This is a genomic window from Rhizobium sp. R635 (genome assembly GCF_002211285.1).
Lineage (GTDB): Bacteria > Pseudomonadota > Alphaproteobacteria > Rhizobiales > Rhizobiaceae > Rhizobium.
On the sequence record NZ_LOKX01000001.1, the window covers coordinates 342,490 to 455,724 of the forward strand.

General features: G+C 62.3%; 104 protein-coding genes (2 of these 104 cut by a window edge). 62 read left to right on the plus strand and 42 right to left on the minus strand.

Features of this window, described 5'->3' with window-relative positions:
* Positions 1 to 67: the 3' portion of an ATP phosphoribosyltransferase regulatory subunit gene (locus ATY78_RS01595; RefSeq protein ID WP_088680584.1), read on the plus strand. The gene continues 1,055 nt to the left of window position 1, outside the view; the window shows 67 of its 1,122 coding nt (coding positions 1,056-1,122); its start codon lies off the left edge, out of view; it ends in the stop codon at positions 65 to 67.
* On the plus strand, positions 64 to 759 hold the full coding sequence (hisG, locus tag ATY78_RS01600) for an ATP phosphoribosyltransferase (RefSeq protein ID WP_088680585.1): 696 nt from the start codon (positions 64 to 66) through the stop codon (positions 757 to 759). Before ATY78_RS01595 ends, hisG begins: the two co-directional genes overlap by 4 nt.
* Positions 760 to 887: 128 nt before the next feature.
* Here the strand turns inward: hisG and ATY78_RS01605 are convergent, their stop codons facing one another.
* Positions 888 to 1,301: a DoxX family protein gene (locus ATY78_RS01605; RefSeq protein WP_088680586.1), complete on the minus strand. Its 414-nt coding sequence runs from the start codon at positions 1,299 to 1,301 to the stop codon at positions 888 to 890.
* A gap of 212 nt (positions 1,302 to 1,513) precedes the next feature.
* Between ATY78_RS01605 and ATY78_RS01610 the strand changes: the two genes are divergently transcribed.
* Entirely contained in the window at positions 1,514 to 2,224 is a 711-nt protein-coding gene (locus ATY78_RS01610) for a glutathione binding-like protein (RefSeq protein WP_088680587.1), read from the plus strand.
* A 65-nt stretch (positions 2,225 to 2,289) separates the two neighbouring features.
* Here the strand turns inward: ATY78_RS01610 and ATY78_RS01615 are convergent, their stop codons facing one another.
* The 3 genes from ATY78_RS01615 to groES all read right to left on the minus strand — a co-directional run bounded on the left by ATY78_RS01615 (position 2,290) and on the right by groES (position 5,428).
* Positions 2,290 to 2,736, minus strand: coding sequence for a hypothetical protein (locus tag ATY78_RS01615; protein WP_088680588.1), 447 nt, complete (start codon positions 2,734 to 2,736; stop codon positions 2,290 to 2,292).
* A gap of 686 nt (positions 2,737 to 3,422) precedes the next feature.
* Positions 3,423 to 5,060, minus strand: coding sequence for a chaperonin GroEL (gene groL, locus ATY78_RS01620; RefSeq protein WP_016734675.1), 1,638 nt, complete (start codon positions 5,058 to 5,060; stop codon positions 3,423 to 3,425).
* Between the two features lie 71 nt (positions 5,061 to 5,131).
* Positions 5,132 to 5,428, minus strand: a complete 297-nt coding sequence (groES, locus tag ATY78_RS01625; RefSeq protein ID WP_004675403.1) for a co-chaperone GroES — start codon at positions 5,426 to 5,428, stop codon at positions 5,132 to 5,134.
* A gap of 320 nt (positions 5,429 to 5,748) precedes the next feature.
* Between groES and ATY78_RS01630 the strand changes: the two genes are divergently transcribed.
* The 4 genes from ATY78_RS01630 (at position 5,749) to ATY78_RS01650 (ending at position 11,551) form a co-directional block, all read left to right on the plus strand.
* A complete protein-coding gene (locus ATY78_RS01630) occupies positions 5,749 to 6,597 on the plus strand; it encodes a TIGR01459 family HAD-type hydrolase (protein ID WP_088680589.1) in 849 nt (282 codons plus the stop codon).
* 14 nt (positions 6,598 to 6,611) lie between these two features.
* Entirely contained in the window at positions 6,612 to 7,595 is a 984-nt protein-coding gene (locus ATY78_RS01635; protein ID WP_088680831.1) for a bifunctional riboflavin kinase/FAD synthetase, read from the plus strand.
* A 288-nt stretch (positions 7,596 to 7,883) separates the two neighbouring features.
* Positions 7,884 to 10,790, plus strand: a complete 2,907-nt coding sequence (gene ileS, locus ATY78_RS01645; protein ID WP_088680590.1) for an isoleucine--tRNA ligase — start codon at positions 7,884 to 7,886, stop codon at positions 10,788 to 10,790.
* A 131-nt stretch (positions 10,791 to 10,921) separates the two neighbouring features.
* Positions 10,922 to 11,551, plus strand: a complete 630-nt coding sequence (locus ATY78_RS01650) for a hypothetical protein (RefSeq protein ID WP_088680591.1) — start codon at positions 10,922 to 10,924, stop codon at positions 11,549 to 11,551.
* A 268-nt stretch (positions 11,552 to 11,819) separates the two neighbouring features.
* Here the strand turns inward: ATY78_RS01650 and ATY78_RS01655 are convergent, their stop codons facing one another.
* Positions 11,820 to 12,257, minus strand: coding sequence for a nucleoside deaminase (locus tag ATY78_RS01655; RefSeq protein WP_088680592.1), 438 nt, complete (start codon positions 12,255 to 12,257; stop codon positions 11,820 to 11,822).
* 90 nt (positions 12,258 to 12,347) lie between these two features.
* Here ATY78_RS01655 and ATY78_RS01660 point away from each other — a divergent pair, with 90 nt between their 5' ends.
* The 3 genes from ATY78_RS01660 to ATY78_RS01670 are packed head-to-tail and all read left to right on the plus strand — an operon-like array spanning position 12,348 to position 15,736.
* The gene (locus ATY78_RS01660) at positions 12,348 to 14,297 is read left to right on the plus strand and encodes a pseudouridine synthase (RefSeq protein ID WP_088680593.1); all 1,950 of its coding nucleotides are present in this window, start codon (positions 12,348 to 12,350) and stop codon (positions 14,295 to 14,297) included.
* A complete protein-coding gene (gene rsmD / locus ATY78_RS01665) occupies positions 14,278 to 14,838 on the plus strand; it encodes a 16S rRNA (guanine(966)-N(2))-methyltransferase RsmD (protein WP_088680594.1) in 561 nt (186 codons plus the stop codon). Before ATY78_RS01660 ends, rsmD begins: the two co-directional genes overlap by 20 nt.
* Positions 14,839 to 14,851: 13 nt before the next feature.
* Positions 14,852 to 15,736, plus strand: a complete 885-nt coding sequence (locus ATY78_RS01670) for a patatin-like phospholipase family protein (RefSeq protein WP_088680595.1) — start codon at positions 14,852 to 14,854, stop codon at positions 15,734 to 15,736.
* Here the strand turns inward: ATY78_RS01670 and ATY78_RS01675 are convergent.
* The 3 genes from ATY78_RS01675 to ATY78_RS01685 all read right to left on the minus strand — a co-directional run bounded on the left by ATY78_RS01675 (position 15,725) and on the right by ATY78_RS01685 (position 18,510).
* Entirely contained in the window at positions 15,725 to 16,204 is a 480-nt protein-coding gene (locus ATY78_RS01675) for an EVE domain-containing protein (protein ID WP_088680596.1), read from the minus strand. The two genes, ATY78_RS01670 and ATY78_RS01675, sit on opposite strands and share 12 nt — an antisense overlap.
* A 3-nt stretch (positions 16,205 to 16,207) precedes the next feature.
* Positions 16,208 to 16,579 carry a VOC family protein gene (locus tag ATY78_RS01680; protein WP_088680597.1) on the minus strand — a complete coding sequence of 124 codons (372 nt, stop codon included), beginning with the start codon at positions 16,577 to 16,579 and terminating at the stop codon, positions 16,208 to 16,210.
* A 116-nt stretch (positions 16,580 to 16,695) separates the two neighbouring features.
* Positions 16,696 to 18,510 (minus strand): monovalent cation:proton antiporter-2 (CPA2) family protein, encoded by a 1,815-nt coding sequence (locus ATY78_RS01685; protein WP_088680598.1) that lies wholly within the window; start codon positions 18,508 to 18,510, stop codon positions 16,696 to 16,698.
* Between the two features lie 119 nt (positions 18,511 to 18,629).
* On the opposite strand from ATY78_RS01685, the gene ATY78_RS01690 reads away from it, so the two are divergent.
* The 6 genes from ATY78_RS01690 to lpxK all read left to right on the plus strand — a co-directional run bounded on the left by ATY78_RS01690 (position 18,630) and on the right by lpxK (position 24,485).
* On the plus strand, positions 18,630 to 19,976 hold the full coding sequence (locus tag ATY78_RS01690; RefSeq protein WP_088680599.1) for a TldD/PmbA family protein: 1,347 nt from the start codon (positions 18,630 to 18,632) through the stop codon (positions 19,974 to 19,976).
* 15 nt (positions 19,977 to 19,991) lie between these two features.
* On the plus strand, positions 19,992 to 20,801 hold the full coding sequence (locus ATY78_RS01695) for a 3'(2'),5'-bisphosphate nucleotidase CysQ (protein ID WP_088680600.1): 810 nt from the start codon (positions 19,992 to 19,994) through the stop codon (positions 20,799 to 20,801).
* Positions 20,802 to 20,864: 63 nt separating this feature from the next.
* On the plus strand, positions 20,865 to 21,113 hold the full coding sequence (locus ATY78_RS01700; RefSeq protein ID WP_088680601.1) for a DUF4170 domain-containing protein: 249 nt from the start codon (positions 20,865 to 20,867) through the stop codon (positions 21,111 to 21,113).
* Between the two features lie 170 nt (positions 21,114 to 21,283).
* Positions 21,284 to 22,603: a lipid IV(A) 3-deoxy-D-manno-octulosonic acid transferase gene (gene waaA / locus ATY78_RS01705; protein ID WP_088680602.1), complete on the plus strand. Its 1,320-nt coding sequence runs from the start codon at positions 21,284 to 21,286 to the stop codon at positions 22,601 to 22,603.
* A 9-nt stretch (positions 22,604 to 22,612) separates the two neighbouring features.
* Entirely contained in the window at positions 22,613 to 23,335 is a 723-nt protein-coding gene (locus tag ATY78_RS01710; RefSeq protein ID WP_088680603.1) for an HAD family hydrolase, read from the plus strand.
* A gap of 88 nt (positions 23,336 to 23,423) precedes the next feature.
* Positions 23,424 to 24,485, plus strand: a complete 1,062-nt coding sequence (gene lpxK, locus ATY78_RS01715) for a tetraacyldisaccharide 4'-kinase (protein ID WP_088680604.1) — start codon at positions 23,424 to 23,426, stop codon at positions 24,483 to 24,485.
* A 20-nt stretch (positions 24,486 to 24,505) separates the two neighbouring features.
* On the opposite strand, the gene ATY78_RS01720 is transcribed toward lpxK, so the two are convergent.
* On the minus strand, positions 24,506 to 24,736 hold the full coding sequence (locus ATY78_RS01720) for a DUF2093 domain-containing protein (RefSeq protein ID WP_088680832.1): 231 nt from the start codon (positions 24,734 to 24,736) through the stop codon (positions 24,506 to 24,508).
* 67 nt (positions 24,737 to 24,803) lie between these two features.
* Positions 24,804 to 26,606 (minus strand): DNA mismatch repair endonuclease MutL, encoded by a 1,803-nt coding sequence (mutL, locus tag ATY78_RS01725; RefSeq protein WP_088680605.1) that lies wholly within the window; start codon positions 26,604 to 26,606, stop codon positions 24,804 to 24,806.
* A 184-nt stretch (positions 26,607 to 26,790) separates the two neighbouring features.
* On the opposite strand from mutL, the gene ATY78_RS01730 reads away from it, so the two are divergent.
* Both ATY78_RS01730 and ATY78_RS01735 read left to right on the plus strand, forming a co-directional pair.
* Positions 26,791 to 28,512, plus strand: a complete 1,722-nt coding sequence (locus ATY78_RS01730) for a response regulator (RefSeq protein ID WP_088680606.1) — start codon at positions 26,791 to 26,793, stop codon at positions 28,510 to 28,512.
* A gap of 125 nt (positions 28,513 to 28,637) precedes the next feature.
* Positions 28,638 to 30,005, plus strand: a complete 1,368-nt coding sequence (locus ATY78_RS01735) for an EAL domain-containing protein (RefSeq protein WP_088680833.1) — start codon at positions 28,638 to 28,640, stop codon at positions 30,003 to 30,005.
* A 74-nt stretch (positions 30,006 to 30,079) separates the two neighbouring features.
* Here ATY78_RS01735 and ATY78_RS01740 read toward each other — a convergent pair whose 3' ends face one another.
* The 5 genes from ATY78_RS01740 to ATY78_RS01760 all read right to left on the minus strand — a co-directional run bounded on the left by ATY78_RS01740 (position 30,080) and on the right by ATY78_RS01760 (position 34,133).
* Entirely contained in the window at positions 30,080 to 30,688 is a 609-nt protein-coding gene (locus ATY78_RS01740; protein WP_088680607.1) for a PRC-barrel domain-containing protein, read from the minus strand.
* 228 nt (positions 30,689 to 30,916) lie between these two features.
* Complete coding sequence (locus ATY78_RS01745) at positions 30,917 to 31,804, minus strand: SMP-30/gluconolactonase/LRE family protein (protein WP_088680608.1); 888 nt, start codon at positions 31,802 to 31,804, stop codon at positions 30,917 to 30,919.
* Between the two features lie 4 nt (positions 31,805 to 31,808).
* Positions 31,809 to 32,441 carry a 2-dehydro-3-deoxy-6-phosphogalactonate aldolase gene (locus ATY78_RS01750; RefSeq protein ID WP_088680609.1) on the minus strand — a complete coding sequence of 211 codons (633 nt, stop codon included), beginning with the start codon at positions 32,439 to 32,441 and terminating at the stop codon, positions 31,809 to 31,811.
* Positions 32,442 to 32,454: 13 nt separating this feature from the next.
* Entirely contained in the window at positions 32,455 to 33,372 is a 918-nt protein-coding gene (locus tag ATY78_RS01755; protein WP_088680610.1) for a 2-dehydro-3-deoxygalactonokinase, read from the minus strand.
* Positions 33,372 to 34,133 carry an SDR family oxidoreductase gene (locus tag ATY78_RS01760; RefSeq protein WP_088680611.1) on the minus strand — a complete coding sequence of 254 codons (762 nt, stop codon included), beginning with the start codon at positions 34,131 to 34,133 and terminating at the stop codon, positions 33,372 to 33,374. Before ATY78_RS01760 ends, ATY78_RS01755 begins: the two co-directional genes overlap by 1 nt.
* A gap of 108 nt (positions 34,134 to 34,241) precedes the next feature.
* Here ATY78_RS01760 and ATY78_RS01765 point away from each other — a divergent pair, with 108 nt between their 5' ends.
* The 3 genes from ATY78_RS01765 (at position 34,242) to ATY78_RS01775 (ending at position 37,815) form a co-directional block, all read left to right on the plus strand.
* Positions 34,242 to 35,039 (plus strand): IclR family transcriptional regulator, encoded by a 798-nt coding sequence (locus ATY78_RS01765; protein WP_088680834.1) that lies wholly within the window; start codon positions 34,242 to 34,244, stop codon positions 35,037 to 35,039.
* A gap of 261 nt (positions 35,040 to 35,300) precedes the next feature.
* Positions 35,301 to 36,035: an autoinducer binding domain-containing protein gene (locus tag ATY78_RS01770; RefSeq protein ID WP_088680612.1), complete on the plus strand. Its 735-nt coding sequence runs from the start codon at positions 35,301 to 35,303 to the stop codon at positions 36,033 to 36,035.
* 598 nt (positions 36,036 to 36,633) lie between these two features.
* Positions 36,634 to 37,815 (plus strand): Mrp/NBP35 family ATP-binding protein, encoded by a 1,182-nt coding sequence (locus tag ATY78_RS01775; protein WP_088680613.1) that lies wholly within the window; start codon positions 36,634 to 36,636, stop codon positions 37,813 to 37,815.
* A gap of 183 nt (positions 37,816 to 37,998) precedes the next feature.
* Here the strand turns inward: ATY78_RS01775 and ATY78_RS28760 are convergent, their stop codons facing one another.
* A complete protein-coding gene (locus ATY78_RS28760; RefSeq protein WP_245313470.1) occupies positions 37,999 to 38,175 on the minus strand; it encodes a hypothetical protein in 177 nt (58 codons plus the stop codon).
* Positions 38,176 to 38,276: 101 nt separating this feature from the next.
* Here ATY78_RS28760 and ATY78_RS01785 point away from each other — a divergent pair, with 101 nt between their 5' ends.
* The 9 genes from ATY78_RS01785 (at position 38,277) to ATY78_RS01825 (ending at position 46,802) form a co-directional block, all read left to right on the plus strand.
* Positions 38,277 to 39,254: a magnesium transporter CorA family protein gene (locus ATY78_RS01785; RefSeq protein ID WP_088680614.1), complete on the plus strand. Its 978-nt coding sequence runs from the start codon at positions 38,277 to 38,279 to the stop codon at positions 39,252 to 39,254.
* Positions 39,255 to 39,272: 18 nt separating this feature from the next.
* Entirely contained in the window at positions 39,273 to 41,171 is a 1,899-nt protein-coding gene (locus ATY78_RS01790; protein WP_088680615.1) for a potassium transporter Kup, read from the plus strand.
* Between the two features lie 329 nt (positions 41,172 to 41,500).
* Positions 41,501 to 42,430 (plus strand): IS110 family transposase, encoded by a 930-nt coding sequence (locus tag ATY78_RS01795; RefSeq protein WP_088680616.1) that lies wholly within the window; start codon positions 41,501 to 41,503, stop codon positions 42,428 to 42,430.
* A gap of 276 nt (positions 42,431 to 42,706) precedes the next feature.
* The gene (locus ATY78_RS01800; RefSeq protein WP_088680617.1) at positions 42,707 to 43,882 is read left to right on the plus strand and encodes a cell wall hydrolase; all 1,176 of its coding nucleotides are present in this window, start codon (positions 42,707 to 42,709) and stop codon (positions 43,880 to 43,882) included.
* A 272-nt stretch (positions 43,883 to 44,154) separates the two neighbouring features.
* On the plus strand, positions 44,155 to 44,493 hold the full coding sequence (locus ATY78_RS01805) for an AtpZ/AtpI family protein (RefSeq protein WP_088680618.1): 339 nt from the start codon (positions 44,155 to 44,157) through the stop codon (positions 44,491 to 44,493).
* Positions 44,494 to 44,556: 63 nt separating this feature from the next.
* A complete protein-coding gene (locus ATY78_RS01810; protein ID WP_088680619.1) occupies positions 44,557 to 45,309 on the plus strand; it encodes a F0F1 ATP synthase subunit A in 753 nt (250 codons plus the stop codon).
* Between the two features lie 68 nt (positions 45,310 to 45,377).
* Positions 45,378 to 45,605, plus strand: coding sequence for a F0F1 ATP synthase subunit C (locus ATY78_RS01815; RefSeq protein ID WP_088680620.1), 228 nt, complete (start codon positions 45,378 to 45,380; stop codon positions 45,603 to 45,605).
* Between the two features lie 78 nt (positions 45,606 to 45,683).
* Positions 45,684 to 46,307, plus strand: coding sequence for a F0F1 ATP synthase subunit B (locus tag ATY78_RS01820; protein ID WP_088680621.1), 624 nt, complete (start codon positions 45,684 to 45,686; stop codon positions 46,305 to 46,307).
* 3 nt (positions 46,308 to 46,310) lie between these two features.
* A complete protein-coding gene (locus ATY78_RS01825; protein ID WP_088680622.1) occupies positions 46,311 to 46,802 on the plus strand; it encodes a F0F1 ATP synthase subunit B in 492 nt (163 codons plus the stop codon).
* Positions 46,803 to 47,026: 224 nt separating this feature from the next.
* On the opposite strand, the gene ATY78_RS01830 is transcribed toward ATY78_RS01825, so the two are convergent.
* Positions 47,027 to 47,716: a ribonuclease HII gene (locus ATY78_RS01830; protein WP_088680623.1), complete on the minus strand. Its 690-nt coding sequence runs from the start codon at positions 47,714 to 47,716 to the stop codon at positions 47,027 to 47,029.
* 166 nt (positions 47,717 to 47,882) lie between these two features.
* Positions 47,883 to 49,040, minus strand: coding sequence for a PA0069 family radical SAM protein (locus tag ATY78_RS01835; protein ID WP_088680624.1), 1,158 nt, complete (start codon positions 49,038 to 49,040; stop codon positions 47,883 to 47,885).
* Between the two features lie 140 nt (positions 49,041 to 49,180).
* Here ATY78_RS01835 and ATY78_RS01840 point away from each other — a divergent pair, with 140 nt between their 5' ends.
* Positions 49,181 to 49,699, plus strand: a complete 519-nt coding sequence (locus ATY78_RS01840) for a glycosyltransferase family A protein (RefSeq protein WP_088680625.1) — start codon at positions 49,181 to 49,183, stop codon at positions 49,697 to 49,699.
* A 166-nt stretch (positions 49,700 to 49,865) separates the two neighbouring features.
* Entirely contained in the window at positions 49,866 to 50,180 is a 315-nt protein-coding gene (locus ATY78_RS01845; protein WP_088680626.1) for a hypothetical protein, read from the plus strand.
* Between the two features lie 6 nt (positions 50,181 to 50,186).
* Here ATY78_RS01845 and moaB read toward each other — a convergent pair whose 3' ends face one another.
* The 4 genes from moaB to ATY78_RS01865 form a co-directional block, all read right to left on the minus strand.
* The gene (gene moaB / locus ATY78_RS01850; RefSeq protein ID WP_088680627.1) at positions 50,187 to 50,738 is read right to left on the minus strand and encodes a molybdenum cofactor biosynthesis protein B; all 552 of its coding nucleotides are present in this window, start codon (positions 50,736 to 50,738) and stop codon (positions 50,187 to 50,189) included.
* Complete coding sequence (locus ATY78_RS01855; protein WP_088680628.1) at positions 50,738 to 51,622, minus strand: 4-(cytidine 5'-diphospho)-2-C-methyl-D-erythritol kinase; 885 nt, start codon at positions 51,620 to 51,622, stop codon at positions 50,738 to 50,740. Before ATY78_RS01855 ends, moaB begins: the two co-directional genes overlap by 1 nt.
* Positions 51,623 to 51,634: 12 nt before the next feature.
* A complete protein-coding gene (locus tag ATY78_RS01860; protein ID WP_088680629.1) occupies positions 51,635 to 53,467 on the minus strand; it encodes a tetratricopeptide repeat protein in 1,833 nt (610 codons plus the stop codon).
* A gap of 133 nt (positions 53,468 to 53,600) precedes the next feature.
* Positions 53,601 to 54,617 carry a polyprenyl synthetase family protein gene (locus tag ATY78_RS01865; protein ID WP_088680630.1) on the minus strand — a complete coding sequence of 339 codons (1,017 nt, stop codon included), beginning with the start codon at positions 54,615 to 54,617 and terminating at the stop codon, positions 53,601 to 53,603.
* A gap of 108 nt (positions 54,618 to 54,725) precedes the next feature.
* Between ATY78_RS01865 and ATY78_RS01870 the strand changes: the two genes are divergently transcribed.
* Positions 54,726 to 54,953, plus strand: coding sequence for a DUF2007 domain-containing protein (locus tag ATY78_RS01870; RefSeq protein WP_088680631.1), 228 nt, complete (start codon positions 54,726 to 54,728; stop codon positions 54,951 to 54,953).
* Between the two features lie 5 nt (positions 54,954 to 54,958).
* On the plus strand, positions 54,959 to 55,735 hold the full coding sequence (locus ATY78_RS01875) for a methyltransferase (RefSeq protein ID WP_088680632.1): 777 nt from the start codon (positions 54,959 to 54,961) through the stop codon (positions 55,733 to 55,735).
* On the opposite strand, the gene ATY78_RS01880 is transcribed toward ATY78_RS01875, so the two are convergent.
* Positions 55,732 to 57,072, minus strand: a complete 1,341-nt coding sequence (locus ATY78_RS01880) for an Nramp family divalent metal transporter (protein WP_088680633.1) — start codon at positions 57,070 to 57,072, stop codon at positions 55,732 to 55,734. The two genes, ATY78_RS01875 and ATY78_RS01880, sit on opposite strands and share 4 nt — an antisense overlap.
* 182 nt (positions 57,073 to 57,254) lie before the next feature.
* On the opposite strand from ATY78_RS01880, the gene ATY78_RS01885 reads away from it, so the two are divergent.
* From ATY78_RS01885 to ATY78_RS01935, 11 genes are all read left to right on the plus strand, one after another.
* Positions 57,255 to 58,115 carry a S49 family peptidase gene (locus tag ATY78_RS01885; protein WP_088680634.1) on the plus strand — a complete coding sequence of 287 codons (861 nt, stop codon included), beginning with the start codon at positions 57,255 to 57,257 and terminating at the stop codon, positions 58,113 to 58,115.
* Positions 58,116 to 58,133: 18 nt separating this feature from the next.
* Positions 58,134 to 58,325, plus strand: a complete 192-nt coding sequence (locus tag ATY78_RS01890) for a hypothetical protein (RefSeq protein WP_088680635.1) — start codon at positions 58,134 to 58,136, stop codon at positions 58,323 to 58,325.
* Between the two features lie 263 nt (positions 58,326 to 58,588).
* Positions 58,589 to 59,545, plus strand: coding sequence for a glycine--tRNA ligase subunit alpha (locus ATY78_RS01895; protein ID WP_088680636.1), 957 nt, complete (start codon positions 58,589 to 58,591; stop codon positions 59,543 to 59,545).
* Complete coding sequence (locus tag ATY78_RS01900; protein WP_088680637.1) at positions 59,542 to 60,093, plus strand: AAA family ATPase; 552 nt, start codon at positions 59,542 to 59,544, stop codon at positions 60,091 to 60,093. The genes ATY78_RS01895 and ATY78_RS01900 overlap by 4 nt, the downstream gene beginning before the upstream one ends.
* A 330-nt stretch (positions 60,094 to 60,423) precedes the next feature.
* Complete coding sequence (locus tag ATY78_RS01905) at positions 60,424 to 62,175, plus strand: DUF2207 domain-containing protein (protein ID WP_245313473.1); 1,752 nt, start codon at positions 60,424 to 60,426, stop codon at positions 62,173 to 62,175.
* A gap of 114 nt (positions 62,176 to 62,289) precedes the next feature.
* The gene (locus tag ATY78_RS01910) at positions 62,290 to 62,841 is read left to right on the plus strand and encodes a LemA family protein (protein WP_088680639.1); all 552 of its coding nucleotides are present in this window, start codon (positions 62,290 to 62,292) and stop codon (positions 62,839 to 62,841) included.
* A gap of 91 nt (positions 62,842 to 62,932) precedes the next feature.
* Positions 62,933 to 64,195, plus strand: a complete 1,263-nt coding sequence (gene aroA / locus ATY78_RS01915) for a 3-phosphoshikimate 1-carboxyvinyltransferase (protein WP_088680640.1) — start codon at positions 62,933 to 62,935, stop codon at positions 64,193 to 64,195.
* 37 nt (positions 64,196 to 64,232) lie between these two features.
* On the plus strand, positions 64,233 to 66,167 hold the full coding sequence (locus ATY78_RS01920; protein ID WP_088680641.1) for a DUF2207 domain-containing protein: 1,935 nt from the start codon (positions 64,233 to 64,235) through the stop codon (positions 66,165 to 66,167).
* Positions 66,168 to 66,232: 65 nt separating this feature from the next.
* On the plus strand, positions 66,233 to 67,516 hold the full coding sequence (gene purD, locus ATY78_RS01925) for a phosphoribosylamine--glycine ligase (protein WP_088680642.1): 1,284 nt from the start codon (positions 66,233 to 66,235) through the stop codon (positions 67,514 to 67,516).
* A 93-nt stretch (positions 67,517 to 67,609) separates the two neighbouring features.
* On the plus strand, positions 67,610 to 68,071 hold the full coding sequence (locus tag ATY78_RS01930) for a plant virulence effector HPE1-like domain-containing protein (protein WP_088680643.1): 462 nt from the start codon (positions 67,610 to 67,612) through the stop codon (positions 68,069 to 68,071).
* A 394-nt stretch (positions 68,072 to 68,465) separates the two neighbouring features.
* Entirely contained in the window at positions 68,466 to 70,289 is a 1,824-nt protein-coding gene (locus ATY78_RS01935) for a methyl-accepting chemotaxis protein (RefSeq protein ID WP_088680644.1), read from the plus strand.
* Positions 70,290 to 70,368: 79 nt separating this feature from the next.
* On the opposite strand, the gene ATY78_RS01940 is transcribed toward ATY78_RS01935, so the two are convergent.
* Positions 70,369 to 70,857 carry a DUF523 domain-containing protein gene (locus ATY78_RS01940; RefSeq protein ID WP_088680645.1) on the minus strand — a complete coding sequence of 163 codons (489 nt, stop codon included), beginning with the start codon at positions 70,855 to 70,857 and terminating at the stop codon, positions 70,369 to 70,371.
* A gap of 56 nt (positions 70,858 to 70,913) precedes the next feature.
* The gene (gene glyS, locus ATY78_RS01945; RefSeq protein ID WP_088680646.1) at positions 70,914 to 73,028 is read right to left on the minus strand and encodes a glycine--tRNA ligase subunit beta; all 2,115 of its coding nucleotides are present in this window, start codon (positions 73,026 to 73,028) and stop codon (positions 70,914 to 70,916) included.
* 214 nt (positions 73,029 to 73,242) lie between these two features.
* Here glyS and ATY78_RS01950 point away from each other — a divergent pair, with 214 nt between their 5' ends.
* The 5 genes from ATY78_RS01950 to ubiA all read left to right on the plus strand — a co-directional run bounded on the left by ATY78_RS01950 (position 73,243) and on the right by ubiA (position 79,609).
* The gene (locus tag ATY78_RS01950; RefSeq protein WP_088680647.1) at positions 73,243 to 75,552 is read left to right on the plus strand and encodes a Tex family protein; all 2,310 of its coding nucleotides are present in this window, start codon (positions 73,243 to 73,245) and stop codon (positions 75,550 to 75,552) included.
* A gap of 133 nt (positions 75,553 to 75,685) precedes the next feature.
* Positions 75,686 to 76,945, plus strand: a complete 1,260-nt coding sequence (locus ATY78_RS01955; protein ID WP_088680648.1) for a cyclopropane-fatty-acyl-phospholipid synthase family protein — start codon at positions 75,686 to 75,688, stop codon at positions 76,943 to 76,945.
* Between the two features lie 39 nt (positions 76,946 to 76,984).
* Positions 76,985 to 77,566 (plus strand): histidine phosphatase family protein, encoded by a 582-nt coding sequence (locus tag ATY78_RS01960; RefSeq protein ID WP_088680649.1) that lies wholly within the window; start codon positions 76,985 to 76,987, stop codon positions 77,564 to 77,566.
* 214 nt (positions 77,567 to 77,780) lie between these two features.
* Positions 77,781 to 78,593 (plus strand): MipA/OmpV family protein, encoded by an 813-nt coding sequence (locus tag ATY78_RS01965; RefSeq protein ID WP_088680650.1) that lies wholly within the window; start codon positions 77,781 to 77,783, stop codon positions 78,591 to 78,593.
* A 56-nt stretch (positions 78,594 to 78,649) separates the two neighbouring features.
* On the plus strand, positions 78,650 to 79,609 hold the full coding sequence (gene ubiA, locus ATY78_RS01970; RefSeq protein ID WP_088680651.1) for a 4-hydroxybenzoate octaprenyltransferase: 960 nt from the start codon (positions 78,650 to 78,652) through the stop codon (positions 79,607 to 79,609).
* 83 nt (positions 79,610 to 79,692) lie between these two features.
* Here ubiA and ATY78_RS01975 read toward each other — a convergent pair whose 3' ends face one another.
* Entirely contained in the window at positions 79,693 to 80,259 is a 567-nt protein-coding gene (locus ATY78_RS01975; RefSeq protein WP_088680652.1) for a DUF6101 family protein, read from the minus strand.
* Positions 80,260 to 80,558: 299 nt separating this feature from the next.
* Between ATY78_RS01975 and ATY78_RS01980 the strand changes: the two genes are divergently transcribed.
* The gene (locus ATY78_RS01980) at positions 80,559 to 83,894 is read left to right on the plus strand and encodes a DUF1217 domain-containing protein (RefSeq protein WP_088680653.1); all 3,336 of its coding nucleotides are present in this window, start codon (positions 80,559 to 80,561) and stop codon (positions 83,892 to 83,894) included.
* Between the two features lie 12 nt (positions 83,895 to 83,906).
* Here the strand turns inward: ATY78_RS01980 and ATY78_RS01985 are convergent, their stop codons facing one another.
* The 3 genes from ATY78_RS01985 to ATY78_RS01995 all read right to left on the minus strand — a co-directional run bounded on the left by ATY78_RS01985 (position 83,907) and on the right by ATY78_RS01995 (position 87,030).
* Positions 83,907 to 85,349, minus strand: a complete 1,443-nt coding sequence (locus tag ATY78_RS01985) for an FAD-binding oxidoreductase (protein ID WP_088680835.1) — start codon at positions 85,347 to 85,349, stop codon at positions 83,907 to 83,909.
* Between the two features lie 29 nt (positions 85,350 to 85,378).
* A complete protein-coding gene (locus tag ATY78_RS01990) occupies positions 85,379 to 86,353 on the minus strand; it encodes an L-threonylcarbamoyladenylate synthase (protein WP_088680654.1) in 975 nt (324 codons plus the stop codon).
* Positions 86,354 to 86,421: 68 nt separating this feature from the next.
* Positions 86,422 to 87,030 carry a DUF6656 family protein gene (locus tag ATY78_RS01995; RefSeq protein WP_088680655.1) on the minus strand — a complete coding sequence of 203 codons (609 nt, stop codon included), beginning with the start codon at positions 87,028 to 87,030 and terminating at the stop codon, positions 86,422 to 86,424.
* 416 nt (positions 87,031 to 87,446) lie between these two features.
* Here ATY78_RS01995 and ATY78_RS02005 point away from each other — a divergent pair, with 416 nt between their 5' ends.
* Positions 87,447 to 88,691, plus strand: a complete 1,245-nt coding sequence (locus ATY78_RS02005; RefSeq protein WP_088680836.1) for an aromatic ring-hydroxylating dioxygenase subunit alpha — start codon at positions 87,447 to 87,449, stop codon at positions 88,689 to 88,691.
* A 138-nt stretch (positions 88,692 to 88,829) separates the two neighbouring features.
* Positions 88,830 to 89,300: a BA14K family protein gene (locus tag ATY78_RS02010; RefSeq protein ID WP_088680656.1), complete on the plus strand. Its 471-nt coding sequence runs from the start codon at positions 88,830 to 88,832 to the stop codon at positions 89,298 to 89,300.
* Between the two features lie 94 nt (positions 89,301 to 89,394).
* On the opposite strand, the gene ATY78_RS02015 is transcribed toward ATY78_RS02010, so the two are convergent.
* Both ATY78_RS02015 and ATY78_RS02020 read right to left on the minus strand, forming a co-directional pair.
* The gene (locus ATY78_RS02015) at positions 89,395 to 89,658 is read right to left on the minus strand and encodes a DUF982 domain-containing protein (RefSeq protein WP_088680657.1); all 264 of its coding nucleotides are present in this window, start codon (positions 89,656 to 89,658) and stop codon (positions 89,395 to 89,397) included.
* 239 nt (positions 89,659 to 89,897) lie between these two features.
* Positions 89,898 to 90,893, minus strand: coding sequence for a transporter (locus ATY78_RS02020; RefSeq protein WP_088680658.1), 996 nt, complete (start codon positions 90,891 to 90,893; stop codon positions 89,898 to 89,900).
* 307 nt (positions 90,894 to 91,200) lie between these two features.
* Between ATY78_RS02020 and ATY78_RS02025 the strand changes: the two genes are divergently transcribed.
* On the plus strand, positions 91,201 to 92,979 hold the full coding sequence (locus ATY78_RS02025) for an acyl-CoA dehydrogenase (RefSeq protein WP_088680659.1): 1,779 nt from the start codon (positions 91,201 to 91,203) through the stop codon (positions 92,977 to 92,979).
* 9 nt (positions 92,980 to 92,988) lie between these two features.
* Positions 92,989 to 93,741 carry a crotonase/enoyl-CoA hydratase family protein gene (locus tag ATY78_RS02030; RefSeq protein WP_088680660.1) on the plus strand — a complete coding sequence of 251 codons (753 nt, stop codon included), beginning with the start codon at positions 92,989 to 92,991 and terminating at the stop codon, positions 93,739 to 93,741.
* 18 nt (positions 93,742 to 93,759) lie between these two features.
* On the opposite strand, the gene ATY78_RS02035 is transcribed toward ATY78_RS02030, so the two are convergent.
* Positions 93,760 to 95,010 (minus strand): class I SAM-dependent RNA methyltransferase, encoded by a 1,251-nt coding sequence (locus tag ATY78_RS02035; RefSeq protein WP_088680661.1) that lies wholly within the window; start codon positions 95,008 to 95,010, stop codon positions 93,760 to 93,762.
* Positions 95,007 to 95,753 (minus strand): TlyA family RNA methyltransferase, encoded by a 747-nt coding sequence (locus tag ATY78_RS02040; RefSeq protein WP_088680837.1) that lies wholly within the window; start codon positions 95,751 to 95,753, stop codon positions 95,007 to 95,009. The genes ATY78_RS02035 and ATY78_RS02040 overlap by 4 nt, the downstream gene beginning before the upstream one ends.
* Positions 95,754 to 95,884: 131 nt before the next feature.
* On the opposite strand from ATY78_RS02040, the gene ATY78_RS02045 reads away from it, so the two are divergent.
* Positions 95,885 to 96,880, plus strand: a complete 996-nt coding sequence (locus ATY78_RS02045; protein ID WP_088680662.1) for a DUF4424 domain-containing protein — start codon at positions 95,885 to 95,887, stop codon at positions 96,878 to 96,880.
* Between the two features lie 234 nt (positions 96,881 to 97,114).
* Positions 97,115 to 99,055: a methyl-accepting chemotaxis protein gene (locus ATY78_RS02050; RefSeq protein WP_088680663.1), complete on the plus strand. Its 1,941-nt coding sequence runs from the start codon at positions 97,115 to 97,117 to the stop codon at positions 99,053 to 99,055.
* Positions 99,056 to 99,201: 146 nt separating this feature from the next.
* Here ATY78_RS02050 and dxs read toward each other — a convergent pair whose 3' ends face one another.
* The 5 genes from dxs to ATY78_RS02075 form a co-directional block, all read right to left on the minus strand.
* Positions 99,202 to 101,118 (minus strand): 1-deoxy-D-xylulose-5-phosphate synthase, encoded by a 1,917-nt coding sequence (gene dxs, locus ATY78_RS02055; RefSeq protein ID WP_088680664.1) that lies wholly within the window; start codon positions 101,116 to 101,118, stop codon positions 99,202 to 99,204.
* A gap of 159 nt (positions 101,119 to 101,277) precedes the next feature.
* On the minus strand, positions 101,278 to 102,201 hold the full coding sequence (locus tag ATY78_RS02060) for a pirin family protein (RefSeq protein ID WP_088680665.1): 924 nt from the start codon (positions 102,199 to 102,201) through the stop codon (positions 101,278 to 101,280).
* A 70-nt stretch (positions 102,202 to 102,271) separates the two neighbouring features.
* A complete protein-coding gene (locus tag ATY78_RS02065; protein ID WP_088680666.1) occupies positions 102,272 to 103,039 on the minus strand; it encodes an SDR family oxidoreductase in 768 nt (255 codons plus the stop codon).
* Between the two features lie 85 nt (positions 103,040 to 103,124).
* Positions 103,125 to 103,376, minus strand: coding sequence for an exodeoxyribonuclease VII small subunit (locus ATY78_RS02070; RefSeq protein ID WP_088680667.1), 252 nt, complete (start codon positions 103,374 to 103,376; stop codon positions 103,125 to 103,127).
* A 2-nt stretch (positions 103,377 to 103,378) separates the two neighbouring features.
* Entirely contained in the window at positions 103,379 to 104,314 is a 936-nt protein-coding gene (locus tag ATY78_RS02075; RefSeq protein ID WP_088680668.1) for a histone deacetylase family protein, read from the minus strand.
* A 199-nt stretch (positions 104,315 to 104,513) separates the two neighbouring features.
* On the opposite strand from ATY78_RS02075, the gene ATY78_RS02080 reads away from it, so the two are divergent.
* On the plus strand, positions 104,514 to 104,915 hold the full coding sequence (locus ATY78_RS02080; RefSeq protein WP_088680669.1) for a thioesterase family protein: 402 nt from the start codon (positions 104,514 to 104,516) through the stop codon (positions 104,913 to 104,915).
* A 16-nt stretch (positions 104,916 to 104,931) separates the two neighbouring features.
* On the opposite strand, the gene ATY78_RS02085 is transcribed toward ATY78_RS02080, so the two are convergent.
* The gene (locus ATY78_RS02085; RefSeq protein ID WP_088680670.1) at positions 104,932 to 105,582 is read right to left on the minus strand and encodes a GntR family transcriptional regulator; all 651 of its coding nucleotides are present in this window, start codon (positions 105,580 to 105,582) and stop codon (positions 104,932 to 104,934) included.
* 164 nt (positions 105,583 to 105,746) lie between these two features.
* Here ATY78_RS02085 and ATY78_RS02090 point away from each other — a divergent pair, with 164 nt between their 5' ends.
* The 4 genes from ATY78_RS02090 (at position 105,747) to ATY78_RS02110 (ending at position 111,857) form a co-directional block, all read left to right on the plus strand.
* The gene (locus tag ATY78_RS02090) at positions 105,747 to 107,171 is read left to right on the plus strand and encodes a malonyl-CoA decarboxylase (protein ID WP_088680671.1); all 1,425 of its coding nucleotides are present in this window, start codon (positions 105,747 to 105,749) and stop codon (positions 107,169 to 107,171) included.
* Positions 107,168 to 108,682, plus strand: coding sequence for a malonyl-CoA synthase (locus tag ATY78_RS02095; protein ID WP_088680672.1), 1,515 nt, complete (start codon positions 107,168 to 107,170; stop codon positions 108,680 to 108,682). The genes ATY78_RS02090 and ATY78_RS02095 overlap by 4 nt, the downstream gene beginning before the upstream one ends.
* Before the next feature lie 93 nt (positions 108,683 to 108,775).
* Complete coding sequence (locus ATY78_RS02100; RefSeq protein ID WP_088680673.1) at positions 108,776 to 110,125, plus strand: SLC13 family permease; 1,350 nt, start codon at positions 108,776 to 108,778, stop codon at positions 110,123 to 110,125.
* 592 nt (positions 110,126 to 110,717) lie between these two features.
* Positions 110,718 to 111,857, plus strand: a complete 1,140-nt coding sequence (locus ATY78_RS02110; protein ID WP_088680675.1) for an acyltransferase — start codon at positions 110,718 to 110,720, stop codon at positions 111,855 to 111,857.
* A 113-nt stretch (positions 111,858 to 111,970) separates the two neighbouring features.
* On the opposite strand, the gene ATY78_RS02115 is transcribed toward ATY78_RS02110, so the two are convergent.
* The 3 genes in view from ATY78_RS02115 to ATY78_RS02125 are tightly spaced (at most 24 nt apart) and all read right to left on the minus strand, a layout consistent with a single transcriptional unit that may run on beyond the window.
* Positions 111,971 to 112,534, minus strand: coding sequence for a biotin transporter BioY (locus tag ATY78_RS02115; protein WP_088680676.1), 564 nt, complete (start codon positions 112,532 to 112,534; stop codon positions 111,971 to 111,973).
* Positions 112,535 to 112,558: 24 nt separating this feature from the next.
* Positions 112,559 to 113,167, minus strand: coding sequence for an energy-coupling factor transporter transmembrane protein EcfT (locus tag ATY78_RS02120; RefSeq protein ID WP_088680677.1), 609 nt, complete (start codon positions 113,165 to 113,167; stop codon positions 112,559 to 112,561).
* Positions 113,167 to 113,235 carry the end of an ABC transporter ATP-binding protein gene (locus ATY78_RS02125; RefSeq protein WP_088680838.1) on the minus strand. It continues 606 nt past the right edge of the window, so the window shows 69 of its 675 coding nt (coding positions 607-675); its start codon lies off the right edge, out of view — the gene reads right to left on this strand; the stop codon is at positions 113,167 to 113,169. Before ATY78_RS02125 ends, ATY78_RS02120 begins: the two co-directional genes overlap by 1 nt.

Here is a 113,235-nt window from a genome sequence, read left to right on the forward strand (position 1 = left end):
CCGCATTCCGGCCGTCGGCTTCTCCTTCTGGCTCGACCGCATCGAAACCGAAAGGGCAGCCGCATGACCATCACCATCGCGCTTCCCTCCAAGGGCCGGATGAAAGACGACGCTTCGGCGATCTTCGAACGTGCCGGCTTGCGGATCATGGCCGTCGGCAACGACCGCTCCTATCGCGGCCGCGTCGAAGGCCGGGACGATGTCGAGGTCGCCTTCCTCTCGGCCTCCGAAATTTCCCGTGAGCTCGGCAACGGCACCGTCGATTTCGGCGTCACCGGTGAGGATCTGATGCGGGAAGGTTTTGCAGAGGTCGACAAGCGCGTCGAATTCTGCGCCCGCCTTGGCTTCGGCCATGCCGATGTCGTTGTTGCCGTGCCTGAGATCTGGCTTGACGTCGAGACCATGGCCGATCTCGGCGATGTTGCTGCCGATTTCCGCGCCCGCCACTCCAGGCGCCTTGCCATCGCCACCAAATACTGGCGGCTGACCCAGCAGTTCTTTTCGAGCCAGCACGGCATCCAGCTTTACCGCATCGTCGAAAGCCTCGGCGCGACCGAAGGGGCGCCCGCGTCCGGTTCGGCGGATATCATCGTCGATATCACCTCCACCGGCTCGACCCTGCGCGCCAACCACCTGAAGGTGCTCCAGGACGGCGTCATCCTGCATTCGCAGGCCTGCCTCGTGCGCGCCCGCCGGGAAAGTCATGCGGATGAGCCGGCGGTGCAGGCGATCATCGACGCGGTGCGCGCCGCCCTCTGATCTCAATCATCGAGGCATAGAAAAACCCGCCGTCGGATGACGGCGGGTTTCGTATTTGCGGGAGGATGTCTGCTAGAGCAATTCCAGCAAAAGTGTGCAGCGGTTTTGCGTTCGGAATTGCTCTAGTATCAGGCTGCTGCGTGGACGCCGCGGCGTGCGTCGATCGAATAGGCACCGGCGCCGACGGTGGCGAGCAGGATGTACGCGCCGGCCAGCGTGATGTTCTTCATGACCATGATCTGGTTGAGAATGTTCACGAGTTCCGTGCCATTTGCGTAGGGCAGGTGGAAGGCAAGGCCCGTGAAGACACAGAAGGCGGCGAGCAGCCAGCCGGCAATGCGGACCTGGAAGCCTGTGAGAACTGCAAGGCCGGCCAGCAGTTCGAAAAGGCCTGCGACGTAGGCCAACAGGGTTGCTGCCGGTAGGCCGGCACCGGCGATCATGCCCGCGGTACCGGCAGGATCGGTGAGCTTCATGAAGCCTGAAAGGATGAACATGAAGGAAAGAAGAATGCGGGCAATCAGGATGATGGCGTTCGACATGGATGTTGTCTCCGTTTGAAGGACTGTGGAGATCTTGGTGCCCCGGCACCGGATGGACCTCGGATACCTCCTATGTCGCCTTTTTTTGCCGTCATGGAAAGATAAACGGGAGTAGATGCTTCGTTCAATAATATGAAACGATGAGATGGTCGCCGCTGCTTGCGTTTGCCGCGCACGGTCTTTTATGGTCGGCTGATAACATGGAGAATCCGATGGCAGATCTTTCCGCATTTCCGATCACGACGCGTTGGCCGGCGAAGAATTCCGACATCATCCAGCTCTATTCCCTGCAGACGCCGAACGGGGTCAAGGTATCCGTTGCCCTCGAAGAGCTCGGGCTCGCCTATGAGCCGCACTATATTTCCTTTGCTGCCAACGAGCAGAAGTCGCCGGAATTCGAATCTCTCAACCCGAACGGCCGCATTCCCGCGATCATCGACCCGAATGGGCCGGGCGGCAAGCCGATCGGCCTTTTCGAATCCGGCGCGATCCTGCTTTATCTCGCGGAAAAGACCGGCAGGCTGATCCCCGAAGATGCCGCCGGCCGCTATGAATGCATCCAGTGGGTGTTCTTCCAGATGGCAGGCATCGGCCCGATGTTCGGACAATTCGGGCATTTCCACAAATTCGCCGCCGACAAGGTCGCCAACAATTCCTATCCGGTGGAACGCTATCGCGACGAGTCCAAGCGCCTGCTCGGCGTGCTCGAAGGCCGCTTGAAGGGCCGGCAGTGGATCATGGGCGATCAATACACGATCGCCGACATCACCACCTTCACCTGGGTTCGCGGCGCCGATATCTTCTATGGCGGCCGCGAGATTCTCGAATATGCGAAATTCCCCGCCGTCTCGGATTGGCTGGAGCGCTGCATCGCCCGTCCGGCCAGCGAAAGGGGTCTTAACATTCCGGTCAAGCCGGAATAACAGGCGGTCAGCCGGAAATACGAAAGGCCGCCCTCGCGAGCGGCCTTTTCTTTTCACTGCCGGCTTTATCGCCGGCTTGTGATCCGGTTTGCGCCTTCCAGCTTGAAGCGCGGGAAGACGAAGACACCTGACATGCTGCCGCTGTATTTTTCCTCGAGCCCGTTCGACTCGCCCATGCAGAAAAGCGGCTGGCGGAAGCCGTTCGGCATGATGATCGTCGTCGAAAAGCAGAAGGAAGAGCAGAGCGTGGCCGCCTGTTCGAACAGTTCCAGCACGTGGCTGCGATCTCTAGTGTCGTAGCAACGGACCAGGCTCAGCAGCCCGCATTCCGGTGTGGAGAGGCCGTGCAGCATCGCGCTCCAGTCGCCGAGGCGAAGCAGGCCGCTCGAAAGATCTCCCGTCCACGGCTCGGAAACGGAAAACTGCGCCAGCATGTCCTGATTTCGATTGTTGTCGTTCAGCGAAGCGGGCATCAAAGGCAAGGCGGCATTGGCTTTGGCGATCTTAAACAAGGCGTTCCCCAGTTCGGATGCGGCTCCGCCGCACGCTCGGCAAACACAAAGAAACAGGATCATGTAGCCGCGGACATTATGCCCGCGCATCCGGCGATCGTCGCCTCGGCTATCAGGCTTGGGAACCCGATGTCGAAGCCGAATATATACGTATCGCCTTTTCGCACACCGGCTTTGTCTGAAGGGGTTGTCGCTGGCGTGCGTCAATTGCAGCGCGGATTTATAGGAGCTTTTTGACAAACGGCAACGGCTTTTTGAGGGGCGATTGGGCCTTTGTCTTCTCTAATGCTCCCACATTCTCCCGGCCGTTTCGTCAGAAAATCAGCAAAAATCACCTCTTTTGGCGGTTTAAAAACGTTTTTAATCCCCGGCATGCGGCAGATGACGCCATTTGCCGCCCATTTCCTCGGACGGGAAAACAGCGGTGACGCAAGCCTGACGAAAGCTTCGAGACCGGCTGACGCACTGCACGGCATAAAATAGTGCGCAACGGATCGAATCGTTTTTGGCCAAAAGAAAAGGGCGACCCGAGGGCCGCCCTTCCTATTCCCGCCGGAATGGGTAGTCAGTGAAGGCTTTCGCCTATCACATCATGTCCATACCGCCAGTTCAGCGCGCTTGACGCGCTGAACCATCTTGGATGATGGGCGGTTTCATGGACGATGCTGTGAGAGGCCGTTGGCCTATCACATCATGTCCATACCGCCCATGCCGCCCATGCCGCCCGGCATAGCCGGAGCGTCCTTCTTCGGCAGCTCGGCGATCATGGCTTCGGTGGTGATCAGCAGCGATGCAACGGAAGCGGCATCCTGCAGAGCGGTGCGAACGACCTTGACCGGGTCGATGATGCCCATGCCGATCATGTCGCCATATTCGCCGGTCTGGGCGTTGTAGCCGTAGTTGTCCTGATCCTTGTCGAGGATCTTGCCGACGACGATCGAAGCTTCGTCACCAGCGTTTTCAGCGATCTGGCGGGCCGGAGCCTGCAGAGCGCGACGAACGATGTTGATGCCGGCTTCCTGGTCGTCGTTGACACCCTTGGAGGTGATCTTGACGGAGGAACGGAGCAGGGCAACGCCGCCGCCCGGTACGATGCCTTCCTGAACGGCAGCGCGCGTCGCGTTGAGAGCGTCGTCGATGCGGTCCTTCTTTTCCTTCACTTCGACTTCAGTCGAGCCGCCGACGCGGATGACGGCAACGCCGCCTGCGAGCTTGGCAAGGCGTTCCTGCAGCTTCTCGCGGTCGTAGTCGGAGGTGGTTTCTTCGATCTGGGCCTTGATCTGGGCAACACGGCCTTCGATGTCGGACTTGGCGCCCGAACCGTCGACGATCGTGGTGTTTTCCTTGGAGATCGAAACCTTCTTGGCGCGGCCGAGCATGTCGAGCGTGACGCTTTCGAGCTTGATGCCGAGGTCTTCGGAGATGACGGTGCCGCCGGTCAGGATGGCGATGTCTTCGAGCATGGCCTTGCGGCGGTCGCCGAAGCCAGGTGCCTTGACGGCGGCGATCTTCAGGCCGCCGCGGAGCTTGTTGACGACGAGCGTAGCAAGCGCTTCGCCTTCGACGTCTTCAGCGATGATGAGGAGCGGCTTGCCGGTCTGGACGACGGCTTCGAGAACCGGGAGCATGGACTGCAGGTTCGAGAGCTTCTTCTCGTGGAGCAGGATGAAGACGTCTTCGAGGTCGGCGACCATCTTTTCCGGGTTGGTCACGAAGTAGGGGCTGAGGTAACCACGGTCGAACTGCATGCCTTCGACGACTTCGAGTTCGGTTTCGGCGGTCTTGGCTTCTTCAACGGTGATGACGCCTTCGTTGCCGACCTTCTGCATGGCTTCGGCAATGTCGAGACCGACCTGGCGTTCGCCGTTTGCGGAGATCGTGCCGACCTGGGCGACTTCTTCCGAGGTGTTGATCTTCTTGGCCTTGGCCTGGAGATCCTTGACGACTTCGGCGACGGCGAGATCGATGCCGCGCTTCAGGTCCATCGGGTTCATGCCGGCTGCAACGGCCTTGGCGCCTTCGCGAACGATCGCCTGGGCAAGAACGGTTGCGGTCGTCGTGCCGTCGCCGGCGATGTCGTTGGTCTTCGAAGCGACTTCGCGGACCATCTGGGCGCCCATGTTTTCGAACTTGTCCTCGAGTTCGATTTCCTTGGCGACCGAGACGCCGTCCTTGGTGATGCGCGGAGCGCCGAAGGACTTGTCGATGATGACGTTACGGCCCTTCGGGCCGAGCGTGACCTTCACCGCATCGGCGAGAATGTCGACGCCGCGCAGCATCTTTTCGCGCGCGGTGCGGCCAAACTTGATTTCTTTAGCTGCCATGTTTGTGACTCCTGAATTCGATTTGTTCGGGCAAAGGCCCGTTAGTCATTTCGGGAAAGCGGATCGGCCGATCAGCCGATGATGCCCATGATGTCGGCTTCCTTCATGATCAGAAGGTCTTCGCCGTTGATCTTGACTTCGGTGCCGGACCACTTGCCGAACAGGACGCGGTCGCCAGCCTTGACGTCGAGAGCGACGACCTTGCCGGACTCGTCACGAGCGCCGGAACCGACGGCGACGATTTCGCCTTCCTGCGGCTTTTCCTTGGCGGTATCGGGAATGATGATGCCGCCTTTGGTCTTCTCTTCGGACTCGACGCGACGAACGACGACGCGGTCGTGAAGCGGACGGAAATTGGTGCTTGCCATTGTCTAATCCCTCGATCGAATGACATTCGCGAGCCGGAGCGGCCCACATGGATAAATGTTAGCACTCCTCTGTGATGAGTGCTAGCGCCGAGCATTTAGGGATGGCTCCGAAAGGAGTCAATGAGAGCAATCACGAATTTTTGTGCCGGAATTGTGAAGAGGCCGGAGAATTGTCGGAGATTCCAGCCGAAACCTTCATGAGGTCGACCCTCGCCGCGGCCGTTCGCCATCCGTGATTGCCTGCGGCGAAGAAAATGCCTTGCCATCCCCCTGCGCCTTTGCAATGTCACCGGGGACTGAAAGCAAATCGGGAATTGGGAATGGCCAGGCGGATAGAAAACTTCTCTGAGATCGCCGATCACTATGATGTGGTGCTCTGCGATGTCTGGGGCGTCGTGCATAACGGCGTCGATCCGTTCCCGAAGGCCGCCGCGGCCCTTGAAGCCGCCCGCAAAAGCGGTCTTGCCGTCGTGCTCATCACCAATTCGCCGCGCCTTTCCTGGCAGGTGGTCGAACAGCTGCGCCATATCGGCGTTCCCGACAGCGCCTATGACAGGATCGTCACCTCGGGCGACGTCACGCGCAAATTGATCGCCGAAGGGCCGAAGACCGCCTTTCTGCTCGGTCCCGAGCGCGACAAGGCGCTTCTCGAAGGCATCGGCGTCGAGCGTCGACCGGCGGGCGAAGCGCAATCGCTGGTCTGCACCGGCTTCTTCGACGACGAGACCGAGAAGCCGGAAGATTACACCGACATGCTGCTGGATTTCCAGGCGCGCGACGTGCCGATGATCTGCGCCAATCCCGACCTCGTCGTCGAGCGCGGCCATCGCATCATCCCCTGCGCCGGCGCCATGGCGGCCTATTACGAGCAGCTCGGCGGCAAGACCCGCATCGCCGGCAAGCCGCACCGGCCGATCTATGAGGCGACGCTTTCGGCCGCCCGCGAGCTTCGCGGCGATTTCCCCGTCGACCGCGTGCTGGCGATCGGCGACGGCATGCCGACCGATGTGCGCGGCGCCTTGAATTACGGGCTCGACCTCCTCTACATCAGCGGCGGCATCCACGCCAAGGAATACACCCTCAACGGCGAGACCGACGAGGCGATCCTCAACGCCTATCTCGAACGGGAAAAGGCGGCGCCGAAGTGGTGGATGCCGCGCCTTGCATGAAGAGAAGCCAGCCGATGACCGTCTTCCACCGCAATGAAACCCGGGAACCTCTACCCGCCCATCTCAGAGGCGGAGTGATTGCCATCGGCAATTTCGATGGTGTCCACCGCGGCCACCAGTCGGTGCTGAATCGCGCATTGGAAATCTCCAAGGCGCGGGGCATTCCCGCTCTGGTGCTGACCTTCGAGCCGCATCCGCGCACGGTCTTCAGGCCGCAGGCGCCGGTCTTCCGGCTGACGCCCGCGCCGCTGAAAGCCCGCATTCTGGAGACGCTCGGTTTCAACGCCGTCATCGAATATCCCTTCGACTATGAATTCTCGCAGCGCTCGCCAGACGATTTCATTCATTCGATCCTGAAGGACTGGCTCGGCGCCTCCGAAGTCGTCACCGGCTTCGATTTCCATTTCGGCCGCGGCCGCGAGGGCGGTCCGGCTTTCCTGATGAATGCCGGCCAGACCTATGGCTTCGGCGTCACGCTGATCGATGCCTTCCGCGACGAAAACGCCGATGTCGTCTCGTCGAGCCATATCCGCGCACTTCTGACGGACGGCAATGTCAGCGAAGTCGCCGGCATGCTCGGCTATCGCTATACTGTCGAAGCCGAGGTGATCGACGGAGAAAAACTCGGCCGCCAGCTCGGTTTCCCCACGGCCAACATGCGCCTGCCGCCCGAGGTCGAACTCGCCCCCGGCATCTACGCCGTCCGCTTCCGCCGCCAGGACGGAACACTCCACGATGCCGTCGCCAGCTACGGCCGCCGCCCGACGGTAACGGAAAACGGCGCCCCGCTGCTCGAAACCTATCTCTTCGACTTCAGCGGCGATCTCTATGGCCAGCTCTGCTCGGTCTCCTTCTTCGGTTATCTGAGACCCGAATTGAAATTCGACGGCCTCGATCCGCTCGTCGCCCAGATCAAGCGCGATGAGGAAGAGGCGAGGGCGCTGCTGGCGGGCGTCGTGCCGCTCGGTGAACTCGATCGGAAACTCTGCTTTTCCTGAGACGACATCAGGCAGAGGATTATCTCAGGCATCAGTAAGAACTCGGCCCGCCTTGGGATCGAATGCGGCGATTTCTTCTCTTCCTTTTCCCGGCAAAAACGCCTATGAACCGGCGCTATGACGAAACTTCGGCTGGCGATCACGATGCGAATTATCGGCCCGGCCTTCCCAGCGCGCTAAGCGGCCGGGAGGTCCGGGTTTTCGGCGCTTGCGAGCAGGCGCTTCCGCCGCCACCTATTTTCACGTCCGTTGCGCCCCTTCCTGGGCCGCCAGAAACGATTGTCACACATGACCGAAACAGCCGAAAAGATCGATTACTCGAAGACCCTCTATCTGCCTGAAACCGATTTCCCGATGCGCGCCGGCCTGCCGCAGAAGGAGCCGGAACTCGTTGCCCGCTGGCAGCAGATGGATCTTTACAAGAAGCTGCGCGCTTCCGCTGCCGGCCGCGAAAAATTCGTCCTGCACGACGGCCCGCCCTATGCCAACGGCAACATCCATATCGGCCACGCGCTGAACAAGATCCTCAAGGACGTCATCACCCGCTCCTTCCAGATGCGCGGTTACGACTCCAATTACGTTCCGGGCTGGGACTGCCACGGCCTGCCGATCGAATGGAAGATCGAAGAAGAAAACTATCGCGCCAAGGGGAAGGCCAAGCCTGACCTGACCGAGCCATCGGCGATGATCGAGTTCCGCCGCGAGTGCCGCGCCTATGCTGAAAAGTGGATCGCCATCCAGGGCGGAGAATTCCAGCGCCTCGGCATCATCGGCGATTTCGAAAACCCGTATCTGACGATGAACTTCCATGCGGAAAGCCGCATCGCCGGCGAACTCTTGAAGATCGCCAAATCGGGCCAGCTCTATCGCGGCTCCAAGCCGATCATGTGGTCGGTCGTAGAGCGCACCGCGCTGGCGGAAGCCGAAGTCGAATACCATGATTATGAGAGCGACACGATCTGGGTGAAGTTCCCGGTCGCGAAGGGCTCTGATGGCCTCACAGATGCCTCTGTCGTCATCTGGACGACCACGCCCTGGACGATCCCCGGCAACCGGGCGGTCGCCTATTCCTCGCGCGTCGCCTATGGCCTTTACGAAGTCACGGCTGCCGAGAACGATTTTGGCCCGCGTCCGGGTGAAAAGTTGATCTTCGCCGACAAACTCGCCGAAGAATCTTTTGCCAAGGCAAAGCTGCAGTACAAGCGCCTTGCTGACGTGACCGCTACCGATCTTGCCGGCATCACCTGCGCCCATCCGTTGAAGGGTGTCGGCGGCGGCTATGAATTTGCCGTGCCGCTGCTCGATGGCGACCACGTCACCGACGATGCCGGTACGGGCTTCGTGCACACCGCACCCAGCCACGGCCGCGAAGACTTTGACGTCTGGATGGCGCATGCCCGCCAGATCGAGGCACGCGGTATCGAGACCAAGATCCCGTTCCCGGTCGACGACGGCGGCTTCTACACGTCAGACGCTCCCGGCCTCGAAGGCGCGCGCGTCATCGACGACAACGGCAAGAAGGGCGATGCCAATGATCGCGTCATCAAGGCGCTGATCGAACTCAACGCGCTCTTTGCCCGCGGCCGCCTGAAGCACCAGTATCCGCATTCCTGGCGCTCCAAGAAGCCGGTGATCTTCCGCAACACGCCGCAGTGGTTCGTCTATATGGACAAGACGCTTGCGGACGGAACGACACTGCGCACCCGTGCGCTGAAAGCGATCGACGATACCCGCTTCGTGCCCGCCGCCGGCCAGAACCGTCTGCGCGCCATGATCGAGCAGCGCCCGGATTGGGTGCTTTCTCGCCAGCGTGCTTGGGGCGTGCCGATCTGCGTCTTCGTCGATGAGCACGGCGCAGTGCTGCAGGATGATGCCGTCAACCAGCGCATCCTCGACGCTTTCGACGCCGAAGGCGCCGACGCCTGGTTTGCTGAAGGCGCCAAGGAACGGTTCCTCGGCAACGAACACGATCCGGCCAAGTGGTCGCAGGTCATGGATATCCTCGACGTCTGGTTCGACTCGGGCTCGACCCATACCTTCACGCTGGAAGATCGCCCCGACCTGAAGTGGCCGGCCGATCTTTATCTCGAAGGGTCCGACCAGCATCGCGGCTGGTTCCATTCCTCGCTGCTGGAATCGGCTGCCACCCGCGGCCGCGCGCCTTACGACACCGTCCTCACCCATGGCTTCACCATGGACGAGAAGGGCGAGAAGATGTCGAAGTCGAAGGGCAACGTCACCGCGCCGCAGGAAGTGATGAAGGATGCCGGCGCCGACATCCTGCGCCTCTGGGTCATGACCTCGGATTATGCGGACGACCTGCGCGTCGGTAAGACGATCATCCAGACCAATGTCGATGCCTATCGCAAGCTGCGCAACACCATCCGCTGGATGCTCGGCACGCTGGCGCATGACAAGGGCGAGGTCATCGCGCTGGCCGATCTGCCGGAGCTGGAACAGCTGATGCTGCACCGCCTCTCCGAGCTCGATCAGCTCGTGCGCGAAAACTACGACGCCTTCGATTTCAAGAAGATCGCCCGCGCGCTGATCGACTTCGCCAATGTCGAGCTTTCGGCCTTCTACTTCGATATCCGCAAGGATGCGCTCTACTGCGATGCGCCGTCGAGCCTTCGCCGCCGCTCGGCGCTCTATGTCATCCGCATGATCTTCGATTGCATGGTGACCTGGCTTGCGCCGATGCTGCCCTTCACGACCGAAGAGGCATGGCTTTCGCGCAATCCTTCGGCCGTCTCGGTGCACCTGGAGCAATTTGCCCCGGTGGCCAAGGAATGGCGCAACGATGCGCTGGCCGACAAGTGGAAGAAGATCCGCGCGATCCGCAGCGTCGTGACCGGCGCGCTCGAAATCGAGCGCAAGGACAAGCGCATCGGCTCCTCGCTGGAAGCCGCTCCCGTCGTGCATATCGCCGATGCGGGCCTGCGCAGGGCGCTCGAGGGTCAGGATTTCAGCGAAGTTTGCATCACCTCGGGTATCACGATCGAGGTGGATGCCGGCCCGGCCGAAGCCTTCCGCCTGTCCGAAGTGCCTGACGTCGCCGTCGTTCCCAAGCTTGCCGAAGGTGTGAAATGCGCGCGGTCCTGGCGCATCACCACGGATGTCGGTTCCGATCCGGAATATCCCGACGTCTCGGCGCGTGACGCTGCGGCATTGCGCGAACTCGGCATCCGCGCCTGAAGATATTTGCCGGGTGAATTGCCTTTATGGCGTTCATCCGGTAAAAGCTGCCTGAAAATGGCCGGATTTTTGCGTCAGGGGGACGGTTGTCCGGTTGGGCAACGATTGCACCGGTGGCTGGAAGGGTTTTCATGTTCGCAACGCATTGGTTCCGTATGGGCGCCTGCCTGTCTGTTGTCGTGGCGGGATGCTCCTTGGTGTCCAGTTGCGCCAGCAGCCCGACCTACGGCACCGACAAGACCGCCATGGAGCAGTTGACCGACGATCTCGGTCAGTCGGTATCGCTGACAGGACCGGACCCGAAGAACAAGGGCGTCAAATATACGCCGCGTCCGACGCTGGTGCTGCCGGCCCAGGGGCAACGCGAGACCCTCATCGCGCCGCAGCCGACCGTGGCGAATAAGGACAATCCGCAATGGCTTGAATCGCCGGAAGAGACCCGCGCACGTCTCGTTTCCGAGGCTGACGCCAATTCGGATAATCCGAGTTACCGCTCGCCGCTGGCGAGCTCTGCGATCGAAGGCGGCCGGCGCACGACGGAAGCCCAGACCCAGGCCTATCGCGAAGCCCGCGCCCTGCAGAAGGGCTCCTATATCGACCAGCGCCGTTCCATCTCCGATCCGCCGCCCGGCTACCGCACCGTCGACGACCCGACAAAGCTCGACGACCTCGGCGAGCCCGAGCTCAAGAAGCAGAAGAAGCGCAAGAAGGATGCGGCGATCGCCAATTCCGGCAAGCAGTGGTGGAACCTGCTGCAGTAGCAGCTTTTCCCGGCGTGTAGCCCATTGCTTGGTTGCTCAAGTTCATCGACATCACCGGACCAGCCCCTCATCCGCCTGCCGGCACCTTCTCCCCGTAAACGGGGCGAAGGGGAATCGCCACAGCCTCTCCGTTCCCACCGATCTCTCGCAGGGCACGTCCCCTCGCCCCGTTTACGGGGAGAGGGTTAGGGTGAGGGGCAGCCGTCGGCGCAAGCCGGACGGTAGTGGCTCAAGCAGGGATGACGGTATTGTGCGCAGGCCCTGAGGATTACGGCGTTTCCCTCTTTTGCGAAAAGAACCGTCGTAGCATCACGGCCGATTGGACCTCGTTGATGCCCGAATAGACCTCGGGAACGTGATGGCAGGTGGGCTGCGCATAGAATCGCACGCCGTTGTCGACGGCGCCGCCTTTTGGATCTTCGGCGCCGTAATAAAGCCGCCGGATACGCGCAAATGAGATGGCTGCCGCGCACATGGTGCAAGGCTCCAGCGTCACGTAGAGATCCGCGCCGGCAAGGCGTTCCTGCCCGAGCGCTTCGCAAGCGAGCCGGATCGCGACGATTTCGGCGTGCGCGGTGATGTCTTTCAGCTCTCTCGTACGGTTTCCGGCCCGGGAAACGGCGATATCGTCGACCACGACGACAGCGCCGATCGGCACCTCGCCGCGCTCTTCGGCGGCGCGTGCTTCCTCAAGCGCCATCTCCATGAAACGATTTGTCTTCACGATCGCAAGAATTTCCACTTAACCGCAGATGCGTGACCTGATAGACAGGCCCAAAAGGCAGGCAAACAACAAATGACACCCAAAGACAAGCCAAAACGCCCGGGCGTAAAGCCCTTTTCACGGGATGACAGGCCGAAGGCCGGTTCCAGGACGGGCAGTGCGAAGCCGGCAAAGGCTGCCGCCGCAAACTCGATCGCGGCCGAGGCCGATGGCGAGGCCAAGGCCGAACGCATCTCCAAGGTGATGGCGCGCGCAGGCGTCGCCTCCCGGCGCGACATCGAACGCATGATCATGGAAGGTCGTGTGACGCTGAACGGCACGGTTCTCGAAACCCCCGTCGTCAACGTCACGCTCGCCGACCGGATCGAAGTCGACGGCGTGCCGATCCGCGGCATCGAGCGCACCAGACTGTGGCTCTATCACAAGCCCGCGGGCCTCGTGACCACCAATGCCGACCCGGAAGGCCGGCCGACCGTTTTCGACAACCTGCCGGAAGAACTGCCGCGCGTCATGTCGATCGGCCGCCTCGACATCAACACCGAAGGCCTGCTGCTGTTGACCAATGACGGCGGCCTTGCCCGCGCGCTCGAACTGCCGGCGACCGGCTGGCTGCGACGCTACCGCGTCCGCGCCCATGGCGAGATCAATCAGGAAGCGCTCGACAAGCTGAAGGACGGCATCGCCGTAGACGGCGTGCTCTACGGTTCGATCGAGGCGACGCTCGACCGCACCCAAGGCTCGAACGTCTGGATCACCATGGGTCTGCGCGAAGGCAAGAACCGCGAAATCAAGAACGTGCTTGGCGCGCTCGGCCTCGACGTCAACCGCCTCATCCGCATTTCCTATGGCCCGTTCCAGCTCGGCGACTTGCCGGAAGGCCAGGTCATCGAAGTGCGCGGCCGCACGCTACGCGATCAGCTCGGCCCGCGCCTCATCGAGGAAGCCAAGGCGAATTTCGACGCGCCGATCTACAATGCGCCGGCTGTCGCCGCCGAGGAAGAGGCTGAGCCCGCAGTCCCGGAAAAACGCGAGCGTCCGCGCCGCGAGGTGGACAAGCGCGAACGGGCGCTGAGCCGCCTCGACACCAAGCGCGATGACCGCCGTGGTGGGGCGCGCAAGGATGACGACCGCCGCGACGGCGGCAGGGATGACGACAAGCCGAAGCGCGCCCAGCCGCTCGGCCAGCGCCGCAGCGCCAATGTCTGGATGGCGCCAGGCGCCCGGCCGCTCGGCGAAAAGGCGGCAGCCAAAGCCGCCAAGAATGCGCAGACCGCACGCCGGCGCGGCGAGCAGCCGCAGGCAAAGAGCAATGCTTTCGATCGCATCGAAGATCGTCCGCGCACGCAGATCAACCGCGTACGCGAAGAAGACGGCGAATGGATTCGTTCGAGCGAAGAGCCTCGCCGTAAGGATGAGGGCGAGGGCTTCGGCCGCAAGCGCTCCTTCGGGGATCGCCCCGCCCGCGAAGACCGCGGTTTTGGCGATCGCCCGGCGCGCGGTGAACGCCGCCCCCGGGAACAGGGTGACGAGCGCCCGCGCGGTGATCGTCCTTCGCGCGGGGATCGGCCTTTCGGCGATAAGCCGCGTGGCGACCGCAGGCCGCGTACGGATGGTGACGAGCGTCCTCGTGCTGCCAGAGCCTCAGCCGGAGAAGGCCGTTCGGAGCGTCCGCGCGGCGACCGTCCTTCACGCGGAGATCGGCCCTTCGGCGATAAGCCGCGCGGTGATCGCAGGCCGCGCGAGGATGGCGATGAACGTCCGCGGGCAGCCAGAAGCTTTGCCGGCGAGCGCCGCTCCGAGCGTCCCCGCGGCGAAAGATCCTTCGGCGACAAGCCTTCGGGTGACAAGCCGCGTGGCAAGGGTTTTGGGGCCAAGCCCGGCGGGGCCAAGAATTTTTCCGGCAAGCCGAAAGGCGCCAAGTCGGGCGGAGACAGGCCGGGCGGCGACAGGCCTGCGGGCGGGCCGTCCAGAGGTGGTGCGAAAGGAAAGGGAATGACGCGCGGTGCGGATCGTCGGCGGTGAGTTTCGCGGACGGCCTCTCGCCGTGCCAAAATCCAACGATATCCGGCCGACTGCCGACCGGACGCGCGAGAGCCTGTTCAACATCTTGAGTCATGCCTATCCGGAATGCGTCGACGGCACCCGGATTCTCGACCTTTTCGCCGGGACGGGCGCTGTCGGCCTCGAAGCCGTCTCGCGCGGCTGTCGCCACGCGCTCTTCGTCGAAAACAGCGTCGAGGGCAGGGCGCTGCTCTGGGAGAACATCGATGCGCTCGGCCTGCACGGCCGCACGCGCATCCTGCGCCGGGATGCGACCGATCTCGGCAGCGTCGGTAATCTCGAACCCTTCGACGTGCTCTTCGCCGACCCGCCCTATGGCAAGGGCCTGGGGGAGAAGGCGATGGCCGCCGCAGCCGAGGGCGGCTGGCTCCGTTCCGGCGCGATTGCCGTGCTCGAAGAGCGTGCCGACGTTGTGGTTTCCGTTCATCCTTCCTATGTTTTCCTCGAAAGCCGCATCTTTGGCGATACGAGGGTGCATTTCTTCCGGTATCAGCCGCAATAGCGCGGGGGCGGGCGTGCAGCAGCAGGCAGAGATCATCAGTCCGAAACAGCCTGCGGTCAGCGATCTTCCGACGGTCGCGGTTGCCTTCGGCGGCGGCGGCGCGCGCGGGCTTTCTCATATCCATATCATCGAGACGCTCGACGAACTCGGCATTCGCCCGGTGGCGATTTCAGGTTCCTCGATCGGGTCGATCATGGGAGCCGGCATGGCTGCCGGCATGTCGGGCGCTGAGATCCGCGAACATGCGCTGGCGACCGTCGGCAACAAGACGGCCGTTGTCAGCCGCATCTGGGGCCTGAGGCCGGTGACGGTGCGCGATGCCGTGGCGAAGGGTATCCGCATCGGCCAGTTCAATCTGGAGCGGATTCTCAAGGCCTTCCTGCCGTCCGAGCTGCCGGCCCGTTTCGAGGACCTGCTGGTCCCGATGAAAGTCATCACGACGGATTATTACGGGCAGAGCGAAGTCATCATCGAAGAGGGCGAACTGTTTCCCGCACTTGCCGCCTCTTCCGCCATCCCCGCCGTCTTCATGCCGGTGCGCCTGCGCGGCCGGGTGATGATCGATGGCGGCATCAGCAATCCGGTGCCCTATGAACACCTGATGGATCTTGCCGATATCGTCGTCGGCATCGATGTCGTCGGCGCGCCGGAGGGTGATGGCACCCATATTCCGAACCGCATGGAGAGCATCTTCGGTTCCGGCCAGCTGATGATGCAGACCGCCATCACGTTGAAGCTGAAGCTCCGCGAGCCGCACATCTTCCTGCGCCCGACGGTCGGCCGCACCGGCGTCATGGATTTCCTCAAGGCCCGCGAAGTGCTCGCCATGTCCGTCGGCGTCAAGGACGACCTGAAATTCGCCCTCGACCGGGAAATTGAAGCGCGGTTAAAACGCTAAAGAACCTTGCACCGGAGCTATCGTACGCGTCCGGACGACAGGTACGAGCGGTTCACTGTGCATCGTTTCGGCTATGAGATCGGCATCGTCATTGTCGATTTCGAAGAGACCAAAGCGCAGCCTATAGCCCCAGTTCGATCGATCGCTCGTGAAAGACAGCTGGCCGAGGAGCGGCCGGATCGGTGTTTCCGCGGCTCGCCACCAGGCAACATCTCGTCTCCAGGGGCGGAAGCCGGGGTGAACTTCCACCTGATATGCCTCCGTTTCCTCAACCACGCCAATTGCCGTGAACGCCTGAAGGTGATCCTTGCCGCCAAATGTTTCGGTCGGCGAATAATAGATCACGCGATCGCCAGGCGCGCTTCGCTTAAGCGGAGCGGCCTTGCCATGACAGACTTGCATGAACCCGGCTTCGCGGCCGATGCGAACGTGATTTGCGGATGCGACAGCAATCCAGTTGCGGGACATGTGTCAGTCCTCCGCGACGTTGTAAACGCGCAGGCGATGCCCGTCGGGATCGGCTGCAACAAAGGTACGGCCGAAATCGAGATCGGTCGGCGGCAAAAGGATGGTTGCGCCCTTGCCTTGCCATTCGGCATGAAGCGTATCGACCATATCAACTGCCGCAACCTTGAAACCGACATCGCAGCCCCCGCCCGTTGCAGCCGGCGCCGGCTCGACGCCCGCCTTACCCCACAGTCCGAGCGCCAGCCCGGAGGGCAGGATGAACATGGCGAAGGTCGGGCTGGCCTCAACGGGATCCTGCCCGAGCAGTTGGCTATAGAAGCTGGTGCTTTTCGGCGCGTCTGCTACGAAAAGTAGAATGCTGTTGCTGTCGATCACGGTTCGTCTCCTGTGTGTCGCTCAAGACGACATCTACGGAGACCTGCTGACAGATTCTGGCAGTAGCCTTTTCCCCCTTTCCGCCTTTCGATCCCCTCAATCTTCCTGGAGTTGATTTAGGCATCCGCCGTTACATCGGCGGTAATCGCTAACGGATCGTCCTCGAAAGGATCGGCGGCGCGTTTCGGCTTGACCAGCGGTTCGGGCCGGACAGGATGGGAAAACAGCATGTCGCGCCCAGCCTGCAGCCCCTCGGAAACCTGCAGCACCAGACGCGCCTCGTCGCGTTTGCGGATATCCTCGCCGATTTCATAGGCATCGACCTCGGAAACACCAAGCGCTTCCAGCGTCCGCCGCCCGAAGAGCAGACCCGATTCCAGCGTTTCGCGCAGCTCGTAGTCGACGCCCTTGTTACGCAGTTCGATCGAGTGGATACGGTCGTAGGAGCGCACGTAGAGCCTGGTGTGCGGATAATCCGCCTGCACCAGTTCCACCACCTTGTCGGTGATCTCCTTCTTCTGCGTGCAGACGAGCACGATCTTCGCCCGGTCGATACCGGCCGAGCGCAGCACGTCCTTGCGGGCGCCGTCGCCGAAATAGATGCGGAAACCGAAAGAGGAGGCCTGGCGGATGCGGTCCGCCGAAAAATCGATGACGGTGACGCTGCGCCCGCCCGCCAGCAGGATCTGGGCGGCGATCTGGCCGAAACGCGAGAAGCCGACCATCAGCACGTCGGCGCCCGCACCTTCGAAATCTTCGTCCAGCTCTTCCTGTTCGTCGCCGCTGAGAAGCCGCTTGGAAAGTGCGGCCCCGATCGGCGTCAGCGCCATGGAAAGCGTCACGACCGCGACCAGCAGCGATGCCGTGCTCGTCGACATCAGTCCGACCGTACCCGCCGCGGTAAACAGCACGAAGCCGAATTCGCCGCCCTGCGGCAGCAGGAAGGCGATGCGGATGGCATCATTGTGCGCAGAGCCCGAGATCCGGCAGAGCCCGTAGATGATGATCGCCTTGACCGCCATGACGATCGGCACGGCGACGATGACGAAGAGGGCGTTGTCGAAGAGCACATCGAGCTCCAGCGACAGGCCGACGGCGATGAAGAAGATGGCGAGCAGTACGCCGCGGAAGGGCTCGATATCCGCTTCCAGCTCGTGCCTGTAGGAAGATTCTGCAAGCATGACGCCGGAAAGGAAGGCGCCCATCGCCATCGAAAGCCCGGCAAGCTGCATCAGGCTCGCCGATCCCATGACGACGAAGAGCGCGGCGGCGATCATCGCTTCGCGTGCGCCGGTGCGGGCGATGACCTGGAACAGCGGCGTCAGCAGGTAGCGCCCCATGACGATCATCGCCGCGACCGCGCCGACGGCGACGGCGAAATCGGTAAACGGCGCGTTGCTGCCCTTGTCGCCGCCATCGAGAATGGTGATCAGCGCCAAGAGCGGCACGATCGCCAGGTCCTGAAAGAGCAGCATCGAGAAGGAGCGCTGCCCGTATTTCGTGTTGACGTCGCCGTCACCTTCGAGGATCTGCATGGCGAAGGCCGTCGATGACAGCGCCAGGCCGAACCCGGCAACGATGCTGCCGCGCCAGTCGACGACATGGGAAAGCCAGGCGAGCGCGGTCAGCGCCAGCCCCGTCAGCACCACTTGCGCGGTGCCGAGGCCAAAAATGTCGCGCCGCATCTGCCAGAGGCGGCTGGGCTTGAGCTCCAGCCCGATGATGAAGAGCAGGAAGACGACGCCAAGCTCAGCCACGGCGAGGATCTGTTCGCCGTCCGTGATGCCGTGGAAGATCGGGCCGATGACGATGCCGGCGGCGAGGTAGCCGAGCACCGTGCCGAGCCCGAGTTTCTTGAAGATCGGAGCGGCGACCACCGCGCCCCCGAGCAGCAGGATCGTTTCGGAAAAGAGGTCGTTTGGCGCGGACATGCTGGCGATTTCTTTCAATGGCGGCGAGCATGCGGGCAGCCCCGACAAAGAATCGGTAGCGGCGGCCTTGATGCCTGGGAGAGTGCACAATAAATGGAAGCCGAAGGAAAGGCCAAATCATGTCCTCTGAAATCGATTCCTCGACACTTCTTTCCCGCGCAAGTCAATTGATCGATCTGGCAAGGAAGGCCGGGGCCGACGCGGCCGACGCCGTCGTCGTCCGGTCGCGCTCGCAATCGGTCAGCGTGCGTCTCGGCAAGGTCGAGGGAACGGAATCCTCCGAAAGCGACGATTTTTCGCTGCGCGTCTTCATCGGCAAGCGCGTCGCCAGCGTTTCGGCCAATCCGGGTTTCGATCTGCAGGCGCTTGCCGAACGCGCCGTCGCCATGGCGAAGGTTTCGCCGGAAGACCCCTTCGCCTGCCTGGCGGATGAGGCAAACCTTTCGAAATCCTATCCCGACCTGCAACTGCTCGACACCACGGAGGTTTCCTCCGAGATGCTGCGCGAGGCGGCTCTTGCCGCAGAGGCGGCGGCGCTTGCGGTCGAGGGCGTCACCAATTCTTCCGGCGCCGGCGCATCCGCCGGCATGGGCGGCCTCGTTCTTGCCACCTCGCACGGGTTCGAAGGCAGCTACATGGCCTCCCGTTTCGGCCATTCGGTCAGCGTCATCGCGGGCGAAGGCACCGGCATGGAGCGCGACTATGATTTCGACAGCCGCCTCTATTACGCCGATCTCGACGATCCCTCCGAAATCGGTCGCCGCGCCGGCGAGCGGGTGGTCAAACGCATCAATCCGCGCCAGGTGCCGACCGGCAAGAACGTCACCGTCGTCTTCGATCCGCGCGTTGCCCGCGGCTTCGTCGGCCATATCGCCGGTGCGATCAACGGCGCCGCCGTCGCCCGCAAGACCAGTTTCCTGCGCGACAAGATGGGCCAGCAGGTGCTGAAATCAGGCCTGTCGATCACCGACGATCCGCTGATCGTGCGCGGCCCTTCCTCACGCCCCTTCGACGGCGAGGGCGTGTCCGGCGAGCGGCTTGTCATGATCGAGGACGGTGTTCTCAAGCATTGGTTCCTCTCGACCTCGACCGGCCGTGAACTCGGTCTCGAAACCAATGGCCGCGGCGTGCGCGGCGGCACCGCCGTTTCGCCTTCCTCCAGCAACCTTGCCCTGGAACCCGGCGACATCTCGCCGGAGGAGTTGATCCGCAGCATCGGCACCGGTTTTTATGTCACCGAACTGATCGGCCACGGCGTCAACATGATCACCGGCGAATACAGCCGCGGCGCCACCGGCTTCTGGATCGAGAACGGCGAGCTCACCTTCCCGGTTTCAGAGGTGACGATCGCCTCGAACCTCAAGGACATGTTCATGCGCCTGACGCTGGCAAACGATATCGACCGCAAGTTCGGCGTCGCAGCCCCCACCTTCGCGATCGAAGGCATGACGCTGGCCGGGCGATAAGGAACGAGTAGACGGATGAGCGATACGGAAAAGGCTCGCTGGCAGAGCGATCTCGCGTTGATCGTCGAAGCGGCGAAAGAGGCGGGCGCGGTCGCTTTCGGTTTCTTCAACCAGTCCCCGGAGGTCTGGTGGAAGAACGAGGACCGTTCTCCCGTCAGCGCCGCCGATTTCGCCGCCAACAAGACGCTTGAAACGATCCTGCGCAAGGCCCGCCCGGATTATGGCTGGCTGTCTGAGGAAACCGAGGACGATGCCGACCGCCTCGCGCGCGAGACGCTGTTCATCGTCGATCCGATCGACGGCACGCGCGCCTTCCTCGGCGGCCAGAACGTCTGGTGCGTCAGCGTCGCCGTCGTTCATCGCGGCCGGCCGGTCGCCGGCGTGCTCTATGCGCCGGCGCTGGAAGAGCTTTATGAAGCCGTCGAAGGCGGCGTGGCGCTGAAAAACGGGTTGCCTTTCACGGTCTCTGACGCCGGTCCGGAGGAGACGAGCCGCATTGCGATCGGCGAAGACCTGCTGAAAACCTTTCCGCCGGCGTTTCGCGACCGGGTCACGCGCCATAAACACGTTCCCTCGCTTGCCTATCGCATCGCCATGGTGGCGGATGCCCGTCTCGAAGGCACCTTCGTCAAGGGCAATTCGCACGATTGGGATCTTGCCGCCGCCGATCTGATCCTTAGCCGCGCCGGCGGCGGCCTCGTCGATCTCGCCGGCAGGCCGATCCTTTACAATCGCGCCGACGTCACCCACAAGGTCCTCTGCGCGGCCCCGATCCCCCGCATCAGTGAATTCCTCGCCGCCTTTGCGGAACGACGAGACAGTTGACGTTTCCGTCAAAATCCCGCAGATGGAGTGGCGGAGGAGACTAGGCAGAAAGAGAACAAGAAAATGACTGACTCCGATGACAAGAAGCAGCTTTTGCACCTCGTTTTTGGCGGCGAGCTGGAAAACCTCGATGACGTCCAGTTCCGTGATCTGAGCGGTCTCGATATCGTCGGCATTTTCCCCGATTACGCCACGGCGCTGACCGCCTGGAAGGCGAAGGCGCAGCAGACGGTCGACAATGCGCATATGCGCTATTTCATCGTCCACATGCATCGTTTGCTCGATCCGCAGGAAAAGGCCAAGGGCAACTGATCTCAGCAGATGCTGCCGGCCAACCGCTCCTCAAGCGGGGATTTCGTGCACCGGCCGTCGGACGGTCGGGTTGTTTGACGCATTCTGAACAAAATGATCGGCCATTCCGGCCGCAACGATAATTGGGGAATGGGGTTGATGTCGATCGCTTTGGATCGGAGGCTGGCGCAATGAGCTCCCGGATGGCGCGGTTCGGTCTGAGCGCATATCGTCTGGCGGGAACCGTGGCCTCCCCGGTCGTCGGCCTCTATCTCACCTACCGCACGGCCAAGGGCAAGGAAGACCGCGCCCGTCGCCTGGAGCGCTTCGGCTATCCGAGCGCCAACCGGCCGCAAGGCCCGCTCGTCTGGTTCCACGCCGCAAGCGTCGGTGAAACCAACGCAGTCATCCCGCTGATCCGGGAAATCCGCCGCCGCGATATCCATGTCATCCTGACGACAGGCACGATCACATCGGCCAGGCTCGCCGCCGAGCGCATCGGCAACGAAGCGATCCATCAATATGTGCCGCTCGACCTGAAACCCTCCGTCAGCCGCTTTCTCGATTATTGGCAGCCCGATTGCGCCATCATCGCCGAATCCGAGATCTGGCCGGCAACGGTGCTGGAACTCGGCCGCCGCCGCATTCCGCAGATCCTGGTCAATGCCCGTATGTCGGACCGCTCCTTCGCCCGCTGGCGCCGCCGCCCGGCGATCGCCGAGGCCCTCTTCGAGAACCTCGCCCTCGTCATCGCCCAGTCGGATGTTGATGCCGAACGTTTCCGCGATCTCGGCGCCGTCCCGGTCATCACCTCGGGCAATCTGAAGGTCGATACCGACGCACCGCCCTATGACAGCGCTGTCTTCGCCCGCTACAAGAAGCAGATCGGCGAGCGTAAGACCTGGGCGGCAATCTCGACCTTCGACGGCGAGGAGAATGCCGCCGGCATCGTCCATCGCGCGCTAAAGGAGCGCGATCGCCAGTTGACGATCATCGTGCCGCGCCATCCCGAGCGCAGCGACGAAATCGAAGCGGCTCTCGTCAAGCAGGGACTGAAGGTCGCCCGCCGCACCCGCGACGATGTCTTGTCGGCCGATGTCGATATCTTCCTCGGCGATACGATCGGCGAAATGGGCCTCTATTTGAGACTGACGGAAATCGCTTTCGTCGGCCGCTCGCTCTTTGCCGAAGGCGGCCAGAATCCGTTGGAACCGGCCATGCTCGGCTGCGCCGTCCTCTCCGGCGGCAATGTGCAGAATTTCCGCGAGGCATATCAGAAGCTTGCCCGCAGCGGCAGCGCCCGCATGGTGCGCGATACCGAAATGCTGGCCAAGGGCGTGCACTACCTGCTGACCAATGACGAAGCCCGTCGCAGCATGATCGAGGCCGGCATTACCGCCGTGCACGACATGCGCGGCGCCTTGTCTGCGACGGTGAGGGGGCTGGAGCCCTATATCAATCCGCTCACCGTCAAGGCGCGGCTGTTGCCGAAGGCCATGGCTCAGGTCTGAGGAGGCAGAATGTCGGCCGCAACGCATATCAAGGGCATTCTCTTCGACAAGGACGGCACGCTGCTCGATTATGACGAGAGCTGGCTGCCGGTAAACCGGGAGCTCGCCCGCATCGCAGCCAAAGGCGATCAGGCTCTCGCCGACCAGCTGCTTGCCGCCTGCGGCATGAATCCCGAGACCGGCCATATCGTTCCCGACAGCCTGCTCGCGGCCGGCAATACGAGACAGATCGCCGAAGGCCTCGTGGCCGCAGGCTCGATGGTCGATGTCGACGAACTGACGGTCCGCCTCGACGACCTCTTTTCCAGCGCCGCCCAGTTTTCCGTGCCTGTGACCGACCTGGCAGGCTTCTTCGCCCGCCTGCATCGGCGCGGCTTCCGGCTGGGTGTCGCCTCCAGCGATAATGAACGTTCGATCCGCCAGACGGCCGAGCGTTTCGGTTTTGCCCAGTATGTCGATTACATCGCCGGCTACGACAGCGGATTCGGCACCAAGCCGGAGCCGGGAATGCTGCTCGGCTTCTGTGCCGCGACCGGTCTCTCGCCTGAAGAGATCGCCATGGTCGGCGATAACAACCACGATCTCCACATGGGGCTGAATGCCGGCGCCGGGTTGAGGATCGCGGTGCTGACGGGCACCGGTTCCCGGGATTCGCTCGCCGCGGCGGCCCATCATGTGCTCGACGATATCACCGGTATCGAGACGCTGCTGCCGGACCTGCAGCCGGCCTGATCGTAAGGGCTTGCATTTTCATTGATTTTGACCTCTCAATCCGGCCGGAAAACGGAAATTCCGCCGGGCAGGGGAGCGGGACGGCAAAATGATATCAGAAGCGCCGCCGTTCTGGTGGAGGAAAGCCGATTGGCGGGCCTGGCTGCTATCGCCGCTTTCTTTTCTGTACGGCCGTATCGCCGGCCACCGCATGGCCCATGCGCGGCGCGCCTCCGTTCCCATTCCGGTCATCTGTGTCGGTAATTTCACCGTCGGCGGCGCCGGCAAGACGCCGACGGCGCTCGCGATCGCCCGCGCCGCCAAGGCGAAGGGTCTGAAGCCCGGTTTTCTCAGCAGGGGCTATGGCGGTTCGCTCGATGTGACGACGGTGGTCGATCCCGATCATCACCGGGCGGTCGCCGTCGGCGATGAGCCATTGCTGCTTGCTCAGGAAGCGTTGACGGTGATTTCCCGCAAGCGTGCCGACGGCGCCCGGCGCCTGGTGGCGGAGGGCGCCGATCTCATCATCATGGATGACGGTTTCCAGAGCGCCCGGCTGGCGATCGACTATGCCCTGCTCGTCATCGATGCGACGCGCGGCCTCGGCAACGGCCATATCGTGCCGGGCGGGCCGGTACGCGCGCCGATCCGCCAGCAATTGCGGCATGCGACGGCTCTGCTGAAAGTCGGCGGGGGCAATGCCGCCGACGGGATCGTGCGCATGGCGGCGCGGGCAGCCAAACCCTATTTCACCGCATCGCTGAAGGTGCGCGGCGACAATACGCTTGCGGGCGTCAAGGTGCTCGCCTTCGCCGGCATCGCCGATCCCGCCAAATTCTTCCGTACGGTCGAATCGCGCGGCGCCGAGATCATGGTCGCCAAACGCTTCGGCGATCACGAGCACCTGACCGAGGAGGAGATCGACGATATCCTGGCGACCGCCGAAAGCCAGGGCCTGCTGATCGTCACCACCTCCAAGGATTTCGTCCGCCTCTCCGGTCATCACGGCGGGGCGAAGCGGCTCGCGGAAAAAAGCCGGGTGATCGAGGTCGACATGGTGTTCGAGGATCACCTCGCCGCAGGCCTGATCATCGATCGGGCGATCGTCGCCTGCCGCGAGCGGCGCCTGCGGGAAATGAAAGCCGGGAGCAAGCCCAGCAAGAGCGCATAGCGGTTTGCGTCCGGACTGCGTTAACGCCGCTGGTTCGGCAGCACCCCGGCGCGTTTGTCGGCCTCGAGCGAGGCGCTCACGTCGGCATAGGGCTCCTGCCGGGCGACGCTCCAGTAGCGCAACTCGTCGAGCGGGACATGTTTCCCGGTCATTGCGCAGACGACATAGGAGCCGGGCGAGAGAATCTGGAAGTCGCCATCGAGATACCGGATCTTCGCTTCGCGGTTTCCGTGTCCTTCGAACAAATTCATGCGCTCCGTTCCCTGCAGTCTTTCATCAATCTGCCATACTCCCGGCAAGGCCATTTTTCCAGCTTTTTCAGCTCCGGCCGAAAAGCCGTTCGATATCGCTGAGCTTCAATTCGATATAGGTCGGACGGCCGTGATTGCACTGGCCGGAGCCGGGCGTCACTTCCATTTCTCTCAGCAGCGCGTTCATTTCCTCCGCCCGCAGCCGCCGCCCGGAGCGTACCGACCCATGGCAGGCCATGGTCGCCGCCACATATTCGAGCTTGGCCGAGAGGCCTGAGGCCGTATCCCATTCGGCGATCTCGTCGGCAAGCTGGCGGATGAGGCCGTGCGCATCGACCTCGCCGAGCATCGCCGGCGTCTCGCGCACGGCAATCGCCCCGGGGCCGAAACGTTCGATCGCAAGGCCAAGCTCGGCAAGCTCCGCCGCGTGCGGCATCAGCCGGTCGCAATCCTCTTCGGGAAGATCGATGATCTCGGGGATGAGCAGCACTTGCGAGGCCAGCCGCTTGGAATGCAGCGCCTTGCGCATCGCCTCGAAGACCAGCCGCTCGTGCGCGGCATGCTGGTCGACGATGACCAGGCCGTCTTCGGTCTGGGCGACGATATAGTTGGCGTGGATCTGCGCCCGAGCCGCGCCGAGCGGATATCGGGTGACTGTTTCGGGGGCTGCCGGCGCGGTGGCAGGCTGCGGCTCCGCCCGTGCCGTCGGCGTCGTAAGTCCGTCGAAGGAGGCTTGCGGCCGTTCGGCGAAACCGGCTGCCGGCTGATAGGGACGGGAAGGTGAGGTTTCGGCCGACCATGGCGCCGACGGCCGCTGCACATGCGGCTGGAAGCCGGGGCGAAAGGAGCGCAGCATGTCGCTCGCCCCGGTCGTTGCCGCCCGGCTGCCGTCGCGCGCCAGGGCCTCGCGGACCGCGCCGACGATCAGGCCGCGCACCAGGCCCGGGTCGCGGAAGCGCACGTCGGATTTCGCCGGATGCACGTTGACGTCGACGAGCGCCGGATCGAGCGCGATCGACAGCACCGCGACCGGATAGCGCCCTGATGGAATCGTTTCGGCATAGGCGCCGCGGATCGCCGAGAGGATCAGCTTGTCCTGCACCGGCCGGCCGTTGACGAAGGCATATTGGTGGGCGGAGTTGCCGCGATTGAAGGTCGGTACGCCGGCAAAGCCGGTCAGCGAGACCTCCTCGCGCACAGCGTCGAGCGCGATGGCGTTGTCGCGGAATTCCTTGCCGAGCACCTGCGCCATGCGCGCCAGATGATCCTCGCCGGTCGCGGGAAATTCCAGTGTCGTCCGATCCGAGCCGGAGAGTACGAAGCGGACGGCGGGAAAGGCGATCGCCATGCGTTTGACGATCTCGGTGATGGCGCCGGCCTCGGCTTTTTCGGTCTTCAGGAATTTCAGCCGGGCGGGCGTGGCGAAGAACAGGTCGCGCACTTCGACGATCGTGCCGGGATTGGCTGCTGCCGGCCTCAAATGCATGATCCTGCCGCCGGCAACGGCGATCTCGTTGCCGCCCGCGCTGTCGCGCCTGCGGCTGGCGATGCTGAGCCTTGCGACGGAGCCGATCGAGGGCAGCGCCTCGCCGCGGAAGCCGAGCGTGCGGATATCCTCGAGCGTCTCGGAAATTTTCGAGGTGCAATGGCGCCGGACCGCCAGTTCCAAATCGGCCGCATCCATGCCGGAGCCGTTGTCGCTGACCCGCAACAGCGCCTTGCCGCCGCCTGCCGTAGCGATCTCGATGCGCGTCGCGCCGGCGTCGAGCGCGTTTTCGATCAGTTCCTTGGCAGCACTTGCCGGCCGTTCGATGACTTCGCCGGCGGCGATCTGGTTGATGAGCGTTTCGGAGAGCTGTCTGATGGCCATGGGCTATTTTCGGGGATTCGCGGGCTGGAGGGAAGGGGTCTCGGATCGCTTTGCCAAACTGCGATTCCCCAGCTTTCTCAAATTTGGGGATTGGTAGTGTTAAGCCGGTTTTAACATAAAAATGGCATTTCTAATCACACACCTCCGGAAGCCGCGAAATCGAACAGATGTGGGACGAAATGGAATGAGTGCCGGCTTCGAAAAGGCGGACACATCATCAGAAACCGACGGGACTCTCGCCGGGGCCGATCTCCAGACGGCGCTTTTCGATGCGGTGTGCGACAGCCTTTCGGCGGCCTTCATCATCTACGACAAGAACGATCATCTGATCTTCGCAAGCCGCCAGACCCTCGAATTCTTCCCGCTGCCGCCCGAGATGCTGAAACCGGGCACGCGGCTTCGCGATTTCCTCGGCGCGGTCTACGACACCGGCATTCGCCAGCAGTATGATGGCAGGCAGGGCGGTTCGCTGAGCCGCGAGGACTGGCTGTCGCAGAAAATCGCCTCGCATTGGCGCGAGCGCTTCGATGCCGTCGAGCGCCATGGTCCGGACAGCTGGGTCCGCTTCGTCAAACGCAGGCTGCCGAGCGGTTACGGCGTCACCGTGATCTCAGACATGTCGGAGGACAAGAAGCGCGAAGAGCAATGGCGCTCGGACCTGGAGCGTGTGCAGCTGACCGAGGACATTCTCGACAATCTGCCGTTCCCGCTTTTCGTCAAAGACCGCAACCTTACCTACGTCGCCGTGAACCTTGCCTTCTGCGAGAAATATCAGACGAGCGCCGATGAGGTGCTCGGCCGCAAGAGCGGCGATCTCTTTTCGCCGGAGATCGCCAAGCGGTTCGAGGAAAGCGATCGTCATGTGCTGGAAACCGGCGAGATGTCCGTCGCCCGCCAGCGCCAGATCTCCCGCGACGGCATCGAGCGCGACATCGTCAGCCGCAAGCATCGCATCGGCAAGCCCGGCCGCTACTTCCTGGTCTCCACCACGCAGGACCTGCCGCGCGACGGCGCCGATCTCGATGAGTTCGACCGGGCGTCCGCAATTACCACGTCAAGCAATCAGAGCTACCGCCGCGCCTATCTGCCTGCGCCGAGCGCGGCCGAGCGGCGCGAGCCGGCGGCGATGGAAGCGATCGTGCCGGAGAATTTCTCCGGCCGGAAGATTCTCGTCGTCACCGCCGATCTCGCCGCCGAGACCGCGGCCTTGCGCACATTGTCGAAATACGGCTTCGAATCCTGCGCGGTGCGCGGCGAGGACGAGGAGGAGCGGTTCCTGGAAATCGCCACGTCCTCCGGCATTTCGCTCGATCTTCTGATCATCGACAACCAGATGGGAATGCGCTGCCTCGAACTCGCCGAGCAATACGGCATCCCGACGCTCGTCATGGACGGGTTCCAGATTGCCAACGAACTCACCTTCCAGATCGCCCGCCATTTCAACCGCAACAGCCGGGGCGCCGGCGGTTCGGATACGGATTGGGAAATCAGCATTTCCGACGAAGTCACGGGCCTGCAGGTTCTCGTGGCCGAAGACAACGATATCAACCAGATCGTTTTTTCGCAGATCCTCGAAGGGCTCGGTTACCGCCATATGATCGCGGCGACCGGCGACGAGGCCGTGCGCCTATGGGCCGAACATCGGCCGCAGATCGTACTGATGGATATTTCTCTGCCGGGTTTCAACGGCTTCGAGGCCGCGCGTCTCATCCGGCAGATGGAGGAAACCGGCGGCGGGATACGCACGCCGATCATCGGCGTTCTCACCCAGGCCTTCGAGCGCGACCGCGCCGAATGCGTCAAGGCAGGCATGGACGACGTCATCATGAAGCCGGTCAGCCCCGATATGCTCGAAATGGTATTTCAAAACTATCTGATGGAAGAGGCTGCACGGGCGCGAAACTGACGAACATCCGTCAACTCCCCAGATTTTGGGGCGCTCCGCGCCGCGACGGCCGCTGATTTACTATCGAATTGTTAAGATATGGCGGTCATTCTTTATGCGGCTGCGGAGGAAAAGCTCAGGTTTGGATAATGAAGTCGGCGGAAACAGCTTCTTTCCTGACCGTGAGTCAGAACGAGCTTCAGGCAATGGCCTATACCGATCCGCTGACCGGATTGGGAAACCGCAACCGTATGCGGGAGAAGGTCCTGCAGATTTCCGCCGAGCGCGCCAGCGACCCGGCCCCTTTTACCATCGGCATTGCCAATCTCGACAGCTTCAAGCCGATCAATGATCTTTTCGGCTCTGCGGCGGGTGACGAGATCCTTTGCCAGGTGGCGCATCGCCTCAAGGCCTGCATTCCCGACGGTGCGCTGGTCACGCGCCATGATGGCGATGAATTCGCCTTCGTGCTGCCGCTGATCTTCGAGCGGGCGAGTGCCGAGAAATTCGGCCAGATGATCCGCGAGGTGCTGTCGGCGCCCTATGACCTCGGCGACCGCAACGTCCGCCTTTCCGCTTCCTTCGGCTTCGCCATCTATCCCTTCGCCGGAGAAGATTGCGAAGAGTTGCTGAAGAGCGCTGAAACCGCGCTCTACCGCTCCAAGCGCCGCGGCCGCGGCCAGATCACCGTCTATTCGCGCGAAATCGCACAGGAAATGAAGCGAGCGACGCAGTTGGAGCAGGCGCTCAGAAACGCCATCATATCAGACGCGATCGACGTGCATTTCCAGCCAATCGTCTCGCTGTCCAACAATCAGGTCCTGGGCTTCGAGGCGCTTGCCCGCTGGAACGATCCCGATCTCGGCTTCGTCTCGCCCGGCGTCTTCGTACCGCTCGCCGAAGAGCGCGGCTTCATCGATGCGCTGTCGGAGGCGCTCTTGCGCAAGGCTGCGGAAGCGGCGCTTTCCTGGCCGCGCGAACTCTTCCTGTCGTTCAATCTCTCCTCCGCGCAGCTGATGGATCCGGGCACGAGCAGCAGCGTCCTGTCTATCCTCGGCCGCGTCGGCTTTGATCCGCATCGCCTGGAGCTGGAGATCACCGAGACCGCGGTGATGGGCTCGGCTGACACCGCTCACCGCATCATCGCCGATCTGCGCGCCGCCGGCGTGCGCATCTCGCTTGATGATTTCGGAACCGGCCAGTCGAGCCTCGGGCGCCTGCGTGACTTCATCTTCGACAAGATCAAGATCGATCGCGCCTTCGTCTCGCGTATCAATTCCGACCGTGCCTCCGAACACATCATCAAGGCGATCCTCGCCATGTGCGAGGGCCTGGAACTGGAAGTCGTGGCGGAAGGCATCGAGGATTATACAGAAGCGGTGAAATTGCGCACGCTCGGCTGTGGCATGGGCCAGGGCTATCACTTCGGCCGTCCGGCGGACGGTATCGCCACGCTGCGTTTCCTGCACGAAAACTATTACGACGCAACGCTCGCGGAGCGTGCCAGCGCATAAGGCCGACTTTCACATAAATAAAACGATGGCGCCCCTAGGAGCGCCATCGTCTACGCTATACTACCGTGCACGGGTTACTTCGGCGTGGTCGAGCCGGTCGCCGTGGTGTCGGTGCCCGTCGCGGCCGGAGCCTTCTCAGCCGACTGCATTGCCAGCGTCTTGAACTCAGGTGCGGCCTTCAGCGATTCAGCCGTTTCATCGGTCGTCAGCTTGACGCTGCCATCCTGGGTGTTCTGGGCGATGGTGATCTTGTCCATCGGGACGGCGACGTTCTTTTCGCCGATACCGAGGAAGCCGCCGACGCCGACGATCGCGGCAACGATGCCGCCGTCCTTCTTGAGGATCAGGTCGTTGACGCTGCCGATGCTTTCATTGTTGGCATTATAGACCGACTGGCCGATATAGGTGTTGGCGCTGACCTGGTCGGGCGCCTGTTCGGTCAGATAAGCGGCCTGAGCGGTGTCGGCCGTCGGTGCCGGGGCCGGAGCCTGTGCGGCATCACCTGCGGGTTTCGTGACGTCAGGTGTCACCGGCGGTTTCGGTGCTGCCGGATCGGCGGGAGCTGCCTGCGTCGGAGCGGCAGGGTCTGCCGGCTGGGGGGCCGTCTGCGAGAATGCCGCCGGTGCGAAAGCCGTGGCAAACAATGCGCCAGCGGCAACGGTCGTCAGAAGTTTGCGTGTCATTTCGAACCTACTTTCATTTCCCTGGAGCAGTTGGTGACGCGACAAAGCCTGTTTTTCAGGCATTCGTGCCGCGCCGGTTCGAAGAGGAAATGACTGGTGGGCCTATTGGTTCCGGCTGAAAACACGGAAAATTTCTCGATTTTCACGGAACATTTATCGAAGAGCCGGCCGTAAAATGCAAAAAGCGCTCCACTTGGGAGCGCTTTCATTGCCGAGGGCCATCGGTATTCAGATCACGTATACGGGATCGAATATGCCCTTGACGTCGATGCCGAGCTCCAGCAGCGCGCCGGCGCTGGGCTGCGCCGAACGGGCATCCTCGTCGAGCCCTTCCCAGGCGGTCGTCACCGCCAGCCGGCCGGCATTGGCGCCGATGAAGGCAGGGCAGGAGGGCTGGACGGCGGGAACCTTATAGCGTGAGATGCGCAGGCCGTCCGGATTGTACCGGTCGACGACGCCGGCGCCCCAGCGCGCATTCCAGATATAGCCGTCGGCATCGACTACCGAACCGTCGATACCGCCGGGCTCGTTCATGCTGTCGACGAGCACGATCGGCTCGCCGGCAGGCAGACCGGTCTGCGGATCGACCATGACGCGCATCAGCCGGTTGATGCGGGAATCCGTGTAGTAGCCGATCGTGCCGTCCGGGGAAAAGCAGATGGAATTCGGAATGCTGATGCCGTTGAAGATCTTCGTCACCTTGCCGCCGGCGACGTGATAGATGGCGCCGGCCTGGTTTTCCGCCCGCTTGCTCATCGTGCCGATCCAGAGTGAGCCGGAGGGATGGGTGCGGCCGTCGTTCGAGCGGTTTTCCGGCCTGTCGTTTTCGAGCGCGGCATAGAAGGTGAGGTTGCCGCTGCCCACGTCGCGCACGAAAAGCCCCTCCTCGGTCGCGATCAGCTGCCGTCCGGCGTCGATGCGGGCCAGCACGCTTGCCATGACCGGCAGCGAATGGACCTTTTTGGCGCGTGTCGAAAGGTTGAGCTCGTGCAGTTCCTTGCCGAGGATGTTGAACCACCAGACGGTATCGCTGTCCGGATCATAGGTCGGACCTTCGCCGAGAACGGAATTGGTGTTGCAAAGGGTCTTGCCCTCGAACTCGTAGATGTCGGTCATACGTTCACGCTCCCATGGCTGCATCATAGGCGTAAATGGTCGCCTTGGCGCGCTCGGCAACCTCTGCCGCGGTCATTCCCGGTTTGTAGATGCTGGTGCCGAGGCCGAAGGCGAAGATGCCGGCTTTGGTGTAATCGGCGAAATTCTTGTCCGATACGCCGCCGACGGCGGCGATCGTGAGCTCCGGCGGCAGGATCGCCCGGATCGCGGTGATGCCGGAGGGACCGAGCACGCTGGCGGGAAAGAATTTGAGGCCGGTGGCGCCGGCACGCGCTGCAGCCAGCGCTTCGGTCGGCGTAAAGACGCCAGGCATCGTCACCATGCGGTATTCACGCGCCCGGATGATCACCTCGGGCTCGACATTCGGTGTGACGAGCAGCTTGCCGCCGGCCGCATCGAGGCTGTCGACCGCTTCGACGGTCAGCACCGTGCCGGCGCCGATCAGCACCTCGGCCGGCGCCATTTTCGCGGCGATCTCGATGGATTTGAACGGCTCCGGCGAATTGAGCGGGATCTCGATCGCCGTCAGGCCGTTTTCGATCAGGGCGCCGACGACGCTTTCGGTCTCGTCGGGCCTGATGCCGCGAAGGATGGCGATCAGCGGGCGCTTCATCTCGGGGAAGGGGATGCGGTTCATCGTGTCGGCTTTCTCAATTCGGCCAGATGGCTTCGGCGGCAGCCGAAAGCCCGCGGCGCACGGCGGCGTCCGCATCGATGGCGGTGAAGTCAAGGGAGAGAGTTCTGAAGGCTTGCTCGTAGAGCGCCTGCAGCCGCCCGGAGGCGACGAGGGTAATGCCGGTGCCGTTTGCCGCATCCTGCAGCGCACCGGCGATTTCGAGGCCGATCAGCGTGCCGGAAAGCCGGGCTTGGGCGGCAGCAGCGGAGATCCCGTGCAGGAGCTGGCCGGAGCGAGCGGTAAAAAGCAGATTGGAGGCAAGTGCGGGATGCGCGAAGGCCGCCGATACGGCCGCCTCGAAGGCAGCCGCATCCGTCGGCTGTTCCTCGGCGCCAGCAACGGCATGCGACAGGATCGTGTGTTTGCTGACCACGTCGAAAAGCTCGCCGGTCATGAAGGTCGAAAAGCCGGTGACCTTGCCGTCCGCGACATGCACCCATTTCGAATGCGTGCCCGGCATGCAGACCGCCTGGGCCCCGGAGCTCGCGCGGCCGAGTGCGCCGAGAAGCTGCGTTTCCTCGCCGCGCATGACGTCGGGTCTTGCCGCGTCGCGCTGGGCAAGGCCCGGCAGGATACGGATGTCACGGCTTTCCCCAGGCGCGGAAACCGCCCCGGTCAGGATCGAGGCGAGGGGCGCCGGCACGTCGATATAGCCGGCTTCGACCCACCCCTGTCTTGCGCCGGCCATGCCGCAGACGATCACCGGCAGGTTTTCCGGCGCTTCGATGGCGGCAAGATGGGCTGACAGCACTTGGGAAAAGCCGGTCTTTGCCGCGCTCGTCATGCCTTCGCCGCTGCGGCGTTCGGCCAGGATGCTGCCGTCCTTGCCGATCAGCCAGAGCCGGAAGCTGCTGGTGCCCCAGTCCACCGCGACATAAGCGGGATTTGCCATTACAGAATGCCTCCATCGACGATCAGGGACTGGGCGGTCATCGCAGCCGCGCAGTCGGATGCAAGAAACAGGCAGGGCCCGACGATCGCCTCGGGCTTGAGCGCTTTTTTCAGGCATTGCTGCTCCACCGAGCGCGCAATGCTCTCCTCGGTCAGCCAGAGCTGCATCTGCCGTTCGGTGACGACCATGCCGGGCAGGATGCAGTTGACCCGGATATTTTCCGGCCCGAGCCTGCCCGCCATGCTCTTCGTCAGCCCGACGACCGCCGCCTTCGCCGCCGCATAGGAGGGAAAACCGCCCATGTTCAGCTTGAAGGCGATCGACGACATATTGACGATCGCGCCGCCGCCGGCGGCTCGCATCGACGGCGCCACCGCCTGCGAGGTGAAGAACACATGGCGCAGGTTGACTGCCTGGTTGTTGTCCCAATAGGCCTCGGTCACCTCGTCGAATTCGTGGCGGTCGTCCCAGGCGGCATTGTTGACGAGTACCCGGATCGGCCCGGAAGCGGCAACGACGCTATCGACCGTGCGCCGGATCGCCTCGATATCGCGCAGGTCGGCATGATAGAAGGTAACGGGATGGGCCGTTTCGCGCGACAGCTTTTCGGCAAGCCTGCTGCCGGCGGCCTCTGCGATATCGATGAAGGAGACCTTGGCGCCCTGCCGTGCGAAACCTTCGACGATCGCAGCGCCGATGCCCGATCCGCCGCCGGTCACGAGCACGGCTCGGTCTTTGAACTCGGGAAACTGTGCTGGCATGTGCGGTCCCATTTCCTCCCGATATTTTTGTTCCATTATTTGGAACTTAATTTGACTATATGGAATTATCGAATTAGGCTGCCCTGTCTGTCAAGGGCGGAAGAGATGATGAATTCAAACGGCGATGGTATCACGCAGGCACGCGAAACCGGCACGCTCGGCAAACTGATGGTTCTGCTCGATCTCGTGACCCATGCCGATGCGCCGCTGCGTTTCACCGATATCCTGTCGCTGGCCGGCCAGCCGCGCGGCACGCTGCATCGCCAGTTGAGCCATCTTGTGGAGGAGGGGCTGCTCGAACTCGACGGCGACGGTCGTTACTCCCCCGGCCTGCGCCTGCTCGATTTTGCGGCGCGCAGCTGGGCGCGCAACGAATTCCGGCTGATTGCCGAACCGCACCTTGCCGCTCTGCAGCAGGCGACCGGAGAGACGGTGCATCTCGGTGTCCTCAGGGGATCGTCGATCATCTATCTCGACAAGGTGGAAGGCCGCCAGTCGGTGCGCATGTACTCGCAGATCGGCAATGCCTCCCCCTGTTACTGCACCGGCGTCGGCAAGGCCGCGCTTTCCTTGCTTGCGCCCGAAAGTCTGAGAGGCCTTGTCGCCGGCTTGAGCTTCACCAGGTTCACGGCCTCGACGCATGTTTCGGCTGAAACGCTGCTAGCCGAAATCCGCGAGATTGCCGATCGGGGCTATGCCTTCGACTGCGAGGAACATGAGGCCGGTATCCGCTGCGTTGCCGCGCCTGTCTGGTCCGAGGACCGGACTTTTATCGGCGGAATATCGATTACCGGCCCGGCCTATCGACTGTCGATGGAACTTTTGCGCGAATGGGCCGTTCCAGTTCAGCTGGCGGCTGAGAGGATCATGGAGGGCATGCGTATCCGCCTCGGTCCACGCCGCTGACGGAACAAACGACATTTGCCTCTTTGCTGGGACGCGATCGCAGAGCATGCTTATGATGAGCGCGATATTGAGATTTGGCGGCGAATCACCACAACTGAAACCGTCCGCGAAATCTCAATCATTCACCGGCCGAACGCTTCACGCCGAGGCCCATTCCATTTGATCCAACCAGCGATCGTCATTGCCCGATGCATTGAACCGGCCGTGGGGCGGGTTTTGCAAGCGGTTTGCCGGTCGCTGCGACGAAGATGAAGAAATGTGATGGCACCCTTGGCGCAAACATCCCCGGAAGAAGACGACTATGTCGAGGAAATAGCGGGTCTGAAGACCCAGTTCGATATTTTCCGCTTCATGAAACGCGTGACGGAAGATTATCGCTGCCGTGCCTTCATGGTTCTCAATCTGCCGCCGATCACCTCCTTCGACCTGCAGGGCAGCACCGTCATCACCAGCTGGCCGGCCGAGCTTCTGGCGATTTACGACCAGGAGGCCTTGATGGTGAACAGCCCCGTTCTCAGGCGGCTCAGAACCTCCACGCGGCCTTTCCTTTATGACATGACGCGGCCGGACTGGTCGCGCGACGACGGCAAATCCGCCCTCGTCGCCGGGCTGTTCGAACGTTTCAAGATGATGCGCTGCGCCTATTTCCCGACGCATGAGCCGTCCGGTCTGCGCGGCGCCGTCTCCTTCGCCGGCGATCGCGAACCTTTCAGCCCGGCGGAAATGCGCGAACTTTGCTACATCGCCATCCATGTCTTCGACAGGCTCGCCGAGATCCGCAACCTCGACACGCGCATGACCGATACACTGACCGACCGCGAGATCGATTGCCTCAACTGGACGGCGGCCGGCAAGACTAGCGCCGAAATCGCTGAAATCCTCACGCTGTCCGAGCACACGGTCAATCACTACCTCAACCGCGCCACCAAGAAGCTCGATACGGTCAACCGCACCCAGGCGGTCGCCAAGGCGCTGCGGATCGGCCTGATCAAATAAGGTGCAAAAAACAACGGTCCGCTGCGCCGGCCGCCCAGCGCATAGGCACGCTCCTCCCGAAAAGGGATGATCGCGAGCGTATTTGCGCTGTTTCTCCTGTTTTTTCATCTGGCACGCTTTCTGCATCTCTTCGGTCAGAGGTCCAGAGGGGACTTTGGTGACAGCGCCAGGAAATGGCGCGCCCGACACACCGCTGTCCGATGCCGATACCGCTTCTCTCCGGTTCTTCGGCGTCGGCAGCGGTTGTTGCGTTTTGGCACCGCCTTTTGCGCAGCTGTTCAGGTTTCCCGCTTCCTCCACCATTTTTTGCTGGCCTTTTTTCCAGCTTACTCTAGTTCGCCCGCATTGCGCCGGTTCCAGGGGAGGCCGTTGCGGCCATCAGGGCGAAAGCCCGGCGGACTTGATGGCCGCAACGGATTCCGAATTTCTCTTCCCGCTTTGCACAAGCCCGTAGATCCATTCCCGCCCAATGATTTTGATTGGCGAAGACGTGCGCCTCCACTATCTCTACCGCATGATTTGAGGTGCTACGGCGTCGTTTGCGCGTCTTGAAAGACGCGACGCCCCGTAGTCTGAAAGAAGAAGCAGTGAGGGTGGAATGACCGACGTCACCAAGGAACAGGTTCTCGAAACGCTGAAGACCGTGCGTGGGCCCGATCTCGAGCACGATATCGTCGAGCTCGGCATGGTCTCCGACGTCTTCATCTCCGACGGCAAGGTCTATTTCTCCATCACCGTTCCGGCCGAACGCGCCAAGGAGCTGGAGCCGATGCGGCTCGCTGCCGAGCGCGTGATCAAGGAAATGCCGGGCGTCAAGGGCGCGCTCGTGACGCTGACCGCGGACAAGAAAGCCGCCGCCGCTGCTCCCGCCGCCCGTCCGGCGCAGAACCCGTCCCATGGCCATGCCGGCCACGACCACGCGCACGATCATCGGGGCCACGCGCATGCGCACCAGCAGCAGCCTCCGCGCGCCGGCAAGATCGGCGTTCCCGGCATCGGCGCCATCATCGCGGTCGCCTCCGGCAAGGGTGGGGTCGGCAAGTCGACCACGGCCGTCAACCTGGCGCTCGGGCTGCTCGCCAACGGTCTTCGCGTCGGCATTCTCGACGCCGATATCTACGGCCCCTCCATGCCGCGGCTATTGAAGATATCCGGCCGCCCGACGCAGATCGACGGCCGCATCATCAATCCGATGGAGAATTACGGCCTCAAGGTCATGTCGATGGGCTTCCTCGTTGACGAGGAGACGGCAATGATCTGGCGCGGGCCGATGGTCCAGTCGGCGCTTTTGCAGATGCTGCGCGAAGTGGCCTGGGGCGAACTCGACGTCCTCGTCGTCGACATGCCGCCCGGCACCGGCGACGCACAGCTGACCATGGCGCAGCAGGTGCCGCTTGCCGGCGCCGTCATCGTCTCCACGCCGCAGGATCTCGCCTTGATCGATGCCCGCAAGGGCCTCAACATGTTCCGCAAGGTCGAAGTGCCGGTCCTCGGCATCGTCGAGAACATGAGTTATTTCATCGCCCCCGATACCGGCACCCGTTACGATATCTTCGGCCATGGCGGCGCCCGCAAGGAAGCCGAGCGCATCGGCGTGCCCTTCCTTGGCGAAGTACCGCTGACGATGAATATTCGCGAAACTTCCGACGCCGGCACGCCGCTCGTCGCCTCCGAGCCGAACGGCATCGTCGCCGGCATCTATCGCGGCATCGCCGCCAAGGTCTGGGAACAGGTTGGCGGCCAGCCGCAGCGTCCGGCGCCGGCGATCGTTTTCGACTGATGCGGTTCGGTGATAACGACATGCATGAAACAAGGAGCTGAAGCGAGGCCGAATCGGCGTGGGCCAATACCCCAAATTGTGGGGGAAGCGTGGTGAAAAGCCGCTCTTCACGGAAGATGTCTTGATTATTTCACGGCTTTGCTTCATATGCCCCGGCGCCATGATGGCGTTTGCTGCAGATGCTCACTGACGGCCGTCTTCGTTTCGAAGCTTGCCGCCCGCCTGCAAGTTCGGAGTTGTCTTGTCGATCGAAGGATTGGTAACCGCGATGCGGTGGAGCACGACACGCATGCCGGCCGCTAAGGTTGGATGCAGCCGGAGTTGCATGAGCTTTCTTGATCCGCTTTCGTTTCGATCCATGACGAGCGATCTTCGCGCCGCCGCGCTTGCGGCCGCATGGAAGGGCTTGCAATGAAAAGGGTTGTGGCCGCGAAGCGGCGCGAACAGCGGAGGCCGTGCCGGTGATCACCGCCTACTGTTCCAATTGCAGGTCGGTCGAGATCCGCGATATCTCGCACAGGGCCCCCTTTCCCGAGGATGTCGTCTGGATCGACATGGTCGACCCGACCCGTGAGGAGGAGCTCTATGTCGAGAAGGTGCTCGGCATCGAAGTTCCGACCCGCGACGACCTCAAGGATATCGAGCCCTCCGCCCGTCTCTATGTCGAACGCGACGCCGTCTTCATGACCGCTTCGCTCCTCTGGAAGGCTGATACCGACGCGCCGACGCTGACCGACGTCGCTTTCATTCTGGCCGGAAACCGCCTGGTTACCATTCGCTACGCCCATCCCAAATCCTTTGCGCTGTTCATCGCCGCCCTTCACCGGCTGCCGGAAAGCTGGCGCAGCGGCGCTGCCCTTCTCGCCAAGCTCTTGGAAACGATCGTCGACCGCACTGCCGAAATCCTCGAGATCTCGGTCTCGCGCATCGACATCCTGTCGATGCATGTCTTCGGCGACCGGGCAAAGAAGGTGCGCAAGCCGTCGAACTATCTTGAGGAGAAGCTGAGGGATATTGCCGGCCATCACCGGATGATCAGCAAGCTGCGCGACAGCCTCGGTTCGCTTTCGCGCCTCCTGACCTTCTTTCACACGATCCCGGCGATCCAGCAGGACCGCGAGGCGAAGGAACTCTGCCGCACCGTCTCGCGCGATATCCAGTCGCTGTCGGAGCATGCCTCCTTCGTCGCCGCCAACATCACCTTTCTGCTCGACGCTTCGCTCGGGTTGATCAACATCGAGCAGAACTCGATCATCAAGATTTTCTCGATCGCATCGGTGGTGTTCCTGCCGCCGACGTTGGTCGCCTCCATCTATGGCATGAACTTTCAGGTCATGCCGGAGCTGACCTGGGCCGCGGGTTATCCCTATTCGCTGGCCCTGATGGTGATATCAGCCGTCATCCCCTTTTTCTTTTTCCGCTGGAAAGGCTGGCTCTGAGGAGCCTGTTGAAACTTCATGTCTGAAGAGAGCCATCCGAACGAATCCCAGATGACGCCGCGAAAGCTGTTTTATCTTGCGCTGGGTTCCGTCGGCGTCGTCTACGGCGACATCGGTACGAGCCCGCTCTATGCCTTTCGCGAGGCGCTGAAGCCGGTGGCCCATGACGGTCTCACCCGTTTCGAGGTCATCAGCCTGATCTCGCTGATGATCTGGGCGCTGACGATCATCGTCACCATCAAATACGTGCTCTTCCTGCTGCGCGCCGACAACGACGGGGAAGGCGGCACGCTGTCGCTGCTCGCCCTTCTGATGAAGACCGCCAACGGCCATACCGCCTTGCTGATGCTGCTTGGGCTGATGGGCGCCGCCCTCTTCCTCGGCGACGCGATGATCACGCCGGCGCTGTCGGTGCTGTCGGCCGTCGAGGGCCTGAAACTCGTCACGCCGAGCCTTTCGGAATATATCGTGCCGATCTCGGTGGTGATCCTGGCGCTGCTCTTCGTCGTGCAGTCGCGCGGCACCGGCGCCGTCGCAAAGTTCTTCGGTCCGATTACCGCCCTCTGGTTCATCGTCATGGCGGCCGCCGGCATTTCCCATATCTCGGACGATTTTGGCATCCTTGCCGCTTTCAACCCCTATTATGCCGTCAGCTTCCTGCTGCATGAAGGCTTCTACGGTGTTGTCGTGCTCGGCGCCGTCTTCCTGACGGTGACGGGTGCGGAGGCGCTTTATGCCGACCTCGGCCATTTCGGCCGCCGGCCGATCCAGTGGGCCTGGTTCCTGCTGGTCTTCCCGGCGCTGACGCTGAACTATCTCGGGCAGGGTGCCCTCGTTCTCGGCAAGCCGGAAACGATGTCCGATCCCTTCTATCTGATGTATCCGCAGTGGGCTTTGCTGCCGGTCGTCATCCTTGCGACCGCCGCGACCATCATCGCCAGCCAGGCGGTCATAACGGGCGCCTTCTCGATGGTGCGCCAGGGCATCAACCTCGGTTTCCTGCCGCGCATGGAAATCCTCTTCACCTCGGAAACCAATACCGGGCAGATCTTCGTGCCTTCCGTCAACGCCGTGCTGTTCATCGGCGTCATCTTCCTGGTCCTGAGTTTCCAGACGTCGGACGCGCTGGCGACCGCCTACGGCATCTCCGTCACCGGCGCCATGGTCGTCACCTCGATCATGGCCTTCGAATTCGTCCGTGCCCGCTGGAACTGGTCGATTCCGGTCGCCATCATCGCGCTCGCGCCGCTGGTCTTGCTCGAGTTGATCTTCCTCGGTGCCAACCTTTTGAAGATCCACGACGGCGGCTATATCCCGATCCTGATCGCCACGGCCTTCACCGTCATCATGTGGACCTGGCGCCGCGGCACGGCGATCCTGATGGAAAAGACCCGCCATACCGACATTCCGCTCGCCTCCTTCGTCAGCTCGATCGAGCGCAAGAGCGAGCATTCCCCGGCCCAGGTTCCGGGCACGGCGATCTTCCTGACCAGCGATCCGGAATCGGCGCCGGCCGCCTTGCTGCACAATCTCAAGCACAACCACGTGCTTCACGACCGCAACGTCATCCTGACGATCCGCACGGTCAACAAGCCGCGCGTGCCGAGCCAGGACCGCTACAAGGTCGAGCAGATTTCCGAGCGTTTCTCCCGCGTCGAGCTGCTCTTCGGCTTCATGGAATCGCAGAATGTCTCGCAGGCCTTGGCGACGCTCCGCAAAACCGGGCTGAAGTTCGACATCATGTCGACCTCCTTTTATCTCGGCCGCCGCAAGCTGGTGCCGGACGCCAAATCGGGCATGCCCTACTGGCAGGACCGGCTCTACATCGCGCTCGCCAACGCCGCGGCCAATCCCTCCGATTACTTCCGCCTGCCGGCCAACCGCGTGGTGGAGCTGGGGTCTCACGTCATTATTTGAGTGTTCCCTTCTCCCCAGCGGGGAGAAGGTGGCCCGAAGGGTCGGATGAGGGGGCCACACGGCACGCCCTTCATTGCCCTTCGCTTGCGCTCAGCGCATCGCTCCTGTCGTCGCTCACCCCCTCATCTGCCTGCCGGCATCTTTGTAACTTCCCTTTATCCGCTGTTGGCGCTGTAATGCCTATTGCGGTGGCGGATGGAAGACCGATGCATCTTTGGGCGTCCGAGCCCGTGGGAGAGCGTGGGTCTCCATCCGCTGTTCCATTGAACCCGAACAGTCGCCGGGGCCGCTTGCGAAGGCAAAGCCCGATTAGGCAAGGATGGGATCAGATGGAGATTGTCGTAGGGATCGACGTTTCGAAAGAGCGCCTGGATGTTGCGGTGCTGCCGCAAGGGGAGGTCTTTGCCGTCAGCAACGACCATGCCGGCATCGAGGAGCTGGTCGCGCGGCTCAAAGCCATCGGTGTCGATGCGATTGGGCTGGAGGCGACCGGCGGCTACGAAATGCTGGCGGTGGCAGGGCTATGGGCGGCGGGATTGACGGTCCTCGTCGTCAATCCGGCACAAGTGCGCGCCTATGCGCATGCGATCGGCCGCAGGGCCAAGACCGATCCGATCGATGCCGCCGTCATCGCCGCCTTCGTTCTGGCGACGAAGCCCGAGATCCGGCCGTTGCGCGATGCCGAGACGCAAGCGCTGTCGGAGCTCGTGGCCCGTCGGCGCCAGATCGTGCAGATGACCGTTGCCGAGGAGAACCGGTTGCGCATGGCGTTGGCCAAGCAGGCGCAGAAGAGCATCAAGCGCCTGCTCGTCGCCCTGCGCCGCGAGCTCGAAAGCCTCGATGCCGATCTCGACAGCCATATCCGTAAGTCGCCGGTCTGGCGGGTGCGCGAGGAGCTGCTGACCTCGGTGCCGGGCGTCGGAGCGACGACGGCGCGCACGCTGCTGGCCGAGTTGCCGGAGCTCGGCAGCCTCGACCGCCGCCAGATCGCCTCGCTGGCTGGTCTTGCTCCATGGACGCGGCAGTCGGGGAAATGGAAGGGCAAGAGCTTCATCGGCGGCGGCAGGGGCAAGGTGCGGGCCGTCCTGTTCATGGCCGCCCTCGCCGCCGCCCGCTACAACCCTGCTCTCAAAGCCTTCCGCGACCGCCTGGTCGCGGCCGGCAAGCCAAAGATCGTCGCAACCGTCGCAACCATGCGAAAATTGCTCACCATCCTCAACGCCATGATAAGGGACGGACGACCATGGCAAAACGCTTGACAAACAAGACAGTCGCTCTCCCCGCTGGGGAGAAGGGAGTTGCCGTAGCGCCTTCGTCCCCTTTCTCCCGAGCCAGAGTAAGAGATTGGACGAAGTTGCTGTTTGCTCCGTCACCGGGAAGTTGCACCGCCGCCCATGCGCAAGGAAAACACCACCAGCATCAGAATATCCGAAAACCGCGCATGGTCACATTCCGGCACGCTCCGTTAACCAGACATCAAGGTTAATGCGGGATTTATAGGGGAATGTTCCCGCGTCCCATGCCCGGAGTTCGTGTTGCGTCGAAAGAGCTCTTCCCGTAGCAAGCTGCGTCTTCTTCCCGAGAACTGGGTGTCGCCTGTCATCTTCGGGCTCGCCGGCTGGCTGATTTTTCCGAGCGTCGCATCCCATGCCGATCTCGCCGCCATGCTTGCCGGTCTCGACCGGGAAGGGGAGAACTGGCGCATGGTGCTGACCAATTCGCCGGCCGGCTCCATCCATCAGGCCGAATTGGCTTTTGCCGATCCGGCGGTGACGGGTTCGATCTCTTCAGGCGCCGGCATGGTGCTGCCGGATGGCCGCAAGGTTGCTTTTACTGCCAAGGACAAGGGCCACGAGGCGACGCCGGACGAGGATCGCGTCAACCGCGGCACCAAGAAAGGCCGCGTCGTCGCCGTCGAGAAGATGCAGCCGCCGAAGGATTTTTCCGCCGGCTCCATCCTGGAGCGTACGAAGATGCTCTTCACCCCGAGCTTCGATCTCAAGGACAGGTCGGCTTTCGTCAAGCCGAAGATCCAGGGCAAGGAAATCGAGATCGCCACATCTTTCTATAAGAAGCAGCCTGTTGTGATCGATAGGGGCGTGCCGGCGATGCTCGCAAGTCTCGTGACCAGCAGCAAGGCCGATGTTCTTGCCACCGCCTATGCGCCGGCAGCGCCGGACTATTCCCGACAGTCGCCCTTCGATTCGATCCTGGCCGAACAGGACAGCGGCCGCTTCGTGCCGGAGATCGGCCCGCGCGATCACGCCTGGGCAGCAAGCGTACTTTCGCCGGACGTCTTTTCCGCCCGCGAGCAGCAGTGCCTTGCCTCCGGCATCTATTTCGAGGCCCGCGGCGAATCGGTCAAAGGCCAGGCGGCGGTCGCCCAGGTGATCCTCAACCGTGTTCGCAACCCCGCCTATCCCAAAACGATCTGCGGCGTCGTCTATCAGAACGAGGACTGGCGCAACCGCTGCCAGTTTTCCTTCGCCTGCGACAGCATCAAGGACCGGGTGAATTCGGAATATCACTGGCGGGTCGCCCGCGACGTGGCGATGGCGGTGACGGCAGGCAAGATCTGGCTGCCGCAGGTGGGCTCGGCGACGCACTACCACGCCGTTTACGTTCGCCCGAAATGGGCAAAGACCATGGAAAAGGTCGGTCGCATCGGTCTCCACGTCTTCTATCGCACCTATGGCGGCGGCTGGAGCTGAGAAAAACCGCCTGGCCAAGCCGTTTTTCGGCCGGGAAAAGCGGATTCTTTCAATCGAATTTGCACGTTCGATCGGAAATCGACCTAACATCTTGATTCGACGGAATTATTTTTCTGGCTGGACAGAAGCTGTCTACGCCTTGACTATACTAATCCCTAAAACTATGTTGCGCGCGACTTCAGAACGGGCCGGAAGGTTCTCAACCTTCGCGTCCAGAGTCCGAATGACCGGGGTAGCGGGAGTGCGGGCGACGGGCAGGCGAGGAGAGATCCATGGCGGACGACCGCGAGGAAAGTCTTGAAAAGCGCCGTGCGCAACTGGGAGCGGAACTCGCGACCAAGCGTGTCGAGGCAGGAGAGGACAGGGCCAGGGAAGCCAACGCCGAGGAAAGCCGTAAAGGTTATGCCCAGGCGATGAAGCTTTCCAGCGAGTTCATTTCCGCCATCGTCGTCGGTGCCTTGCTTGGCTATGTCCTCGACCGTTTTGTCGGCACGGCGCCTTGGGGTTTGATTGTTCTTCTGCTTCTCGGATTCTGTGCCGGCGTTCTGAACGTGTTGCGTTCTGCGGGAAAGGTGTCTCACCCCCTGGACCGCGAGGACGGCAAGAAATAAGGACCGGTTCCCGGTCCAGTGCAATGATCCCGCGTCCTGCGGGCCAAAAAGAGAGAACCTGCGGTGTCTAACGATCCGACTCATCAGTTCCTGATCCAGAAGATTGTGCCGATCGAAATCGGCGGAATTGATTTCTCGTTCACCAACGCATCCCTCTTCATGGCCGCTTCGGCTGCTGTCGCCGCCGGCTTCCTGTATTTCTCGACCTCGAACCGGGCCATCGTGCCGGGTCGTTCGCAGTCGGTCGCGGAAATGTCCTATGAATTTATCGCCGGCATGCTGAAGGAAGGCGCGGGCAAGCAGGGAATGAAGTTCTTCCCGCTGGTCTTCTCGCTCTTCATGTTCGTCCTGACGGCGAACCTGCTCGGCATGTTCCCCTATTTCTTCACGATCACCAGCCAGATCATCGTCACCTTCGCGCTGGCAATTCTCGTGATCGGCACGGTTCTCGTCTACGGTTTCTATAAGCACGGCTTCCACTTCCTGAATGTCTTCGTGCCCTCGGGCGTGCCGGGCATTCTGCTGCCGCTGGTCGTCGCGATCGAAATCATTTCCTTCCTGTCCCGCCCGATATCGCTCTCCGTTCGTCTCTTCGCAAACATGCTCGCCGGTCACATCACGCTGAAGGTGTTCGCAGGCTTCGTAGTCTCGCTTGGAGCTCTCGGTACAGTTGGTGTCGGCGGAGCCGTTCTTCCCCTCATCATGACCGTCGCCCTGACCGGTCTCGAGTTCCTCGTCGCCTTCCTTCAGGCTTACGTCTTTGCGGTGCTGACTTGCATGTACCTCAACGACGCAATCCACCCGGGCGGGCACTAAGGATAACGACATCGACGTCTCCAGGGCGTCAGTCATTCGCCGCAACAACCATTTCAAAGGAGTTCAACATGGAAGCGGAAGCAGCAAAGTACATCGGTGCAGGCCTGGCTTGCTTTGGTATGGCCGGTACGGCTCTCGGCCTCGGCAACATCTTCGGCAACTACCTGTCCGGCGCACTGCGCAATCCGTCTGCCGCTGACAGCCAGTTCGGCCGTCTGGTATTCGGCTTCGCCGTTACGGAAGCTCTGGGCATCTTCTCGCTGCTCGTCGCTCTCCTCCTCCTCTTCGCCGTCTGATATCGGCGAATAGATGGATCACGGCCTGCTGACCGCAAGCCGTGATCCTTTGCATTTGCAGTCCACCTGGAGGTGAGCATGTTTTTTGTGACCCCGGCTTACGCTGAAGAAGCACCGGCGGCAGCGACCGGCACGGATGCGCATGCCGCTCCGGCCGCAGGCGAGGTCCATACCGAGACCGGCGTTGCCGAAGGCGAACACGCCCGCGGCCCGTTCCCGCCCTTTGATTCGACGACCTACGCATCCCAGCTGCTCTGGCTGGTGATCACGTTCGGCGTCTTCTACCTCCTTATGCAAAAGGTCATCGCGCCGCGCATCGGGGCCATCCTCGATCAGCGCCACACGCGCATCTCCCAGGATCTGGAAGAAGCAGGCCGCCTGAAGGCGGAAGCCGACGCTGCCGTCGAGACCTATGAAGGCGAACTGGCCGCTGCCCGCGCCAAGTCGAATGCGATCGGCGCTGCCGCGCGCGACGCCGCCAAGGCCAAGGCCGACGAGGATCGCCGTACTGTCGAAGCCAGCCTGTCGGAAAAGATCAAGGCTGCCGAAGCCCGTATCGCCGAGATTAAGGCGAAGGCTTTCGCCGACGTCGGCACCATTGCCGAGGAAACGGCCGCTGCCGTCGTCGAACAGCTGATTGGTGGCACTGCCGCCAAGGCAGATGTCGCCGCCGCCGTCGCGGCCGCCAAGAAGGAGGCTTGATCGATGGAATTTCACTTTGACGCTACTTTCTTCGCCTTCGTCGGCCTCGTCCTGTTCCTCGCGCTGGTCGTTTATCTGAAGGTTCCGGGCATGATGGCACGGTCGCTTGATGACCGCGCCGACCAGATCCGCAACGAGCTGGCCGAAGCCAAGCGCCTGCGCGAAGAGGCCCAGCATCTGCTTGCCGAATACCAGCGCAAGCGCAAGGAAGCTGAAGCAGAAGCGGCCCACATCGTTGCGGCCGCCGAGCGCGAAGCCGAAATGCTGACCACTGAGGCGAAGAAGAAGACGGAAGAATTCGTCGCCAACCGCACGGCGCTTTCCGAGCAGAAGATCAAGCAGGCCGAAGCCGATGCGATGAAGGCGGTCCGCTCCGCCGCAGTCGATCTGGCGATCGCAGCCGCCGAAACGGTGCTCGCCAAGCAGGCGGACGGCAAGGTCCAGTCCGAACTCTTCGGCAACGCCGTCGGCCAGGTCAAGACCCGGCTCAACTGAGCGGTATTGAATGGAATGAAGGAAAGGCCGGGCATGTCCCGGCCTTTTGTCTTTGTGGAAGAGTTTGTCCTTTACTCGGCCGCGTGCGGCGCCTTGATCCGCCGAGCTGCCCCATCCGCCTGCACCGGCACCTTCGGCCCGCATGCGGGGAGAAGGTGCCGGCAGGCGGATGAGGGGCTGATCGCCAATTTAAAGGTGGGATATGCCGATCTTTTCTTGACGACTTATTCCGAGATCAGCTCGTCCATCTCAGGACCGCCCTCGACTTTCCGCAATGGCCTAAAACTCATCCGGTGCAGGGAGCAGGGGCCGTGTTTCTCGATGCCGGCGCGATGCTGCGCGGTGCCGTAGCCCGCATGCGCGGCAAAACCGTAGTCGGGAAACACGGCATGCGCCCGCGCCATCATCCGGTCGCGCGTCACCTTGGCGACGATCGAGGCGGCGGCGATAGAGACCGAGCGGGCGTCGCCCTTGACCACGGCCTGTCCCGGGCAGTCGAGGCCGGGCGGCACGTCGAGCCCATCCGTCAGCACGTAGCTTGCCGGAATGGCGAGGCTGCAGATGGCGCGGCGCATGGCGTCGAGGCTCGCCTTGCGAATGTCCGTCTCATCGATGCGTGTCGAGCTGGAGGAGGCGATGGAGACGGTCGCCGTCGCAAGGATCTGCACGAACAGTTCCTCGCGCCGCTGCGCGGAAAGCTGCTTGGAATCGTTGAGACCTTCAGGGATGCGCTTGGGATCGAGGATGACGGCAGCGGCCACAACAGGCCCGGCCAGCGGCCCGCGGCCTGCCTCGTCGGCTCCGGCGACCGGCCAGTGGCCGGCCTTGCGGGCTTTGAGCTCGAGCTTGAAATCCGGCACGAGCGGGACCGTGTCGAAAAGCAGGGGAGAATCGGGTGGCGTGCGACGTTTCATGCGGCTGAACCTCGCACGCCAACCCGATTTCCCGCAAGTCCCCGGATCAGGGCGGCGGCCGGGGACGGTCCGGCGGATGGTGGCGGTCAGGGCCATCCGCGGGAATTGCGCTCGGGCTCGAAAACAGGGCGGTTTTATCGAGAAGCCGATGCGCAAGCCTGAAAAATCAGAGCAGCGACAATTGTACCCCGCTGCCATCAGGCGGCACGAACAGATCGTCGCGCAACGGCACGCTGCGCCGCGTCAGTTCGAAGCGTCTCGCCGCCATTTCGAAGCGGCGCGCGATCTGCCAGGCATAAGGGCCGGCGCCCTTCATGCGTTTGCCGAATTCGGCATCGTAATCCTTGCCGCCGCGCATCGAACGCACCAGCGACATCACATGCCGGTAACGATCGGGATAATGCTGCAGCAGCCAGTCGCGGAAGAGCGGGCTGACTTCCAGAGGGAGCCTGAGGATGACGTAGCTCGCCTCGGCAGCGCCGGCCGCTTTCGCCGATTCGAGGATGCGCTCCAATTCGTGATCGTTCAGCGCCGGGATGAGCGGGGCGGCCATGACAGCCGTCTGGATACCGGCTTCGGCAAGCGCATGGATCGTCTCCAGGCGCCGCGGCGGCGTGGCGGCGCGCGGCTCCATTGCCCGGGCGAGCTTGCGGTCGAGCGTCGTCACCGAGATGCCGACGCGCACCAGGTTCTTAGCCGCCATCTCCTGTAGAATGTCGAGGTCGCGCAGGATCATTGCCGATTTGGTGACGATCGACACCGGATGGTTCGCCTTGTTCAGGACTTCGAGGATGCCGCGCATGATGCGCCATTCTTTCTCGATCGGCTGATAGGGGTCGGTATTGGTGCCGATCGCGATCACCCGCACCTTGTAGCCCGGCTTGGCGAGTTCCCGCTCCAGCAGCTTTGCCGCATCCGGCTTGGCAAAGAGCTTCGTCTCGAAGTCGAGCCCCGCGGAGAGCCCCATATAGGCGTGGGTCGGCCGGGCGAAGCAATAGATGCAGCCGTGCTCGCAGCCGCGATAGGGATTGATCGAGCGATCGAAGGAAATATCGGGCGATTCATTGCGGGTGATGGCCGTGCGGGGTTTTTCGACCTGCACGTCCGTCTTGAAAGGAGGCAGTTCTTCCAGCGTCTGCCAGCCGTCGTCGAAGGTCTCCCGCTGCAGCGCCTCGAACCGCCCTGTCGGGTTCAAGCCCGCGCCACGGCCGCGCCGGCGATCGACCTCGATCCTGAGGCCGGAGGAAACGATCATCGCATCGGCAATATCTGCCGTATTGGCAGGCGCGAATGCGGCCTGCCCTGCCAGGGACTGCTCTCTCATCGGATTCTCCCGCGGCGGAAGAGCCATTGCCTCCGCCCGTTTTGATGATTAAATTCCTATCGTCAAAACGAGAACAATGCAAGAACAAAATGCGGAAAAGGGTGCTGGAAAAAAATTGTGCGGCGCATTATGAATAGTCGATGTTGACTGTTGTTCTCGAATGCCAGGATCAGGAATCCGAACTGGCGCAGACTTTATCGGTGCTCGTGGCAGGCGCGGTGGAAGGGCTCGTCAGCGATGTGATCGTGCTCGACCATGGTTCGCGCGACGGCACTTCACGGGTGGCGGATGCGGCCGGTTGCCGTTTCCATTCACAATGGGATATCAAGGACATCGTTCGCTCGGCCCGCGGTGAATGGCTGCTCTTCGTCGAGCCGGGGGCAAGGCCGCAGGCCGGCTGGATCGATGAGATCGCCGAGTATGTGGCGCTGAACAAGACGCCGGCCCGCTTTACCGCCTCACGTGGTTATCGACGCCCGTTCTTCCAGCGCGTCGCGCGCGCCCGGCCGCCACTGGAACTTGGTTTATTGATGCCGAAGAACCATGCGCTCGCCGCCGCCAGAAGCGGCATGCCACTTGCCGACTTCGTCAAGGGTCAGAAGCCGCGCAAGCTCGTGAGCGAATTGATTCCTTCCTGGGTCGCCCGCGCAGCGCGATAGACGTCGCGTAAAGATGGCGCCCAATACGATTTCGCGCTATAATTTCGCCATGGCGCCGCCGAAGCGCCTCGCTTCGTAACGGATGGCCATGGAATGCCGGTGGACGGCAGAACAGGTCAGCGGAAATCTCCTCTTCTGCCGGGGTCCCGGCGAAAGGAGGTGCGTCGTGGTACGCGGTATGATTTACGGCCTGCTGGCCGTCATAGTGCCGATATCGATGATCGCGCATCCGCATCCGGCAGCATCGCAGACGATGCTCAGTTGCGCAGGCCGATCCGATGTCGTCAGTTTCCTCGACAGGAATTTTGCTGAAAAACTGACAGCGGTCGGGCTGGTCAACCAGAACGCCGTTCTCGAGGTCTATGCCGCCGAAAGCGGTACCTGGACGCTCGTCGTAACGGATGTTCACGGCATAAGCTGCATTCTGCTGTCGGGTGACAGCTGGGAAACGATGCCCACCTTGCCGGGCCTTGCAACATAGAGCCTTCTATTTCGCCGCGCCGCGTTTCAGGTGTTCATCCAGGCGCGGCATGATCTCGACGAAATTGCACGGCATGTTGCGATAGTCGAGCTGAGCTTTCAGGATGCCGTCCCAGGCATCGCGGCAGGCGCCGGGCGAACCCGGCAGCGCGAAGATGAAGGTGGAGTTGGCAACACCCGCCGTCGCCCGCGACTGGATCGTCGCCGTGCCGATCTTCTCATAGGAGATGCGGTGGAAGACGGCCGAAAAACCGTCCATGCGCTTTTCGAACAGCGGCTCCAGCGCCTCGGGCGTCACGTCGCGGCCGGTAAAGCCGGTGCCTCCCGTGGTGATGACGACGTCGATCTCGTCACGCTCGGTCCAGGCGTTGACCTTTGCGGCGATCTTTTCCCGGTCGTCAGGCACGATCGCCCGGTCGACAAGCCTATGGCCCGCCTCGGCGATTCGCGCTGCCAGCGTATCACCCGACTTGTCGGTCTCCGGCGTGCGCGTATCCGAGACGGTGAGAACCGCGATGCCGACCGCGATAAAGGGCCGCTTTTCGTCCAGACCTGCCATCACGCGCCTCCCGGGATCGTTTCCGTCGCCTGGAAATACCAGTCGGGCCGCTCGCCGTGAAGACCCGCCGCCGCGTCCTTCGCCTCGGCCATGGTTGCAAAGATCCCGAAACAGGTGGCGCCCGAGCCGGACATCCGGGCCATGAGTGCGCCGCGGGCTTGCAGCATCGCCGAGATTTCGGCGATTTCAGGCACGAGTTCGCGCGCCGGCGGCTCCAGGTCGTTGCGGGCATCGGCAATTGCCGCGAGCCAGCCGGCGGTTCGCGTGAGTTTCAGGGCCGGATTGTTCTTCGTTGTCAGCCGCTGGAAAACCTCGGGCGTCGAGACGCCTTTCAGCGGATTGGCAAGCACCATGGCAAAGGCTGGCAGATCGGGTATGGGCTCGATATCCTCGCCGATGCCGCGGGCAATCAGCGGCCGGCTCTCAAGGCACATCGGCACATCGGCGCCGAGCTTCAGCGCCAGCGCGGCAAGCGTCTCGACCGGCAGCCTCGTGCCCCAGAGGCGCATCAGCCCGCGCAGCGTCGCAGCCGCATCGGCCGAGCCGCCGCCGATGCCGGAAGCGATTGGCAGGTTCTTTTGCAGGTGGATGTGGACGGGGAAGGCAAGGGCGCCGACCGCTTCGCGCAGGAGATCGCGCGCTCTGAGTACCAGGTTGGCGCCGCCGTCGCCGGCAAGCGTTTCGCCGAAACGGCCCGACAGGGTGAAGGCATCGGCCTGCGCAGGCAGGAAACCCAGCCGGTCGCCGCAATCCGCGAATGTCACCAGCATATCGAGCAGGTGATAGCCGTCCGGCCGCTGGCCCGTCACATGCAGGGCCAGGTTGATCTTCGCGCGCGCCTCTTCGGTGACGCCGAAAGCGTCGGCCAAGCCTTCCTCAGGCATGCGTCGGGTCCGTCAGGATTTCTTGTCGACCGGCGGCGGGGTGACGGGCGCCGGGTCCGGCTGCTTCTTGTCGGCCGCCTTGGCATCGTCGCTGACGGGAGGCAGGCCGTTGGCGATCTTGTCCTTGATCTTGGGGATCTCGGCGGCTTCAGGCTCGGAGCTCAGCGCCCGGTTCCACTGGTAGGCGGCCTCGAGCTTGCGCCCGACACGCCAGTAGGCATCACCGAGATGGTCGTTGATCGTCGGGTCGCCGGCCTTGATCTGCGCCGCCCGCTCCAATTCGTCGACGGCATCGTCGAAGCGGTTGAGGCGGAAATAGGCCCAGCCGAGCGAATCGATGATGTAGCCGTCGTCAGGGCGGAGGTCGACGGCCTTCTTGATCATGCCGAGACCTTCGTCGAGGTTCCTGTTCATGTCGATCCAGGAATAGCCGAGATAGTTCAGCACCTGCGGCTGATCGGGGTTGAGTTCCAACGCCTTGCGGAAATTCGGTTCCGCCTGATCCCACTTCTTCAGCCGCTCATAGGCGATGCCGCGCTGGAAGAAGACGCTCCAATTGGGGCGGCCGGGGAAGGGGCCGATCATTTCGACGGCCTTGTCGTAGTTGGCAGCCATCGCCTCGTAGTCCTTGGCGTCGGAGAGAACGCTGCCATAGGCGAGGTAGCTGCGGATGTCCTTCGGGTCGGAGGCGATCAGCGCCTGCAGATGCTTGCGCGCCTCGTCCACCTTGCCGCCCTGGGCAAGGGCAAGGCCGAGCTGCAGCTCGGAGATGCGCCGCATCGGCGAATTCTCCGGCACTTTCTTGTAGAGCGCGATGGCGCGGTCCATCTGGTTCTGCTTTTCGGCGATGCCGCCGAGCAGCACCAGCGTATCGGCGCTGTTCGGATCGAGCGCATTGGCCGTCTGCAGATAGAGCGAGACGATGTCCTCGGCGCCGTCGCGGTTCAGCGCGCCACCGACGGAGAAGAGCACGCCGGCAGCCCCTTCTTCGGCCGTCTTGACCTGCTGTTCCTGCTTCTCGCCCTTCTCGATGCTGTCGCGCAGCGCGTTCAGCGGCGCATAGTTCGGCAGCAGGTTGTCGCCGACGGAAACGGCGTCGAGCGCCTTCTGCTTGTTGCCCTGCGCGGCTTCCAGGCGGGCAAGCGCCATGACAGCACGCATGAAGGTGTCGGGCGCCGTTGCGCCGCCTTCCTTGTCGAGCACGGCATCGTTCAGATGCTGGCGGGCGGATTTCACGTCGCCGGCGACGATGGCGATCGCACCGGCATTGTAGTTCTGGAAGATGCGGAACCAGTCCGGCCCCTTCATCTTCTCGACCATGGCGAGCGCGTCCTTGCCGCGGCCGGCGCCGACGCGGGCCCAGGCGAGCAGAAGGTCGTTCATCATCCGGTCGAGATCGTTCGGACCCTTATATTTCAGGATCGCCTCGGCGGTCTTGTAGTCGCCGCGGCGCACGGCATCCATGCCGCGCACGATCGTTGTTATGCGCTCGACGGATGGATCGCCTTTCAGGTCGTTGGCATAAGTGACGCCATCCTTGATGTCGCCGTTGAGCAGCAGCGAAATCATCAGCCGCTGGCGAATCTCCGGATTGCCGGGCTCGATCTGCAGCGCCTTCTTATAGAGTTCGATCGCCGTTTCGTAATCGTGATCGACATCGGCCGTGCGCGCGGCAAGGAAGGCGCCGGAAAAGGTGGTGACGCTGTCGGCATCGAAGCTTTCGGCCTTGGCGGCATCGCCCACCTTGGCCGCATCCTCGGCACTCACGCCGCCGACACCGCCGAGCGAAAGAACCGCCGCCAGCGCTGCGCTCGTAAGAAGACGGATGGCCAGTCTCTGCCGCATTAGGAAACCTTTCTTCGAGAGCGTCCCGGCCAAGGCGCCGGTCGCAAAATCAGTTGCGATCACTGATTCATAACAGGATGGCTTTTTTGAAGCGGCGCCGCAAGAAAATCAGACTTCGATCGAGGACGTTTGATCAGTTGACGCGCTCGATGCAGAAATCGATCACTTCCATCAGGGCGGATTTCCATACCGTGTCGGGAAGCGGTGCGAGCGCGTCCCGCGCGATCGTGCCGTAATGAACGGCCCGGCCGATCGTATCGCTGAGCGTGCCGTATTTGGTGATCAGCCCCAGTGCCTTTTCCAGGTTGGCGTCGGTGCTGTTGCCGGCTTCGATCGCATCGCGCCAGAAGGCGCGCTCGTCCTCGGTGCCGCGGCGATAGGCGAGAATGACCGGCAGGGTGATCTTACCCTCGCGGAAATCGTCGCCGACATTCTTGCCGAGATCGGCTGCCTTGCCGCCGTAATCAAGCGCGTCGTCGACGAGCTGAAAGGCGAGGCCGAGATTCATGCCATAGGATTTCAGTGCGTTGCGGCCGGATTTGCCGGCCTCGGCGACGATCGGCCCGACTTCCGCGGCGGCGGCAAAGAGTGCGGCGGTCTTGGCGCGGATGACGGCGAGGTAATCATCCTCGGTCGTCTCCATGTTCTTGGCGACGGAGAGCTGCAGCACCTCGCCTTCGGCGATCACGCAAGCCGCAGAGGACAGAACGTCGAGGGCATCGAGCGAGCCGACATCGACCATCATGCGGAAGGCCTGGCCGAGCAGGAAGTCGCCGACCAGCACGCTAGCCTGGTTGCCCCAGATCATGCGCGCCGTCGATTTGCCGCGGCGAAGGTCGCTTTCATCGACGACGTCGTCATGCAGCAGCGTCGCCGTGTGCATGAATTCGACCGATGTGGCGAGTTTGACGTGATTTTCGCCCTTGTAATCGAACAGCGAGGCGCTAGCCAGCGTCAGCATCGGCCGCAGCCGCTTGCCGCCTGATGAGATCAGATGGTTGGCGACCTCCGGGATCATCTGCACGTCGGAGCCGGCCTTGGATAGAATGAGCTGGTTCACCCGCTCCATGTCGGCCTTGGTGAGATCGACCAATGGCTTTATGGATGCCAGTTTGTTTTTGCTTTCTTCAAGCGGTATGACCACGCCCAACGACCCGGACTCCTGTTCATTCATTACGGCTGACAATAGAAAGGGGCGATGGGCGCGGCAAGGGGTGAATTGTCGCGCTGGGCGAAATTGGAAGGAAAACGACGGCAAATGCATGAACTTATCCGCGCCAACGACGCTGTTCTTCTCTCTTTTGCCGAGAGCTTGATGAAGGATGCGGGAATTCACTGCTTCATCGCCGATCAGGGCATGAGCGTGCTCGAAGGCTCGCTCGGCATGCTGCCGCGCCGCCTCCTGGTGGACGAGGAGATGGCCGATCAGGCGCGCCGCATCCTGATCGACGCCGGTCTCGGCGGCGAACTGCGCGAGAAGAAGTGAGCGTAATGACCGGGAAGCCTGCCGAAACCATCGATGCCTTCCATCGCGGCGCCTTCCATCTGGTGCAGCCGAAGGGCAGGGGGCATCGCTCCGGCATGGATGCGATGCTGCTGGCCGCCCTCGTCGCCGACGATCGCCCGGTCCGGGTTGCCGATCTCGGCGCCGGCGCAGGTGCAGCCGGCCTTGCCGTCGCCTCGCGCCTTGCCAACGCGCAAGTGGTGCTGTTCGAGCGCTCGGCCGAGATGGCCGATTATGCCCGTCGCAGCATCCTCCTGCCCGAAAACGCTCATGTCGCCGGCCGCGTCAGCGTCATCGAAGCCGATGTGACGCTGACCGCCAAGGCGCGCAACGATGCCGGCCTCATCGACGAGAGCTTCCACCACGTCATCATGAACCCGCCCTTCAACGATGCCGGCGACCGGCGCACGCCGGATGCGCTGAAGGCCGAAGCCCATGCGATGACCGACGGCCTGTTCGAAAGCTGGATCCGCACGGCGGGCGCCATCATGATCCCGGGAGGGCAATTGTCGCTGATCGCGAGGCCCCAATCGATCGCCGAGATCATCGATGCCTGCGGCCGGCGCTTCGGCGGCATCGAGATTACATCAATCCATCCGCGCCCCGGTGAGAATGCCGTCCGTATCCTGGTGACGGCGATCAAGGGTTCGCGGGCGCGGCTGTCGCTGCGCGCGGCCCTCATCATGCACGAAGAGGGGAGCCACAAGTTCTCCCCTCTCGTCGATGATTTCAACAATGGCCGGGCGGCCTATGCCAGGCTTTAGCCGGTGACGAAGTCGAGAAGCAGCTTGACGTTCAGGCCGGCGATGACGACCGCGATCAGATAGGCGATGCCGCTCAACCAGCGTGGCGCCACGAGTTCGCCCATCTTGGCACGGTTGGCGGTGAACATGACCAGCGGGAAGACGGCGAAGGAAAGCTGCAGGCTGAGCACCACCTGGGTGAGGATCAAAAGCTCCGCCGTGCCCTTGTCGCCATACCAGATGGTGACGATCGCCGCCGGCACGATGGCGATGGCGCGGGTGATCAGGCGGCGCATCCACGGTTTCAGCCTGATCTTGAGGAAGCCCTCCATGACGATCTGGCCGGCAAGCGTTGCCGTCACCGTCGAGTTGAGGCCGCAGCAGAGCAGCGCGATGCCGAAGAGCGTCGGCGCGATCGCCAGACCCAGCAGCGGCGAAAGCAGCGAATAGGCATTGCCGAGCTCGACGACATCGGTCCTGCCGTGCGCATTGAAAGCGGCGGCGGCAAGGATCAGGATCGAGGCGTTGATCAGCAGCGCAAAGCAGAGCGCGACGGTCGAGTCGATCGTCGCATAGGTCAGCGCTTCCTTCTTTTCGGGCACCGTATGGCCGTAGGCCCGCGTCTGCACGATGCCGGAATGAAGGTAGAGATTGTGCGGCATGACGGTCGCGCCGAGAATGCCGAGCGCCAGATAGAGCATCTCCGGATTGGTGACGATTTCGGTTGTCGGGAAGAAACCGGTGATGACGGCGCCCCATTGCGGATCGGCAAGGAAGATCTGCACGCCGAAGCAGAGCGCGATGACGCCGAGCAGCGCGATGATGAAGGCCTCCACCCAGCGGAATCCGAGCTTCTGCAGGAAGAGGATCAGGAAAACGTCGAGCGCGGTGATGAGGACGCCGAGTTCCAGCGGGATGCCGAAGAGCAGGTTGAGGCCGATCGCCGTGCCGATCACTTCGGCGATATCGGTGGCAATGATGGCGATTTCCGCGAATGCCCAGAGCGGCACCGAGACATATTTCGGAAAGGCGTCGCGGCAGGCCTGCGCGAGATCGCGGCCGGAGGCGATCGCAAGGCGCGCGCAAAGCGATTGCAGCACGATCGCCATCAGGTTGGAAAGCAGCGCGACGGTGAGCAGCGTATAGCCGAATTTCGAGCCGCCGGCGAGCGAGGTCGCCCAGTTGCCGGGGTCCATGTAGCCGACGGCGACCATATAGCCGGGGCCGGCGAAGGCCGCAGCCCTTCTCCATCTCGAGCTGTGACGCCCGGTTCCGACGGTGCGGTAGACATCCGACAGCGACGCCTCTCCGCGTTCGTGCCGCCAGCCGCTTGTTACATTCGGATTAAGGGCGTCCATGCGATTTCCACCTGTTTTACTGTCAGCGCACTATGACGGATTAGAATGATAATGCAAGTCATTCGCAACAAGAAAATCATCTTGAGGTTTCAGGAACGCGGCCATTGCGTTTGTCGTTCCAGCGCATACATGGATGGCGATCGCGCGACAGCGATGGTGCGACCTGAAGCGAAGGGTGAGAAATGGCCGGATTCTTGAGAAAGCTGCTGCCGAAACGGTTCCGCAAGGACGGCGTCGTCATTCCGGTCGTCAGATTGCAGGGCGCCATCATGAGCGGCGGCGGCCAGTTCCGGCCGACCCTCAATCTCGCCAACGTCGCGCCGGTTCTGGAAAAGGCCTTCGCCATGAAGGACTCGCCGGCGGTCGCCATATCGGTCAATTCGCCGGGCGGCTCGCCCGTCCAGTCCCGCCTGATCTTCACCCGCATCCGTGAGCTTGCCCGTGAGAAGCAGAAGAAGGTTCTGGTCTTCGTCGAGGATGTCGCCGCGTCCGGCGGCTACATGATCGCGCTTGCCGGCGACGAGATCATCGCCGACGCCACCTCCATCGTCGGCTCGATCGGCGTCGTTTCCGGCGGTTTCGGCTTTCCGGAACTCCTGAAGAAGATCGGCGTCGAGCGCCGCGTCTATACGGCCGGCGAAAACAAGGTGATCCTCGATCCTTTCCAGCCGGAGAAGGAAAAGGACATCGAGTATCTGAAGAGCCTGCAGCTCGAAATCCACCAGGTCTTCATATCGATGGTGCGCGAGCGTCGTGCCGGCAAGCTGAGGGACGATGCGACTGTCTTCTCCGGCCTGTTCTGGAGCGGCACGCGCGGCCTGGAACTCGGCCTCATCGATGGCCTCGGCGACATGCGCCAGGAATTGAAGCGGCGCTACGGCCAGAAGGCCAAACTGCAACTCGTCACCGCCGGCCGCGGCCTGTTCGGCCGCCGTATTCCCGGCATCTCGCCGGTCTCGCTCGACGGTGCCGCATCGGGTCTCGCGACGGGGCTTGTCGAAGCGGCGGAAGAGAGAGCATTGTGGAGCCGGTTCGGGCTTTGAGAGGAGCAAGAGAGGGGCATGCCGCAACTTATCACCATCCTGATCCTGGTCTTCTCAGCCTGGTGGCTCTACCGCCGCTTCGTCTCCGACGCCCGCAGGCTCGCCGAAAAATCGCGCCGCGCTGAAAAGGAGCGCCAGACCGGCGCGGTCGGCACGCTGGTCAAGGACCCGGCGACGGGGGAATATCGGCTGAAGCGGGAGGAGGAATAAAATCAAGAGCACGAATTAAAATGCATCCAAGACCCCTCCCCAACCCCTCCCCACAAGGGGGAGGGGCTTAACCTGCCGAACCCCTTTCCAGATATTCGACGTTTCGGGAGGAGCGAGGCGGGCGCTCCGGATTAGTCCCTCCCCCTTGTGGGGAGGGGTTGGGGAGGGGTCTTGAATCTCCCGCCCGCCGCAAAACCCTTGACCCCTGCCGCCCTCCATGGCACCTGTCGCGCCGATAATTCCCAAGCCAGCGGTGCCATCCCATGTCAGCTCTCCCCGACCATATGAACCCGAAGCGCTCCTTTCAGGCGCTGATCCTGACCCTGCATAGCTACTGGGCGGACAAGGGTTGCGCGGTGCTGCAGCCCTACGACATGGAAGTCGGCGCCGGCACTTTCCACCCGGCCACGACTTTGCGCGCCCTCGGCCCCAAGCCCTGGAAGGCCGCTTACGTCCAGCCCTCCCGCCGCCCGTCGGATGGCCGCTATGGCGAAAACCCGAACCGCTTGCAGCATTATTACCAGTACCAGGTCATCCTGAAGCCCAATCCGCCTAACCTGCAGGAGCTTTATCTCGGCTCGCTGGCGGCGATCGGTCTCGATCCGCTGCTGCACGACATCCGTTTCGTCGAGGACGATTGGGAAAGCCCGACGCTCGGCGCCTGGGGCCTCGGCTGGGAATGCTGGTGCGACGGCATGGAAGTGTCGCAGTTCACCTATTTCCAGCAGGTCTGCGGCATCGAATGCTCGCCGGTCGCGGGCGAACTGACCTATGGTCTCGAACGCCTCGCCATGTATGTCCAGGGCGTCGACAATGTCTACGACCTGAATTTCAACGGCCGCGAGGGCGATGAGAAGATCAGCTACGGCGACGTCTTTCTGCAGGCCGAGCAGGAATATTCGCGCCACAATTTCGAATTCGCCAACACAGAGATGCTGCATCGCCACTTCGTCGATGCCGAGAAGGAATGCCGGGCGCTGCTCGACGCCGGCGCCCCCGGCGACAACGCCAACCAGCGCCTGCACAAATGCGTCTTCCCCGCCTATGACCAGTGCATCAAGGCAAGCCACGTCTTCAACCTGCTCGATGCCCGCGGCGTGATCTCGGTTACTGAGCGCCAGAGCTACATCCTGCGCGTGCGCACGCTCGCCAAAGCCTGCGGCGAAGCTTTCCTGCTGACCGACGCCGGGGGCGTGAACCTCTCGAACGAGGCGGCATGACGCAAAAACTTGCCAGCCGTATTGTCCATATCAACGGCTGGCCAGGCACTGGGAAACTGACCGTCGGCCGTTTGCTGGCAAAAAGGCTCGACGCGCGGCTCATCGATAATCACACGCTGCTTAATCCAGCCGAAGCCCTTTTCGCCCGCAGCAACCCTCTGCATGGATCACTGCGCGGGCAGATTCGGCGAGCGGTTTTCGACCATGCCGTACACGCCGATCCGGCTGAAAGTTTCGTCTTTACCGATGCTCTTTCGGATGACGAGCATGATAGCGCGATGTTCTCCTGGTATCTCGATCTGGCTGCGGCCAGAGGCGCGGATCTGGTCGCGGTTCTCCTCGATTGCGCGCCGGAGGAGAATGCCAGGCGCCTCATCTCTCCCGGCCGATCCGAGGCGCTCAAGCTGACGGATACGGCGAAGCTGCAACAACTCCGGGCAAACTATAGACTGTTACGCGGACTGGTCGAACACACAGTCGAAATCGATACGACGGACCTTTCGCCGGAGCGGACGGCGGACCGAATTCTCGCGCATATCGGTGTTTGACGACAGCCGGGTATCCTGCGTAGTCTTTGCGCAAACATTACTTCGTTGCAGGGGATTATCGATGGATGTTGCGCTCGGCGTCATCGTTTTGATCGCACCGACCGCGACAGCTTGCTGCTGACCGATGCTGGCGCCGTCAATCTGAAGAGCGTGGCGGCGTAAGAGCCGTCTCGAAAAATTCGGTCGCTTCCGGCGCTACGCATCTTTTGTATTGCACAAACCGCACCCACATAGTCTTGTCGGGTGCTGCGATCAGTTATGGCTTTGGTATCTCTTTTGAAGAGCGGTTTTCTTTACTTTAAATTTTCATATGAGAATGCCGGCCCCGGGATGTTGCGCCTTTTGTCATGGCCGATCTTATGCGTCATGCTGGCTGTTCTGACTTCGTGCAGCAATTTCGACCAGGAGTTCACGGTCCAGTCGGCAAACAGTACGATCGAAGTCTATACCGATGGCACTGCCTTTGTGTTGGAAAACTTCGATATCTTGGTCAAAAAGGCGCGAAATTACGGCGGCGTTTACGTTGATATCCCTGAACGTTTCAAGGATGTGTCAGGTGGTGTTCACTGGCGAGATTTCGAACTGGCCGCAGCCGGGCGTGATGGGCAAGACGAATATTATTTCAAAGAAAACAATGTGCCGGGCCACTCGATCTATATCGGAAATGAGCACTGCAAAGGCTGCTCTTCAGACCTGCCGACGGGTGTTACAAAGATCCAGATCGCTTATTGGCTCGGCCGCTTGGTTCGTCACGAAAGTGATCGCGAGGTTCTCTTCCTGCCGGCCTATATGGGCCGCGTCCATGGCCAGGGTGCCAAGAAAACGCTTACTCTGAAGCTGCCGCCGGGCGGAACGGTACGGCCTTCGCAACAGGGTCAGGAGGTGGCCTATGATATCATGCGGAGCGCATCGAATGAGATCTTGGTGTCTATTCCAGCAGGTAAAGGGGATAGGGTCCTACCCGACATCGAGATCGAATATCCCGTAGGGACCTTTTTGACCATAACGAGCGGCGAGCGGGTACAGTGGTGGCTCTCCGATCACTTTCTCCCATTCATAAGCATTTTGGGGCCGCTTATCGCTGGTCTGTTTGTCCTCACTCGATTGGGGCAGGGCTGGCGATTGCCCGCACCTTTAATTGCTGTCGATAGCAAGAAGAGCGAGAGCACATCGCCTGCTTTGGCGGCCTATCTGTTTTCGAACTGGAAGCCGGATGCCGCAAAGCCAGCCTTCATGGCGTCTGCCTGTCATCTCGCAATGAAGAGATTGCTTCGCCTTTCCAGCCTTGGCGAGGAATGCGAAGCTTCGGATTTGTCTGCCAGGCAGGTGCGCAAGAAAGGCAAGGTGGAGCGCGCCAGATGGTATGGTCTTCCAGCGGTGACGCGTTCGGTTTTTGGCCGAATTGAAGGGGAGCGGCCTGTCAATGACCGGCGGACGGTCGTAAATGCCCTGTATGGTTTCGAACCTCACTTACGCCAGTTGGTCGCTGAGGAATATTGGAAAGCCAGAGGCGGCGTAGATCGAGCACGGCTTGCGACTGCAACCAGCATTCTGGCTCTTGGCGTTGCTGTCGCGTATTTCTCGGGCCTCTTGATCTTTTCCGGAGCTATCTGCGGGGTATTATTGATTGTTTTCGTGGCTGTGACGATGTTCCGCCACCCGGAGCGGTTTCCCGGAGCAGCTGGCAGCTTCGAGCAATTCAAGCAGGCAATGGCTCTGCTTGTGGGTTTTCCGGCCATGTTGAGTTTTGCACTTTACTATATCGGTACGACTGAGATTATCAGCGAACAGTGGCCATATCTGATGGCGATTTTATTGGATATCGCCGGCATTGTGACTGTTCTGGCGATGCTGCGCTTGCTCACGCCGAAGCAGCGGAAGATTCACAATAACATTCTCATTTTGAATCGCTATTTCCTCGGAGAAATCGAAGGTCCGGCAATGTCGGTGGAATGCTATGAACACTACCTTCCTTTCGCAGTTGCCCTTAACCTCGAACAACGCTGGACCGAGCGCTTCAATCTGTGGCGAGAAAGCGAAAAGATGGAGACCTATGCTCCGGATTGGCGGAGCAGTTCTTAAAGGGACGGCGACATAAAGAGTCTCATCGAAATCGACCGAAGAACGGCTGCGCCAAGATGACTTTGGCCTGCGGAATCACTAACGTGCGATCATCAAATCGGGGAGCTTATCTGCATGTATGTGATACTCGCTATTATCGCGGTCATCGCGTTTTACATCGTCTTCATCTACAACGGCCTGGTTCGCTCCCGGCAGATGGCGGAGGAAGCCTGGTCGGGTATCGATGTCCAGCTGAAGCGGCGCGCCGATCTGATCCCGAACCTGATCGAGACGGTCAAGGGCTACGCTGCTCATGAGAAGTCGACGCTGGAAGAGGTCGTTTCGCTTCGCAACAAGGCGCAGGCCGTGCCATCGGGCGATGTCGCGGGCAGAGCGCAGGCGGAGGGCTTGCTCGGTCAGGCGCTCGGCCGGGTCATCGCGCTTGCCGAGGCCTACCCGGACCTCAAGGCCAACCAGAACTTCGCCGAACTCCAGGCTTCGCTCGAAACCATGGAAGGCGAGCTGCAGATGGCGCGGCGTTATTACAACGGCGCTGCGCGCGACCTGAACGTCAAGGTCGAGAGCTTCCCCTCCAATCTCGTCGCCGGCCAGTTCGGTTTTGCCAAGCGGGACTATTTCGAAATCACCAATGAGGCCGATCGCGCCGTCCCCAGCGTGAAATTCTGACGATCCGGCATTTTGCCTTTGCAAGAAAGCGGTTAAGAGCAAGGGCAGATTGCGACGCGTTTTTAGGCTCGCCCATGGACGGAAGAACAGCATGACACGCACAGCCAAACTCACGATCATTCCGCCGGGCGGGCCGCTTTCGGGCCGCGCCATGCCGCCGGGCTCCAAGTCGATCACCAATCGCGCTTTGCTGCTCGCCGGCCTTGCCAAGGGCACGAGCCGGCTGACCGGCGCGCTGAAGAGCGACGATACGCGTTATATGGCCGATGCGCTGCGTGCGATGGGTGTTGCGATCGACGAGCCCGACGACACCACCTTCGTCGTCACCGGCAGCGGCAAGCTCCAGCCTCCGAAAGCACCGCTCTTCCTCGGCAATGCGGGCACGGCGACACGCTTCCTGACGGCCGCCGCCGCCCTGGTCGACGGCACCGTCGTCGTCGATGGCGACGAACATATGCGCAAGCGCCCGATCGGCCCGCTGGTCGAGGCGATGCGCACGCTCGGCATCGACGTAACAGCCGAGACAGGCTGCCCGCCGGTCACTGTCAGAGGCACCGGCCGCTTTGAGGCCGACCGAATCCTGATCGATGGCGGGCTGTCCAGCCAATATGTTTCGGCGCTGCTGATGATGGCGGCCGGCGGCGATCGTCCGGTCGACATCGAACTCGTCGGCGAGGATATCGGCGCGCTCGGCTATATCGATCTCACCACGGCGGCGATGAAGGCCTTCGGTGCCAAGGTCGAAAAGATCAGTCCCGTCACCTGGCGCGTCGAGCCGACCGGCTACCACGCCGCCGATTTCGTCATCGAGCCGGATGCATCCGCCGCGACCTATCTCTGGGCGGCTGAAGTGCTGAGCGGCGGCAAAATCGATCTCGGCGTGCCGAATGAGGCCTTCACCCAGCCGGACGCCAAGGCTTACGAAACCATCGCCAAATTCCCGCATCTGCCGGCCGAAATCGATGGCTCGCAGATGCAGGATGCCGTTCCGACGATCGCTGTGCTTGCCGCCTTCAACGAAACGCCGGTCCGCTTCGTCGGGATCGCCAATCTGCGCGTCAAGGAATGCGACCGCATCCGCGCCCTGTCCACGGGGCTCAACAACATCCGGGAAGGCCTGGCCGTCGAGGAGGGTGACGATCTGATCGTTCACTCCGACCCCGCTCTCACCGGTCAGACGCTGCCGGCCGAGATCGACACCTTTGCCGATCACCGCATCGCCATGAGCTTTGCGCTCGCCGGCCTCAAGATCGAGGGCATCACCATTCTCGATCCCGATTGCGTCGGCAAGACCTTCCCCGCCTATTGGCGGACACTCGCCGCCCTTGGCGTGACATATCGCGACAAGGATTGAGGCAAGGCGCGGCCGAGGCTGCCGGCGGGAGACAGGGATGGAGCGTCGGTTTTTCGGATTTTGCCTGGCGCTGCTCCTGATGCTCGCCGCACCGGCGGCCTTTGCCGCCGAGGTCATCGACAGTTTCGCCTCGGACATTACGCTCGAAAAGAGCGGCGCGATGACGGTGGCGGAAACCATCACCGTCAATGCCGAGGGCAACCGGATCAATCACGGCATCTTCCGTGACTTCCCGCTCTATTTCACCGATGCCGGAGGCCGCCGCCGCAGCGTCGATTTCGACGTGGTGTCGGTCAAGCGCGATGGCGAAAACGAGCCTTGGCATACCGAATCGATTACAGGCGGCATCCGCATCTATGCCGGCTCGGCCGACGTCACGGTGACACCGGGCCGCCACCGCTATGTCTTCACCTACCGGACCAACCGACAGATCCGCTATTTCGACGATCACGACGAACTCTATTGGAACGTCACCGGCAACGGCTGGATCTTCCCGATCCGCTCTGCCACGGCGACGGTGAAGCTGCCGTCGGGTGTCGCTGCCACCGAGACGACCTTCTTCACCGGCCCGCAGGATGCGACCGAGAAGAATGCCCGTGTCAGCGAAACAGGCGCCGGCCTCGTATTTTCCACGACCGCGCCGCTTGATGCCAATGAGGGCCTGACCTTCGCGATCCGCATGCCGAAAGGTTCGATCGATCCGCCGAGCGCGGACATGGAAAGCTCCTGGTGGCTGAAGGACAACCGCAACTATTTCATCGGTTTCGGCGGCCTGATCCTGGTTTTCGCCTATTATCTCCGATCATGGCTGAAGGTCGGCCGCGATCCTGCCCGTGGCGTCGTCGTACCGCGCTGGGACGCGCCCGACGGCATCTCGCCGGCGCTGGTCAACTACATCGACAATAAGGGCTTCTCCCGTGGAGGATGGACGGCGCTTGCATCAAGCGCACTCAATCTTGCCGTCCGCGGTTACGTCAAGCTCGATGACCTCAAGGATTCGATCATCATCCGCGGCACCGGCAAGCCGCTCGGCCAGGAGAAATTCCAGGCCGGCGAAGCCGAATTGCTGAAGGTCGCCGGTGGCGCGGGCGCGACGCTGAGGATCGACAAGGCGAATGGCGAGCGGGTGAAATCCGTCGGCCAGAACTTCCGCTCGGCGATCGAGAAGGAACATCGCGGCAAATATTACAATTCGAACCTCGGCTATACCACAGGCGGCATCGCGCTGAGCGCTGCCGCCCTGGTGGTGCTGTTCGTTTATGGCTCGCTGGAGCCGGACACGATCGCGCTGATGCTGATCCCGATCGCCATCTCGGTCTTTGTCGCCGTCTTCGCCGCCGGCCTGGTCAAGTCGCTGCATCATGGCGCGTCGCTGTTCGGCAAGATCATGGCGGTCATCGCCGCAGCGATCGGCGTTTTCGTCGGCATCAGCATCCTGGCGGCCATGGTTCTCGCGCTCGCCTCCTCGCTGGTGGAACTGCACGAAACGCCGATGCTGTTTGCCGTCGGCGGCATCGTGCTGCTCAACATCCTCTATTTCTTCATCATGGGCGCGCCGACCCCGCTCGGCGCCAGGATGATGGATGGCATTGACGGGCTGCGCCAATATCTGACGCTGGCCGAGAAGGACCGCATGAACATGGCGGGCGCACCTGCCATGTCGCCGCAGCATTTCGAGATACTGCTGCCCTATGCGGTGGCGCTCGGTGTCGAAAAGCCCTGGTCGCGCACCTTCGAAACCTGGCTTGCGGCAGCTGCTGCCGGTGCGGCCGCGGCCTATGCGCCGTCCTGGTACTCCGGCAATTTTGATGGCGACAGCTTTTCCGATCGTGTCGGCGGCTTTTCCTCCTCGATGGCCTCGACCATTGCCTCGACGATTCCCTCGCCGCCGCCATCGAGCTCATCCTCCGGTTTTTCCGGTGGCGGTTCGTCCGGCGGAGGGGGCGGCGGTGGTGGAGGCGGAGGCTGGTAAGCTTTCCCGCTTGACCTTTCGGGCCTTGGCCCTTAACCGCCAGAGGCAAAAGGAAAGGGTGGCGCATGAAGGTTCTGTTGATCGGATCGGGCGGACGCGAGCATGCGCTCGCCTGGAAGCTGGGGCAATCGCCGTTGATGAGCGAATTCTATGCCGCCCCCGGCAATCCCGGCATTGCCGAACATGCCGTGCTTGCGCCTCTGAACATCGAGGATCACGAAGCTGTCGCCGCCTTCTGCCGGGAGAAGGCGATCGATTTCGTCGTCGTCGGCCCCGAGGCGCCGCTCGTCGCCGGCCTCGCCGACCGGCTGCGCGCCGATGGCCTTTCGGTCTTCGGTCCCTCGGCCGGCGCCGCCCAGCTCGAGGGTTCCAAGGGCTTCACCAAGGATATCTGCGCCCGCTACGGCATTCCCACGGGCGCCTATCAGCGCTTCAACAATGCGCCGAAGGCGAAAGCCTATATTCGTGCCCAGGGCGCGCCGATCGTCGTCAAGGCCGACGGTCTTGCCGCCGGCAAGGGCGTGACGGTCGCGATGACGCTGGATGAGGCGCTCGATGCCGTCGACGACTGCTTCGAGGGCGCCTTTGGCGCGGCCGGCGCCGAAGTCGTCGTCGAAGCCTATCTCGATGGCGAAGAGGCGAGCTTCTTCTGCCTCTGCGACGGAAAAAATGCGCTGCCGCTCGCAACCGCCCAGGATCACAAGCGGGTGGGCGAGGGCGATACCGGCGTCAATACCGGCGGCATGGGCGCCTATTCGCCGGCGCCCGTCATGACGGCCGAAATGGTCGAGCGCACGATGAAGGAGATCATCGAGCCGACGATCCGCGGCATGGCCGAGAGCGGTCATCCCTTCTCCGGCGTCTTTTTTGCCGGGCTGATGATCACCAAGAAGGGGCCGGAACTCATCGAATACAATGTCCGCTTCGGCGATCCCGAATGCCAGGTGATGATGATGCGGCTGCAGAGCGATCTCCTGCCGCTGCTGCTTGCCACTGCCAACGGTACGCTCGATCAGGCCGCCGCCGAATGGAGCGACGATCCGGCCCTGACGGTGGTCATGGCCTCCAAGGGTTATCCCGGCGCCTATGAGAAAAACACCCCGATCCAATCCCTGCCCGAGGCGGGCGAGGGCGAGAAGGTGTTTCATGCCGGCACGGGTCTGAAGGACGGCGTGCTGGTCGCGACCGGTGGCCGCGTGCTCAACGTCACGGCGTCAGGCGGCACGGTTGCCGAGGCGAAGGACCGCGCCTACGCCCTGCTCGACAGGGTTCGGTGGAAAAACGGCTTCTGCCGGCGCGACATCGGCTGGCGCGCGATCGAGCGCGAAACGGCTTCGGATATCGCATAAACCGCCATCTTCTTTAAACTTTTACCTTTTCCCCTGACGGGATGGAAACAAAGCTGCGTTATTCTGCTCCTATTGTGAGACGGAGTAGCCTTGATGCGTCAGATTTTCCTCGGTGCGGCAATCCTGCTGATGGCAGGCTCGGCGATGGCATCCTCGATAGAGGTGATCGGCGCGGCTCCCCCGCGTGCTGACGGCAGCATCCTCACCGAATCCTGCGCCAATTGCCCGCCGCTCCAGGCCGACGTGACCAAGAAGGATTACACGGTGCCGGAGCTGAAGCCCGGCGCGGTGCAGGCAAGCGAGATCCGTGATGTCGGCGGCGAGAAGAAGATCTACCGCACCGAAGGCTGGATGGGCGGTTCGCCCGTCCTCTTCGTCAGCAAGGCGACCCCTGAAGCCGTGGCTGCGGCCGAGCCTTCCGCTCCGTCTGCCGACGGGATCGACATGAACGCGAAGACCGCGGCAGTGATCGGCGGCGACGCCAAACCCGCGTCGGCCGGCATGGCGCAACAGCCGAAGTCTCTCGACGTCTCCGAATTCAACCTGCGTTTCTAAGGACGTTTGAAGCGGCTTTCCCGCGCAAACAAAAGTTCCCTGCCCCTGCCCGATCAAGGTTTCGATCGTTGGGGTTCCACCACGGTGGACCGGATGCACCCTCGAAGAGAAGCGGGGGTGCATTCCTGCTTTGATGTTCCAGACGCTCCGACATCCAAAAGAAGTGATGCGCAATCACACGCCATGCCGGGTAACGGCATCCCTTGATTTTTAGGGAAACTCACGTCGAGTTTAATAAAGTTAAAGCTTTTTTATAAAGTACGCATCAATTGTTACTCGCCGGTCGCAGCATGTTGTTTCAGCAGCGGTAGAGGCGTCGTCCCGTTCGGCGCGCTCGCACAGGCGGTAGAAGACCGCGCCGGAATGTACCTTCCCTTTCCCGTTGCGAGGCAACATGAAGAATTTGAAGATATCGAAGCAGCTCATATTGCTGGTCGTCGGCTTGATGGCGGCGTTTGCGATCGCCACCTCCCTGCAGATCCGCTCCTCGGTCGATGCGATTTACAAGGAGCGTTACGACATGCTCCGCGCCGAGGTTCAGTCGGCGGTTTCCGTTCTCAAACTCTACCAGGCCAAGGTAACCGCCGGCGAAATGACGCTCGAGGATGCCCAGAAGCAGGCCTACACCACCGTCAACGGGATGAAATACGATCCGGACGGTTATTTCTTCGGCTATAGCTACGACGTCCAGATGTTGTTCCACTACGATGCCTCGAAGGTTGGGCAAAACCTGAAGGGGCAGCCGGACAGCAAGGGCAAGCTCTATCGCGAAGAGCTGGTCAAGCTCGGACAGCAGGGCGGCGGTCTCGTCGAATTTTATTCCACCAGCAAACCGGGACAGCCGGCCGGCGATTACCGCAAGACCGCCTATGGCCAGGCTTTCGAGCCCTGGAAGGTCGTCGTCGTCACCGGCGTCTACATGGATGATCTCGATGCGCAGGTGAACAGCACGATCCTGACCGCTCTCTCCGGCAGCATCATTCTGTTCTTCCTCGCCATGGCGGCCGCCTACGTCGTCATCCGCGGCATATCGGGACCTCTCAACAACGTTCATGCCGCCTTGAAGGCCGTCTCCGAAGAGGACGTTTCCATCGCTATCCCGCATACCGGCATGAACAACGAAGTCGGCATGATGGCGAAGGCGACGCAGTCGCTGCAGGAAAAGATCAGGGAGCGCCATGCGATGTCGGATCGCGAAGCGGCCCAGCAGTTGGCTCTGGAAAACGAGCGTGAAAACAATCAGCGTCAGCAGCAGGACGAGACAGCGCTCCAGGCCCGCGTGGTGGCGACGATCGGCCAGGCGCTGGAGATGATCGCCCGCGGCGATCTTACCGTCCGCTGCGCCGATCTCGGCCAGAAATATGCCGCCCTTCGCGACAACTTCAACGAGGCGCTGTCGCATCTCGAAGCCGCCATGGCCAAGGTCAGCGCCAAGGGCAGCGATATCGGCACCAGCAAGGAAGAGATCCGCCGCGCCTCCAATGAGCTGTCGCAGCGCACCGAGCGCCAGGCCGCGAGCCTTGAGGAAGCCTCGGCTGCGCTCGACGAACTCACCGTCGCCGTCCGCCAGACGGCCGATGGCGCTCACGAGGCGAGCAAGCGCGTCCATTCCGTCAGTACCGAGGCAACCCACAGCGACGCGATCGTCGGCCAGGCGATCGAGGCGATGAGCGGCATCGAGAAATCGTCCTCGGAGATATCAAAGATCATCGGCGTCATCGACGAAATCGCCTTCCAGACCAACCTGCTTGCGCTGAATGCCGGCGTCGAGGCGGCCCGCGCCGGCGAATCCGGCAAGGGTTTTGCGGTCGTCGCCCAGGAAGTGCGCGAACTCGCCCAGCGTTCCGCCGCCGCGGCCAAGGAAATCAAGGACCAGATCGCCCGCTCCTCCACCCAGGTGGATCACGGCGTCCGCCTGGTCGGCGAGGCGGGCGAAGCCTTGAAGCGCATCTCCGACCAGATCAAGGCCGCCAACGAGATCGTCGCCAAGATCGCCCACAGCGCCTCCGAACAGGACACGACGCTGCGCTCGATCTCGTCGTCGGTGAACCAGCTCGACGCCGCCACCCAACAGAACGCGGCCATGGCCGAGGAGACCACGGCATCGGCCGAAACGCTGGCCAGCGATACCGACGAGCTGATCGGCCTCATCCGCGGCTTCCGCGTCAGTGGTGAAAACGTTGCCTCGGTCGTCAATCAAGGTCGCCGTGCCGCTTAAACGGCGCTGACAATCAGAGTTTTCAGTACCCAAATCTTAGCGGCCGTCGGTTTTTCCGGCGGCCGTGTCATTTGAAGGCCTATTGCGCGATACGGTCGATCAGTCGCTCGATCTCCCGATCGGAAAACACCTCGACGCCGGCCGCTTTCAGCGCCGCCGCCGTCACACCGTTGCCGGCCTGCTTGCGGCCAGAGAACGAGCCGTCATAGATGAATCCGGACCCGCAGGACGGGCTGCCGTCGATGAGCAGCGCATAGCGGCAGCCGGTTTGCCGTGCGAGCGCCACGGCGGTTTCCGCCGCCCGCAGGAACTCTTCCGTCACGTCGGCGCCCGTCAGCTCGGCGACCCGCGCCCTGCCGGCCAGCACGTCCTTACCGGTCGCGCCGTTCGCAATCTCCGCCGGCGGCCGCGGCACCTGCATGCCCGCCGACATCTCCGGACAGATCGTCACCAGCCGCCCTTCGGCCCGCCATCTCTCGATTGCCGGATGAAGCAACGGCTTCGCTCGCCCGTCATAGCGGACGGCCTGACCCATGAGACAGGCGCTGACGAGAATTCTGTTTTGCATGCGTCATGAATAGCGCCTCGGCGGCCGCAATGCCAGGCCGCCGATGGTACTCATTCTCAGCCCGAGATCTTCGAGAAATCAGCAACCGTTCCCGTCGCTTCGCGGATCAGCCGCAGCAGGGCGAGGCGGTTGGCGCGGATCGCGGCGTCCTCGTCGTTGACGAGAACGTCTTCGAAGAAGCGGTCGACCGGGCCGCGCAGCTTGGAAAGCGCTGCCATCGCCGATCGGAAATCCTCTCCGGCGACGGCATCCGCCGCATCTTTCGATGCGCTCGATATCGCGGCGAACAGCTCTCTTTCGGCATCGAGCTTGAAGAGCGCTGCCGAAACGCCGTCGGCGATCACGGTGCCCTTCTTTTCCTCGGCGGCGAGCAACTGGGTGGCGCGCTTGGTGCCGGCGAGCAGGTTCTTGCCGTCTTCAGACGTGATGAAGGCCGTCAGCGCTTCGACGCGGCGCGCCACCATCAAGAGGTCGTCGGCTTCAGGCGTCAGCACGGCGTCGATAAGATCGTGACGGGCGCCCTGATCGCGCAGATAGACCTTGAGGCGGTCGTGGAAGAAAGAGAGGAGATCGGAGTCCTTTGATGTCGCCAGGAGCGGCAGGCGAACCCTGCGCTCCAGCAGGATTCGGACGACACCGAGCGCGGCGCGGCGCAGGGCGAAGGGATCTTTCGAGCCTGTCGGCTTTTCATCGATCGCCCAGAAGCCGATCAGCGTATCGAGCTTGTCCGCAAGAGCGACCGTGATCGCCACCTTGTCCTCCGGCACACGGTCCGATGGGCCTTGCGGCTTGTAGTGATCCTCGATGGCGGCGGCAACGGAGGCATTCTCGCCCTGCAGTACCGCATATTTGCGACCCATCAACCCCTGCAGTTCCGGGAATTCTCCCACGGCTTCGGTGCGCAGGTCGGCTTTGGCCAGAACGGCGGCACGATCGACGAGAGCCGTGTCCGCGCCGGTGATATCAGCGAGCTCCGATGCCAGCGCCCGAATGCGGGCGACGCGCGCGCCCTGCGTGCCAAGCTTGGCATGGAAGGTCACATCGAGCGCGTCGAGCTTGGCCATGCGCTGATCGAGCGGCTTCTTCAGGTCGAGGCCGAATTTTTTGGCCGAAGCTTCCAGCGTCTCGAGATCCGGCAGGTTGCCCTGGTCGCGCTTCCAGAAATGCAGCGCGTCCGAAAGGCGGGCGCGCACGACCTTGCCGTTGCCGTGAATGATTTCCTTGCCGCCATCCGTTGCCTGGATGTTGGAGATGAGGATGAATTTGTTCGATAGCGTTTCCTCGCCCTGCCTGCGGGTGACGAAGCACTTCTGGTTGGTCTTGATCGTCAGCCGGATGATCTCCGACGGGATCGAGAGATAATCCTCCTCGAAGCTGCCCATCAGCACCTGCGGCCATTCGACGAGGCCGGAGACTTCCTCCAGCAGGCCTTCGTCCTCCACCAGTTCGAGCCCGTTGGCGAAGGCGATGTCGCGGGCGTCGTGCAGGATGATGTCCTTGCGCCGCTCGGCATCGAGGATCACCTTCGCCTTTTCGAGGTTCGCGACATAGTCGTCGAAGCGCCGGACGGTGATGGCTTCTGGCGCATGGAAGCGGTGGCCGTAGGTGATGTTGGAGGCGGTGATGCCGTCGATCTCGAAGGGAATGACGACCGTCTCTTCATGCTCAGGGCCGAAGGTGCAGACGATCGACTGCAGCGGCCGCACCCAGCGCAAGGCGCCGGGCTTGGAGGAAGCCTTGCCCCAGCGCATGGATTTCGGCCAGGGAAAATCGCGGATGATGCCGGGCATCACCTCGGCGATGATCTCTTCGGCCGCGCGGCCAGGCTTGGAGATGACCGCGACGTAGAAATCGCCCTTCTTCGGATCGCTCACCACCTGCGCTTCGGCGACCGAGGAAAGGCCAGCGCCGCGCAGGAAACCCTCGATCGCCTTTTCGTTGGCGTCGGTGCGCGGTCCCTTGCGCTCCTCGCGCACATCGGCCGAGCGCGCCGTCAGGCCGTGGATGTCGAGCGCAAGCCGGCGCGGCGTCCAATATTCGCGCGCGCCTTCATAGGACAGACCCGCTTCGACAAGCGCATCGGTGACGAACTTCTTCAGGTCGCCGGCAGCCTTGCGCTGCATGCGGGCCGGAATCTCTTCGGAGCGGAGTTCGAGAAGAAGGTTTGGCATGTCACTCTTTTCCTTGCGCCCGCGGGCAGGGCGATCCAAAAACGTTGCTTCTGCTATCAAAGAATGCCGCATCTGCACAACCGCAAAAACGGAAGCGCGCGATGGGGCGGGGACCCCCAATCCATCAACTTCCGTTGTGGAAACCACGGTCGGGCATTGCCTTGCCGCTTTTCGCCGCTATGGTCCCGCAACTTTCGTCGGAACAGGAAATCCCATGGCCGCTGATCTTCGCTTTCTCGCAGCCCGTATCTCGGCCGAAATCAATGCCCGACCCGATCAGGCCAAGGCCGCCATCGAGTTGCTGGATGAAGGCGCTACCGTGCCTTTCATCGCCCGCTACCGCAAGGAGGTGACGGGCGGGCTCGATGACACGCAGCTTCGCGATCTCGCCGAGCGGCTGGTCTATCTGCGCGAGCTCGAAGCCCGGCGCGACACGATCGTCGAATCGATCACCGGCCAGGGCAAGATGACCGACGAGCTGATGGCCAAGGTCGCTGCTGCCGCAACCAAGGCCGAACTCGAGGATCTCTATCTGCCCTATAAGCCGAAGCGTCGCACCCGCGCCGAGATCGCTCGGGAACGCGGCCTTGGCCCGCTTGCCGAGGCGATCCTTGCCGAGCGCGGCCGGGAGCCGGCGGTGCTCGCCGAGGGCTTCGTCACGGCTGATGTGGCCGATGTGAAGACGGCGCTCGAAGGCGCGCGTGACATCATCGCCGAAGCCATTGCCGAAAACGCCGACCTTCTCGGAAAACTGCGTGCTCATATGCGTCAGGCCGCCCTGCTGAAGGCCAAGGTCGTCGACGGTAAGCAGGCGGCGGGCGAGAAGTTTTCCGATTATTTCGACCATTCCGAACGCTGGGCGACTGCGCCCGGCCATCGCGCGCTCGCCATGCTGCGCGGCTGGAACGAGGAAGTGCTGACGCTGACGATCGAAGCGGATGCCGAGACCCTTTCGCCGAACAAGCCCGTCGAACGCATGATCGCTGCCGCCTACGAGATTGGCACGAGCCGTCCCGGCGATCGTTGGCTGATGGAGGTCGCAAGCTGGACCTGGCGCGTGAAGCTTTCCATGTCGCTCTCGCTCGACCTGATGCGCGAACTGCGCGAAAGGGCCGAAGAGGAAGCGATCCATGTCTTCGCCCGTAATCTCAAGGATCTGCTTTTGGCCGCACCCGCCGGCTCGCGCGCGACGATGGGGCTTGATCCCGGCATCCGCACCGGCGTCAAGGTCGCCGTCGTTGACGGCACCGGCAAGGTGGTTGCGACATCGACCGTCTATCCCTTCCAGCCGAGGAACGATGTGCGCGGCGCCCAGATCGAACTCGCCTCGCTGATCCGCAAGCACAATGTCGAACTGATCTCGATCGGCAACGGCACCGGCAGCCGCGAAACGGAAAAGCTGGTGGCCGACATGCTGGCCGAGCTTCCGGCCCCGAAGCCGACCAAGGTCATCGTGTCAGAAGCGGGCGCCTCGGTCTATTCCGCCTCGGCGACCGCAGCCGCCGAATTCCCCGATCTCGACGTGTCCTTGCGCGGTGCCGTCTCCATCGCGCGGCGTCTGCAAGATCCCTTGGCCGAACTCGTCAAGATCGAGCCGAAATCGATCGGCGTCGGCCAGTATCAGCACGATGTCGACCAGCAGAAGCTGTCGCGCTCGCTCGATGCCGTCGTGGAGGATGCGGTGAATGCCGTCGGTGTCGATCTCAACACGGCCTCAGCGCCGCTGCTATCGCGCGTCTCCGGCCTCGGTCCGTCGATCGCAGATGCGATCGTCCGCCACCGCGACAGCGAGGGCCGTTTCGAGACGCGTCGCGATCTCCTGAAGGTCGCCCGGCTCGGCGACCGCACCTTCGAGCAGTGCGCCGGCTTCCTGCGCATCCCCAACGGCAAGGAGCCGCTCGATTCCTCTTCGGTCCATCCGGAAGCCTATGGCGTCGCCAAGAAGATCGTTGCTGCCTGCGGCCGCGATCTCAGGGCGCTGATGGGCGACAGCGCCGTGCTGAAATCGATCGATCCGCGTCAGTTCATCGACGAGAAATTCGGTCTGCCGACGGTGAGGGACATCATCTCGGAACTGGAAAAGCCCGGTCGTGACCCGCGCCCGAGCTTCAAGACGGCGACTTTCGCCGAGGGCATCAACGAAATTTCCGACCTGAAGCCCGGCATGGTGCTGGAAGGCACGGTGACCAACGTCGCCGCCTTCGGCGCTTTCGTCGATATCGGCGTGCACCAGGATGGCCTGGTGCACGTGTCCCAACTTGCCGACCGCTTCGTCAAAGATCCGCATGAGGTCGTCAAGGCGGGCGACGTCGTCAAGGTGCGGGTCGTCGAGGTCGACGCCAAGCGCAAGCGCATCGGTCTCTCCATGCGGCGAGACGATGGTTCTTCAGCGTCTCAGCCGCGTGGTGATTCTCGCGGAAATACTGGTTCGCGACCGCAGAACGAGCGCCGGCCCGCCGCCCCGAAGCACGAAAGCCAGGGCGCTTTCGGCGCGGCACTTGCCGAAGCCATGAAGCGAAAATAAGGGCTTAACGGGCTTTTGGGCAAAAATGCAACAGTTTGGCAGCGTTCTTTACGGAGTGCTAAATCCCGCGCTTGTAAGGCGAAGGAGACTTATTAAGTTGATGTGACCATCCTGTCACATTTGCGAGGCGTCCATGGCGTCGGCATTTCTAGCGATTATCCAGCAAATCATCCGCAAGGGGTCCTTGAAACTCACCCTTGCCAATGGCGAAACCCACACGATCGGCGACGGTACCGGTGAAACGGTTGTCGCTCGCGTTGCCGATCAGGAGGCGGAGGACGCCATCCGGCGTGACCCGACGCTGAAGCTCGGCGAAATGTACATGCAAGGCCGGTTCATTCTCGAACAGGGCAATATCTATGATTTCCTGTCGCTGGTGAAGCAGAACACCACCAACGAGATCTTCGATTTCAAGATGGCCGCGCTCCTCGTCGGCCGCATTGCCTTGCAGCAGTTGAAGAGCCGCATGCCCGTCAACCGCAACAAGCACAACGTCGCCCATCACTACGACCTGTCTGCAAAGCTCTTCGACCTGTTTCTCGACGAGGACTGGCAATATTCCTGCGCCTATTTCGAGCCGCCGGGCATCGGCCTCGACGAGGCGCAGCTCGCCAAGAAACGCCATATCGCCGCCAAGCTTCTGCTCGAGCCCAACCAGCGCATCCTGGAGATCGGTTCCGGCTGGGGCGGCATGGGCATGTATCTGGCGGAGGCGGCGGAGGGATCTGATTTCACCGGCATTACGCTCAGCGAAGAACAGCTCAAGGTCTCCCGCACCCGCGCCGAAAAGCGCGGCCTTACCGACCGCGTGCGTTTCGAGCTGCAGGATTACCGCAGCATGACCGGCAGGAAGTTCGACCGCATCGTCTCGGTCGGCATGTTCGAACATGTCGGCATCGGCAATTACGGCAATTTCTTCCGCAAGGTGTGGGACCTGCTCGACGATAACGGCGTCATGGTCCTGCATTCGATCGCCCGCCCGAAGCCGAGCTTTGCCACCAACGCCTTCATCGAGAAATATATCTTCCCTGGCGGCTACATTCCCTCGGTCGGCGAGGTTCTGCCGCCGCTTGAAAAGGCGGGGTTGCTGGTCAGGGATGTTGAAATCCTGCCGATGCACTATGCCTATACGCTGCGCCATTGGCGCGAGCGTTTCGTGGCGCGCAAGGCCGAAGCGGTGGCCCTTTACGACGAGCAGTTCTTCCGCATGTGGGAATTCTATCTGGCCGGTTCCGAAATGGGCTTTCGCTGGGATGAGCTCTTCATCCTGCAGATTCAGATCGCCAAGAACCAGTTCACGGTTCCCGACAATCGCAGTTACATCGCTGGGAATGAAGCGAAGCTGAAGGAGTTCGAGGCGGCGCGCTCACCGCTGGAGAAGGTGACGTTCTGATCCGGGGAGAGACGCCGCCGCTGACGAAAGGACATTCCGATGAGCAGTGCATTTCCCGAGATCCACCTGGTCCGGCACGGCGAAACCGAATGGAGCCTTTCCGGGCGCCACACCGGGCGAAGCGATATTCCGCTGACGGCGAACGGCGAGGCCGCCGCCCGCAAGCTTGCCGAGCGGCTGGCCGGCCTTTCCGTCTCAGCCGTCTGGTCGAGCCCGTCCGAGCGCGCCCGCAAGACCTGCACGCTTGCGGGATTCGGGGCAGGGGCCGTGATCCGGGAGGATCTCGCCGAATGGGATTACGGCGCTTATGAAGGTGTCACCACGAAGGCGATCCTTGCGGACCGCCCCGGTTGGCAGCTCTTTCGCGACGGCTGCCCGAACGGCGAAACGGCCGCCGATGTCGGCGCCCGCGCAGACACCGTCATCCATGCGCTTCGCCAGGCGGCCGATAATATCCTGATCTTTTCGAGCTCGCATTTCCTGCGCGTGCTCGCCGCCCGCTGGCTCGGCCTGCCACCGGAGGGCGGCGCGCATTTCGTGCTGGATACCGCTGGTATCAGCGTGCTCGGTTATGAGCACGATTTAACCGAACCGGTCATCCGCCGGTGGAACCAGAGATAAGGAACTGCGGAAGGGTTTTGCTGAATTCTACAACTGATGGCATAGGCCGTGGCTCGCCCCGGTCGGTGCCCGTAGGGCGGATGAGGGGCCACACGGCACGCCTTTCATGAGCGCCCTTGTTTCACCGTGGTTAACACTGGCGTAACGACCTCACGATAAATGTAGCCACCGCCGCCCTCCGCGGCTTTGTTTTGCGTTTTTCTGGAGTGCGGACGTGTCTCATCGATCAGTCGTATCGATTTCGTTGCTTATTGCCTTTTCATCCTTTGGTTCGGCCGCCGCGCAGGAGAGCGGCCAGCATTTCTGGTCCGGCGACTGGTATCTGAGCGTCGGCGTCACCGGCTTCTCCGCGCCGAAGTTCGAGGGCTCGTCGCGTTACGAATTCAGGTTCAGCCCGCTGATCTCGGCCGGCCGGCAAGGCTCGGCCCCGCGCTTTTCCTCGCGCAATGACAATCCGTCTCTCGCCCTCATGGACAACGGCACTTTCCGCGCCGGCATCGTCGGCAAATTCGTGCCCTCGCGCGATGAAGGCGACGGCCATGAGTTGAAGGGCATGAAGAAAGTCAAATGGGGTGCGGAAGCCGGCGGCTTCGTCGAAGTCTACCCGACCGATTTCCTGCGCGCCCGCGCCGAAGTCCGCCAGGGCATCCGCTCGCATGATGGCGTCGTCGCCGATCTCGCCGTCGATGCCTTCACCGATATTGCGCCCGACCTGCAACTGTCAGGCGGCCCGCGCGCGACATTCGCCACCAGCGGCTATTACGATGCCTATTACGGCGTCAACGCCAAGCAGGCTGCGGCAAGCGGCCTTGATCCCTACAAGCCGTCATCGGGCATCCAGTCCTATGGTGCCGGTGCAGCCCTGACATGGAAGGCGACGGAAAACCTGTCGGCAAGTTCCTTCCTCGAATATAAGCGGCTTGCCGGTCCTGCCGCCGACAGCAGTCTCGTGCGCGAGCGGGGTTCGAAGAACCAGGTTCTGATCGGCGTTTCGGCGACCTACAGGTTCAATTTCTCGCTCCAGTGATGCGCCGCCGCGATCGCTTCTTGACCGGATCGCCGGCCCGCCGCTAGATGAGCGGTATGCAAGATACCGGTCATTTCAACGATCGCGTCTCCGACGCACCTTCCGATAACTGGGTCTACAAGATCCTGCCGCCGTGGCTTTGGCCTTATGCGCAGCTCGCGCGCTGGGATCGGCCCATCGGCTGGCAGCTCCTGATGTGGCCGTGCTTCTGGTCGGCCACGCTGGCCGCCAATGCGGCGATCGGCGAGGGACGGTATTCCGGCAGCCTGCTGGTCTCCCATCTCTTCCTCTATTTCATCGGCGCGGTCGCCATGCGCGGCGCCGGCTGCACCTACAACGATCTGGTCGACCACGAGATCGACATGGAAGTGGCGCGTACGCGTTCGCGCCCGCTCCCTTCCGGCCGTGTCACACGCGCCCACGCAAAGATTTTCATCGGCCTCCAGGCGCTTGTCGGCCTTTTCGTGCTGCTGCAGTTCAACTGGCTGACCGTCTTTCTCGGCGTTCTCTCGCTGGGGATCGTGGCGCTTTATCCCTTTGCCAAACGCTTCACCGACTGGCCGCAATTCTTCCTGGGACTTGCCTTCTCGTGGGGCGCCCTGATGGGCTGGGCCGGCATATCAGGCGGCCTCTCCTTCGCCGCCATCCTGCTTTATGCCGCCTCCGTCGCCTGGACGATCGGTTACGACACGATCTATGCTCATCAGGACAAGGAAGATGATGAACTGATCGGCGTGCGCTCCACGGCGCGCCTCTTCGGCGACAGGACGCGGCAATGGCTGATCGGTCTCTACGGGCTGACGCTGGTGCTGATGTTTGCCGCTTTCCTTCTCGGCGACGCCAATCTCATCGCTTTCTTGGCGCTCATCGGTGCCGCCGGCATGTTCGCCTGGCAGATCGTCCGGCTTGATATCGATGATCCCGCCCAATGCCTGGCGCTCTTCAAGTCGAACAACCGCGTCGGCCTGATCATCTTCTTCGGCCTCTTCGTCTCGCTGCTGTTCGCCATTCCCTGAATGGAACGATAAACCCGGCGCGGGCGCCGGGTTTCAAAATGGTTCTAAAGCGGCCTTGCCGAATGGCGCTGTCGCGATTTCGCTCAGTTGCGGGCGATGATTTCCTTGCCTTCGATCTTCATGGCAACGCCCAGCCGGCCGGTGGTGCGGCGGACAAGGAAGCGCGGACGGCGATTGGCGAAGTAGGAATGCCGGCGGCGCGGCTTGAGATCGCCGGTGCGAAGGCTCCCGATATGGTCTTCAAGCGGCCGCGCGACACCATCGGCCTCGACCATCAGCATCGGAATGCGGAAGGCTTCCGACCAGCTGCGCCAGTCGGCGGCGATATCGCTGAGATCATGGGCGACGAGCAGCGGAATGCAGAGTTCCGGGTCCGCATGGTGGAGTTCGAGCGTCACGGTGACTTCGCCGTCGCCGTGGTCTATGGCGCGGGCCGCGACACCCTGAAAGACGCGCTTCGGCAAGGCAATCGACAGCGGCAGGCCGCTGGAGGGAAGGATCTTACGCAGGACCGCGCCGCGCTCGTCTATCGTGATACTGACGTCATCCGAACAATCATGGATGGCGTAGCTGACCTGCTGGGGAAAGCGGGACGGATCGAGGCGCAGCGTCGTGCCAGCCCAGGCGGGCTTCATAACGGGATTGATCATTTCATTCTACCCTTGTCTTACCTGAGAGCCGGTTTCCGGTCTTCTCCTCGGGACTTTTCGTCCTCTATGGCCGACAATAGGCGGCTGCCCTTCCGTACAGCTTAAAAATTGCGGTTAAGAAAACTTTGCCTCCTACGATGGTTATCAAAACCGAATCCGGCAGGGTTTCCGGAAGGTGAACGGTGCGCTGTGCTGAAATGATGCAAGCCTCGGGTAAGCCTCGGGTAAGTTTTGCGTGGCAAAATGGGGCCACCAGCAGTTCGTCGTTCTTTAGAGATTTTGCCAAAAGGGCGCTTTTTATGATCACGGCTTCCCTCGCTTACACGATCCTGTCGAAGGATATGACGTCGAGCCTCAACAAGGTTGCGGCGCAGTCGACGGTCAAGAAGGATGCCCAGTACTACGCGGACAATATCAACAAGGTCACCTCGGTCGACGACTTCCTCGGCGACTACAAGCTCTACAGCTATGCGATGAAGGCCTATGGCCTCGAGGACATGACCTACGCTAAGGCCTTCATGAAGAAGGTTCTCGAGAGCGATCTCACCGACCCCAACAGCTACGCCAACAAGCTCTCCGATACGCGCTACCGCGAATTTGCCGCCGCCTTCAACTTCAACGCGCCTGAAAAGGACGTGCAGACGGATGCGCAGGAGGACGATCTCATCGGCCTCTACAAGCAGTCCTTCATCGATGCCGACAAGGCGGCGAGCGCCGAGAGCACCTATTACAGCAACAATATCGACGCCGTACAGACCGTCGACGATCTGGTCAACAACACAAGGCTGCGCACCTATGTGCTGAAGACTTTCAAGATCGATCCGACCTATGCGTCGACGGATTTTCTGCGGCAGGTGCTGACGAGTGATCTCAGCGACCCCACGAGCTTCGTCAACACGCAAGGCGGCGACAAGTACAAGGCGCTTGCCGCCCAGTTCAGCTTCAACGCCGACGGCACCGTCAATGGCACCGCCCAGACCACCGCTCAGAAGGCTTCGGTCATCGAGACCTACACGCTGAACTCGCAGTCCGTCATCATCGACAATTCGGTCGGTTCGGATGTCGTCTACGTCAGCAAGACGGCGGCCGACTACAACAAGGCCTATTACACAGCCAAGATCGGCACGATCACCAATGTCGACGATCTGGTCGCCGACAGTCGCCTGGCGTCCTATATCAAGACGGCCTACAGCATGGGCGCCGATTTCACCGCGGCCGCGCTGAAGACGGTGCTGACCGATCCCGGCTATGCCCAACTGATGGGCTTTACCAATGTCTATAACGCTTTCAACTTCAACGCTGACGGTTCGACCTCGAACACGGTGCGGGCGCAGTCGATCGATCAGGCGAACAAGCTGACATCGGCGGCGTCGAGCACCACCAATTATTACACCCTCACCTCGCGATCGAGCAGCATCACCAATGTCGACGACCTGCTCGCTGACGGCGTGATGGCGCGCTACATCAAGGATGCCTACGGCCTCGGCGTAAACTTCAGCAATGCCGAGCTGAAGAGCATTTTGACGGATTCGGCCTATGCTGCGGCCCAAGGGAAGGCCGGCCTCAATGCCGACTTCAACTTCAATGCCGATGGCTCGATCAACGGTTCGCTGATCCAGACCGATACGCAGCTCAAGTCGACCACCGACAAGTCTGCGGCGAATGCAACGCACTTCAACGGCATGATCGGCAGCGTCAACAACGTCGACGACATCATGTCCGATCCCGTTGCCGTCAGCTATATCAGAACCAGCATGCAGATCGCGGACAGCGTCTCCGATGCGACCTTGAGGACATTCCTCGTCGATCCGGCGGCTGCCAGCGCTCAAGGCTACAGCGACGTTCACGAGCTCTTCAATTTCAAGACGGACGGGTCGGTCGCTACCCTCTATGCTTCGCAGAGTGCCGCACAAAGCGCGAGCACCGCCAGCAAGGCCGATAATGCTGCGGTCTATTACCAGTCCACGATCGCGGGCATCTCAAATGTCGATCAGCTGCTGGCGGACCAAAAGTTGAACAATTTCGTCCGCAACGCCTATGGCGTCCCATCGACGGTCAGTGACGTCGATCTTCGTGCCATCCTCACCGATCAGAGCGGCACCGGCACCTATGCCGACGTCGCCGCCGCCTTCAACTTCCAGGTAGACGGTTCGCTCGAGGATGGCATGGCGGCGCAGACGGCCACCCAGATCAGCAACACGAAATTTGCAGCCGCCGCACGCACGGATGACTATTCCTCCCGGATGGCGACGATTACCAACGTCGATGATCTCATTGCCGATCCTGCCATCACCAATTTCCTGAAGAGCACCTACAACCTGCCGACCAATATCTCGGACGCCGACCTGAGGAGCATCCTGACCGATCCGGCGGCCGCTTCCGCAGCCGGCTACGCCGATCTGAATGCCGATTTCAACTTCGCCGCCGACGGGTCGCTTCCGGTTGTCAGCTCGGTCCAGACCGCCGCCCAGGCGCAGACCACCAACGACAATTATGCAGCGCGCTATGACGACGAGCGCGATGAGGCGATCGACGAGGTCGCCGACAATTACAAGAGCATGATGGCCGACAGCACCAGTCTGCTCGATTTCTCCGAGATCAAGAGCGTCAACGATTTCCTGCGCACCAATTCGGCGGCGGACTTCACCAAGAGCAACGACAATCTGCCGGATCTCTTTCATGTGGCGTTGCAGGCCTTTGGCCTGACCGATCAGGAGGTATCGCGCTCGATGATGCGCAAGATCCTGACGAGCGACGCATACGACCCGAACGGCTATATCGCCTCCCTCAAGGACGAGCGCATCACCAACCTTGCTCGCGCCTTCAATTTCGGCCCCGACGGCAAGGCGGCGTCGCCCTTCCAGGCGCTTCCGGACGCCACCATGGCCAAATACGCCACCGACTACAAGTCGCATGTCACCATGCTGCTGAAGGACGGCCCGGTGAAGGACAAGGCGGCCAAGGATGCGACGGCCGAGGTCGATTATTTCGCAAAGGGCATGGCGAAGGTGAAGTCGCTCGACGATTTCCTCGACGACAGCCGGCTGACCGACCTGGTGCTGAAGGCGAACAACCTTGACCCGAAGGATTACGACAAGGCCACGCTGAAGAAGATCTTCACTTCGGATCCCGACGACAAGAAGAGCTATCTGAACGACAAGGCCGATGCGCGCTTCAAGGATATCGTCGCCGCCTTCAACTTCGACAAGGACGGCAATCTGACCCGCGCCAAGATTGGCGCCGTCCAGAACAAGGCGGCCGAGGATCGCACGCAGCAGCTCTACCTGCAGCAGACGCTGGAAACCCAGGAGGGCGAAACCAACGACGGTGTGCGCCTGGCGCTCTACTTCAGCCGCAAGGCCTCGAGCATCACCTCGATCTATTCGATCCTCGGCGATAAGGCGCTCTACCAGGTCATCACGACCGCCTACAGCCTGCCGTCGCAGATTTCAGGCATGGATGTCGCCAAGCAGGCCGATCTCATCAACCGCTTCGTCAAGCTGGAGGATCTTCAGGATCCGAAAAAGGTCGACAAGCTGCTGAAACGCTTCACCGCGATGTACGACGTCCAGAACACCTCGCAGCAGTCGCCGGCGCTGATGATCCTGACCGGCGGCGGCACGCAGCAGGCCTGATGGCGCTGACGGTCAGCCTCGCGGATCGAGGCTGACAACCTTCCCCGGATTCATGATATCAGCCGGATCGAAGGCGCGCTTGATGCGGCGCATCAGTTCGATCTCGATTGCCGGGCGGATCGCCGCCAGCTCGTCGCGCTTCAGCTGGCCGATCCCGTGCTCGGCCGAGATCGAGCCGCCATGAGCAAGCACCAGCCCATGCACGATATGGTTCATTTCGCGCCAGCGGGCGATGAAGGCCGCCTTGTCGGCGCCGACCGGCTGCGAAATATTGTAATGGATATTGCCGTCGCCCATATGGCCGAAGGCGCAGATGCGGGCGCCCGGCATCGCCTTCATCACTGCCGCTTCCGCCTCGGCCATGAAATGCGGGATCTTCGACACCGGCACCGAAACGTCGTGCTTGATCGACCCGCCTTCCGGCTTCTGAGCATCCGACATGCTTTCGCGCATGTGCCAGATTGCTTTCTGCTGCGCCACGGATGCGGCGATTGCGGCATCCAGCACCAGCCCGGCCCCGAAACCCTGTTCCAACAGGCCATTCATCATCCGCTCCGCAGTCTCGGCCGAGTCCGAGGTCGAGATGTCGATCAGCACGTACCAGGGATAGGCCGCATTGAGGGGATCGCGCACACCCTCGATATGACGGGTGGTGATCTCGACGCCGAAACGCGGCATCAGTTCGAAACCGGTGAGCGAGGCGCCGCAGAGGCTTGAGGCAAGGTTGAAAAGGGCAAGCGCATCCTCGACCGAATTCACGCCGGCAAATGCCACCTGATGGCCGAGCGGCTGCGGGAAGAGTTTCAGCACGGCGCCGGTGATGATGCCGAGCGTGCCTTCGGCGCCGATGAAGAGGTCGCGCAGGTCGTAGCCGGTATTGTCCTTCTTCAAGCGACGTAACCCGTCCCAGATTTCGCCGGTCGGCAGCACCACTTCGAGGCCGAGGCAGAGCTGGCGCATATTGCCGTAGGCAAGCACGGCCGTGCCGCCGGCATTGGTCGAAAGGTTGCCGCCGATGCGGCAGGAGCCCTCCGAGCCGAGCGACAGCGGAAAGAGCCGCCCATGCGCCTCGGCCGCCTTCTGCACTTCGGCCAGGATGGCGCCGCCATCGGCCACCAGCACGTTCGCCACCGGATCGACATCGCGAATCCGGTTCATGCGTTCGAGCGAGAGGATGATATCGCACTTGCCCTCGCGCGGCGTCTGGCCGCCGACGAGACCGGTATTGCCGGTCTGCGGCACGATCGCCGTTCCGGTCTCGGTCGCGAGCTTCATGATCGCGGAGACTTCCTCGACCGAACCGGGCTTCAACAGGAGAGGGGAGGAGCCGTGATAGAGCCCTCGGTTTTCGACCAGATGCGGCGCAAGATCAGCCTCGCTGCGAAGCGCGTGCCTGCTGCCGACGATGGCTGCGAAGCGGTCGAGATGTTCGGTGGAAATGCTGGGACTGCTCATCGGGCGATTCTCCATCCTCATTCTCGGCTTCAGTCGCGGGGGGCGGCAGCCCGCTGCAGGCGGTCGTTGATGGCCTCGCCCAGCCCTTCTTCGGGAATGGGCGAAAAGGCGATGCTCGACGCGCCGCTGGCGTCGGCCCGCTTCATGTAGTCGAAAAGATTTGCCGCTGCCTCGGCAAGATCGCCGCGCGGGCTGAGATCGAGAACGATTCGCGCGCCGTCCGCGCCGGAGACGGCAGGGCCGCCGAAGGTGATCAGCGCTTCTCCGGGTTCCGCCGCCGTCGCGTTGAGACGCACCGACGCCCCCGGCGCGTAATGCGAGGCGAGCATGCCGGGCGCCTCGATCGCCGCCGATGCCGTCCTCGGCCGCAGCAGCCGCTGGCCTGCGACGCGCTCGATCTCGCGTGCCGCCAACCCGCCGGGGCGCAGCAGCCTCAGCCGGCCTTCCTCTACTTTGACGATCGTCGATTCGACGCCGACCGCACTTGGACCCGCGTCGAGGATCAACGGGATTTTCGTCCCGAGATCGGCTTCGACATGGGCGGCGCTCGTCGCGCTGATCCCGCCCGAGGTGTTGGCGCTGGGTGCGGCAAGCGGATGTCCCAAGGCGCCGATCAAGGCGCCCGCGAAACCCATCGGCACACGCACGCCGACGCTGTCGAGCCCGGCGGTCGCCAGCGAGTGGATCGGGCTGTCAGGCTTCAGCGGCAGCACGAGCGTCAGTGGCCCGGGCCAGAAGGCGATGGCGAGCGCCCGCGAAACCGGGTCGAATTCGGCATGCTCTTCAGCCATCTCAAGATCGGCCATGTGGCAGATCAGCGGGTTGAAGCGCGGCCGTCCCTTGGTCTCATAGATGCGGGTGATCGCCGCCGGATTGGTGGCGTCGGCAGCGAGGCCATAGACGGTCTCCGTCGGGATGGCGATGGCGAAGCCGTCGGCCAGCGCGGCCGAGCCCGCTTCGAGCGCTGCCTGCCGATCCGTCCTGATGTCGATGATGCGTGCCATATGCTGCCCGTGTCTGGTTCCGGCAGTCATTAGGCTTTCCGCCGCCCGCGATCAATCGCCTTGTTCGCCTAGAGTTGGCGGATGATTTCGCGCAGTTGTTCGTTGCGGGCGCCAAGCAGCAGGATGTTGCGGATCGCCGCCTGCGGATCATGGGTGCGGAAGAGCAGCCCGTTGCCGCGCACCGACCGGTCGATGCTCATCTTTTCCGAGGAATCCTCGCCCGGTTTCATCGCGACGGCAAAATACATCCTGGAATAGCCGACATCGATGCGTTCGAAGAAGTTGTCGTTGTCGCCGATATCGGAATAGAAATTGGAGATGTAGAAGGCCCAGCTCACCTCTTCATAATGAGCGAACTTCGTGCGTGAGGCCGTCACGTGGCAATAGCCGAGATGCGGGCTGTCCTCCAGCGTCCGGTGGAAGATCATCTTCGGAAACTGGATCGAGTGGTGAAAGCCGTTGATGTGCTGATGCGTCTTCTCGCCGGCCACCTGCAGCTTGCGGCCGGTTTTTGCGGCGACCTCGTCATGGGTGAGGTAACGCCTTTCCTCCGCCAGCCAGTGCCGCCGCTCGCGGGGGATGCGGCCGGTGCGCAAGAATTCGGAATGGGCGGCAATCGGCTGCCGTTCCTGGAATCTGGTCGGGTCTTTCGCATCGAAATAACGGAGTTTGGCCATGGTTCGCGTTCTCCGGTCGGCCTGCAATCGTGAAGAAGATAGGACGGTATGCTTAAGGCGGTGTTAAGAAGCGGCCGGGGCTTTTTCAGGAACAGGGCAAGCGCCGTCAGATGTCGCAAATAAGACAAATATCGATATCCCGCACCTGATCTCTTCGCGGAACCGGCCTTTACGCCGCGTCGTAACTGACGATAATTGCCGGGAGAGTCGGGCGATGCGATCGACCGGGATGAGCCGCTTGCGCCTTGCTGCATCCTGTCGTCAATTTCGAAGCCGATGTCGCATTGTAACCAAGGGGCGGTCATAGCAGGTGATTAAATGACCCCATGAACAATTCTCCTGATGGAGAGGAAGCGGTCTCGCTTCCGCCGGCCTTCTCTCCCGAAGGCGGTAGCCCGGTGCACGAGGACATGAAGATGGATATTCGCAGCAACGTTTTACGTCAGCTCAAGAACCGCCGCGAGGGATTCAGCCTCGAGCAGCCGTTCTACACCGACGAGGATTATTTCCAGCTCGACATGGAGATGATCTATTATCGCGACTGGCTGTTCATCGGCCATGATTGCGAACTGCCGAAGGCGGGAGCCTATTTCACCGTCCAGATCGGCAAATATCCGGTCGTCATCGTCCGCGGCCGCGACAATGTCATTCGCGCCTTCCACAATAGCTGTCGCCATCGCGGTTCGCGCGTCTGCACCAAGGAGCACGGCTCCTCCGTGCGTCTCGTCTGCCCCTATCACCAGTGGACCTATGATCTCGACGGCAAGCTCGCCTTCGCCCGTCACATGGGCGATGATTTCGACAAATCGGGCTTCAACCTGAAGCCGGTCCATTGCGAAAGCGTGGCAGGCTACATTTTCATCTGCCTCGCCAACACTGCCCCGGATTTCCAGCCGGTGCGCGACAAGATCGAGCCCTATATGGCGCCGCACGGGATCGGCGAAACCAAGGTCGCCTTCCAGAGCACGATCATCGAGAAGGGCAACTGGAAACTCGTCTGGGAGAATAACCGCGAGTGCTATCACTGCGCCGCCAATCACCCCGAACTCTGCCGCACCTATCCCGAAGCGCCGAGCGTGACGGGCACGGATGGCGGCGCCGACGATCCCGAGATCGCCGGCCATTGGGCGCGCTGCGAGGCCGCCGGCCTGCCGAGCAAGTTCCAGATTTCGCCGGACGGTCAGTTCCGCACCGCCCGCATGCCGCTGATCGAGGACGCCGAGAGCTACACCATGTCCGGCAAGCCCGCCGTCAATCGCCGGATTTCCGACGATATCTCGATCAACCGCATCGGCACCATGCTCCTCTTCCACTATCCGACGACGTGGAACCACCTGCTCGGCGACCACGCCATCTCCTTCCGCGTGCTGCCTCTCAATGCCAACGAGACGGCGGTGACGACCAAGTGGCTCGTCCACAAGGATGCGGTCGAAGGCGTGGATTACAATCTGGAAGAACTGACCCACGTCTGGACCGAGACCAACGATCAGGACCGCCGCATCGTCGAAGAAAACGCCTTCGGCATTCACTCGCCCGCCTATGAGCCCGGCCCCTATTCTGTCGTGCATGAAGGCGGCGTCATGCAGTTCCTCGAATGGTATTCGAACTTCATGGTGAATCGTCTGCAGGGCGATCAGGCGAAAATCTCTGCCGTGGCGTAGAACACTGACCGGTTAATGTCCGGTTCAGTTCGACTTCTCTAAAAGGGAAAGCAGCCGGTTCCCCGGCCGCTTTCGGAACCATTCGGGCGCGAAAGCGTTGCTGAGCAGGCGGTGTCCGCTGTTGAATGGGAGAAAGAAATGATCGGGCTGAGAAACAAGATCGCGACCGCAGTTCTGGCTGCCGCCGTCGTTCTGACAGGCTTCGTGCCGTCGCAGGCAATGCAGATGCCCACCGCCCCGCAGATGGAAAAACCTTCCGCGGTCGAGAACGTCCAGTACCGCCGCTACTATCGCGGCGATTACTACCGGCCCGGCTATCGCCCCGGCGCTTACTACCGGCCCGGCTATTACGGCGGCTATCGCGGATATAGCTACTACCGCCCGGGCTATCGCCGCTATAACGGCTACTGGTATCCGCTCGCTGCCTTCGGCGCCGGAGCGGTCATCGGCGGCGCTATCGTCGCCCAGCCGCGTTACGTCGAGCCCGCGCCTCGCATGGGGTCAAGCCACGTCGCCTGGTGCGCCAACCGCTACCGGTCTTATCGCGCTTACGACAATACCTTCCAGCCCTATAACGGCCCGCGCCAGCAGTGCTATTCGCCATATTGATAGGTCCCGAATACTGCTTCTCACCCTGACCCTCTCCCCGAAAAACGGGAGAGGGGACGTGTCAAGCGCGAAACAAGCGGCCGTCCTGCGAAACTCAGTGAACGACGGTGATCACCGAAATGCCAGCTTCGTCGGCGGCACGGATAAGCGCTGTGCGCGCGACCTGAGCCGGAATTTCCCCATGAATGGCATCCCGGCACGCCCTGATCGCAATAAGATATTCCTCTCCATCGTCGATCGGCCAGCCAATCGTCAGCATCTCGGCAGCCTGCCCGAGGGTTGCAACAAGCTTGTATTTTTCCGGCCCACTCACAACGAGCATCAGAGGGGCAAACTCTCCGGATGTGCACCATTTCATGACATTAGGTCTCCCCACGGTAAATACATTAGTAACCGTGCAAGAACCGTTCCGGGCGATGCGGCTGGCGCTGCGTGGACAGAGATGGCGTCCAACTGCAGGGAATTTATTGAAGCCGCGGGCTTGGTTGTGGTCCCAGGGTCAAGCCCTGGGATGGCGGAGTGTGAGGTGAGCCCTGTGGGAAACGTCGCACCTCATGGCAGAACGGAGTTGCCCAGCGCTTACTCCTCCGTTCACCCTCAAAGAATATCCACCCGCCTCAGCAGCCACCAGGCAAAGACGATCGATCCGATGATGAGGATGACGGCATATTCCGTGCCGTAGTCGCCGATGGCGAAGGGCAGGTTGGCCGTGTTCATGCCGAAGAAACCCGTCACGAGGGTCGGCGGCAGCAGGAACGCCGTCATGATCGACAGCAGGTAGAGGTGGCGGTTGGTCTCGGAGGACTGCTTCGAGTCGATTTCTTCGTGCAGCAGGCGCGCCCGGTCCTGTAGGGCATAGATGTCGTGGTCCACCGTCTCCAGCCGGCTCGTCAGCCGCCTGGCGACATCGTCGAAGCCGAAGGGCATCTCGTCCTCGTCGGCTGCCGCCGCCCGGCGCATCAGCGCCAGCACCGTGCGCAGATGCCGATGCAGCCGGACCACGGTTCGCCGCACCGGCGCCAGGCGCCGGCGCTCGTCGCGCGGTGCGTTGTCGTAGACGATATCCTCGATCAGGTTCAGCTCTTCCGTCAGCTCGATGACGATCGCGATCAGCGTGCGCTGGAACTCGATCACCAGCAGTTCGAAAAGATCGACCGGAAGCGCGAACTTGCCCGGATTTTTTTCGATCAGCGCGCGCGCCCGTTCGACGCTGCGCAGCGGCTGCAGCCGGGTGGTGATGATGAAGCGGTCGGACATGGCGAAGTGCAGCCAGCCGAGATTGTTGGTGTCCTGGGCGAAATCCCGCTGGCAGTCGATGAGCGTGCCGTAGAGCATCTGCTCGTCGACGGTGATTGTCGCATGCGTGTCACGCGTTGTCAGCGCCGATTTCGCGTCCTCCGTCAGCCCGTCGAGCGTGTCGAGCAAGGCCGGCACGCGCGCATCGGCAAGGTTGAGGTGTAGCCAGTAGAAACAGTTATCGCCGGTCAGTTCCGCCACCGTGGCACTGTTCGTCAGCCGCACCGCGGTCTTTTCGTTGGGTGAAAAGCGATAGGCCCAGACGAAACCGGGTATGTTGACGGGCAATGTGTCCATTGTTCGCCGGTCCTTTGCGAAGGCGATTCATTCCTGAGCGCATCGCATCGAACTCGATTCACGCGACGGGCTTTAACCGTTTGTCTTGTCATGTCCTTACCCCGGAACCGCTGCGCGCTTCCAGGCGACATGCTTTAGAGATTCTCCATGACGTGCATTTGTGCAAGGGTGCAAGAGCAAAGCGCCATGTCAGCTGAATTATCGCATGGGGCTTCAAGAAATCGAAATTGACGTTTACGTAAAAATCAATTAGCCGTGGCGCTGGAGAGGTCTGTCATGCGCAGGCCGGTCTGCGGAGGAGAAAAGCATGTACAAGGCGCCCGTCGAGGAAATCGCGTTCACGTTGAAGCATGTAGCGGGCATGGGCGAGGCGATTTCGAAAGGGCTTCTCGGCGATCTCGGCGAAGACCTCGTCGACGCCATCCTGGCCGAGGCGGGACGTTTTGCCACAGAGGAAGTAGCGCCTCTCGCTGACATCGGCGACCGCCAGGGCGCCCGCCTGACCGATGGCGAGGTCAGGCTGCCGGATGGCTGGCGCGATCTCTATCGCAATTGGATCGCCGGCGGCTGGAACGGCCTGACGGCGCCCGAAGCATTCGGCGGCCAGGCCTTGCCGCATATGCTGAATGTCGCAGCTCTCGAAATGTGGAACTCCGGCTCCATGGCCTTTGCGCTCGCGCCGACGCTGACGATGGGCGCGATCGAAGCGGTCAGCACCCATGGCAGCGACGCGCTGAAAGACAAATATCTGGAAAAAATGGTGTCGGGCGAATGGAGCGGCACCATGAACCTGACGGAACCGCATGCCGGCTCCGATCTCGGCGTCCTGAAGGCGCGCGCCGAGCGCCGCGCCGATGGCAGCTACCGCATCTTTGGCCAGAAGATCTTCATCACCTGGGGCGAGCATGACGCGGCCGACAACATCATCCATCTGGTGCTGGCCCGCCTTCCGGATGCGCCGGCCGGCACACGCGGCATCTCGCTTTTCCTGGTGCCGAAATTCCTGGTGAACGACGACGGTTCGCTTGGAGCCCGCAATGATCTGTTCTGCCACTCGCTGGAGCACAAGCTCGGCATCCACGGCTCGCCGACCTGCACGATGATCTACGGTGACGGTAAATTCGGCGACGAAAAGGGTGCTGTCGGATGGCTGGTTGGCGAGGAGAACAAGGGGCTCGCCTGCATGTTCACGATGATGAACAATGCCCGTCTTGCCGTCGGCATGCAGGGCGTTGCGGTCTCGGAGGCCGCCACCCAGAAGGCCGTCGCCTTTGCCAGGGAGCGCACGCAGGGCAGGGCGCCCGGCTGGACCGGCGCCGGCATGAGCCCGATCGTCGAACATCCTGACGTCGCCCGCATGCTGCTGACCATGAAGGCGCTGACGCAGGGCGCGCGCGCCATTTCTTACGCCTGCGCCCATGCGATCGACATGTCTCACCTGGCAAGCGAGGGCCGCCATCATTGGCAGGAGCGCGCCGCCCTGCTGACGCCGATCGCCAAGTCCTTCTCGACGGATGCCGGCGTCGAGGTCGCCTCGCTCGGCATTCAGGTGCATGGCGGCATGGGCTTCATCGAGGAGACGGGTGCAGCGCGTTATCTTCGCGACGCCCGCATTGCCCCGATCTACGAAGGCACCAACGGCATTCAGGCGATCGATCTCGTCACCCGCAAGCTGCCGCTCTCCGGCGGCGATCAGGTGAGAGGCTTCATCGCCGAGCTCAGGACGGTCGCCGATGATGTGCGTCACTCCAATCTCGATAGTTTCGGTCAAACGGCTGCAAGGCTCGACGCTGCCATCGCCGACCTCGACGAGACCACTGCCTGGCTGTTGAAGATGCTTGCCGATGGCAGGGCCGCCGAGGCGCTCTCGGGCGCCACACCCTATCAGCGCCTGTTCGGGCTCGCGCTTACCGGCTGCTACCTCGCCAAGGGCGCTCTCGCCGGGAGTGCCGATGGCGCAGGCGAAGGCCGTATCGCACTTTGCCGTTTCGCCGCCGAAAATCTGCTGGCGGAAACCGCAGCCCTTCGCGACCGGGTCGTCAATGGCGCAGCCAGTCTCGCCGCCGCCCGCATCCTGCTTGCCTGAGGAAACACAATGACCGATCACATCGTCGTCGAACAGCCTTCCGCCCATCCCGGCGTCCAGCTCATCCGCTTCAACCGGCCGGAAAAGAAGAACGCCATCACACGGGCCATGTACCGTGTGATGACCGATGCGCTGAATGCGGCGAACGCCAATCCCGAGATCCGCGCCACTGCCTTCCTCGGCACGGAAGGCTCATTCTCGGCCGGCAACGACATGGGCGATTTTCTCGCCGCGGCGATGGGCGGCGGCCTGGGGCAGGAGCTCCTCGATTTCCTCTATGCGCTGGTAAACGCTGAAAAGCCGATCGTTTCGGGCGTCGACGGACTTGCGATCGGCATCGGCACCACGATGCATCTCCATTGCGATCTGACCATCGCCTCGGATCGAAGCCAGTTCCGCACTCCCTTCGTCGATCTGGCGCTGGTGCCGGAGGCGGCCTCGAGCCTCATCGCGCCGCGCCTGATGGGCCATCAGCGCGCCTTCGCCCTGCTTGCGGCGGGCGAAGCCTTTTCGGCTGAAGAGGCGAAGGAAGCCGGTCTGGTCTGGAAAGTCGTCGAACCGGGTGAAGTCGATGCCCTGACGCTTGCCACCGCAGCCCGCCTCGCGGCCAAACCGCCGGAAGCGCTACGCATTGCCCGCGATCTCATCCGCGGCGAGCGCAGCGAAATCATCGCCCGCATCGACGAGGAGGCCCGGCATTTCTCGGCGCGCCTCAAGAGCGCCGAGGCCCGGGCCGCTTTCGAAGCCTTCATGCGTCGCTGACACCGGCGGCCTCGACGCCTATTTTTCCAGCGTCGCCACCACCTCGACATGCGAGGTCCAGAGGAACTGGTCGATCGGCGTCACCCTGGTGATCCGGTAGCCGCCCTCGACGAGGATCGCGAGGTCGCGCGCCAGCGTCAATGGATTGCAGCTGACGGCCGCGATCTTCTTCACCGCCGAGCGCGCCAGTTCCTTGCACTGGAACTCAGCGCCCGCACGCGGCGGATCGAAGACGACGGCATCGAAAGGCTTGAACTCCTGCGTCATCAAAGGACGGCGAAAGAGATCGCGCTTCTCGATGGTGACGGGTTTCAGTCCCTGCGTGTTGCGTGCGGCGTGGTCGAGCGCGGCGAGCGCCGCGCCCTCCGCCTCGACCGCGTGCACACGGCCGATCCGCGCCAGCCGCAGCGAAAACGTACCGGCGCCGGCAAAGAGATCGGCAATTCGCTTCGCCTTGCCGGCATGGGCAAGCACCAGCTCCGCCATCGCCTCTTCCGCCGGTTTCGTCGCCTGGGCAAAGCCGCCCGGCGGCGGGGAAACCTGGACACCGCCGAAATCGATGAGCGGCTTCGACGGTTCGACCAGGATCTCTCCATTCACCGTCACGCGGGCAATGCCGCGCAGGCTGAGTACGGTCTCGATCGCCTTTCGCCGCTGCTGGTCGGAAAGTTTCTTCACTTCGTCGGCAGCGACATCGAGACCGGAGAGGGTTTCGAGCACCGCGACCCGGAAAGGTTCGGCATTGGTTGCCAGCGAGGCCGCAATCGCCTTGATCGCCGGCAGCCGGGCGATGATCCCTGCCGACGAGATCGGACATTCCTCGATCGCGACGATGTGGTGGCTTTCGGCCTGGTTGAAACCGATCAGCATGTCCTTCTCGGTCTTACGCGCCGCAAACACCACGCGGCGGCGTTCGCCCGGCCGGGCCGGAACCACCTCGCCGACATCAGGCGTCAAACCCTTGGATTTCAGCGCTTCGATGACCAGTTGGCGCTTGAAGGCGCGGTAGGGGCCGTCTGTCAGATGCTGCAACGTGCAGCCGCCGCAGGTGCCGTTGACGCCGTCAGGACCGAAATGCCGGCAGGGCGGTTCCTGCCGCTCGGTTGAAGGCGTCGTGATCGACATGATCGTGCCCTGGTTCCTGACGCGGGCGATTGCCACCGTTTCCCCGGGCAGGGAGAAGGGCACATAAACAGGTCCGCCGGCATTGCTTGCGATGCCGTCGCCCTGGGCGCCGAGTTTTTCGATCGTGACGGTTTCGGTGCTCACGGTTTCAATCCTGCCAGAAGGAATTCCTGATTGCCGTCGCCGCCGGAAATCGGGGAGGGGATGAGGCCATGGCTTTTCCAGCCCATGTCCTCGATGAACCAGCGCTCCAATTCCGAGGCGACGGCCGGAGCGGAAGCGGGATCTTTCAGCAAGCCGCCCTTGCCGATCGCCTCGCGCCCGGCCTCGAACTGCGGCTTGACCAGCAGGACGGCTGTCGCGCCCGGCTCGGCGATATCGAGCGCCGGCGCCAATGCGAGCTTCAGCGAGATGAAGGAAACGTCGGAAACGATGAAGGTGGCGGAATGGCCGATATCGTCTGCCGTCAGGTTGCGGGCGTTGAGGCCTTCCTTGTTCGTCACGCGCGGATCGCCCGATATGCGCGGATGCATCTGCCCATGGCCGACATCGATCGCCGTGACGTGCGCAGCACCCCGCTGCAGCAGCACCTCGGTGAAGCCGCCTGTGGAAGCGCCGATATCGAGACACTGATGGCCGCCAGGGTCGAGGCGGAAATGATCGAGGGCTGCGGCAAGCTTCAGCGCTGCGCGCGAGACATAGTCCTGCGCGGGATCATCGATCTCTATTGCCGCGTCTTCGCCAAAGAGCGCGCCGGCTTTCGTTATCACCTGGCCGCCGATCCTGACCGTGCCGCGCTGCACGGCGTCGCGAGCCCGCGAGCGGCTGGAAAAGAGGCCGCGGGAAACGAGAAGCTGGTCGAGGCGGTGGCTGTTTTGATCGGACATCGGCTGTGAATGACCGGCAAAGCGGCTGCTTGCAAGCTTTTTGTTCCCGAGAGCGTCATTGACCCTCAAAAGCTTTCGGCGATAATCCTGCCGCGGCAATCGCGGGGCGGCCGCAGGCAAGGGGGTGTTTCATGATGAAGCTCTTCACTCTTCTAGTCGCGGCGGCGGCGATCGCTTCGCCCGCGCTTGCGAACGATACGATGGCCGAGGTCAAGACCGGCGGGCTGATTTTCGCCCAATCCGACGATGTCAGCATGGCGGAAGAGGATCTTTTCATCTCCGCCTCGGAAGTGCGCGTCGGCTACGTCTTCGAGAACATGTCCGACAAGGACGTCGAGAGCCTGGTTGCCTTTCCGATGCCCGACATAACGGGCCAGGTGGACAACAATTCAGCCATATCGGACTATGACAGCGATAATTTCCTGCATTTTTCCACCGTGCAGGACGGCAGGCCGATCACCGCCAAGCTGCAGCAGCGCGTCATCTCGCTTGGCATCGACGTGACGGACGAGTTTGCCAAATACGCCATTCCCGTCCTGCCCTACAGCCAGAAGACTCTCGACGCACTCGCCAAGCTTCCCGAAGCCGTCCGAAAGGACTGGATCGCCCGCGGCCTGATCTATGCGATTACGGACGCCGATCTTGTGCCGCTCTGGACGCTACGTTCGACCTATTGGTGGCGCACCACCTTTCCGGCGAAGAAGAAGGTCAGTGTCCAGCATCGCTACACGCCGGCCGTCGGCGGCACCGTGGCCATCAGCTTTCTCGAAGGTGGCGAGCCGAAGGGCGAACGCTTCGAGGAATATTCCCGCAAATACTGCCTGGATGCGGACTTTGTCAGAACTGCCCGGCAGCGGGCGGGGGAGGCCGAAGCCGGCGGAGCCAACTATACCGAAAGCTGGATCTCCTATGTGCTGTCGACCGGCGCCAACTGGGCGGGGCCGATCCGGCGCTTCCAGCTCACGATTGACAAGGGCAAGCCCGGCAGTCTCATCAGCTTCTGCGGCAGCAACGTTCAGAAGATCGGTCCGACGACCTTCCGGATGACAGCGGAGGATTTCGATCCCGAGAGGGATTTCGATATTCTGATCCTCAATTCGCCGGAAGCGGAACCGAAGACGCCTTGATTTAAGCAACTTTAATCATGGCTTGGGCCGCTGCTGCTCCGCCTAATTTAAACAAATCTAAAGCTCGCCCGCATAGGTTCGGTTCGATTGCAGCGGTTCGTTTGAACCGCTTCGTGCCATGAAGGCGCAAGGCGTCTCCCCGCCGATCATGTTCCTAATTCAGAAGGTCCTGCGGTTGCGCTTCAGGCGCGACCCGCCTTCGCCGCGTTGACTGTCGTCAGGAGAAATTCACCGATGTCCGCTAAAAACATATCCTTGAACGGGAAGCTTGCGGCCACGTTCGCAGCCCTCATCCTCATCTTCGTGTCCGTTTCCGCCTTCGTTTATTCCAAGGCGACGGCATCGGCGGCCGCTTCCGCCGAGCAGGAAAAGTCCGAGCTGCTGGTCAACCAGATCGACGATGCGCTGCAGGCGATGCTCGAGCAGGCCGTCAATCTGCGCGGCTTCATTCTCTTCCGCAGCGACAGCACCTACGGCGATATCTTCGCCAACCGCGAGCGCATGCTGAAGGCGATCGCCGCCGCCAAGCAGACGGCCGCAGCCGAACCGCCACTGGTCGAAATGATCGACGGCATGCAGAAGGCTGCCGACCTTTATTTCCATGAGCTCGCCGAGCCGCAGACCAAGGCGCGCAAGGAAACCGACATGCCGATCGAGGAAGTCGTCAAGATCGGCGTCAACGCCACCAAGGGCCAGCTCGACGGTTTCCGCCAGGCTTCCGCCAAGATCAAGGCCACCGCACGCGAAAAGTCGAATGCGCTCGCTGCGCTTCGGGCCGATGCCAACAGCGATCTGGCGACGACGCTGCTTGCCGGTGGCATCCTTGCCTCGCTTGCCGCCGCCGTTCTCGCCTGGCTCATGTCGCGCACCATCGTCCGCCCGATCGTCGGCATGACGGCTGCCATGGATCGCCTGGCCGGCGGTGAAAACGATATCGAGGTTCCGGCCACGGACCGCGGTGACGAAGTCGGCCGCATGGCCCAGTCGGTGCTGGTCTTTAAGCAGGCCGCGATCGAGAAGCTGCGCCTTTCCGGCGAGACCGACCGCATGCGCGACGACGCCGAGCGCCAGCGCCGGGCAACCGACGAACAGAAGGCTCGCGAGGAGGGCGAACTCCGCTTTGCCATCGACGCTCTGGCTGGCGGCCTGGCCGGCCTTGCCGAGGGCGATGTCGCCGCGCGCATCCAGACGCCGTTCGCGTCGCAATATGATAGCCTGCGCAGCGACTTCAACCATGCCGTCGAAAAGCTGCAGGCGGCTCTCCAGTCGGTCGGCCACAACGCCTCGGCGATCAACGCCGGCGCCGGCGAGATCCGCTCCGCCGCCGACGATCTTGCCCACCGCACCGAGCAGCAGGCTGCCGCCGTCGAAGAAACCGCAGCAGCGCTCGAGGAAGTGACCACGACGGTCCGCGACAGCGCCAAGCGCGCCGAGGATGTCGGCAATCTCGTCGAGCGTACCCGCGTCGGTGCCGAAAAATCCGGCGAAGTCGTCCGCAAGGCTGTCTCTGCCATGGAGCAGATCGAGAAATCCTCGGGCGAAATCTCCAACATCATCGGCGTTATCGACGACATTGCCTTCCAGACCAACTTGCTTGCTCTCAACGCAGGCGTCGAAGCAGCGCGCGCCGGTGAAGCCGGCAAGGGCTTTGCCGTCGTCGCCCAGGAAGTGCGCGAGCTCGCCCAGCGCTCGGCCAATGCCGCCAAGGAGATCAAGGCGCTGATCACCAATTCCGGCACCCACGTCCAGACCGGGGTGTCGCTGGTCGGCGAAACCGGCAAGGCCTTGGAAGCGATCGTCGCCGAAGTGCAGGAAATCAACCACCACGTCAACGCGATCGTCACCGCTACGCGCGAACAGTCGATCGGCCTTCAGGAAATCAACACCGCCGTCAACAATATGGACCAGGGCACGCAGCAGAACGCCGCGATGGTCGAAGAACAGACCGCGGCAAGCCATGCGCTCGCCCAGGAAGCAAACGCCCTCGACGAGCTGCTGCATCAGTTCAAGTTGGGCCAGGTGAGCGCCGCTGCCGCCGCACCGCGCGCCGCCGCCGCCACCTCCCGCCCGGTCGCCTCACCGGCCCGCGCGCTGACCCGCACCGTCGCCAAGGCTTTCGGCGGCAGGCAGGCAAGTGCTGCGGCTGCGGTTCAGGAAGAGTGGACGGAGTTCTGAGAGCGTCGCTTTCGGAAGGGGCGTAAAATGCAGAGGGCGGCGCAGAGATGTGCCGCCCTTTTTAACTGACGAATCTGCTTGGTGGCCCCCTCATCCGCCCTACCGTAGGGCGGATGAGGGGGCCACACGGCACACCTCACATAATCTTATCCCGCCACGCCCACAGCAACACCACGCCCCAGCGCCCTGAACACCGTCGACACAATCCCGGCGCGATCAAGCCCCGCATGAGCGTGCATAGCCTCGGGCTTGGCCTGCTCCATCCAGATGTCGGGCATGACGAGCGAGCGTATTTTCAGCCCATTGTCGAGCAGGCCTTCGCCGGCGAGGAATTGCATCACCTGGCTGCCGAAGCCGCCGACAGAGCCTTCCTCGACGGTGATCAGCATCTCGTGGTGACGGGCGAGCTGACGGATGAGATCGTGGTCGAGCGGCTTGGCGAAGCGCGCATCGGCGACTGTCGTCGAAAGTCCGGCCGCGTCGAGATCTTCGGCGGCAAGCAGACAGTCGGCAAGCCGTGTACCGAAGGAGAGCAGCGCCACCTTGGCGCCTTCCTTGACGATGCGGCCCTTGCCGATCTGCAGGATTTCGCCGCGCACCGGCATCTCGACGCCGACGCCTTCGCCGCGCGGATAACGGAACGAGATCGGCCCGGCGTCATAGGCGGCGGCTGTACGCACCATATGCTTGAGTTCCGCCTCGTCGGCTGCCGCCATCACCACGAAGCCGGGCAGGGTGGCGAGGAAGGCGGTGTCGAACGAACCGGCATGTGTCGGTCCATCGGCGCCGACGAAACCGGCACGGTCGATCGGGAAGCGCACCGGCAGGCCCTGGATCGCGACATCGTGCACGACCTGGTCATAGGCGCGCTGCAGGAAGGTGGAATAGAGCGCCGCGAACGGCTTGTAGCCTTCGGCCGCAAGGCCGGCGGCGAAGGTCACGGCATGCTGTTCGGCAATGCCGACGTCGAAGCAGCGCGACGGAAAGGCTTCGGCGAGCTTGTCGAGGCCGGTGCCATTCGGCATGGCGGCAGTGATGCCGACGATCTTGTCGTCGAGAGTCGCTTCCTGCACCAGCGCTTCGGCAAAGACGCTAGTATAGCTCGGCGCGTTCGGCTTGACCCGCGCCTGGGCGCCGGTGATGACGTCGAACTTGTTGACCCCGTGATATTTATCGGCTGCGGCTTCCGCCGGCGGATAGCCCTTGCCCTTCTGTGTGACCACATGGATCAGCACCGGCCCGCGCCCATTGTCGCGCACGTTTCGCAGCACCGGCAGAAGGTGTTCGAAGGAATGCCCGTCGATCGGCCCGATATGATAAAAGCCCATCTCCTCGAACATCGTGCCGCCGGTGACGTAGCCGCGCGCATGTTCCACGGCGCGGGTAATGGCCCGGTCGATATTCTTGCCGAGATAGGCCGTCAGCTTCTTGCCGAAGTCGCGGAAGCCCATATAGGTGCGGCCCGAGGCGAGGCGGGCGAGATAGGCGCTCATTGCACCCGTCGGCGGCGCGATCGACATGTCGTTGTCGTTGAGGATGACGATGAGGCGGGCATCGAGCGCGCCGGCATTGTTCAGCGCCTCATAGGCCATGCCGGCCGACATCGCCCCGTCGCCGATGACGGCGATGACGCGGCGGTCGTTCTTGTCGAGATCGGCGGCGATCGCCATGCCGAGGCCGGCCGAGATCGAGGTCGAAGAGTGCGCCGCCCCGAAGGGATCATATTCGCTCTCTGCCCGGCGGGTGAAGCCGGAAAGACCGTTTTCCTGGCGCAGCGTCCGGATGCGGTCGCGTCGGCCGGTCAGAATCTTGTGCGGATAGCATTGATGGCCGACATCGAAAATCAGCCGGTCGTTCGGCGTGTCGAAGACACTGTGGATGGCGATCGTCAGCTCGACCACGCCGAGGCCGGCGCCGAGATGGCCGCCGGTGCGCGATACCGCATCGATCATTTCATCCCGGACTTCGCGGGCAAGCTGCGGCAGGTCGCGATCCTCGAGCTTGCGCAGGTCGGCGGGGTAGATGACCTGGTCGAGCAGGGGGGTCTTCGGCAGTTGTGTCACGGGCGGGCGCTCTTTCTTGCTTTTCCTTATTCCGCTTTATTCGATTAGAATGCGGCAAAACAAGTGCATTTCAGGAACCGAAGGTTTGCACCTTAGAACATGATGCCGAAAAGTGTGAACGGTTTTCGGGCAACATCATGCTCTATTCCCTAGTTTAGTTCAGCCTTCCGGCAAAGGCACGAATTCCTCTTCGTCGCCTGGAACGATATCGAAGCGGCCGGTGCGCCACTCCTCTTTCGCTTTTTCGATCCGCTCCTTCGAGGAAGAAACGAAATTCCACCAGATATAGCGTTTCGAATTCAGCGCCGCGCCGCCGAAGAGCATCAGGTGACAGCCGTCGCTGCCCGCTTCGAGCGTGATCGCATCGCCGGGCCGGAAGACCAGCAACTGATCGGCGGCGAAACGGTCGCCTGCGATGACGACCTCGCCCGACAGCACGTAGACGGCCCGCTCCTCATGGCCCGCGCCGAAGGGAAATTTGGCGCCCGGCTCCAGGTTCAAATCGACATAGAGCGTATCGGAGAAAACGCCGACGGGGGATGTCATGCCTTCGAACGAGCCGATGACGACACGTCCGCGCACGCCGCTCGCCTCGATCAGCGGCATGTCGGTCTTTTCCGTGTGAGCGAAGGAGGGGGCGATCTCCTCCTTGTCGTCCGGCAGCGCCAACCAGGTCTGCAGCCCGGACATCAGCAGTGGATGGCCGCGCAGATTGTCGGGCGTCCGTTCGGAATGCACGATGCCGCGCCCCGCCGTCATCAGGTTGATGTCGCCGGGCCGGATGACCTTTTCGGTGCCGAGACTGTCGCGATGGCGGATCTCGCCGTCGAAGAGATAAGTGACGGTGGAAAGTCCGATATGCGGATGCGGCTTGACGTCGAGCGCTTCGTTCGGTTTCAGGATCGCCGGCCCCATGCGGTCGAAGAAAATGAACGGCCCGACGAGCCGTCGCTGTCTCGTGGGCAGCGCGCGGCGCACCTGGAAGCCGCCGATATCGCTGGTGCGCGGGATGATCAGGTTCTCGATCGCGTCGCAGGCGAAGGCATCGCCGGGCAGGGGATCTTTACCGGGAAAGAAGGACATGTCGGATCTCCGATCACAAACTCTGCGATCAGAGATAGTGCCTGGCGGTCCATTACGAAAGAGCGCCGGCTCAGATCGCGGTGAAGCCGTTGTCGACGAAGAGATGAGCGCCGTTGACGAAGCTCGACTCGTCACTGGCGAGATAAAGAGCGGCCCGCGCCACATCTTCCGGTTCGCCGATCCGTCCCTGCTGCGCGGCGATGGCGGCATCCGAAACGTCGACGCCGAGCGCCTGCAGGTCGGCGACCTCGCGCAACCCATGCGGCGTGCGGATGAAGCCGGGGCAGACGGCGTTGCAGCGGATGTTGCGGTCGCGAAACTCCACCGCGATGGCGCGGGCAAACATGTGCACGGCGCCCTTCGTCGTATCGTAAAGCACTTCCATCGGCGTGGCGGCGACCGCCGAGATCGACGAGGTGCAGACGATCGAACCGCCGCCGGCCGCAATCATCTTCGGCAGCACGGCCTTGGTCATCAGGAACATGGAACGCACATTGACGGCATGCAGCCAATCCCATTCCTGAACGGTCGTTTCGAGGAACGGTTTGATGACGATCGTGCCGGCGTGATTGAAGAGCACCGTCACCGCGCCATAACGTTCCTCGACGCCCGCGACGGCTGCATTGACGGCTGCTTCGTCCGAGACATCGGCCGTCCAGTGATCGGCTTCGCCGCCGGCATCACGGATCGCCTTGACGGTCTCGGCCGCCGCCTGGCCGTTGCGGTCGATGATCGCGACGCGCGCCCCTTCCACCGCAAAAAGCTTCGAGGCTGCGCCGCCCATGCCCGTGGCGCCGCCTGATATAATGGCGACCTTGCCCTTCAATCTGTCCGTCATTTCTCTGTCCCCTCATCGTTCCGAAAGGGATCATAGATCGGCCGCAAGCCGATCGCCAAGCGTCTTCGAAAACTCTTCGGTCGGCTCAGGCGCCGTCCAGCGGCTCGACGCCCTGCGGCTTGCCGGCGCGGTCGAGCCGGATCTTCTCGATACGGTTCTCGGCGGTCGAAAGCAGGGTTTCGCAATGTTTCTTCAGCGCTTCGCCGCGCTCGTAGATCTCGATCGATTCATCAAGCGCCACGTCGCCGCGTTCAAGCCGCGCGACGATGCTTTCGAGTTCGGCGACCGCCTTTTCGAAGGAAAGGCCCGATACTTCAGGCTTGGCGCTGTCAGTCATTCTCAACCCTTCATCATTCTCAGAATATGCATGCCCGCCGATTCGGCGAGCCCTTCCAGATCATAGCCGCCTTCGAGCAGGCTGACGACCCGGTTCTGCGCATGCCGGTCCGCCAGTTCCAGGATTCGCCCTGTCGCCCAGTCGAAATCCTCGCCCGTCAGATTGATCTGCGCCAGCGGATCGCGGTGATGCGCGTCGAAGCCGGCGGAGATGATGATGAGATCCGGCCGGAAATCGGCAAGTGCGGGCAGCACCCGCGATTTGAACGCCTCGCGGAAATGGTCGCTGCCGACATTCGGCGAAAGCGGCGCATTGACGATGGTATTGTGCTTGCCCTTTTCCTCCTTGGCGCCGGTGCCGGGATAGAGCGGCATCTGGTGCGTCGAGCAGAACAGCACCGATGCATCGTCCCAGAAGATATCCTGCGTGCCGTTGCCGTGATGCACGTCCCAATCGACGATGGCGACGCGTTCGGCGCCATGCGTCTTTTGCGCGTGGCGAGCGGCGATCGCCGCATTGTTGAAGAAGCAGAAGCCCATCGCCGTCGTTTTCTCGGCGTGGTGCCCGGGCGGACGGGCGGCGACGAAGACATTGTCGGCCCGGCCGGTAAAGACGTCGTCGACGGCGGCCATCGCCCCGCCGATACCGGTGAGCGCCGCCTGCAGGCTCTTTTGGCTGGCGTAGGTATCGGCTTCGAGCTGGTTGATCCGATCTTCTTCCTCGGGAATTTCCCGCATCACGGCGGCAAGATGCTCCTCCGGATGCGCAAGCAGCACAGCATCCTCGTTCGCCTGCGGCGCCTGTTTGCGGTCCAGCCGCTCGAAATTCGGATGTTCCAGCGCGACATTGATGGCGCGGATCCGGTCGGACCGCTCCGGATGGCCGGAGGGCGTCACATGTTCCAGGAAGATCGGGTGTTCGTAAAGACGGGTGCTCATGGAGACACTCTATCGGTCGCTTGTGACATGTTCCACAGCAGATGGGGCATTGCCCGTCGATTTCAACAAGCGCTGCTGCTGTGCTTCTGCAGGCTGTAACACTTTGAACCCTCGCAGATTTCACTCCTCAAACCAGTTCCGATCCAATGAATTATGCAGTAATGTCTGTTTTGGGGAATGGTGTAAGGCAGTATTGTTGATGAGTCAGTCGAAACGCCCTGGTGTGGCGGAAATACGCGTGCCGTTTCGCGATGTCGATATGAACGGCCAGATGTTCCTGGCGTCCTATATTTCTTACGCTGAATCCGTCATTGCGAGCTTCTGGTCGGCACGGCCCGATGTCGATGACGAACCGCTCTACAGCGCCAGCAAGATCTCCTGTATGCTTCACCGTCCGCTGCACCATGACGAGCCGGCGATCTTCACCGCCGCCGTCGACAAGATCGGCGTGCGCTCGATCGGCTTCCTCGTTTCGATCGACACCGGGGAGGAGCGCGCCGCCGAAGTCGAGATCATCTGGCAGGCCCGCAACCGAGAGGACAAATCGCCGGCCTCGCTGCCGGAGGACACACGGGATTGGCTTTATGGGTTTTTGGATTAGTTCGTCTGGCGTCCAATCATCTCGTCGCCATGCTCGCGACCAGATCGCTGAACCTCTCTCCCTGAATGCCGACATGCGTTCGCAGCAGGCGGCGAGCTTCGTCTCCGTCTCCGGCAAAGATCGCATCGACGATGGCGCAATGTTCCGAGAAGGAAGTCGACAAGCGGTTGCGCACGCGCAGTTGCAGACGGCGATAGGGTCGCAGGCGTCGGTGCAGTTGCACGCATTGCTCCTGTAGGAAATCGCTTCGGCTCGCGGCGTAGATGGCCTTATGGAATTCCTCGTTGTCGTAATAATAGGCGTCGCTGTCGCCAGCGCCGGCCGATTGTTCGCAGCGGCCGTGGGTGGCGGTGATCGCTTCCCGGGAGGCTTTGTCCAGCCGGCGTGCGGCGAGCGATCCCGCGAGGCCCTCGAGTTCCGCCATGACCTCGAACATCTCGTAGATGCGGTGCGGCCCCGGATCGATCACGATGGCGCCCCGGCGCGGACGGATTTCGATCAGCCCGATGGCGTCAAGCTGCATCAGCGCTTCGCGCACCGGCGTTCGCGACACGCCGAACCGATTGGCAAGCACCGTTTCATCAAGCCGTTCGCCTGGGGCGAATTCGTAGGAAAGTATTGCATTTTCAATCTCATCCCGAAGCCATCGGCCGACATTCTCGGACATTTGTTTTGCTTTCCTCATACATGATTGTCATTCTTGTATACACAAACATTGACGTCGTGTACGAAACGTGACAATCTACATACTACCGGCGAAGTTCGGCGATGGGAAGCAGATGTCCAATGGCGCGCGCAATGCGGCCCGTCTTCGGAAGAGAGGAGAATGGCATGCCTGAGGCTTCTTTCTTCACCGATATGCTGCAAAGCATCACGGATCACGGACGCCAGCTTCTGTTTTCCGGCTCGCGCAACACGCAGGCGGCCGCCAAAGCCGATCTCCAGACCCTCTGTGAAATGCTGCTGTCCAGCCGCGGTGAAGCCTCCGGCATAGCTCTTGCGGCCGAGATACTCGATCGCTGGGGTGCGTCCGAGAGCGAGGCCGCGCAGGCATTCTTCGACATGCTGCATGAAAAGTTCGGGCCCGATGCGAGCCGACTCGACCAGGCGATCGAAAATTACCGCACGGACAAAAGCTCCGCTGCGGTCATTGCGCTCCACCAGGCCGCGGAGCCGCGGCGGCAGGAACTCCTGCGCCGATTGAATCACGCGCCGAACGGCACCGCCAGGCTCGTGCGGATGCGTCAGCAGCTGCGGGCTTCCAAAGACCGATCCGAAGCCTATGACGCGCTGGACGCCGACTTCACGCATCTGTTCGGCTCCTGGTTCAATCGCGGCTTTCTGACGCTCCGGCCCATCGACTGGACGACGCCGGCCTACATCCTTGAAAAGATCATCCGATACGAGGCCGTGCACGAGATTGCCGGCTGGGAGGAGCTGCGCCGTCGCCTGGCGCCGGCCGACCGCCGATGCTTTGCCTTCTTCCATCCCCGATTGGCCGATGAGCCGCTCGTCTTCGTCGAGGTGGCTCTCACCCGTTCCGTGCCGAAGGCGATTGCCGACGTGCTCGACGAGGGGAGGGAGCAGATCAATGCCGACGAGGCGACGACGGCGGTCTTCTATTCCATCTCCAACTGCCAGGACGGCTTGCGCGGAATCTCGTTCGGCAATTTCCTGATCAAGCAGGTCGTGGAAGATCTGCGCCGAGATCTGCCCGGCCTGAAGAATTTCGTCACCCTGTCGCCCGTCCCGGGTTTTGCCCGTTGGCTTGCCAAGGCGCGCGCTTCGACCACCGACCGGTTCCTGTCCGAAGCCTCCCTGAAAACGCTGATCTTGCTGGACGATCCGAACTGGCCCGACAACGACAACAGCGCGGCCGAAGTGGAGCGCGTGTTGCTGCCGCTTGCGGCGCGCTACTTCCTGGCCGAACGGACGCCGGAGGGCCGCCCCGTCGATCCTGTCGCCCGCTTCCATCTCGGCAACGGGGCGCGGCTTGAACGCGTGAATTTTCTCGGCGACCGCTCACCCAAGGCTATCGAGCAGGCACACGGTCTGATGGTCAACTACCTCTATAAGCTCGACGATATCGTGGCCAACCACGAGGCTCTGGCGCAGCGCGGCGAGGTGATCGCCTCGCCCGCCGTCAAAAGCCTGCTCAACCAGAGCGACGAAGGCCGCCGCGGCGGCAGTGGCCAGCAGGGCTCTCGAGCCTTCGCACAACTTATGAACTCAACGCTTGGAGGAGGGCGAAAGTGAGCAACCATCTTTTCGACGCCATGCGGGCGGCAGCGCCCGGCGAGGCAGCGTTCATTCGGACCGGCAGCGGGCAGACATGGACCTATGGCGACGCCTTCGCCCTTTCCGGCCGCATTGCCAGCGCGATGGATGCGCTCGGCATCCGCCCCGGCGACCGGGTTGCCGTGCAGGTCGAGAAAAGCGCCGAGGCATTGATCCTCTATCTCGCCTGTCTTCGCAGCGGCGCCGTCTACCTGCCGCTCAACACCGCCTATACGCTGGCCGAGCTCGATTATTTCATCGGCGATGCGGAGCCGCGCCTGGTGGTCGTTGCGCCGGCCGCTCGGGAAGGCGTGGAGACGATCGCCAAGCGCCACGGCGCGATCGTCGAAACGCTCGATGCCGACGGCAGCGGCTCTTTACTCGATCTGGCGCGCGACGAGCCGGCCGATTTTGTCGACGCCTCGCGCTCCGCCGATGATCTGGCTGCGATCCTCTACACCTCGGGAACGACGGGACGCTCCAAGGGAGCGATGCTCACGCATGGAAACCTGCTCTCGAACGCCCTGACCCTGAGAGACTACTGGCGCGTCACGTCAGGCGACCGGCTGATCCATGCCCTGCCGATCTTCCACACGCATGGGCTCTTCGTCGCCACCAACGTCACATTGCTCGCCGGCGCCTCGATGTTCCTGCTGTCGAAATTCGACGCCGACGAAGTCGTTTCACTGATGCCGCAGGCAACGATGCTGATGGGCGTGCCGACCTTCTACGTGCGCCTCCTGCAAAGCCCGCGCTTCGACAAAAAGGCGGCAGCCAGCATCCGCCTCTTCATATCAGGCTCGGCGCCGCTGCTTGCGGAAACACATACCGCGTTCCAGGCAAGGACCGGTCACGCGATTCTCGAGCGCTACGGCATGACGGAAACCAATATGAACACGTCGAACCCTTACGAGGGGAAGCGGATTGCCGGGACTGTCGGCTTCCCGCTGCCTGATGTGACGGTGCGCGTGACCGATCCCGCCACCGGGCAGGCGCTGCCTCCGGAACAAACCGGCATGATCGAGATCAAGGGGCCGAACGTCTTCAAGGGTTATTGGCGCATGCCGGAGAAAACCGCGGCCGAATTCACCGCCGACGGTTTCTTCATCAGCGGCGATCTCGGCAAGGTCGACCGGGACGGCTATGTCCACATCGTCGGCCGCGGCAAGGATCTGGTGATCTCGGGCGGATACAACATCTATCCGAAAGAGGTCGAAAGCGAGATCGATCAGATCGAAGGTGTCGTCGAGAGCGCGGTGATCGGCGTGCCGCATCCCGATTTCGGAGAGGGCGTGACCGCCGTCGTCGTGTGCAAGCCGGGTGCCGTCCTCGATGAAAAGGGCATCGTCAGCGCCCTCCAGGACCGTCTCGCGCGCTATAAGCAGCCCAAACGCATCATCTTCGCCGAGGACTTGCCGCGTAATACGATGGGTAAGGTTCAGAAGAACATCCTGCGGCAGCAATACGCCGATCTCTACACCAGGACGTAAGGCGACCGCCCTCTGGGAGGAGGGCGTGCCGGCATCCCGTATCAATCTACAAACAGCAACTACGGCGCCGGAGGCGTCGGAGGGAGGGGAATCATGGGTATTGAAATACTGGCCATAGGCATGCTGGTCGCCATGTTCATCATTGCGACGATCCAGCCGATCAACATGGGCGCGCTCGCCTTTGCCGGCGCCTTCGTGCTCGGCTCCATGACCATCGGGATGAAAACCAGCGATATTTTTGCCGGTTTTCCGAGCGATTTGTTCCTGACGCTGGTTGCCGTCACCTATCTCTTCGCCATAGCGCAGATCAACGGCACCATCGACTGGCTCGTCGAATGCGCCGTCCGACTGGTGCGTGGACGGATAGGCTTGATCCCGTGGGTGATGTTCCTCGTCGCCGCCGTCATCACCGGTTTCGGTGCCCTTGGGCCGGCCGCGGTCGCCATTCTCGCGCCCGTCGCGTTGAGCTTTGCCATCCAGTACCGCATTCACCCGGTCATGATGGGCCTGATGGTGATTCACGGCGCGCAGGCCGGCGGCTTCTCGCCGATCAGCATCTATGGCGGCATCACCAATCAGATCGTTGCGAAGGCCGGCCTGCCCTTCGCGCCGACGTCGTTGTTTCTCTCGAGCTTTTTCTTCAACCTGGCGATCGCGGTGCTGGTCTTCTTCGCTTTCGGCGGCGCAAAGGTCATGAAACACGTGCCTTCATCCTCCTTTGGCCCCTTGCCCGAACTGCATCCCGAAGGCGTGACGGCGTCGATCAGAGGTCACGGCGGCACGCCGGCAAAGCCGATCCGGGAACATGCCTATGGCACGGCGGCCGATACCGCTGCGACGCTGCGTCTGAACAATGAAAGAATCACCACCCTGATCGGCCTGACGGCGCTCGGCATCGGCGCCCTGGTCTTCAAGTTCAATGTCGGTCTCGTCGCCATGACCGTGGCCGTCGCGCTGGCGCTGCTGTCCCCGAAAACGCAGAAGGCGGCAATCGACAAGGTCAGCTGGTCGACCGTGCTGCTGATATCAGGCATCATCACCTATGTCGGCGTCATGGAGAAGGCCGGTACGGTGGATTACGTCGCGAACGGCATATCCAGTCTCGGCATGCCGCTGTTGGTGGCGCTCCTGCTTTGCTTCACCGGCGCCATCGTCTCGGCCTTTGCATCCTCGACCGCGCTGCTCGGCGCCATCATCCCCCTTGCCGTTCCGTTCCTCCTGCAAGGACATGTCAGCGCGGTCGGCGTGGTCGCTGCCATCGCGATCTCGACGACGATCGTCGATACCAGCCCCTTCTCCACCAACGGCGCGCTCGTGGTCGCCAATGCGCCGGATGACAGGCGAGAGCAGGTGCTGCGGCAGTTGCTGATCTACAGCGCGCTGATCGCCATCATCGGCCCGATCGTCGCCTGGATCGTGTTCGTCGTGCCTGGGCTGGTTTGACGGCGGATCGCCGAACCTATCATTGTCCGTCGCAGGTCATCGCCTGCGGCGGACAGCGTGAGTCGGCATGTCATGAAAATTTCATGTTCGGCCCATTGCCAGCGCCGAGAAAATAGTCCACATTTTTAGTAGGGAAACGAGATTTCCTGAAACAACGAAGGAGACTGATTGAATACATTTTTTCCGGATGTGGTGCTCGTTGCATTCTTCATCCTCGCTTGCGCCTTGATCGCTGCACGAAAGCGCAGGTCGGGCAGTGGAAGCTCTGGTGACGGGGGAGGAGGTTGGTTCGGCACCTCGGATCACGGTGACTGTGATGGAGGTGGCGGAGATGGAGGAGGAGACTAGATCAAACTGAAATAGAGAGACTGCCCCGACCGCCTCAAGGCGGTTTTTTGTTGCCCGGATTTTCGAGGCCGTGCCGAGACGGCAATAGACCGAAACCCCAGATACACTCGCAAGATGACGAATCTATTTGACGGGCCAATAGACCAACGGATCCAACACTCAATCTAATTTTCGCTCGCCGCGGGAAGCATGCGCCCTATGTCAGTCGAGGCGGTGCTGGGCGAAGGTGTTGGAGACAATCAATATGGCAAAACCTGCGGCGGGAAGCCCGTATATTTACGGGATCGACGCATTGCGATTTGTGTGTGCGCTGATGGTGACGGTGTTTCATCTCGGATTTGCTTCCTGGGCTTCGCCCTTATATCTCAGGCCGTACAAGATGCCGCTGATCGAGAATATCGCCCAGCCGGGTTGGGTTGGCGTCGAATTGTTTTTCGTCATATCCGGGTTCGTCATCGTCAACTCCGCCGCTTCCGCCAGCGCCATGTCCTTTCTCAAAGGGCGGATTCTGCGGCTCTATCCGGCCGTATGGATCTGCGCGTCGCTGACGCTGATTGTCATCGCCACGCAAGACGTGAACAGGCGCATCATCAAGAACTATCTGCGGTCGATCACGCTTTATCCCGCCGGGCCGTGGATCGATGGCCAATATTGGACCCTGGCCTGTGAGATTTGTTTCTACGCCCTCGTTTTCATCATGTGTGCGGCCGGACAAAAGATGAGGATGCCCGCCCTGGCGCTCGGCCTGTCGCTGGCCAGCACGGCTTTCATTGCCCTGTTATCTGCCTTTCCGGATTCGGCCGTCCTGGCCGTATTCACGGACACCGCCTGGCGGGCCATACCGTTTTACTATGGCTGCCAATTTGCCATCGGCATTTACATATGGCGTTTGTCTCAAGGCCGGATGAGCCGAGTTTCCTGGCTGGGTTTCATCTGCGCTCTGGGAACGGGAGTGGCCCAAATATACATGGCAGGCGAGAACACCAGCGATCGCACTCTTGCCGCAGCAGGGCATCCCTTCTCGCCGTTTCCGGCAATCTCGATTTGGGTGGCGGGGCTGATATTTATCCTTGCGAGCGTAGGCTATGGCGAGCGGATCAGCCGCCTGCCGGGGTCCTTGCTCAAATCGGTCAAAACCCTCGGCGCGATGACCTACCCGCTCTATCTCCTGCATTTCGCGATCGGCGTCCAACTTCTCGATTGGCTGACCGATCTAGGGATGACGCCGCTGATGGCGCTGGCTTTGGCCGTTGCGATCGTCTGTGCGTTGTCGCTGGCCGTGTGCAAATGGGGAGAGCCTTCGATCCGCAGTGCCTTGCGATCGATCTTCGACAGGTTTGGGCAACGCGCCGCAGCTTTGCAGACGAAGGAGTCCCGGGTTTAGGTCGGCTCTTCCTGCAGCCCCTGTCGCCGCACTGGTGAGTGCCTGCAGGACATTGGACACGCAATGGCCGCCCTCGGGAAGGCGGCCATTGCTGGATAAACGCGCTTACACGCTCAGGCGCGTGCTGGCAGCAGGGGATAGCCGACCATGACGGCGCGGCCAAGCAGCGCTGCGACGAAAGCCTTGATCACGTCGCCGGGAATGAAGACCATCGAGCCGATAAAGGCCTTCTGGAAGCCCATGCCGCCGGCGGTCGCGAGATAGGTGATGCCGAAGACGTAGAGCACGGCGATGCAGCCGATCACGGCGGCGAGAAAGAAGCTCACGCCCTGCACCAAACCGGATTGCTGATGGTTGACCAGCCGCTCGCTGAGATAACCGGTGACGAAGGCGGCGAAAATCCAGCCGATCAGGAAGCCAGCCGACGGCGAGGCGAAGATGGCAAGGCCGCCGCGGCCGCCGGAGAGTACCGGCTGGCCAGCCGCGACCAGTGCCAGCACGATGAGCACGGCAATCGCGCCGCGCCGGGCGCCGAGCACCACGCCGGCCATCATCACCCCGAGCGTCTGGGCGGTGATCGGCACCGGAATGAAGCCGAGCGTGATCGGCGGCAGCAGGCCGAGCGCCACGATGATCGCGGCAAAGAGGGCGGTAAGAACGAGGTCGCGGGTGCTCATCATGAACTCCGTATTTGTAAATCGTTAACTCCCATGCCGCCGAATGCCGCGCGCGTCAATCGCCGACGCGACATTATCCGCATCCCTGAGCGTCAGGATGATCAGCGGCGCGAGCAGCGTAATCGGCCGGATCTTCAGCCCGCGCGCCTGATGTGCCTCGCGGATTGCCTGATACCGGTTGAGAATCTCCGGCACGAAGCGCAGGACGAGCCCGATGGCTAGGCCGATATCGTCGGCCTGCACCCAGCCGGTGCGCTCCAGCGGGCGGGCAAGCGCGGTCACCTCGTCGATGAACTGCGCAATGGTCGTCGTCGCCGTGACAGTGGCGGCCAGAAGCATCAGCGCCGTCAGCCGCAGCAGGGTCACCAGTGCGTCGTGCCAGTGGTTGAAGATGAGGTTGAAGAGCGCCACGATGGCGATGGTCAGGAAGACCGGCCGCAGCCGTCTCAGCCCGTCCGCCAAAGGCATGCCGACCATGCGCCAGGCGATCGCCGTCATGAGCACGGCCAGAGAAAGCAGGGCGATGTTCTCGCTGATGAACACCACGATGCTGAAGATCGCGAGCGCCGCCAGTTTTACCCGCGGCGAAAGCCGGTGCATCGCACTGTTGCCTTCGACATAGAGCGACTGCATCAGGCGGCGATCTCCCTGTAGCGCGCGATCGCTTCGGCAGCCGGCGCATCCGCGGCAAGCCGTCCTTC

What these genes read in the sequence shown, in the direction of transcription:
- ATY78_RS01860 (WP_088680629.1), bottom strand. Translation starts at nt 53,467, where the DNA reads ATGCGGCAGAGACTGGCCATCCGTCTTCTTACGAGCGCAGCGCTGGCG.
- ATY78_RS01885 (WP_088680634.1), top strand. Translation starts at nt 57,255, where the DNA reads ATGGCCGGATTCTTGAGAAAGCTGCTGCCGAAACGGTTCCGCAAGGAC.
- ATY78_RS01650 (WP_088680591.1), top strand. Translation starts at nt 10,922, where the DNA reads ATGTTCGCAACGCATTGGTTCCGTATGGGCGCCTGCCTGTCTGTTGTC.
- ATY78_RS02060 (WP_088680665.1), bottom strand. Translation starts at nt 102,201, where the DNA reads ATGTCCTTCTTTCCCGGTAAAGATCCCCTGCCCGGCGATGCCTTCGCC.
- waaA (WP_088680602.1), top strand. Translation starts at nt 21,284, where the DNA reads ATGAGCTCCCGGATGGCGCGGTTCGGTCTGAGCGCATATCGTCTGGCG.
- groES (WP_004675403.1), bottom strand. Translation starts at nt 5,428, where the DNA reads ATGGCAAGCACCAATTTCCGTCCGCTTCACGACCGCGTCGTCGTTCGT.
- ATY78_RS01950 (WP_088680647.1), top strand. Translation starts at nt 73,243, where the DNA reads ATGGCCGCTGATCTTCGCTTTCTCGCAGCCCGTATCTCGGCCGAAATC.
- ATY78_RS01695 (WP_088680600.1), top strand. Translation starts at nt 19,992, where the DNA reads ATGAGCGATACGGAAAAGGCTCGCTGGCAGAGCGATCTCGCGTTGATC.
- ATY78_RS01660 (WP_088680593.1), top strand. Translation starts at nt 12,348, where the DNA reads ATGACACCCAAAGACAAGCCAAAACGCCCGGGCGTAAAGCCCTTTTCA.
- ATY78_RS02070 (WP_088680667.1), bottom strand. Translation starts at nt 103,376, where the DNA reads ATGACTGACAGCGCCAAGCCTGAAGTATCGGGCCTTTCCTTCGAAAAG.
- ATY78_RS01985 (WP_088680835.1), bottom strand. Translation starts at nt 85,349, where the DNA reads ATGAGCAGTCCCAGCATTTCCACCGAACATCTCGACCGCTTCGCAGCC.
- ATY78_RS01610 (WP_088680587.1), top strand. Translation starts at nt 1,514, where the DNA reads ATGGCAGATCTTTCCGCATTTCCGATCACGACGCGTTGGCCGGCGAAG.
- ATY78_RS01955 (WP_088680648.1), top strand. Translation starts at nt 75,686, where the DNA reads ATGGCGTCGGCATTTCTAGCGATTATCCAGCAAATCATCCGCAAGGGG.
- ATY78_RS01875 (WP_088680632.1), top strand. Translation starts at nt 54,959, where the DNA reads ATGACCGGGAAGCCTGCCGAAACCATCGATGCCTTCCATCGCGGCGCC.
- ATY78_RS01880 (WP_088680633.1), bottom strand. Translation starts at nt 57,072, where the DNA reads ATGGACGCCCTTAATCCGAATGTAACAAGCGGCTGGCGGCACGAACGC.
- ATY78_RS01835 (WP_088680624.1), bottom strand. Translation starts at nt 49,040, where the DNA reads ATGAGAGAGCAGTCCCTGGCAGGGCAGGCCGCATTCGCGCCTGCCAAT.
- ATY78_RS02115 (WP_088680676.1), bottom strand. Translation starts at nt 112,534, where the DNA reads ATGAGCACCCGCGACCTCGTTCTTACCGCCCTCTTTGCCGCGATCATC.
- ATY78_RS01975 (WP_088680652.1), bottom strand. Translation starts at nt 80,259, where the DNA reads ATGATCAATCCCGTTATGAAGCCCGCCTGGGCTGGCACGACGCTGCGC.
- ATY78_RS01870 (WP_088680631.1), top strand. Translation starts at nt 54,726, where the DNA reads ATGCATGAACTTATCCGCGCCAACGACGCTGTTCTTCTCTCTTTTGCC.
- ATY78_RS28760 (WP_245313470.1), bottom strand. Translation starts at nt 38,175, where the DNA reads ATGGATCGAAACGAAAGCGGATCAAGAAAGCTCATGCAACTCCGGCTG.
- ATY78_RS01815 (WP_088680620.1), top strand. Translation starts at nt 45,378, where the DNA reads ATGGAAGCGGAAGCAGCAAAGTACATCGGTGCAGGCCTGGCTTGCTTT.
- ATY78_RS01935 (WP_088680644.1), top strand. Translation starts at nt 68,466, where the DNA reads ATGAAGAATTTGAAGATATCGAAGCAGCTCATATTGCTGGTCGTCGGC.
- ATY78_RS01775 (WP_088680613.1), top strand. Translation starts at nt 36,634, where the DNA reads ATGACCGACGTCACCAAGGAACAGGTTCTCGAAACGCTGAAGACCGTG.
- ATY78_RS01605 (WP_088680586.1), bottom strand. Translation starts at nt 1,301, where the DNA reads ATGTCGAACGCCATCATCCTGATTGCCCGCATTCTTCTTTCCTTCATG.
- ATY78_RS01795 (WP_088680616.1), top strand. Translation starts at nt 41,501, where the DNA reads ATGGAGATTGTCGTAGGGATCGACGTTTCGAAAGAGCGCCTGGATGTT.
- ATY78_RS02015 (WP_088680657.1), bottom strand. Translation starts at nt 89,658, where the DNA reads ATGAAATGGTGCACATCCGGAGAGTTTGCCCCTCTGATGCTCGTTGTG.
- ATY78_RS01760 (WP_088680611.1), bottom strand. Translation starts at nt 34,133, where the DNA reads ATGCCAGCACAGTTTCCCGAGTTCAAAGACCGAGCCGTGCTCGTGACC.
- ATY78_RS01940 (WP_088680645.1), bottom strand. Translation starts at nt 70,857, where the DNA reads ATGCAAAACAGAATTCTCGTCAGCGCCTGTCTCATGGGTCAGGCCGTC.
- ATY78_RS02005 (WP_088680836.1), top strand. Translation starts at nt 87,447, where the DNA reads ATGGATATTCGCAGCAACGTTTTACGTCAGCTCAAGAACCGCCGCGAG.
- ATY78_RS01690 (WP_088680599.1), top strand. Translation starts at nt 18,630, where the DNA reads ATGTCCTCTGAAATCGATTCCTCGACACTTCTTTCCCGCGCAAGTCAA.
- ATY78_RS01635 (WP_088680831.1), top strand. Translation starts at nt 6,612, where the DNA reads ATGACCGTCTTCCACCGCAATGAAACCCGGGAACCTCTACCCGCCCAT.
- ATY78_RS01790 (WP_088680615.1), top strand. Translation starts at nt 39,273, where the DNA reads ATGTCTGAAGAGAGCCATCCGAACGAATCCCAGATGACGCCGCGAAAG.
- ATY78_RS02030 (WP_088680660.1), top strand. Translation starts at nt 92,989, where the DNA reads ATGACCGATCACATCGTCGTCGAACAGCCTTCCGCCCATCCCGGCGTC.
- ATY78_RS01755 (WP_088680610.1), bottom strand. Translation starts at nt 33,372, where the DNA reads ATGGCAAATCCCGCTTATGTCGCGGTGGACTGGGGCACCAGCAGCTTC.
- ATY78_RS02020 (WP_088680658.1), bottom strand. Translation starts at nt 90,893, where the DNA reads ATGGACACATTGCCCGTCAACATACCCGGTTTCGTCTGGGCCTATCGC.
- ATY78_RS02100 (WP_088680673.1), top strand. Translation starts at nt 108,776, where the DNA reads ATGGGTATTGAAATACTGGCCATAGGCATGCTGGTCGCCATGTTCATC.
- ATY78_RS01855 (WP_088680628.1), bottom strand. Translation starts at nt 51,622, where the DNA reads ATGCCTGAGGAAGGCTTGGCCGACGCTTTCGGCGTCACCGAAGAGGCG.
- ubiA (WP_088680651.1), top strand. Translation starts at nt 78,650, where the DNA reads ATGCAAGATACCGGTCATTTCAACGATCGCGTCTCCGACGCACCTTCC.
- ATY78_RS01720 (WP_088680832.1), bottom strand. Translation starts at nt 24,736, where the DNA reads ATGAATTTGTTCGAAGGACACGGAAACCGCGAAGCGAAGATCCGGTAT.
- purD (WP_088680642.1), top strand. Translation starts at nt 66,233, where the DNA reads ATGAAGGTTCTGTTGATCGGATCGGGCGGACGCGAGCATGCGCTCGCC.
- ATY78_RS02045 (WP_088680662.1), top strand. Translation starts at nt 95,885, where the DNA reads ATGATGAAGCTCTTCACTCTTCTAGTCGCGGCGGCGGCGATCGCTTCG.
- ATY78_RS01825 (WP_088680622.1), top strand. Translation starts at nt 46,311, where the DNA reads ATGGAATTTCACTTTGACGCTACTTTCTTCGCCTTCGTCGGCCTCGTC.
- ATY78_RS01630 (WP_088680589.1), top strand. Translation starts at nt 5,749, where the DNA reads ATGGCCAGGCGGATAGAAAACTTCTCTGAGATCGCCGATCACTATGAT.
- ATY78_RS01765 (WP_088680834.1), top strand. Translation starts at nt 34,242, where the DNA reads ATGAATTCAAACGGCGATGGTATCACGCAGGCACGCGAAACCGGCACG.
- ATY78_RS02090 (WP_088680671.1), top strand. Translation starts at nt 105,747, where the DNA reads ATGCCTGAGGCTTCTTTCTTCACCGATATGCTGCAAAGCATCACGGAT.
- lpxK (WP_088680604.1), top strand. Translation starts at nt 23,424, where the DNA reads ATGATATCAGAAGCGCCGCCGTTCTGGTGGAGGAAAGCCGATTGGCGG.
- ATY78_RS02075 (WP_088680668.1), bottom strand. Translation starts at nt 104,314, where the DNA reads ATGAGCACCCGTCTTTACGAACACCCGATCTTCCTGGAACATGTGACG.
- ATY78_RS01820 (WP_088680621.1), top strand. Translation starts at nt 45,684, where the DNA reads ATGTTTTTTGTGACCCCGGCTTACGCTGAAGAAGCACCGGCGGCAGCG.
- ATY78_RS01960 (WP_088680649.1), top strand. Translation starts at nt 76,985, where the DNA reads ATGAGCAGTGCATTTCCCGAGATCCACCTGGTCCGGCACGGCGAAACC.
- ATY78_RS01905 (WP_245313473.1), top strand. Translation starts at nt 60,424, where the DNA reads ATGTTGCGCCTTTTGTCATGGCCGATCTTATGCGTCATGCTGGCTGTT.
- ATY78_RS01745 (WP_088680608.1), bottom strand. Translation starts at nt 31,804, where the DNA reads ATGACCGACATCTACGAGTTCGAGGGCAAGACCCTTTGCAACACCAAT.
- ATY78_RS01920 (WP_088680641.1), top strand. Translation starts at nt 64,233, where the DNA reads ATGGAGCGTCGGTTTTTCGGATTTTGCCTGGCGCTGCTCCTGATGCTC.
- aroA (WP_088680640.1), top strand. Translation starts at nt 62,933, where the DNA reads ATGACACGCACAGCCAAACTCACGATCATTCCGCCGGGCGGGCCGCTT.
- ATY78_RS01830 (WP_088680623.1), bottom strand. Translation starts at nt 47,716, where the DNA reads ATGAAACGTCGCACGCCACCCGATTCTCCCCTGCTTTTCGACACGGTC.
- ATY78_RS01890 (WP_088680635.1), top strand. Translation starts at nt 58,134, where the DNA reads ATGCCGCAACTTATCACCATCCTGATCCTGGTCTTCTCAGCCTGGTGG.
- glyS (WP_088680646.1), bottom strand. Translation starts at nt 73,028, where the DNA reads ATGCCAAACCTTCTTCTCGAACTCCGCTCCGAAGAGATTCCGGCCCGC.
- ATY78_RS01895 (WP_088680636.1), top strand. Translation starts at nt 58,589, where the DNA reads ATGTCAGCTCTCCCCGACCATATGAACCCGAAGCGCTCCTTTCAGGCG.
- ATY78_RS01995 (WP_088680655.1), bottom strand. Translation starts at nt 87,030, where the DNA reads ATGGCCAAACTCCGTTATTTCGATGCGAAAGACCCGACCAGATTCCAG.
- ATY78_RS02050 (WP_088680663.1), top strand. Translation starts at nt 97,115, where the DNA reads ATGTCCGCTAAAAACATATCCTTGAACGGGAAGCTTGCGGCCACGTTC.
- ATY78_RS01770 (WP_088680612.1), top strand. Translation starts at nt 35,301, where the DNA reads ATGGCACCCTTGGCGCAAACATCCCCGGAAGAAGACGACTATGTCGAG.
- ATY78_RS02080 (WP_088680669.1), top strand. Translation starts at nt 104,514, where the DNA reads ATGAGTCAGTCGAAACGCCCTGGTGTGGCGGAAATACGCGTGCCGTTT.
- ATY78_RS01700 (WP_088680601.1), top strand. Translation starts at nt 20,865, where the DNA reads ATGACTGACTCCGATGACAAGAAGCAGCTTTTGCACCTCGTTTTTGGC.
- ATY78_RS01990 (WP_088680654.1), bottom strand. Translation starts at nt 86,353, where the DNA reads ATGGCACGCATCATCGACATCAGGACGGATCGGCAGGCAGCGCTCGAA.
- ATY78_RS01980 (WP_088680653.1), top strand. Translation starts at nt 80,559, where the DNA reads ATGATCACGGCTTCCCTCGCTTACACGATCCTGTCGAAGGATATGACG.
- ATY78_RS01750 (WP_088680609.1), bottom strand. Translation starts at nt 32,441, where the DNA reads ATGAACCGCATCCCCTTCCCCGAGATGAAGCGCCCGCTGATCGCCATC.
- ATY78_RS02065 (WP_088680666.1), bottom strand. Translation starts at nt 103,039, where the DNA reads ATGACGGACAGATTGAAGGGCAAGGTCGCCATTATATCAGGCGGCGCC.
- ileS (WP_088680590.1), top strand. Translation starts at nt 7,884, where the DNA reads ATGACCGAAACAGCCGAAAAGATCGATTACTCGAAGACCCTCTATCTG.
- ATY78_RS02085 (WP_088680670.1), bottom strand. Translation starts at nt 105,582, where the DNA reads ATGTCCGAGAATGTCGGCCGATGGCTTCGGGATGAGATTGAAAATGCA.
- ATY78_RS01675 (WP_088680596.1), bottom strand. Translation starts at nt 16,204, where the DNA reads ATGTCCCGCAACTGGATTGCTGTCGCATCCGCAAATCACGTTCGCATC.
- ATY78_RS02010 (WP_088680656.1), top strand. Translation starts at nt 88,830, where the DNA reads ATGATCGGGCTGAGAAACAAGATCGCGACCGCAGTTCTGGCTGCCGCC.
- ATY78_RS02025 (WP_088680659.1), top strand. Translation starts at nt 91,201, where the DNA reads ATGTACAAGGCGCCCGTCGAGGAAATCGCGTTCACGTTGAAGCATGTA.
- ATY78_RS01730 (WP_088680606.1), top strand. Translation starts at nt 26,791, where the DNA reads ATGAGTGCCGGCTTCGAAAAGGCGGACACATCATCAGAAACCGACGGG.
- ATY78_RS01910 (WP_088680639.1), top strand. Translation starts at nt 62,290, where the DNA reads ATGTATGTGATACTCGCTATTATCGCGGTCATCGCGTTTTACATCGTC.
- ATY78_RS02120 (WP_088680677.1), bottom strand. Translation starts at nt 113,167, where the DNA reads ATGCAGTCGCTCTATGTCGAAGGCAACAGTGCGATGCACCGGCTTTCG.
- ATY78_RS01840 (WP_088680625.1), top strand. Translation starts at nt 49,181, where the DNA reads ATGTTGACTGTTGTTCTCGAATGCCAGGATCAGGAATCCGAACTGGCG.
- mutL (WP_088680605.1), bottom strand. Translation starts at nt 26,606, where the DNA reads ATGGCCATCAGACAGCTCTCCGAAACGCTCATCAACCAGATCGCCGCC.
- ATY78_RS01685 (WP_088680598.1), bottom strand. Translation starts at nt 18,510, where the DNA reads ATGTCCGCGCCAAACGACCTCTTTTCCGAAACGATCCTGCTGCTCGGG.
- groL (WP_016734675.1), bottom strand. Translation starts at nt 5,060, where the DNA reads ATGGCAGCTAAAGAAATCAAGTTTGGCCGCACCGCGCGCGAAAAGATG.
- ATY78_RS01655 (WP_088680592.1), bottom strand. Translation starts at nt 12,257, where the DNA reads ATGGAGATGGCGCTTGAGGAAGCACGCGCCGCCGAAGAGCGCGGCGAG.
- ATY78_RS02040 (WP_088680837.1), bottom strand. Translation starts at nt 95,753, where the DNA reads ATGTCCGATCAAAACAGCCACCGCCTCGACCAGCTTCTCGTTTCCCGC.
- ATY78_RS01900 (WP_088680637.1), top strand. Translation starts at nt 59,542, where the DNA reads ATGACGCAAAAACTTGCCAGCCGTATTGTCCATATCAACGGCTGGCCA.
- ATY78_RS01740 (WP_088680607.1), bottom strand. Translation starts at nt 30,688, where the DNA reads ATGACACGCAAACTTCTGACGACCGTTGCCGCTGGCGCATTGTTTGCC.
- moaB (WP_088680627.1), bottom strand. Translation starts at nt 50,738, where the DNA reads ATGGCAGGTCTGGACGAAAAGCGGCCCTTTATCGCGGTCGGCATCGCG.
- ATY78_RS01930 (WP_088680643.1), top strand. Translation starts at nt 67,610, where the DNA reads ATGCGTCAGATTTTCCTCGGTGCGGCAATCCTGCTGATGGCAGGCTCG.
- ATY78_RS02110 (WP_088680675.1), top strand. Translation starts at nt 110,718, where the DNA reads ATGGCAAAACCTGCGGCGGGAAGCCCGTATATTTACGGGATCGACGCA.
- hisG (WP_088680585.1), top strand. Translation starts at nt 64, where the DNA reads ATGACCATCACCATCGCGCTTCCCTCCAAGGGCCGGATGAAAGACGAC.
- ATY78_RS01805 (WP_088680618.1), top strand. Translation starts at nt 44,155, where the DNA reads ATGGCGGACGACCGCGAGGAAAGTCTTGAAAAGCGCCGTGCGCAACTG.
- ATY78_RS01710 (WP_088680603.1), top strand. Translation starts at nt 22,613, where the DNA reads ATGTCGGCCGCAACGCATATCAAGGGCATTCTCTTCGACAAGGACGGC.